The following is a 112,288-nucleotide window of genomic DNA, read 5'->3' as shown; positions in this document are numbered from 1 at the left end:
AAATCAATTGGCAGCGACTGGTAAATGGCATTGTGTTCACTATCAATCGGCAATAGCTGAGCACCAGACTGGCATACCGCATCCATAAAAATCTGGCCGGCCAATACCAATGTTTCTTTGTTGGCGAGGAGCACCCGCTTGCCAGCTTGAGCAGCCGCTAAAGTAGCAGGCATACCCGCCGCCCCCACAATAGACGCCATCACAGTGTCCACTTCCGGTGCAATGGCGACACCAACCAAAGCCTGCTCACCCACCTGCACTTCAATATCCAGCGCCAGCGCTTTAAGGCCTTCACGCAATTGCTTGGCGCGCACCTCATCAAGAACCACGATGATTCTGGGCTGAAATTTCTGGCCTATTTCAAGCAATTTGTCGATCTGGCTAGCACCAGAAACAGCAAAGACAGAATACAGCTCAGGATGTTGCGCCACCACATCCAGCGTGCTCTGACCGATACTGCCCGTCGCACCCAGGATGGTAATTATTCTTTTCTTTTGAGGCATGGCGTAATTTCTCACACAGTGAAGCCAAAGCTAGATTAATTGCGACAAATAAATCACCGCACTGACAGGCAAGATGGCCAGCAGGCTATCAATTCGATCCAGCACTCCGCCATGACCGGGCAAGAGATTGCTACTGTCCTTGAGATTAACCTGGCGCTTGAATAAGGATTCCAGCAAATCACCCATCACGCTCACGGCAGTGAGCAGCAATGCAATCAACAGCCACAAAACGGCTTGCGCCACCGGGCCGGGAAACACTTCGCCCAATAAGACAAAAGGCTTGGGCAACAGCTGGACATAAATAATCACCGCCAATGCACCGCCATACACGCCCTCCCAGCTTTTTCCGGGGCTGATGGCTGGAGCCAGCTTGTTTTTGCCAAACGCCTTGCCAGAAAAATACGCAAATGTGTCAGCAACCCACGCCACCATCATCACGGCCAGCAACGTTGTGCCATCGGGATGAAGCACCACCATGGCAAGTGCGGCAGGCACCAGAATCGCCAAACCCAACAGTGCATTCATATTGCCAGCACGACTCAACACCCATTTTTGCCTGAGCCAGAGCGGCACCATTAGCAACCAGAAGATCGCCGAAACAAGCAGCAAGGCAATTTTGCTCTCAAGCGGCAAGCCATACCAGCTAATCAAGAAGGCAGCTGGCACCAGTGCGGGGTAGATTTTGGCCAACCAGCCAGACATTGAAGCAAGACGCTGCCATTCCCAAGCGGCAAAACCTAGCAAGCTTGCGCAAAACAATATCCATAAATTCTTGGGCAGGAAAAACAGCGCTGCCAGTACAATCGGCAGCAAGACACAGGCAGTAATAACTCGGGTTTTTAGCATGAGGAATCGCTCAGTTGCTCACTAATGCGGCCAAATCGTCTCTCACGCTGCTGAAACCACGCAATCGATTGATGCAATTGTTCGCGACCAAACTCCGGCCACGCCAAATCGGTGAAGTAAAGCTCGGTGTATGCCAACTGCCAGAGCAGGAAGTTGCTAATTCTTTGCTCCCCACCCGTGCGGATAAACAAATCAGGATCAGGCGCGTACGCCATCGACAAATAAGGCTGCAGATCCGTCTCGGCAAAACCGGCCAACAAGCCCGGCTGATCACGCAGCATAGCCTGCGTTGCCTGCATCACATCCCAGTGCCCACCATAATCAGCGGCAATAGTCAGGCATAAGCCCGTATTATTGGCCGTTTTCTGCTCAGCCAACTCAATCAATTGCACCAGCTCTGCGGAGAATTGGTCACGTCGGCCAATAATCTTCAGCCGGATATTATTGCGCTGCATACGCTCGATTTCACTATCGAGCACCTGCAGAAACAGCCCCATCAGAAATGAAACTTCATCGGCGGGACGTCGCCAGTTTTCGCTCGAAAAAGCAAAGACAGTCAGATAAGCCACCTGCAGCTCATCACACGCCCGAATCACATCACGCAGTGCATCTACACCCTTTTTGTGACCATAGATACGGGGCATCATCCGCTTTTTGGCCCAGCGGCCATTACCATCCATGATGATGGCAATGTGCTGCGGAATTTTGCCCTGGGTAAGATCGATTTCCTGCTCGCTGACGCGATTAAACAAAGCCACGCTCTACCGCCTTTCAATTAAACCGTCAGCAACTCTTTTTCTTTCTCGGCCAATTGGCGATCCAGTTCAGCGATGTATTTATCGGTCAGTTTCTGAATATCATCCTGACCACGACGCTCGTCATCTTCAGAGATTTCTTTATCTTTCAGTGCACGCTTGAGTTGATCATTCGCATCGCGGCGTACATTACGCACAGCAACGCGCGCATCTTCTGTTTCACCACGCACCACTTTGATCAGATCTTTACGACGCTCTTCAGTCAACATCGGCATGGGCACACGGATCAAATCGCCTTGCGCGGCCGGATTCAAACCCAGATCACAATCGCGAATGGCTTTTTCAACTTTGCCAACCATGTTTTTTTCGTAAGGCTGCGCACCAATCGTGCGTGAGTCAATCAGCGTAATATTGGCGACCTGATTCACAGGCACCATGCTGCCGTAGTACTCAACCTGCACATGATCAAGCAAGCCAGTATGCGCGCGGCCTGTACGAATCTTTGCCAAGTCAGTTTTTAACTTCTCGGCGGTTTTCACCATCTTTTCTTCAGTTGCTTTTTTGATATCCGCAATCATTTGGTAACCTCTACAACACTTCAGCAATAAAGACGTCTGCTCAATGGCATCCGCAATAAAAAACAGGCGGAATTATACCCGCCCGTCGAGATGATTTCGAAAAATATTGAGTTCGATACAATCTTAGCAGTGTACCAGCGTACCCTCGTCTTCCCCAAGCACGACACGCTTTAGTGCACCCGGCTTGAAGATACTCAATACGCAAATATTCATTTTCTGATCACGACACAAGGCAAATGCCGTTGCATCCATCACTTTCAAATTCCGACCAATTGCCTCATCAAACGTTACGGTCTGGTAACGCACAGCATCCGGATTTTTCTTTGGATCATCGGTATAAACACCATCAACCTTCGTGGCTTTCAATACAATATCAGCACCGACTTCCATACCGCGCAGCGCAGCTGCAGTGTCAGTGGTAAAGAAAGGATTACCAGTGCCAGCACCGAAAATGACGACTTTATTTTCTTCAAGGTAACGAATGGCTTTGCCACGCACATAAGGCTCGGCAACTTGCTGAATGGTCAAGGCTGACTGCACGCGAGAGACAATCCCCGCATGACGCATCGCATCTTGTAGCGCCAATGCGTTCATCACCGTCGCCAACATACCCATATAATCGGCCGTTGCACGATCCATTCCTGACGCAGCTGGCGCTACACCACGGAAGATATTTCCACCGCCAATCACCACGGCAACCTGCACCCCGAGATCAACGACTTCTTTGATTTCCTGCACGATCCGGTCAATCGTAGCGCGATTAATGCCGTAGCTATCGTCGCCCATCAATGCTTCGCCGGAGAGCTTTAACAGAATTCGTTTGTATTTTTTTGGCTGGCTCATACATAGTCCTTATTAAGTTTACCCGGGCGTGCTTGTGACGTACTCGTAAAACGCGGCGCGCATAGTCGTAGAAACGCCGCGCTTTAAGGCGCGGCGTTCATAAGCAATCTGCGCGACGCTTATTTAAGTCTAATTTATAGACTTAAAGTTGCGCTGCTGCAGCAACTTCGGCTGCGTAATCAACTACTTTCTTCTCAATGCCTTCGCCCACGGTAAACATAGTGAATGCATTGATAGAGGCAGCTTTTGATTTAACCAATTGCTCGATGGTTTGCTTGCCATCTTCGGCCTTGATGAACACTTGATTCAGCAAAGTCACTTCTTTCAGGAACTTGTTAACAGTACCTTCGGCGATTTTTTCCAGCATGTCGCCAGATTTACCTGCTTCTTTAGCGCGTTCAATCGCTACACGACGCTCGGTTTCAACGAGTTCAGCGTCAACACCTGAAGCATCCAGCGCTTTTGGCTTGCTTGCAGCAATGTGCATAGCCAAGTCGCGGCCCAGTTGCTCGTCGCCACCGCTAACATCAACCAGCACGCCGATTTTCGCGCCGTGCAGGTAAGCCGCCAATTGGCCAGCAGTTTCGTAACGTACAAAACGGCGCAAAGTCATGTTCTCGCCCAATTTGGCGATAATCGCGTTACGCGCTTCTTCAACTGTTTCACCAGAATCAGTCTTAACCGCACCCAATGCAGCCACATCAGCAGGATTACCCACAACAACGGCTTTCGCACACGCTTTGGCAAAGGCGGCGAAGTTTTCGTCTTTACCCACGAAGTCTGTTTCACAGTTCACTTCGATGAGGGCGCCAACTTTCTTGTCATCAGTAATAAATGCAACAACGGTACCTTCAGCAGCAGTACGGCCAGCCATTTTAGAAGCTTTGTTGCCTGATTTAATACGCAACACTTCTTCAGCTTTTTTGATGTCGCCATCTGCTTCAACCAGTGCTTTTTTGCACTCCATCATGCCAAGGCCGGTCAGTTCGCGCAGCTCGGCAACCATTTTTGCAGTAATTGCAGCCATGAAATTCTCCCGAATATAAGACTTCAGTTTATTGGGTCAATGTTACAAAAAAGGGGCTAAACGCCCCTTTTTAAAATGTGCTACTTCAGCGCCCGGATTACTCGGCAGCAGCTTCGCTAACTGCAGCAACCAAAGCCTGAGTTGCTTGGTTACGGCCTTCCAGCACCGCATCAGCTACTGCACGTGCGTACAGGCGGATTGCGCGAGAAGAGTCATCGTTACCTGGAATTACGTAGTCGATACCTTCTGGGTTGTTGTTAGTATCAACAACACCAATGACAGGGATACCGAGCTTGCGAGCTTCAACGATCGTACCAGCTTGGTAACCAGTGTCGATAACGAAAATCGCATCTGGCAAGCCACCCATCTCATTGATACCACCCAAAGAACGCTCAAGTTTTTCAACTTCACGTTTCATGTCCAGCAATTCTTTCTTGCCGTAGCCAGTGCCTTCAGCATTTTCCAACACAGCTTTCATGTCGTTCATGCGTTTGATCGATTGCTTAACTGTTTTGTAGTTAGTCAGCATACCGCCCAACCAGCGGTGATCAACGAATGGTGAATTTGCGCGAGTAGCTTCTTCAGCGATGATTTCGCGAGCAGCGCGTTTAGTACCTACGAACAATACGTTGCCCTTGTTTGCAGACAATTGACGCACGAATTTCAGTGCATCTTCAAACATTGGCAATGTTTTTTCGAGGTTGATAATGTGAATCTTGTTGCGAGCGCCGAAAATGAACTTGCCCATTTTCGGGTTCCAGTAACGGGTTTGGTGGCCGAAGTGTACGCCGGCTTCCAGCATATCGCGCATGCTAACAGACATTGATTTCTCCAAAGTCTCAGGGGTTAAGGTCTTCCGCCCGTAGGAACTAATCAAAGCACCCTTGAGATACGGACGGGAAAATTACTGCACAAACCATTTGCACAGCTAGTCGACGATTATAACCGCGAAAACCCGGAGAATTCAAGCTGGATGCCGACTTAAATTTTGCCCTCAACGTGGGTAGTCCGGATCACATCGCACCGCTTGGCAAACGCTCTGCAGTCTTTGCCGGCTTTCTTGCTGTAATGCCTCATCACGGAGAACGGTGGCAATCTCCAGCTGCAAGCGATAATCCTCAAGCAGCCAGGCTGGCTTTGCCAGCACACGATCCAGCTCAAGTGCCGCCTGAATATGCGGCAAAGCAGCGCCTGCTTGCTGCTGCCTGAGCAAAGCCAGAGCCTGCAGGCGATGTGCGTGGGCAATTTCAGCGCGCTCGGTAGCGGGGGCGGTAGCGAGCAATTGCCCGCTGATCATGGCGACCCGTGGCCAATCGAGCTTGCTGGCGGCAATTTTGGCCGCCAGATTGTGCTGTGCCCACTGCAGAGCACATGGTTTGGCGCACAGCCGCTCTGATTCAGCCAGATACATGGCCGCCACACCCACATCGGGCAAAGAGATCATCGCCAGTTGCAAGTGCGCTTGTGCACGGATCGCATCACCAAAGAGCACCTGCGCAAGCAGCGGCTTCAATGTGGCTTGCGCCACCTCCAACTGACCGAGTTTATGCTGCGCCTGAGCCAGACCCAGACGAGCCTGTCCTTGCCCCTGCCAATCGTCCAATGCCTGATAGCGGAGCAGCGTTTGCTGCCAATACTCGGCAGCGGAGGCTAGATCTTCCTGCTGTATTGCCCGCAAAGCTTTGCTGTGACTATCATGGACAGCCATACGTAGTGCAGGTATAGGCTCTTTGGGTGCACTGGAGCACGCTCCTAACAGGGCAAGCAGCAAAAGCAAACTCAATCGTTGCCAAAACATGATCGACTCTCCACGACTTATCGACTTTCCACGACTGGCGCCGTCAGCGCAGGTCGCTCAAGGCTACGACTTAAAGGCCAGATTTGTTGCACCGCCTCCAGCGTTTGATCGCTGCGGCGCAATAAATCGCCACCGTCGCGCACCATACCCGGAATCATCGGCGCCGACTGCTCCACGGTCGAGCGCAAAATACGCATGCTGGCGCTGGCGTCCTGCGTAATTGAATCAACACTGCGCAAACTGGCATCGGCACTGCGCAGCATTGACGGCATTTGCTGAGCCACTTCGCTGGCGATCAGATCAGCGCGGTTTAGAAATTGCTGGCTGCTTTGCAAATTGCTGCGCACCTCCTGATCGAGCAAACCATCAGTGCGTAAAAGCAGTTGGTCGATTTTCTCGCGCGTCTGGCGCACTTCGGCGGTGAGTTGCTGCACATTGCTCAGCGTCTGGCGAATATCGCCTTTTGGATCATTCAGGTAGTCAAAAGTCTGCTGAACCGAGTCAAAAATCGGCAAGGTACGATTGCGCAAATCCAGCGCAATATCCGATAAACCCAAAGTGGCGGCAAAAGTGAGCACCCCGCCTTCCTGCATCACCGCCACATTGCTGGAGCCACCTGAAATCTCGATAAAATGATCACCAATGACCCCGTCCTGCTGCAGCAAGGCAATCGAATCGAGCTTGATCCACTTCATATAACGCTCTTCAACCAGAATCTCGACATCGACCTTAGCCTGCTCATTGAGCGAGACTTCATCGACCACCCCGATCCGGAAGCCCGACAGGCGCACCTGCAAACCCGGCGCCAAGCCCGCGCCACTTTCGGCAACAAAATGCAGGCGGGTTTTCGGATTGAAGAGCCCCTGCCGCTCAGCCAGCACCGCAATCAAGCTGATGATAATCAAGCCGATCACAGCGGCAAACACCCCGACGCGCCAGCCTAGCAGCTGAAAACGCGGGTCAATATCTTTTAAAAATTGATGCTGTTTCATGACTCAAGCCACTTCATCGTGAGGTTCGGTTAGCAACTGAACGGGGGTATATCCTGCTGGCACTTCACCAGAAACAATCAGGATGCAATACTCAACCCCCGTATATGCATCATACAATTGAGCCAGTAAGCTATTGCGGTGGCGGGATTGCTGCAGCCAGGCCAGCCATTCGTGCTCGATCAGCAAAAACCGCGGCTGCTGCAACAAGGCGCGCAGCAAAGCGGCAATCCGGCGATGCGGCGTATCAAGCTGCGCAGGCAGCAAGGCCAGATTGTGCATCAGCAGCTGATGGTCAAAGTCAAAGGGCGCAAGCACGACCTGTAAGTGCGCATCCAGCTCGGCCAAACTCTCGCCCGAGTGATACCAGCTGGGCAGGACAATATTTTCCCACACGCGCAGATTGCTGACAAAGACCGGCTTGGCTTCCAGAATGCCCAAAGCGCCCTGCTCCAGCAAATGAATGCGGCGCGCCAGCTCGCTGATCAGCTGCTGGCTGGCGTCTTCATCGTCAAGCACAAAAGCGTAATTGCCCGGGCACGCCAGAGGATCGGGACTACATTGCCACTGACGTGGCGTTTTCAAATTCAGCGCCATCCATCTACACCAAAAAAGCCCAACATAAATCGAGCGCAAACAGCGCAAACAGGCCGCGCATCACCGCCCGCGATGCCGCACGCGGAATTTCGGTGGCGCTCAATTGCACATTCAAACCCGCCTGACACGCCAGAATACCGCCCGCCAGACCAAAGCTTGCCGCCTTGGCTAGACACAGCATCATCTCTTCCATTTTCAGAATCCGCTCCAGCGCCAGCACCTGATAGCTGGCGTCCCAGCCGGCAATCATCAGCACCCCGCCCAGCATGGCACCCAGCGCCATACAGGCGGTCAGCAGCACGGCCGAACTCATCATGCCCATCACACGCGGAAAAATCAGATAGCTGCTAATGGCAATATCCATACGCTCCAGTTCGCGCACTTCGCCATTAATCCGCATCGTCGCCAGCTCAATGGCAATCGCCGAAGCCGAACGCGCCATCACAATCAGCACAGTCAGCAACGGCGCCAGCTCGGTAAAGGTCAGCGATCCCAGCAGGCGCATTGCTGCATCGCGGCTTTGCCCATATTGGCCATGCAATTGCGCCACCACAATGCCACCGAGGGCAAAACCGATAAAAAACATGAGCCAGGCCGCTTCATTGGCCGTGAAATAAACCTGCTTCAAATACACCCGGCGCACCGGGGCACGGGCAAAGCCCGAAAAAGCGCGCAGTAAATAATGCCGCAGCCATCTTTTCAAAACACAAATCCCACCCATTTAAACAGACATGCCAACAGTCGCAACACAGCGGTGCGCAGCCAGCGCTATCGCCACGATAGCAACAAACGAATAGAACGTCACCGCACAAAGCTTTAAACTAGCGCGATTGTTTGCACCCGCAACATAGCTTTTGCCCGAATAACACTCACCATCAAAGGAATAATCATGGCGACTCAACACCACCGTTTGCTGATTCTAGGCTCAGGCCCTGCCGGTTACACGGCCGCAGTGTACGCTGCCCGTGCCAACTTGAAACCGGTGCTAATTACCGGCATTGCGCAAGGCGGCCAGCTGATGACCACAACCGACGTGGACAACTGGCCAGCCGACGCTGATGGCGTCATGGGCCCGGAATTGATGAGCCGCTTCCAGAAGCACGCCGAGCGTTTTGGCACCGAAATGATTTTCGACCATATCCATACCACGCACCTGAACGAAAAACCGATCCGTCTGGTGGGCGACTCTGGCGAATACACCTGCGACGCCCTGATTATCGCCACGGGCGCATCGGCACAGTATCTGGGTATTCCATCCGAAGAAGCGTTCTCTGGCCGCGGCGTATCGGCTTGTGCAACCTGCGATGGTTTCTTCTACCGTGGCAAACCGGTTGCCGTGGTAGGTGGTGGCAATACGGCAGTTGAAGAAGCGCTGTATCTGTCGAACATCGCCAGCCATGTCACGCTAATTCACCGTCGCGATACCTTCCGCTCGGAGAAAATCCTGATCGATCATCTGATGGAAAAAGTGGCTGAGGGCAAAATCACGCTGGAGCTGAACCAGACGCTGGACGAAGTACTGGGCGACGCCAGCGGCGTAACCGGCGCGCGCCTGAAGCAGTTTAACGGCGAAGCCACCAAGGAAATCGCTGTTGACGGCGTATTTATCGCGATTGGCCACAAACCGAACACCGATATTTTCAAAGGCCAGCTCGAGATGGACACCACCGGCTACCTGATCACGCAAGGCGGCCGTAACGGCAACGCCACTGCCACCAGCGTACCCGGCGTATTTGCCGCTGGCGATGTGCAAGACCACATCTACCGCCAAGCTGTGACTTCAGCTGCGAGCGGCTGCCAGGCCGCACTGGACGCAGATCGTTACCTGGAAAGCCTGCGTTAAACCAGGCAGGTATACGCCTACAGACCCATCTGCACCTTGCGTACAAGGCAATACCCAGAAGCCCCGGATAATATATTTTGTCCGGGGCTTTTTTATTACTGCACGGCAAAAGCCATCGCGGTAGCACCAGCATGGTGCACCGCAACGAGCTGACCGCCATCTTTCACCATATCTGTTGCATAGATTCAATATGCAGAAAAAAATGATGTGCTGTCTTTAAATTGACATACATAATTGACATGCTTGCTGGGCTGTACTCGGGGCCAAGTCACTCATCAAAAGTGTTCACGCAAGGCGCAAAGTCAAAGACAAGTACAAGCTGCACCGCGAGACCAAGCCACGCCGCATGAGCACTTTGGGTTTAAGACTGCCAAGGCCAAGAATTACTGGTTTAACCTTCAAAGAGGAATCACCATGTCTCTGCCGTCTACGTTCAAAACCTCTCGTCAACGTCGTTCTTTGGAAGAAGCACAGCGCAATATGGAAATCGCTGTGATGGGCACGTACCGGAAACAATTTGAAACCAAACGCCAGATCCGCAACGCCTTGGCCGATCTGGCCGCAGAGCGGGCCGAAAAATCGCTCGATTACCTCGAACAAGCCTGACCAAACCCAGCCCGCATTCAACTCCCGATATTTATCGGGGGTTTTTAGTCTCTCGCACCTCAAAACCTGCCGCCCCCTCCAATAAGTAGTTACGTGCAACTGATTGGAATGGATTTTGCTTGAGAGTAGGCTCTTAATGGGAGCTAAGCTTGAAACGTAATCTTGTTACTAATCTTTTAGAAAGTAAATTCATTTATTAAAAATGCAAGTCACTGATCTGTATATGGTATTTTAAATGCTGAAAATGATCGTTCTTTCCAAAAGGTTAGTAGGTCAGCTACTCATGCCAGACGAAGTATCGATACTGGAAAGTATGGCTCAGCATCATCACCATGCCAATTTTCGCCCGAGAGCCTTGGGTTTATTGGCTTTGCATGAAGGTGAGTCACCCAAGAATGTGAGCAAAATTTTACGTATGAGCGCGCAAATGGTTTATGAGTGGGCAAGTCGCTGGCGTGAACGTGGGATTTTGGGGATTCTTGGCGGCAATATCGGTGGTCCTCCACGCAAATTAACGCATGAAATGCTCGATTATGCGGCAGAGGTGGCGAGACAAGAGCCGATGACGCTGGCAAAGATTGCCGTCAAGGTGAAGGATCGCTTTCCAGATGCCAGGCCATTTAGTGAAGATCGATTGTCGGCTGGTTTACGCGCACGGGGATTGTCATTCAAGCGCACACGTCTGTCCTTAGAAAAAAACGGAGCGAAGAGTATTTCCGTGCCACAGAGCGGGCATTGGCAATGATGAAAGAACAGGCAAAAGTGGGTGAAATCGAGTTGCGATATGGTGATGAGAGCGGTTTTTCTTGCTTGCCAAGTATTCAGGGTGCTTGGGCTCCGCTGGGCGAAACCCATCAGGCTGATGCCAGTGTCGGCCGCAAGCGCGCCAATGTGATTGGAGTGCTGGATTATGCCAAAGGGTCTTTGGACTACAGGCTGTTTGAGCATTCAATCAAGCGGCCACAGGTGGTTGAATTTATAGATGGACTGGCGAAGAAATCCGACCCGGAGCGGCTAACAGTTCTGGTGATGGATAACGCGAAAGTGCATCACAATTTTGGTGAAGAGGTGGTCAATCGTTGGTTGGTAGATCATCGTTTTGTGGTGATGTACTTGCCAGCGTATAGCCCCGAGCTCAATTTGATTGAGATCGTGTGGAAACACGCCAAGCATTTTTGGCGAAGCTTCAAGTCGTGGGGCAAGGATAAATTGGTCGAAGAAGTCCATGCTCTTTTATCCGGTTTCGGTTCGAAATTTAAAATCAGTTATGCGTAACTACTTAGCATTCTGTTAGCTGTGCTGCCCGCGCCTCATCACAGTTTCCCCGTCCTCATTCAAGCTTGTTTTTCACCACGCACGGCAATGGGATAGGCTCCTCCCTCCTGATACGGCATCAAGCGCGGTAGGTTGGGTTGAGCGCAGCGAAGCCCAACGCGACAGCAGCAATTTTGCTCATGTGCTGCAGCTTTGCGGTAAGGTCAACATCGTCAAGCTGGCGAGAGTAGCTCTTAACAAGAAGCATAGGTATACGCCTGTAGCTTTTAACTTTAAAGGGCTAAAGGCATATACCCTTCACAATCAGTAGCCAGCTACACCGGCTACTCGCCGCCACCAGCCGCCTAGGCCAGGAAACCTTGGCTTTCGATCCCGCTGGCAATCTGCCCGGCCCGCAAACGGCCGGGCAAGTCACCGCGGGGCGATGCCACCAGCCGCCCCATGCTTAGAAAGAATGCGGGCAGCCAGCTGCTATACGTAGCCTGATATAATCGCGTCAACTTTCCTCGTAGTGCCAAGATAATGACGCTCCCTGCCCTGCCCCCAGCTTCCAATATTGTGCAACGCTTGCAAATCGCCACGCCACATGGCTCGGGTGATGCGCGGCTGCTGGCCGAATATGTGGGCGAGGTGAAATTACTGGTGGTGATCACCGCCAGCGCACAGGAAGCGGCGCGCATTAAAGATGAGATGGCGTTTTTCCTGCCCGACAAAAACATCGTGCAGCTGCCCGATTGGGAAACGCTGCCCTATGATCATTTCTCGCCGCATTCGGATTTGATCAGCGAGCGGCTCGCCGCGCTGTGGCAAGTGCGGCAAGGCGCGGCCGATGTGCTGGTGGTGCCTTTGCAAACGGCAATGGGCGTGTTTGCGCCGGTCGAGTTTCTGACTGGAACGACTTTTTTCCTGAAAAAAGGCGAAAAGCTCGACGCCGAAAAACTGCGCGCCGATATGGCGTTTGCTGGTTACAACCACGTCACACAGGTGTACGGGCCGGGCGAATTTTCAATTCGCGGCGGCCTGATCGATTTATTCCCGATGGGCAGCACACTGCCATTCCGGATTGATCTGTTTGACGATCAGATTGAAACCATCCGCACTTTTGACGTCGATACGCAGCGCAGCCTCTACCCCGTACCCGAAATTCGCCTACTGCCAGCGCGCGAATTTCCGACCGATGACGCGGGCAAGACCAAATTCCGCCAGCGTTTTCGCGAAGTGTTTGAAGGCGCGCCGACCAATGCGCGCCTGTATAAAGATGTCAGCAATGGCATTATCCCTGCGGGGATCGAGTATTACCTGCCGCTGTTTTTCGATGCCACCGCTACGCTATTTGATTACCTGCGGACTGATTTCGAACAGGAAGGGGTATTGGCACTGCACGGTGATCTAGCTTCGGCTGCAGAGCAATACTGGCAAGATATTGCCGAGCGTCATAAGCTCAACATCGGCGACAAAGATCGCCCGCTGCTGCCGCCACGCGATCTGTTTCTCGCTCCCGACGTGCTGTTTGCTCATCTTAAACAATGCCGCCGCATTGAATTAACACAATCCACAACCAGCATTACCCAACCCTTGCCTGCGCTCGATGTAGACCGCCGCAGCGAAAACCCGATTTCCAAACTCACCAACTTTGCCGCGCACTATCCGGGCCGGATTTTGCTGGTGGCCGAAAGTCTGGGCCGCCGCGAGACGATGGCGCAATTCTTCGCCGAATACGGCTTTAAACCTGAGCTGGTCGACAACTGGCTTGAGGCCAAAGCCAGCAAGGCTAAAGTCCAGCTGATCGCTGCACCGATTTTCCGTGGCTTTGTTTGGCAGTCCGAATCGCTGGCCGTAATTTGCGAGGCGGATCTCTACCCCGCCGTGATTCAATCGCGCGGCAAAAAGCAGCAAAAACGCAGCAATACCGATGCAATGCTGCGCGATCTATCCGAGCTCAAAATCGGCGACCCTGTCGTACACGAAGCACACGGCATTGGCCTGTATATGGGCCTGACGTCAATGGATTTAGGCGACGGCAATACCGAATTACTGTTAATTGAATACGCTGGCGGCGATAAATTGTATGTACCAGTCAGCCAACTACACGTCATTTCGCGCTATTCAGGCGGCTCAACCGAAAATGTGAATGTCCACAAACTCGGCTCTGGCGCGTGGGAGAAAGCCAAACGCAAAGCCGCCGAGCAAGTACGCGACACCGCGGCCGAATTGCTCAATCTGTACGCGCGCCGCGCCGCGCGCCAAGGCCATGCGTTTGAATGGAGCCCGCACGATTACCAAGCCTTTGCCGCTGGCTTTGGCTTTGAAGAAACCGCCGATCAGGCCGCGGCGATTGAAGCGGTGCTGGTCGATATGCGCACCACACAGCCAATGGATCGTTTGGTCTGTGGCGACGTGGGCTTTGGTAAAACCGAAGTCGCGCTGCGCGCGGCGTTCTGCGCAGTCGCAGGTGGCAAGCAAGTCGCCGTCTTGGTGCCGACGACGCTACTGGCTGAGCAGCATTATCAAAATTTTGCTGACCGTTTTGCTGACTGGCCGATTAAAGTTGCCGAATTGTCGCGCTTTAGATCAGGCAAAGAAACCGCCGCCGCGATCAAGGGGCTGGCCGATGGCACCGTTGATATCGTGATCGGCACGCATAAATTGGTGCAGCCTGATGTCGAGTTTGCCAAACTTGGGCTGGTTATTATTGATGAGGAACACCGCTTTGGCGTGCGCCAGAAAGAGCAACTGAAAGCGCTGCGCGCCAATGTCGATGTGTTGACACTCACCGCGACGCCGATTCCGCGTACGCTGGCGATGAGCTTGGAAGGCTTGCGCGACTTTTCGGTGATTGCCACGGCGCCGAATAAACGCCTCGCAGTGAAAACCTTTGTCGCGAAATTTTCTGATGGCATTATCCGCGAAGCGGTGCTGCGCGAACTCAAGCGTGGCGGGCAGGTTTTCTTCTTGCACAATGAAGTCGAAACCATTGAAAACATGCGCGAAAAATTAGCGCTACTGTTACCCGAAGCTCGTATTGGCGTCGCCCACGGCCAGATGCGCCCCACCGATCTGGAGCATGTAATGCGCGACTTTAACCAGATGCGCTTTAATGTGCTGCTGTGTACGACGATTATCGAAAACGGGATCGACATTCCGAACGCCAATACGATTTTGATGAATCGCGCCGACAAATTCGGCCTGTCGCAACTGCACCAAATGCGCGGCCGCGTTGGCCGTAGCCATCACCAAGCCTATGCCTACCTACTGGTGCCGGATGTCGATGGCATTTCGAAAGACGCGAAAAAACGCCTTGAAGCGATCCAGATGATGGAAGAATTGGGATCAGGCTTCTATCTGGCGATGCATGACTTGGAAATCCGTGGTGCCGGTGAAGTGCTCGGCGACTCGCAATCGGGTGAAATGCAGGAAATTGGCTTTGCGCTGTATAGCCAAATGCTCAAACAAGCAGTAAAAGCCCTCAAAGCAGGTAAAGAGCCAGATCTGAGCCAACCGCTAGGCGTCACCACCGAAATCAATCTGCACGCGCCCGCGCTGCTGCCCAATGATTATTGCCCGGATGTGAACGAGCGCCTGTCGCTATATAAACGCCTTGCCAGCGTAGAGAACACCGATGAATTAAACGACATCCATCAGGAAATGATCGACCGCTTTGGCCTGCTGCCCGATCCGGCCAAAGTGCTGCTCGACTGCCACCGCCTGCGCATGCTGGCTGGCCCGCTAGGCATTAGCAAAATCGACGCGGCCGATACCGCGATCATTATTCATTTCTTACCCAAAACCACAGTTGATCCGATGAAGATCATCTCGCTGATCCAGAGCAAGAAAAATTACAAACTGGCTGGCCAGGACAAGCTGCGCGTTGAAGGCAACTGGCCGGAGAGCGTGCTGCGTGCAGTGCGGGTTAAAGAACTGATTAACGAGCTGCACTAATGAAAACTAGTCAAACCAATCAGAAAACTAGCCAAACCAATCCCAACCAGATGGATTTAAGCAGCCTGGAGGCAAACGATTGGCCGCTGCTCGCCGCGTTTGCCTGCTATGGCGCTGGGCTGGCGCAAAACCGCTTGTTCAGTATTGTGAACGATGCACAAGCGCCAGGCGGCATTCACTTTACGCTGGAAACCCTGAAAGCTGCGCTGGCGCGCCTGATGCTCAAACGCATCATCAAGTCGGCGCAATTTCAAGGCTTTGAGCTCGATAGCCAGTGGCAATGGCCGATATTGCACGCCTTACAAGCGCAAGGCAGCTTGCAAAACTGGCTCAATATCACACGCAAACACCAGCCCACCATCCAGCCGTGGGAAGCAGGCAGCCAGCGCGCCTGGGCGCAGCGAGCCTTGCAGGCGGCGCTGAGCGATGATGCATTGGCTTGCGGTCAGGCGCTGTATCAGATGGGGGCCAATGGCATGAGCGCTGAGGCACTGCAACGCCACCCCACGCAGCTATTGTTCGAGCCTGCGGCCAAAGACCTGTTTCACCAGTGCAGCGCAGCCACGCAAGCGGCGCTACTAAGCGATTATTTCCATTTTGCCTGCCGCGCCCTGCTCCCTGCCACGGCGCAATACCATTTTGCCTGCGCGCATTTCACCGCACGCTTTGCAGGCAATAGCGAGCTGGCCGAATACCTGAGCTGGCAAGCGATATTGCGCGGCGATCTGGCGCGGATTGCATTGTTTCATGGGGCGCTGGAGGTGCCTACGCAGGCCGAAATCGGCATTATGCTGATGGTGCTCAAGGGCGATTACAGCCGCAGCGTCAAGTTTGGCTTCGAGCTGCTGGCGGCCATCAAAAAAATGAGCAATAAGCGCAAAGTCGCCATCGGCGGCCCGGCCGGGCTGTTTTATAGCGCAGCGCTGTTTGCCGAGCCACGCAATGGCGAATATCTGGCCGCGCTGCAAACCCAGTTTGAAGTGGGCGACAAAGCGCGCTACTCGGCGGTGTATGACATCCATTTGCCGTGGATCAAGCAGCTGGCCAGCCATACCCCGGCCTCGCCGCAAACACATCACCTGCCCGCCGCCACGCTGGGGCTGGACGGCGTGTTTGATTTGTTACTGCTGTACTGGCAGGAGCAAACGCTGGATCGCGACTGGCAGCATGAGCTGGAGGCGCGGCTAGAGCAATGGCAGGCGTATAGCTGGGTGCGCGAAGAGCTGGCCTTGCTGCTTGATCGCAGCTTCGATACCCGCTGGGCCACGCCGGACTGGCATGCCGAACATGGCATCAAGCCGCTGATCGATATCGTCAAGCTTGAACCCGTCTGGCAACGTGCGCTCACGGCGCTCAGTCAATTCAATAAATCCCCAGCGGTGGCGCCCGCAGCGAGTATGCGGCTGGCCTGGCTGATCACGGCCGGGCGCAGCGGCGTGCTGCTTGAACCACGCGAGCAAAAGGTCAACACAAAAGGTGTGTGGAGCAAAGGCCGCGCCGTGGCGCTCAAACGCCTGCTTCAAGGCGACCCGGCGCTCAATTACCTGAGCGAAGCCGATCGAAACATCAGCAGGTATATCTCTACAGACTACGGATACTATGGCGATACAGGCTATACCCTAGATGGTGAAGCGGCATTACCCGAACTGATCAAGCACCCCTACGTATTCTGGAGCGATTCGCCCGATGTACGCATCGACGTGGTGGCGGGCGAAGTGACGCTCAATTTAAAAGAGACTGCTGGCAAAATCTCGCTCAAGCTCGACCCCGCCATTACGGCTGGTCAGAGCACACTCTGGCGCAAGGAAACGCCAACGCGGCTGGCGGTGTATCGGATTACGCCCGACATTACGCAAATTGCCGGCATTCTGGGCAAAGGGCTGACCGTGCCGTCCGAGGCCAAGCCACAGCTGGTCGAGGCGATCACGGCGATTGCGCCGCATATTACGATTCATTCCGACCTGCCCGAATTATCGGCGCACATTGATAGCGTGGCGGCCAATCCGCTGATTTACGCGCATTTGCTACCGATTGAAAGCGGCTTGCGCTTGCAGTTTCTGGTGCGCCCGCTGCCCGAGAGCGGCTGGTTTATCCCCGGCAAAGGCGCGGCCAATGTGCTGGGTGAGCTGGAAGGCAAAACAGTCCAGGCGCAGCGTGACCTGAAAGCCGAGAAAAAAGCCCATCAATTCATCCTCGGCCATTGCACCGCGCTGGCCGAGGCGATCTCGAGCGACAACGACTGGCAGCTCGATACGCCCGAACTCTGCCTGGAATTGCTCGCCCAATTGCGCGAGCTGCCCGCCGGGCAAGTCGAGCTGGTCTGGCCCGAAGGCGAGCGATTTAGGCTTAAGGCCTCGCGCGCGATGTCGCAATTGAAAATGGGCATTAAGCAGCAAGGTGACTGGTTTGTGGTCAACGGCGAAATCACACTCGATGATGGCAAGGTGCTGCAATTGCGCCAGCTATTATCTTTGCTCGATGGCTCGCCCGGGCGCTTTATTCAATTGGGTGAGCACGATTATCTGGCGCTCACCGACAATCTGCGGCGCAGACTCGAAGAGCTGCGCGCCTTGTCTGAGGACAGCAAAGATGGCCTGAAAGTGAATCTATTGGCCAGCGGCGCGCTATCTGAACTCACCGCCGAAGCCGGTGAAGTGCAAGCCGATAAGGAATGGCAAGCGCATCTGGCCAAGCTCGACACTTTGGCACAGCACCAACCTAAAGTACCCTCCACCCTGCAAGCCACGCTGCGCGATTATCAGCTCGAAGGCTTTCAGTGGCTATCACGCTTGGCGCACTGGGGGGTTGGCGCTTGCTTGGCCGACGATATGGGCTTGGGCAAAACGGTGCAAACGCTGGCGCTATTGCTCGAGCGCGCGCCCAATGGCCCGGCGCTGGTCGTTGCGCCAACGTCGGTGGCGATTAACTGGCAAGCCGAAACCGCCAAATTTGCCCCGACGCTAAAGATTCGCAACTATCAAAGCGAGCGCTCTTTGAGTGACTTGTCACCATTCGATCTGGTCGTCGTCAGCTACGGCTTGTTTCAGCAAGAAGCCGAGGCTTTTGCTGCGCCGCATTGGCATACCGTCGTACTGGATGAAGCGCAGGCGATTAAAAACGGCCAAACCCGCCGCAGCCAGGCGGCCATGAACCTGAATGCCGATTTCAAAATGATCGCCACTGGCACGCCGATGGAAAACCATCTGGGCGAGCTGTGGAATCTGTTCCGCTTTATCAACCCCGCGCTGCTCGGCTCGCAGGAGCGCTTTAAAAAGCGCTTTGCGCAGCCGATTGAAGATGGGCAAAGCGATGCCAAGCACGCCAAGCTCGCGCTCAAAAAGCTGATCGCGCCATTTATGCTGCGCCGAACCAAAACGCAGGTGCTAACCGAGCTACCCGCGCGTACCGAAATCACGCATAAAGTGCCGCTCTCCAGCGAAGAAATGCATTTATACGAAGCGCTGCGCCAGCAGGCGGTAGAAAAACTCGACAGCATGAAGCCACAAGAGGGCAACAAACCGCTGCAAGTGCTGACCGAAATCACCAAACTGCGCCGCTTCTGCTGCAACCCGAGATTAGTCATGCCCGAAAGCCAAATGGCCGGCAGCAAGCTAATCGCCTTTGCCGAAATCGCCGAAGAATTGCTCGACAACAATCACAAAGCCCTAGTGTTTAGCCAGTTTGTCGATCATCTGACCATCGTGCGTGACTGGCTCGACAGCAAAGGCATTAGCTACCAGTATCTGGATGGCAGCACCAGCATCAAACAGCGGCAAAAGGCGGTGAACGATTTTCAAGCGGGCGTCGGTGACATCTTCCTGATCAGTCTGAAAGCCGGTGGCTCAGGGCTAAACCTGACCGCAGCCGATTACGTGATCCACCTCGACCCGTGGTGGAATCCGGCAGTCGAAGATCAGGCGTCCGACCGCGCCCACCGGATGGGCCAGCAACGCCCAGTGACGATTTATCGACTGGTGGCAGAAGGCACCATCGAAGAGCAAATCGTCGCCCTGCACCACAATAAACGCGATCTGGCTGATTCATTGCTTGAGGGTGGCGACACCAGCGGCAAGCTGGATGCGGAGGCTTTGCTGAGTTTGCTGAAGAGCTCGCACTAGGGGTATAACCCCAAAGGCTATATAAATAAATGCCTAGCTGCAAATACAATGACCGGTATGGCGGACATACTCTATTCGTATTGATGATTCGTTGTCATGACTGTGCTACGCCTGACTCTGCACACTCAGCAGGCGTAGCGCAGCAGCCCCATCCGGCTGTGCACTTTCAGACATAGGCTGCTCCGCATACTTGAGGAATAAAGCAGCAAGCACTTAACATGATGTTTCATGCACACGGATCGTGTGTATATCTTCTACATTGGATCGTTCCCATGAGTTCCTTGCCACTTGCCGACTCCGTTCCCGCTGGCGAAGACAAAGATAAAATCGCCGCTCAAGCTCGTCAAAAATTCTTGGGGGCACTCGCCAACAACACGAAATGGAACGAGTTAATCAGTCACATGCGCAGCCTCGACGGCTGGCGTCCTTCATATCGCTCAAAATGGGTCAACGGCTTTGTTTCTGGCTGGGATATCGAGTGGTTCTATCACCTTCCACTCCCATTCGTCGGAGTCGAATGGCTCGATATAGGGCTGCATGAGCACGTCTACCGAGGGCGGCTCTTGCACCCAGCCATTGTTGATCATTCACCAGAAATACTTACGAAGCTAAAAGAGATTGGTTTCGAATTTGAAGCAAGAGGGGATGTCGTCAGAATATGGGGATATCACCCCAAGTCATATGAGGATTTTCTCTTTGACTCAGAGTCGTAGGTTGGGCTAAATGAAATGCAGCCCAACGTTTACAAGCTTTCGCTTTGGGTTTAATTAAGGTCTGCCGGAAAAACCACGCCAGTCTGGCGGCGAATTTCGGTGAGCAATTTGGCTACGATCAGCGAAGTTTCTAGTCCGCGATGTTCCACTTGCCCGGCGGCGATCAGATCGGCGAATGTTTCAGCCTCATAGCGCATGGTGTTATCACTTTGCGGCAGATTGATGCTCTGAGCCGCTCCGCCACGCGGCGTGAATTTCACGTCCAGGCATTGAGAAATTTTGCCAATTGTCAGCGTGCCATCTTCGCCCTGGATTTCGCTGGGGATCAGTGAATCCGAGACTTTTGAATGCACCAGCACCGCTTCGAAATCGCCGTAATCGAGGCAAACCGTGCCATGGCCATCAACGCCGCTTTCGAGCAAGCTGGCAGTGGCAAAAACTGATTTGGGCTCGCCCCACAAGGCCACAGCCGTGGCGAGGCAGTAATAGCCAATATCCATGATCGAGCCATTGGAAAATGCCGGGTTAAACGTATTCGGGTTTTTCCCCTCCAGATAAGCCTGGTAGCGGGATGAATACTGGCAATAGTTGAAAAACACTTTCCGCAGCCGCCCGAGCCGGGGCAAAGCCTGCTGGATCGCCATGAAGTTGGGCAGGTGCGCACCCATAAAGGCTTCGAGCAATACCATCTGATTTTTGCGGGCACAATCGAGCACCGCTTGCGCCTCGCGCAGATTGGACGCCAGCGGTTTTTCACAGATCACGTGTTTTTGATGATTCAGAAACAATAAAGTCTGTGACGCATGCAGGGAATTGGGGCTGGCGATATACACGGCATCGATCAGGTCTGATTGGGCGAGCGCTTCCAGAGAGTCGAAATAATGCGCTACCTGATATTGCGCTCCAAAAGACTCGGCTTTCTGCAGTGCGCGCGAATACACCGCAGTCAGTTGTATCCGGCCTGTTTCGTGCGCGGCATCGACAAAACGTTGGGTAATCCAGTTCGTACCCACCACAGCCAGACGTATCATCAGCAACTCCAGAGAAGATGGCGCAGCAGCCATCAAAGTAGTCATTGTACCTGTACCGATCAGCGCGGGTGATTGACTGCCACGCTGGCTGCAGTATTGATTGCATTAGTATCTCTGTGCAGGCGCAGCAATTCACGACCTAATACTTTTACCAAGAGGCACAAGCAGCTGACGTATCAAGCACAGAAAACCTTGCATTAGTTTGACTGAGCCAACAATTATCCGGATCATCATTCGTTTTGTTTCCCTATTCAATAAACGATATGATCCGGATTGTTTTCAGAGGCGAGTTACAGGCTGGCAAGCAGCGCGAGGAAGTGGCACCACGTCTTGCTGCGGCGTTGAATATTCCGCTCGCGCAGGCTCAGGCGCTGTTTTCCGGCTCACCAGTTATCCTTAAACGCAATCTGCCCCGCGCTGACTTCCCGCGCTACGCCGAAAATCTGTCGCGTCTCGGCATTGTCGTCGAAATGGAAGATGAAGTACCTGCGTCGGCAACGCTGCCTACTGCACCTGCACCTGCACCAATCAAAGCTGAGCCGGGCACACCGGCACCGATCCCACTGCCAGCGGCTGAATCCGCGCCAGCCGATGACGAAAATCTGCTCTTTCCTTCGCTGTTTGGCGCGGCACCCAGTTCAGTGTCCAATTCAGCACCCAGCCCGACTCTCGCACCCGTCGATACAGTAGCAACAGCCGCTGCGCCCATGGCTTTGGTGACTGAGGTCGAACAGATCAATTGCCCCAAATGCGGCACATTGCAGCCCAAACGCACGCTGTGCCGGGAGTGCAGCGTGGATATGCCACGTTTTGCCGCCGCACAGACACAAATTAGCACTGAACCGGCCATCATCAGCTCGCCCAATGGTCAGCCTATGCACGCCAGCCAGATTGCGCCTGACATTGATCCGGCGGACGGTGCCGAAGACACGCCCGCATTCCGTGGCATGAGCTTAGAAGGCCGCCTTTGCCGTATCCGTTACATGGCTTATGCAGTGGGCGCGATGCTGATTGCCGGCCTAGTTTTTGGCCTGATGATTCCGCTGGGGTTGATACGCAACTGGGTCGGCGTCGGTTTCTTTGGCTTACTCTTTCTCGGCTACCTGATCCGCCTGAGCACGCTGCGCCTGCACGATATGGATCGCAGCGGCTGGTGGCAGCTGATCCTGATCCCGATTGTCCTGTTGCAGGGTTTTGGCGCGTACAAACTCTCAACATCCGGCTCTTCGCTGCTGTTCAACCTGAGCAGCCTGCTAACGATGCTCTTTACGCTCTGGCTGATACTCTGGCCTGGCGACAGAAAGGGCAATGGCTTTGGTTTTCCGAATGAGCGCAATACCGGGCTGGGCTATTTCGGTGCCGTACTGTTCTCTTTGTCACTGATTAGTGGCGGCATCGGTGCCAAGCAAAATCGTTTGCCGGGTCTGCCCAATGAGCAACAGGCGGCACAACACGCCATGATCACGCTGTATTGCACCAGCAATGACGAGCCATGCGTTGAGGCGCGCGACTGGTTTAGCAATAATCCGGACTACGTCTACATCGATTGCAATATCGAGACATCCCCGGCTTGCCGCAGCGAGTTTGACCGCATTGGCGATTCTGTCGTGCCGCTGGTGGTGGTCGGCAACCAGCAGCACAACACTTTTGATCCGCAATGGTTAGAGAAGGAAGTGGTCACCCAAACGCTGCTCGGTAGCCAAGCTACCACCGAGGAATAACGGGACCAACGACACCTCATGCTGATTCTGCCCTTACCTTCCGCACCTGACTGGCGTCGCCCACCCTGGGTGACGCTGGGTATCATCACGCTATGCTGCTTTATTTACCTCTTCTTGCAGCTCAGCGACGAGCCGATCGAGGACAAAGCCTACAGCCTTTATTATTCGCAAGAGCTCGATCAACTCGAGCTGCCGCGCTACCTTGAGCATTTAAGCCAGACCGGCAAGTCAGCAAAGGTAGAAGAGCTGAAATCACACAAGGCAGGCGACCATTTCACTTTGCTAAGCATGCAGGCCGACGAGGATTTCATGCGCCGCCTGCACAATGATGAAATCGTCAAACGCGATGAACCACGCTGGGCAGATTGGAAAAAACAGCGCGCGGCGTTCGAGGACATCCTCGCGCAAAGCTTTACCGACCGCTTTATCCTCAAGCCCGCCAATCCGACCTGGTACAGCCTGCTAATGCATATGTTCATGCATGGCAGCATCGACCACCTGCTCGGCAATATGATCGTGCTGTTTATCGTCGGCTACACCGTCGAGGCCGCACTGGGCGGATGGCGCTACCTGGCCTTTTATCTGCTCGCCGGACTGGGTGCAACCAGCGCCGATCTTGTTCTGAGCTCGGACAGTTTTATCGGCTCGCTCGGCGCATCGGGGGCGATTGCCGGTGTGATGGCGATGTTTGTCGTGATTTACGGCATGCGGAAAATCCGCTTTTTCTATTACGTGATTTTCTATATGGGCACGCTGCAGGCCTCGGCGCTGTTGATGCTGCTGGTCTGGCTGGGCAAGGAATTGCTGCAAAAAGCGATGAATCCCGGCAGCAATATAAATTACTACGCCCACTTCTGCGGGCTCTTGGCCGGCACCCTGCTCGCCACACTATTTCGCTGGCAGCGTGGCTGGCAGACCGCCGACCATGTCATCGCCGAAGAAAACAGCACTGAGCGCCGCAAACAGCAAGCGCAAGCCGAAAAACTGCTCGCGCAATTACAGTTTGAACCCGCCGCCCGGCTGCTGGCCAAGCTTGCGCAAGCCAATCCGGGCGATCATCAGTTGCTCACGGATTTTTTCCAAACCGCGAAAATGCAGGCCGATACCGGGCTACGCCAGTGCGCCTGTCATCTGATCCTGCGCCAGAATCCGGGCGCAGCGCTCACCGCCGAGGCCTGGCAACAACTGCTTGAGCTGAAAGCGCCATTGCCGCAGCTATCCACCAGCGACTGGATGCGCCTTGCGGTGAGTTGGATCGACGCGGGCCTGCTCCACCCCGCCGAAACGCTGCTGTCCATGCTGATCCGCAAAGCCAGCCATCACGTCGGCTTATCGGCGCAACTTTATCGGCTGGGTCATGGTTTCCAGCGCGCAGGCAATACTGAGGGCGCACTATCCTGCTGGCGCACACTGATCCGCCAATACCCGGATTCACCCGAAGCGAGGCTCGTTCGCAAGCCCCAGTAGATTCTTCCCGGAATTCGCTGCGCTATTGTAGGTCGGGTTAGGCCACGCAAGGTCGTTGGATATTTTGATCGCATGATGGCCGTAACCCGACAAGCTCTTGAATTGACAAAAAATGTCGGGTTACGGCCTTTTCACGTTTGCGATCTTTCGAACGATAGAGAAGGCCTAACCCGACCTACGAAGCATGGGTATATGGATATAGGACAATTCATATATTGGCTTTAAGGCAATACATAGCAGGGTATGCGTGAGCGCTACGAGGTCTGCAAGCGCTGGATCACCGTTTGCAATTGCAGCGCTTCATCACGCACAGCATGGTTAGGAAAACGCTGCAACAGCATATCGAGGATTTTGAGCGCCTGTGCATCGTTGCGCAGATGCTCGGAAGCGAGCCGTGCGCCCAGCAGCAGTATTTCAGGCAAGGCGGCATGATTGCCAAACTGCTGGTCGAACCCTTTAACCAGCATCAGCGTCAGATCGTGCCGATGCGCATTCAGTGCCGCCCGGCCGAGCGCGGCACGCACATACCCATCCGCAGGTAGATAGGCCGGATGAAGACGGCGAACGGACTCCAGTACGCGCAAACCAAGATCGTCACGTTTTTGCTGCAGCAGAAACGACAAATAGCGATCCGCTTCGCGCGGCAGCTCGCCGCGATGTGGCGCAGATGCCAGCAGCAACTTGAAATAACCTTCGCGCAAGCTTAGATCCTGCGGATTGGCCTGCACAGCGCCAGCCAGCAAGCGGATAGCCTCGCCAACTTGCCCTGAGCGCACCAGCTCTCCGGCTTGGGCAAGCTGGCTGCGTGCGTCGGATTTTGCGGGATTCTCGACCTGTGCCTTGGCGCCACCACTCTGCTCAATGCCGAGTGCCTCGTGATACTGGTGCAGCACATAGCCCATCAAGGCGTACATCACGATCACGAAGTACATATTGATAAAGAAGAACAACAGCGGCGTGATCGCCTCGGGCAAGCGCGGCAGCAGCAAGGAGGACGCTGCGGCGCCACTGCCTGTGAGCAAACTCAGACATCCCCACAAACCCAGATAGGGCAAGCCAATCGTGCGCATGATCCGCCACAACTCATCCGGATTCATCGATTCGGCAAGGTCGTCAGTCAAGGCCAGCACCATGATGCTGGCCGGAATTAGCAGCAGCAAACCCAGTGACACCACAATCAGCGCAACCTGACCCATCAGCTCGCCAAAGGCACTCCCGACCAGACCGGCCAGCAAGGGAATCAGCGCAGCGCCGATCACCAGTACCAGAAACTGCTTGTACGGCCGGTAGGGGTGCTCCTGCGTGTTTTCAAGCCAGGCCTGCTCATCCGCCTTACCCATCGCAATACGCTCCAATACTTTGAACGCATGCCGCAGCAGCGCGACGAACAACAGCCCGCTCAGTACGAAATAAATGATCCCGCCGTCGCTGACGACATTAAGTAGCCAGAAAGCTATCGACAGCAAGGAAAGGCTCAGTAGCGAATCAAATTTGAACGGATAGGCAAAAAAGAAAGGAAAGCGCTCCCAAAAAGGAGCAATTGCAGGCTGGCGCATGGGAAAGATAGGCAGAGGAGAATGCTAAGCACTCTATCAGACTTCGCTGTCAGCCTGAAGTCAATAGCAGCAAAGACTTCTGCTACAGGAGCGGGCCAACCGTAAACCGGATTGATGCCCAATCCGCTGCAGACTCGGCCAGAATCAGCTTGAATCGGCCAGCTCAAGGCTTCAACCCGAGCGATTTGGCTGGCCGTTAAATATAGGGCTTGATCAGTTCCTGCTGGGGCTGATTTTGAAAATACGGGAAATGGGCGCGTTGCTTTGCGGGCCAAACCAGCGGTTGAATATGGCTGCCGCTTCGCCGGAGGTTTCCATCTCGACCAGCGCACGATTGATGGCCGCTTGCAGGGTTTTTTCGCCCTTGGGCATGCCCACGGCATACACTTCCAGCGCTAGCGCAAAATCGCTGATGGCGTAGCGCTGGCGCTGTGCTTCGGGCATTTTATTGAGCGTCATCGCCAGCACAGGCGCATCGTCGACCACGCCTTCGACAATATCGGCATTCAACGCTTTGATAGTTTCCGGTACATCATCAAATTCGGCCAGCTTAGTTTTGGCAAACGATTGACGAATCAGCTTGGCGCCGGTGGAGGCATTCACGGCCGTCAGATAAGCACCCGCCAGATCCTGCTCGGACTTGAAGCGCCCTTTTTTGGCCAGCACACGGGTATCGGTCACAAAATAGCCCACGCTAAAATCCACCAGCTTTTCCCGCTCTGGCGTGCGCGAGAGCACCGCCACCACGATATCGGCCTTGCCCTGCTGCAGCCATGGCAGCCTGTCATTGGACTCCAGCGTTCTAAATACAGGCTTCACATTCAAACGCTTGGCAATGCCTTGCGCAAATTCAATGTCATAGCCTTTCAGAATGCGCGTTTGCGGGTCCAGCAGTGAAAATGGCGGCGAAGAATCACGCACGCCAATCACAATCAGACCATTGCGCTGTATCGATTCCAGCGAAGCCGCGTGCACGGCGTTGATCGTTAAGGCCAGCACAATACCCCAGAGCGTTTTAATCATCATTTTCCCCTTGTTTTTGCCACGTCTCTATTAATGTAACTGCTTTTTAGCCAATGACTTACAGCATCGCGCAAACGCAGACAGGGGCGCAGTGTAGGGGAAAATCAGGCGGCAGCCTGTTGGGGAAATAACTCATCCGGTGAAAGAGCGAAGTAAGCGCACAAGGGCTGCGGGGCTTTGCTTTGCCGATCGCATCCGTACCGATTCTGGCCTGAAGCAAAGCCGAGCGCGGTTTTCTGATTTTAAGTGAGCGCTTTGCTACGCCGCATCAGGCCATCAGCAGCGCCTTGAGCTCCTGCCACAGAAAAAAAGAGCCCACCAGCAAGAGCAGGCACAGGCCGGTGAACGCGCCCAGCACCCGCGTGGCCTGATAAAAATAAAGCCAGGTATTGCTCTGAATGCGTTTATAGCCGCCAGTTCTGGACGCATACCACACCGCAGCAATATACGCGCCCATCCCATCATCGGCATCACCAAAGGCGATGGTGTTTTTTTCCGGCAGCGCGTCGTGGTAGTGGTCTTTTAAATAGTCATACACCAGACGCGCACAAACCAGATACAGCAAAGAGCCAATAAATGAACCCAGAATGAGGGTGGGGAAAACATAGCTGTAAAAAAATTCCATAACCCGACCCTATTGATTGAGATGACCCGAAAATTTCACATCAAAGACTTCGTTATCCGCCAGACTCACGGCAACGGACTCTCCTTCGAAGCGCATTTCATATTCCCACTTCATACCACCCGAAGGGTACTGGGCTTGCAACTGCAAAGTATTGGCGTCAAGCCAGCGGCCACGCAGCGCCAGAATCTCGCCATTTTGCTGCGGATCGCTCTGCAGCCGGTACGCGCCATCAAAACCGACTTTCCACTCACTACCCGCTGAGTGGGAACGCCAAGCCGCTTGATTCGACCATTCCACGCGGCAATTCATAGCACCGGCGTCGCCTAGATCGGGCGTGAGTTCGATCGAACTCATTCCGCTTGGATTGTCGTCCAGCTGCCATTGCTTGCCGTGCCACTGCTGGCCGATCTGGATGGAGTTAACCTCCGGCTTGGCGCTGGCTATTGAGGCAAGCACGGTGTTCAGTTTGTGTTGCGCCGCCGGGTTGTCCGCTAGCGGCGCTTCATTCATTGAGCGTGTTAGCAAGGGATAAAGCTCGTACCACTCCTTGGTTTGCTCATTGAATTTGCCCGTAACCACCATGACCACCCGATCTTTCGGTGAGGCAATAATCATCTGCCCATGCCGCCCTTGCGCCTGAAAAATGCCTTGCTGGGGGTTGATCCAGAATCCACGGCGATATTGCATTCCGAAGGCGGCGGGCAAACCCTCGGCGAGCAGTTGATTCGTCCAGCCTGCGGGCAGCAAACGCTCGTCTGCGATCACCCCATCATCCAGCCAGAACTGCCCCAGCCGGGCCATATCGGTGGGTTTGAGGTATAACCCTGCTTCGCCGATGGTATGGCCTTGCGAATCGCTGGCCCAGCGATAATCGGCAATCCCCAGCCGGGCAAACAATTGATTGCTCGCCACTTGCGCCATAGTCTCGCCCCAGGCTTGCTCTATCACGCCCGAGAGCAGGTTGGTATTGCCGCCGTTATAGCTAAATTCGCTACCTGGCTTGCTAGACAGGGGCTGGCCGATCACAAATTGCTGCTGATTGGCGCTGCGATACATCTGGTAAATCGTCGAGTCAGGGGTATATGGCCATTCATTCCACTGCAGGCCAGAGCGCATATCGAGCAAATGCGCCAGCGTCAGCTTCTTCTTGGCCGCATCACGCTCTTTGCGCGCCAGCGCCGGATAAAACGGCAGTACGGGCTGTTTTATACTGCTCAGTTTGTTCTGCTGCAGGCTGATGCCCAGTAGCGTCGAGACCACCGACTTGGTGACCGAGCGCATATCGTGCAATTGATTAGGTGCATAGGGATAGAAGTAGCTATCGAGTACCACTTTGCCATTGCGCATCAGCAGTAGGCTATCAATCGCCCAGCCTTCGCTCTCTATCATTTGCAGCAAGCTAGCGAGCTTATTGGAATCAAAACCCTGCGATTCCGGGCTGGCGCTGGGTAACTCGGCGGCGTGCACGCTGGCCGTGATGGCCAAGGAAATTGCGATTGATTTATACATACTCCCCTCTGTATCAAGCCATAAGTCATATCTATATTGATCCTCAGATATATACCCCTACTAGCACATATCTAACTCAGCGCAGGGGGTGCAGCGGACGGGTTTGAAGCGTTCGCGGTTGCTGCCGGACAAACTCGGTTGCTCGCACACCACGCGGCAAAAATCGCGCCGTGGGGCGTGCGTGGTTTTGGGGGCGGCCAATGCGGGACAGGCCAGCAAAATCATCAATAGCGGCAGCACCGAGGGATTGTGTGGGGTGATCATTCTGCCAACTTTGCTGACTGCCTTCATTCTCTACCCCCGTTCGGCTTGCCTTCTCGGTTTATGTTTTCAATCTGCGCCGCTTGCGCACCGGCAAATACCAGCGAGTGTGGATCTGCATGTCGGTGTGCAAGCGCTGCTGCGCATTGCTCATTGGCACTTCCAGATAGCCTGCGCGATCGGCGAATTCCCACTCACTCGTGGGTAGCCAGTAGTTGTAAAAATACTCAACCACCAGCGCCTCATCGGCCATCCGCCCCGCAAAATCAATCACTACAAACTGCCCGCCGGCTATCTCGTCAAACAGAATGTCGTAATGGCCGGCCTTGCGCTGCGCGGCGCTCAGCACCCGATTTTCATCCACCACAAAGCCCGCTTCGTAGCGGCACAAGGCCACGTCGGTGATATTGAGGTTGTCGATACTGCGTGCGATCCCCAGCAAATCCGAGCCCATTAAATCGGGCCGCATCAAGCCTTGCATCACCGCCCACTGTAATAGCTCGCGCCACAGATCAAGTATTTGCTCGCCCTGCACGCCCTGCCGCCAGATATAGGCACGGCGAAATGCGGGCTTGTGTTCAATGCGCAAATCGCGGATATAGCATGGGCGCTGCCCTTGCCGCACGGCGACAAATTCTTCGCTGCGCTGCAAATACAGGCCCGATAGTAGCTGAGGAGCAGGCTCGCTCGTTTTGCAATTCTTGCTGTCTTTTTGCTCCGAGCTGTCGCGCCAGCGCCAGAATTGCCCGTCGTGCTGCCAGAAATCGCCTTTGCGCCATTCGCTGGCGGTCATGCCAAAGTGCGCGCGAAAAGCTCGCGCCAGCAGCGCCTGCGATTTAAAGCCGCATTGCACGGCAATCTCCAGCATCGGTATCGCTGGCCGCACAAACAGCATGTGCGCGGCACGCTCAACCCGGATACGGCGCAAAAAGTCATTCGGCGTTTCATGGGTGAAAGCGGTAAACACCCGGTGAAAATGAAAAGCCGATAGATGTGCGGCGCTGGCCACATCAGCCAGACACAGATCTTCTTCACAGTGGCGGCGGATATAGTCTTGCGCCAGATGAATGCGGCGGGAGTAATCGTTGGACATAGCGTTGACCATACCCTGCAGGGTATGGCTCCATCAGCGTCAAAAGCAAAGAGCTGGGATGATATACCCGGTTAGTTCTTTTTACTCGCTGACAGTGGATGGCGGCCCGGAAGTGTGTGTTGTCAGTGCGCTATTGACGCCGCGCGGGCTGAGATAGGCGCGGTAGATGTCATCGTACCAACGGATGCCCTCGCCCTCGATCTGGGCGGGCCAGTAGACAAAATACACGCGCACCGGCTCGGCCAGCGCTTCGGTATAGGTTTTCTTGCTGGCGATGCGGCGGCTGATTTGCTGCTCGTTCACGCCCAGCGCCCACGATGCCAGCGCCTGCCATTCCTGCACCCGCACACAGCCGGACGAAGCGGCGCGATTTTCCTTGCCAAACAGACCCTTGCTCGGCGTGTCGTGCAAATAAATGCCATTGCTGGCCGTAAGCTCGAATTTAAGCCGCCCCAGCGCATTTTTCGCCCCGGGGTCCTGCACATAGCGGTAGCGCCCCAGATCGGTTTCACCGGCTGCCGCCACGGCGGCGGGGTCAACTTCATTGCCCTCAGTATCGAGCATGCGCAGGCGATGCTTTTGTACCTTGGCCAGATTGAGCGTGCCATCCTTGGTGAGATCATTTTTGATCACCACCGGCGGCACACTCCAGTTGGGGTTGTATTTGATCGCGGCAATTTGCGTGCGCAGCAGCGGTGTGGGTCTGTCGTTTTTGCCGATCACAATCCGGGAGCGGATCACGGCCTGACCATTTTCATACGCAACCAGCGTGTAGGCCGGAATATTGATCACCACATAGCGTGCTGGCGCTTGCTCGCGCAGGCTTTGCATTTGCGGCAGCTGCCACTGCAATAGCTCGCGCCTACGCGCATCGGTGAGGTTGAGATTAAAACGGGTCTGCTTGTCGATAATGCCGTCTTCTTTCATCTGCAAGCCCAGCTGATATTCGCGCACGGTGGCGTCCAGCTCGGTATCAAACTCGGTGCTTTTGGCCAGCGAAAAACCCAGCTCGTTCAGCCGCTGGCGCACCAGCGCAACGTCCGCGCCCTTGCTGCCCCGGCGCAGCGGCCGCTGCGCACTGAGCTGCGTGGCAGAAGTATCTGCGTTACCCGGAGCCAGCGACTGGGCGTATTGCGCCAGCGCACTGATTTCGGCTTGCTCTACGGCCTGCGCGGACAATGCTGGCAGACTCAGGGCGAAAACTAGCAAGCAGCGGGCAAACATAGGTCTATCCTCCGGGCGAAATGTACAGATCAATCAGTGCAGGTCAGCCAATATGCCACCATTTCAAATTCACCCGCAAACACATGAAAGGAAGTCGTAATCAATGCCACAGTTTGTGCCCAGTTTTAATGGCGACCACGAAAAGTGCGGTATATCAGGCAGATCCAGCCAGCCATCTTCTGCCTGAGCGCGCAGCAGTGCCGGAAACAACACGGTATAATCGCGCCATGCCCATGATTATCCGCCCCATACAAAACAAAGACCTCGCCAGCGCCAGCCTGGCGATTAGCGAAGCCACGCAAGCGTGCACCGCGCTGGATCAAACCGATGTTGCCGAATTTCTGGCCAGCTGGAATGAAACCGCCAACAGCCTGCTGCACGAGCCTGAGCCCAATCACGCCATTACGCTGGTGGCCCAGATGGGTGACGAAGTAGTCGCCGTGGTGCAGCTCAATCAGGATGGCGAAATCAAGCTGTTTTATGTCACCCCGCGCTGGCAGCGTCGCGGCATTGGCCGTGCGCTGCTGGCCGAGCTGGCCCTCAATGCGCAGTGCATGAATATCAACTCCCTGCAAATTTATAGTAGCAACAATGCGCGGCTTTTCTTTCTGGAACATGGCTTTCACGCCGAACAACACGACTTTAGCGACTGGCTGGTCGCCGATCTGACCAAATGGAAAATTAAATATGAACAGCAAACTACTCACTGACGATCAGCTGGAACAACTTGATGGCTTTCTGATGTCGCCGCGCACCCCCGGCGAAACCATGGACATCGAAATGCTCGATGGCTTTCTGGTGGCGCTGGCCATCGGCCCGGAGGACGTCCCCGAAGCAGAATGGCTACCAGCGATTTTTGCCGGCACGCCGCCCGAATTTGAAGACCACGCTGAAGCCGATGAAATTTTCGGCCTGATCCGCCAGCACGCAGCCAGCATCAAAGCCGCTTTCTCGGTGAGTCGCCGCGATAATCCGGGTGAAAACCCGCTGTATGTGCCGGTGATTCTGTCGGATGAAGATCAGGACGAAAAATGGCAGGAAACCTCGGGCGTATACTGGGCCTCAGGCTTTTACGCCGGCATCGAAGCGCGCGCCCAAGCGTGGGATGCACTGCTCGAAGCCAATGAAGAGCTCGATAGCGCGGTGGAGAAAATCCTCGCGCTGGCGGCCAGCGACGGTGACGAGGCTGACCAATCGCCTAGCGATGAAGTCGGTGCCGAGCCGCTGAAACTACTGAGCATCAAAGAGCGTCAGGAGCGTGTTTCTGAGCTGCCATGGCATATCGAAGACGTAATGTATTACGTGTTGGAAGAGAAATTCGGTAAGGTCGAGCAAGTGGTGCGCGAAGAGCCCAAAGTGGGCCGCAACGACCCCTGCCATTGCGGCTCGGGTAAAAAATTCAAAAAGTGCCACGGCGCTTAAGCGCCTCCTCGGCCAATACCGACCATGCCCAATTGGCGCCAACTGATTAAACCCGCGCGCAACCCGTTTCATGCCTCGCGCATGCTGCTGGGCGCGCTCGCATTTGGCTTGCCGATGGGCTGGTTTGTGCTGAACGGGCAGCATAGCCACGCGGCCTACGCCGGTTTTGGCGTGATTGTGACGCTGTTTATGGACATGGGCAGCACACGCCGCCTGCGGCTGGAAAGCATGCTGCTGGGCAATACGCTGATTCTGGGCGCAGCTTGTCTGAGCCTGCTGCTCAATAGCAGCTGGCTGCTGTGGCTGGGCGGCGTGGTGCTGCTATTTAGCCTGATCGGCAGCAAGCTGGCCGCCGGTTTTGCGCTTGATATGAAGCTACGCATGCTGGCTGCGGCCTATCTGGTCGGTTACCCCGGCACCATGATCAGTGGCGACATGTTGCCGCTTTATCTGCTGGGCGCAGCAGCCACGATGACGCTGAGCACACTTTTTGCGCCGCGCATCAACAACCCTGTCGCGCTGCCTTTGCCGCCACACTGGCGGCAGGACTGGCTCAAGCTACGAGCAGGTGAAACGGCGGGGCTGACTTTTGGCGTTTTTCTGGCGCTGGCTTGTGCGAGCAGTTTTTTTGCCGCGCACGCCTTCAATCTGTATGCACCCAATCTGGCAGCAGTGACCACGCTGATGGTATTTCGCCCCGAACCCAATCGCACCGGATCGACCATCTGGCTGCGGCTGCTGGGCGTCTTGCTCGCCTCGGCGCTGGCTTGGCTGCTGGTTTTTCCGAATCATTCCAACTGGCAATTGCTGGTGCTGATCATTGTGGCGGGCTCGCTGCTGCCGGTGGCATTTGCCAACGGCCTGCTGTATGTCGCCGCACAAATGACCTTCACCATGTATCTGATCCTGGCGCTACTGGGCGTCAGCGGGCAAACGGCGCGGCACTTTGCCGAAATGCGCATTATTGAAACCCTGCTTGGCGCATTGATTGCCGCCATTTTTGCCATGGTGTACGAAATTCTGACTACTAAACCTCAACATCCTCACTAGCCTTTACGAGAGCACCGCATGTACCGTCTTGTTATCCAAGCCCCGCATATCGAAACCCAGCACCTGAAACAGCTCGCCCGCCTCTCTGGCGCACACAGCATCGAAACCGTGCAGCAAAATTCGCAGCACGCGTTTAAATTGCACGGTGCAGAAATTGAAAACGATGAAGCCGTCGCCGATTTTTGCGAATCAAACCAACTCGATTACGCCTTTATCCCCGAAGACCTTAGCGTGCGTGATATTGGCCTGATCGTCATGGACATGGATTCAACGCTAATCACCATCGAATGCATCGACGAAATCGCCGACATGTTTGGCATCAAGCCGCAAGTGGCCGACATCACCGCCGCCGCCATGCGTGGCGAGCTGGATTTCAACGAAAGCCTGACGCGCCGCGTGGCGCTGCTGGCCGGGCTGGAAGAATCGGCGCTCAATCGCGTTTACGAAGAGCGTTTGCAACTGATGCCGGGTGCAGAAGTGATGCTGGCCGGTTTTAAACAAGCCGGGGCCAAATCTCTACTGATTTCCGGCGGATTTACTTTCTTCACCGAAAAACTCAAAGCGCGGCTGGGGCTGGATTACGCAATTGCGAATGTATTAGAAGTTGAGGACGGCAAGCTCACCGGCCGCGTGGTGGGCGACATTATCAATGCCGAGCGCAAACGCAGCGAGCTGATCGCACACCGCGACATGTTGGGCCTGCGCCGCGATCAGGTGGTGGCAATGGGCGACGGCGCCAACGATTTGCCCATGTTGCACGAGGCCGGATTTGGCGTCGCGCTGCACGCCAAACCGAAAGTTCAGCTTGAGGCACCGTATGTAATCAACACCGTGGGCATGGAAGGCGTGTTGAATTATTTTTGCTGAGTTGTAGGGCGTACCGAGCGCAGTGAATTATGCCGCGACACAAGCACTCTTGGGGTGCTTCACAACATGGTGCAATTCGCTATCGCTCAGTGTACCCTACACAGGTATACCCTCATAACATAAACGCAGCAATAAATACAGAGAAATACCCCTACAAGCACAAGCCGGAGAATTGCGTTTTATTCCGGCTGCGACGGCTGTAGGCTTGCGCAGCCTTCTTCGATAAACACCCCATCGGGCAGCAGAATGCCGCGAGGTTGCGGGTGAAAATAAGTCCAAGCCATCATGCGCTCGCCCTGGCGGGTCAGCACTTCGATTGGCTCGCGACAGTAGTCGTCGGGGTGCTGCTCCAGCTGATCGACCCGCGCCAGATCGGCCGGGCTGATCAGATAGAGCTCGCCGTGCACCGGATACAGCGCCGGGGTTTTGGCAAGGAAGGGATATTCAATGGTATAGAGCGCAAAGCTAGCTGTGGTGCGGGCTTCAGCAATATACCCAGCCTCACCCAGCCAGTGATGATTACTCAGTCCACGCTTGAGCGTACCGTAGACAAACAGATAAACCCCGCCTTGCTGCGGCTTCTGCTGCAATGCCATCAGCGCGCCTCAAGCTCGATGCCGGGGATGTCGATGGTGTCACTATCGCTGCAGCGCTTGGCCTGACACAGCTTCACCCGCCAGGTTGCGGGGCGCGTAGCGGGCACGCCTTGCCAGCTGCCGCACCAGACGCCATTGCCGCAATCGGCTTTGATCAACTGACTGGCGAGCACTTCGCGTGTGGTTTCATCGAGCAATAACCAGCGATCCGGCGTGATACCGGGCTGCTCGGTTTTCCAGCTCAGCAAGACCTGCGTGGGCAACAGCCCCTCGCCCAGCTCGGGATCATCCGGCGTGTACAGCGCCAGCGCGGGCTTGGCGGGTGCCAGCTCTGGGCCGAGCATAGCATCGACTTTGAGCACATCCGAGCGAGTACACTGCATCTGGCGGCACAGGCGCACCGCCAGCTGATGTTCGCCATTGGCCAGCGGCACGTCCACCGTTCCGGCCTGACTGTTTTCAGTCTCGTCACTGAATTTATCGGAGCGATAAATCACTTTGCTACCGTTCAGTACTTCCCAGTGTGTGCCCGTTGTACCCCACCACAGATTCCACGCCACGGTCACCTTGCCGTCGGTGGTCACCTGCGGAATCCAGGCAAGCGACGGTGCGCCGGGCTCGCCCGCCTGCACTTCATCGTCGTCACCACTGACCGCGTCGACCCAGGTGCTGGCGCTGGCTTGATTGCACACCGGCGCTTCCAGCGTGCCATTGCACAGCTTGATCACAAAGCGATGCTCACCCGGTATTAGCCTGGCGATCTGGAAGCTGCCGCTTTGCACCGCTTGCATGGGGCCTGCTGCCCCATCGACCATCTGGCTATCTGTAATCTGGTTTTCTGCAGGGGCCCCACCAGAAACATTAATGGTACCGGCCTGCGTGGCCTTGATGCGGCGCGAGAAATCGCGGCCACGGTAGCGCAACTGGTCGTTATCCCACACCTCCCACCACTGAGCGGCCGTGCCAAACCAGATATCCCACGCCAAAGTGAGCCGCCCGGCCTTCATCCGCGGCGGGATGGGGTCGAGTGCAGGCAGCATGGGCTGCTCGACTTGCTGCGCCGGGATACTGGGCCCGCTATTGGCGACAAATTCGGCGGGCTTGATTTCCGGGGCATTGCCCGGCGCGGGCGCGGGTGCCGCCAGCTGCTCGCATTCCAGCACCCCCAGAATTGCCGTCGGCAAACACGCCAATTGCTCGCGCCGCGCTGCCTCGCTGGCGGACAGTAAGATCCCGGCCTGCGATTGCACGCAGAGCAAGGCAAAACACCAAGGTAATAAACGCATTCGGGCTTTCCTTCCGGGGTATCGCAACTGACTGATGCCTGCGCACTTTGCCATCAAAGGGTTTTAACAAGGGCAATTGGCGTATTTAGCCGATGAAACCGACTAAATGGCTTCGCAATAATCTAACTGTAACTGCAATATCCGCTCGCCGCGAAATTCATTCACGCTGATTTTATACACGGCATGAATATCACGGGGTATAGGCTCAGACCAGTTAAAACGCATAGCCTCCAGCACGATACCGTCAGTGTTACTTAATTTTAACTTGCTGTGTTTTTCGCCCACAATCCGCTGCTCAAGCACGCGGAACTGCCCGCTAAACACCGGCGCGGGAAAGCCCTGCCCCCAGACCTGCTTGTCGAGCAATTCAGCGGTGACAATCTGCAAATCGCGGCTAGGCAATTCGCCGTCGGTTTCAATCACGCGCGTCAATTGGGTTTCATCGAGCAGCTCGCGGCAGACAGTTTCGAAAGCAGCCTCAAACGCAGCAAAATCCTTGCGCAGCAAAGTCAGCCCCGCCGCCATCGCGTGGCCGCCGAATTTTTTGATCAGAGTCGGATGGCGCTTGGACACCAGATCAAGCGCATCGCGCAAATGCAGACTCGGGATTGAGCGACCTGAGCCTTTGATTTCGTCATCATCGGCACCACTGCTATCTGCCCCGTCCGCAAAGACGATTGTCGGGCGATGGAACTGATCCTTAACTCGCGACGCCACAATCCCGACGACGCCTTGATGCCAGTCGGCCTGATACAGGCTAATGCTGTAGCGGTCGGCCACGTCGACATTGATCAGCGCGCGCTCGGCCTCTTCGCGCATTCCCTGCTCGATTTCACGGCGCGAACGGTTAAGCTGATCGAGCTCTCTGGCCTGCGGCAGCGCGACTTCTTCACTCGTTGCCAACAAGGTATTGATGCCAAAACTCATATCGTCGAGCCGCCCCGCCGCATTCAGGCGCGGGCCGAGCGTAAAGCCCAGATCAAAGCAGCTGGCGCGGCCATAGAAACGCCCCGCAGCGGTGAACAACGCCATAATGCCGGGGCAGGCACGGCCTGCGCGCATACGTTTGAGACCTTGCTCGACCAAAATGCGGTTATTGGCGTCGAGCTTGACCACATCAGCGACGGTGCCAAGCGCGACAATATCGAGCCACTGTGCCAGATTGGGTTCGGGTTTATCAGCAAAAGCACCGCGTTTACGCATGACTGCGCGCAGCGCCATCAGCACATAAAACATCACGCCGACACCGGCTAAATTTTTGCTCGGGAACGGGCAATCGCCCTGATTCGGGTTGACAATCAGCGCGTCGGGCAGCGTGTCGGCGGGCAAATGGTGATCGGTAATCAGCACTTCGATGCCATGCGCTTTGGCCGCCTCAACCCCCGCGTGGCTGGCGATGCCGTTATCGACGGTGACAATAATGTCGGGCGATTTGCTGCGCGCCAGCTCGACAATTTCGGGTGTTAAGCCATAGCCGTACTCAAAACGATTCGGCACGATAAAATCGACCTTGCCACCGAAGGCCGCCAGGCCTTTCATTCCCAGCGTCGTTGCCGTAGCACCATCGGCGTCGTAATCGCCGACGATCAGCAACCGTTTGCCCTGTTCAATTGCATCGGCGAGCCGCGCACCCATTTCGGGCGCATTTTTCAGCAGCTTAAACGGCAGCAGGTGCTTGAGTTCGTGTTCCAGCTCGGTCGGGCTGGCAATGCCGCGCGCAGCGTACAAGCGTGCCTGTAGCGGATTAAAGCCCGCCGCGAGTAAGTTCTTTTCCAGCGTAGCGGGTACGGCACGCTTTTTAATCAGCGACATCAGTCAACTCCAACATCCGCGGACTCCACGGCAGTGAAATGGGCAGGCAAAGCGCTGCGCCGCCAGAAGCGCCACAAGTCGGCGCGAGTCACGACAATCTGCTGCGCCGCGTCGCTAAACGACAGCGTCAGCCTGCTCAATTCACCGCTGCGCAGCGCAGCCAGCGCAGGCGCAAACCAGTGCTGCTCCCAGGCCAGCCAGACTTGCTGCCAGTCATAACCCGCACCATACAGCGCGTGCAGGCGCAATTGATCAAGCACCACAACCGCATCGCGGGCCTGTATATGCGAATAGCTCACTGGCAGCGCACTGGCCGACAGTGCAGCCAATACCGGATCACTGGCGAACAGCGGCCGATCCAACCGGGGTATATCGCTACAAGGCAGGTTACCATTACCCCACAGCCATATACTATTGATTAATATTTTCCCAGCCGCATCTCGCGCATCGTTCACCGCGTGCGAATACAGCAGCATCTGCATTTCATTTAATAGCGCGTTAAATTTCAAAGCCCCGGCGCCTTGCGGCAAAACATCGTTCAGGTTTTGCCCCAGCGCACGATAAATCGGCGTAAAGCGCAAATCCGGATCGGCTGGCAAGCGAACAAACCAGCGTTGCGGCGTGGGCGCAATAAATTCGAATCCGTCGGCGCGATACAGCGCATTGAGCGCCGCAATCAGCGCATCGGCTTCCGCCTGCGTCACTTCAAGATAGGGCTCGCCCAGCACGGTAAGATGATCGCGATCAACGCGCAAGGTCACCGGATCGGCGCACAACCAGTAGCCGGGGGTGAGATCGGGCTGGCTGGCCAGTAACAAGGGCGCAACCGGCAAGACTTCCGCGCCAAACAGCGAGGCCAGATACGTCTCATGATCTGCTTGCGCCAGTGTAGTTTTTTTCCCTTTCCCCGCCAATAGCGCCAGTGATGGCATCGGCAGATCGCGCCAGATGGCCTGGCGGCTATGGGCATCGGGCCAGATGCTGGCCGGAATAATCAGTTCGAGATGATTTTGGTGGTTTTCAGTCTTCATAAAGCGCAATTCTACACGGATGCGCAGGCGATCAGAAATGAAGCGCTTCGCAAAATCGCAGGCAAACAGTCGGCCACGCCATACACGATGCCCGATTAAACATCTGATTTAAAAAATAAAATCCAAAGTTCGCACACCACCTAGCAGCAAGCGTATGTAATTTCAAATTTTGTCGCTACAGCTGTTGCATTATCCGCAACACCTAGGCATAATTCGCCCCCTTCGGTTGTGTGACGATCATTACTTGACGACACAGCCACTTTCTATCGATCTCATCGCCTCTGACCTTATTCCCGCACCCGGCTCGCAAGAGCCAAGCCATTGTGATTAGCGGTTGTTCCTGGTTGGCGTCGATGTTGTGCCGGTGAGTTTTCCCGGCCATACCACAAGGACTGCCAACATGCCGCATACAGCTGCTACCGCTACAGACACGCCTAATGAATTCGTAACACTGGGTCTTGCTTCGCAAATTACCGAGATTCTGGAAGCTCAGGGCTTTAACAAACCAACACCGATTCAAGCCGCAGCGATTCCTGAACTGCTCGCAGGCAACGACATCATGGCATCGGCGCAAACAGGCACCGGTAAAACTGCCGCCTTCCTGCTGCCAGCACTGCACAAGCTGACCAAAGAATCGACCCACCACGCTCGTGGCCCGCGTATTCTGGTGTTGACACCAACTCGCGAGCTGGCCGAACAGGTTTCCAAAGTAGCGACAGAATTCTGCCGCAAGATTCCACGCTGCAAAGTAGTGACTGTCGTGGGTGGCGTACCTTACCCGGTACAAAACAAAATGCTGGCGCAACCGTACGAAGTGCTGGTGGCAACGCCAGGCCGTTTGACCGACTTGCTGCGCAGCGGCCGTATTGACTTCCGCCGTCTGGAATTGCTGGTGCTGGACGAAGCCGACCGCATGCTGGACATGGGCTTTATTGATGAAGTTGAAGCGATTGTCGATCAGCTGCCAAAAGAGCGCCAAACCGCGCTGTTCTCTGCGACATTGACTGAATCAGTTCAGCGTTTCGCCGGCCCGATGCTGCGCTCGCCAAAACTGGTTGAAATGGCACCACAAGCGACGATGCAAGCGCAAATTGCGCAATCGGTGCATTACGCAGATGGCTACGAGCACAAACAGAAACTCGTTGCAGCCCTCTTGAAGAAAAATGAAGGCCAACAGTCGATTATTTTCACTGCGACCAAAATCTCTGCCGATGAAGTGGCTGAATGGCTAAAAATGGAAGGCTTTAAAGCCGCCGCAATGCACGGTGATTTGGCGCAGCGCGATCGTCGCCGCACCCTGGATCGCCTGCGTCGCAGCGACATCGACATGATCGTTGCCACTGACGTTGCTGCGCGTGGTATCGACGTTGCCGGCATTAGCCTGGTGGTGAACTTCGACTTGCCACGCTTCTCGGAAGACTACATCCACCGTATCGGCCGCACCGGTCGTGCCGGTCGTACAGGTGAAGCTGTTTCTTTGGTCACCAAAAGCGACTTTACTTTGCTGACCAAAATCCGCCGTCAATACAATATTGACTTCACGACACAAGAAATCGAAGGTCTGGAAGCACGCTTCCAGCCAGGTCGCGGTGGTCAAGGTGGCGGCGATCGTGGTCGCCCAGGTAACGGCGGCGGTCGTGGCCGCGGCGGTTATGCAGGCAACGGTGGCGGCGGCGCAGGCCGCGGCGGCTACGCAGGTAATCGTGACGGCGGCGCTCCACGCAGCGGCGGCTACCAAGGCAATCGCGACGGTGGCAGCTACGCAGATCGCGCACCACGTGGCGATCGTCCGGAAGGACATCGCAGTGAAGCATCGCGCGGCAGTTTCGGTGAGCGTTCACACCACAACGAAAGCCGTGGCGGCTACGGCGAGCGCGCGCCACGTGACAGCGGCTACCAAGGCGCACCGCGCGAGCGCAGCTTTGGCTCAGGCCAATCGCGTGACCACGCAGGCGATCGCACTGGTGGCTACAACCGCGATGCAGCACCACGCGGCAACTTTGGTGGCAACCGTGATGGCGCACCACGTAGCGGCGGTTACGGTGGCCAACGTGAAGGTGCCTCACGCGACGGCAATCGCGGCGGCTTCGGCGGCAACCGTGACGGCGGCGCACCACGCGGCGACCGTGGTGGTGATCGCGGCAGCTACGGCGGCAAACCCGCTGGTGGCAACCGTGGTGGCGGCCGTTTCAGCTAAGCCCCACCCATTAATATGCAAAAAGGCAGCTTAGGCTGCCTTTTTTCGGATTCAGCCTTCGCAATCTGCCCGAACTCTGAACCCTGCCCCTCATTCAATCTGCGGCACCCCTTGCCTGCAAACCCGAAACTCTGTTGACTGGAAAACGCGCCATGCTCAGTTATCGCCATGCTTTTCATGCCGGCAATCATGCCGACGTCCTTAAACACGCCGTTGAAGTTTTGCTCCTTGATTACCTAAATCAAAAAGAAAAACCTTGGTGGTATATCGACACGCACGCCGGTGCTGGCGTTTACTCGCTCACCGAGGGCTACGCGACCAAAAATGCCGAATTCGAATCGGGCATTGCACGGATCTGGCAACGCAATGATCTGCCCGACGCGCTGAAAAAATACGTGCAGATCGTTAAAACACTGAACGCAGGCCAAGATCAGCTCATGTTTTATCCCGGCTCGCCTTTTGTCGCGCAAGCCTTGCAGCGCTTTGACGATAAATTGCGCCTGTTTGAATTGCACACCAGCGACGCAAAATTACTGGCCGATAATTTTGCCTCGGCCGGTAAACGCGCACAGGTGATTCACGCCGACGGTTTTGCCAGCATCAAAGGCGTACTGCCGCCGCCGCCGCGCCGTTCGCTGATGCTGATCGACCCGCCATATGAAGACAAACACGATTATGTGCGCGTCGCCGACACGATGAAACTGGCGCTGGAGCGCTTTGCCACTGGCGTTTACGCAATCTGGTATCCGCAACTGGCGCGCGTTGAAGTGCAAGAAATGCTCGAAAAGCTGAAAAAAATCCCATGCAAAGGATGGTTACACGTTAGCCTGACGGTACAAACACCAAGCGCCGATGGATTTGGCATGCACGGCTCAGGCATGTTTGTGTTCAATCCGCCATGGACACTGGAAAAAGATCTCAATACCCTGATGCCGTATCTGGTCAAACACCTTGGCCTGGATAGCAGAACGAGATATACCCTTGAATCACACACCAGCTAAATCACAAAAAAGCCCCGAAATCGGGGCTTTTAGGTCTGTTCAGAGTGCGATGGATTGACTCAAAGTACGGCCCTTACACCAGAGCCAGCAACAAAGCCGCTGCCCGCGCTGGCAAGCGCGCATTATCGGCAACCAGCCAGATCGTTGCGGTACGACCATCTTCCGACAATTGCAACTGATTTGCCCACACCTTATCGCCACCTATTGCATCCTGTGGCGTGGCAATGCCCACTGCACCTGAGCCTTGCAGCAAATACAGTGCGGGTGCACCATGGATCGCCTCTTCCAGCGCCGCCATGGTTTGTGGCGCGGCAAAATGCGCCGTTACACTCACTGCGTGCCCAAAAAATACCGGCACGCGGCTCACGGTTAAACTGTTAATCGCATGCCCTGCTGCTGCCAATTCGGTATGAATACGCGCCTCTTCACCACGCTGCGCCGTTGGCAAAACATTAAACGCCAGCCGCTTGGGATAACCCGCCAGCTCGACTTCTTGCTGTGCAAACAGCTGGCGAGTCTGCATCGACAGCGCTTCAATGGCTGATTTACCGTCTTCCGACACCGACACCATGGCTGTTGCCGCAGCAAAATCGAGCTGCCCCAGCGTTTTAAATGCCGCCAGCGTGGCGGAAACCATGGAGGTCAGTACATGCGGCAGGCTAACAATCTGGCCACGACGCGGCTGGCCCACTTTGCTCTGCGTGGCGCCTGTCAGGTCGATCACTGCCACATTGGCCTGCGCCGCTTGCGCAGCGTATTTGCTTGCCAGCTCAGGCACGCCAACAAACACCGCCGCCTCTACCGTGCTCCAGTCAAATACCTCAACGTCGATTACCGGTAAAACATGGTCGCGCAGCTCAACCGTGCCCGCGTCTTCGTCATCCGAGAGCGGATACAGCGCAGCAATGGCGAAGGACATATCAGCCAGCATTTCGCCCAATACATCTAATACGGTTTGTGCTGCGGGGGTATCTGCACCAACTAGCGCAACAGAAAGGGCTTTAGACATATACTCACTCCATGTATCAATAAAAACAACCGCAGCAGCCAGAGCCTATTAACGATTTGTGTGCAGATCTGCAGACACAACGTTAACCGTCTCCAAGACTGGTGCGGCGGAGTGAATATTTTACTCGGTCAGCGCGGATAACACGAGCCAAAGGCGGCGTGAATCGTGCAATTAATTGGCCTGATTGATTTCGCGCCGGGTATTTTCAATCAGGCTGTTCAGTTGCCCGCTCTCGTTCAATGCTCGCAAGCCCTGATTAAAGCTTTTCACCCAGCGCGGGGAGTTTGGGTTTTTGCGGCTAAACACCACATGCAAAGGCGCGGTCCAGTAAGCCTGATTCTGGCAGAAGATTTTGTCGCGCTCGGCTACACTCAGATTTTTGGCCAGCACATAGGGGCCCACTTCAATATCAATCGGCAATAAATCGATATAACCGGCGTGCAGTTTTTTGAAATTACTCACGTCGCTATTGCTGGTATCAATTTGCAGCACGCCCGCCTTGCTGAGCTTGTCGAATTCTTCGGAGTAAAAATTGCCGGAAGTAATGCCGATGCTGTAGCCCGCCAGATCTTCGAGTTTTTTCCAAGCAATTTCGCGCCCTTTTTGCTGACAAAACACCATGCGCAGCGACAACACGGGATCGGTATACAACAGATCTTTTTCCCGCTCAGGATTTTTCGCCCAGCCAAAACCGCCGGGATACAAACCCATCCGCACACCATCAATAGCCCGCCGATTCGGCACCGACTCAAGCTTCACGCCGATTTTCTGCTGGGCAAAAGCCGCCACCACCACCCTCGTCAGCAAGCCCTGATAGGGCAATTTCTCACCCATATAGGGCGGATACTCCTGCAAGGTGAGCTGAATCGTTTCGGCCTGCACCATGCCAGCACCGAGCATAAAAGCAAATATCAGAGAAGCCGGTTTGCGCATGGTGAATACTCCTGCAATGTGTTTTTCCAGCCAGCTACAGCGCTTACTTATTCGTAGCGAACAATGGATTTAAATCCACCATAGGCCATGCGTTTAAAATCAAAAGGTGGATTTTCCTGGTCACACATCCCGCTTAGGCGCGGATCAGCCATCACCAAGGCATTAATCCGATCGCGATCTTCACGCGAAGGATAAATGATCCAGGCCATCACAACCGTTTCATTGTCTTTACAGCCTGCAGCAGCACGAAAAGACACCATCTCCGGCACATCAAGCTCATCGCCCACACATTCCCAGTAGGCAATAGCGCCATGCTCCTTCCATACCGCACCAGCGGTATTGGCCATTGCTTGGTAATCGGCCAGTTTTTCCGGGGCGATGGGCAACAAAAAACCGTCTACATAATGAGTCATGTTCAGCTCCTTAAACAGATTGGGTAGTTGTTGTACTTTAGTTCCTTCTACCTAATAAAGGGCAAGCAAGCGATAAAAAGATTCCGCCTCCCTGTAAGAAATCCCTTTTATCATTCATCGCTTATCTCAGGCAGCTTCAGCGCCAATATGTCTAAGCCAGGTGAGCGGCAATAAAAAAGAGCCCAAACGGGCTCTTTTTGCATCAAAATCAAACGATGAATTACAGCGCGGCAACCACTGCATCGCCCATTGCCGAGCAGCCAACCTTGGTCGTACCGGCTTCATAAATGTCGGCGGTACGCAGGCCTTGCGCCAGCACTTTCTTCACAGCATTTTCAACGCGCTGTGCAGCCGCTTCATTATTGAAGGTGTAACGCAGCATCATCGCGACCGACAAAATTGTTGCCAGTGGATTGGCCACATCTTTGCCCGCGATATCCGGCGCTGAACCGTGGCTTGGCTCGTACAGGCCTTTGTTGTTGGCATCGAGCGAGGCGCTTGGCAGCATGCCAATTGAGCCGGTTAGCATTGACGCTTCGTCAGACAGAATATCGCCAAAGATATTGCCGGTGACGACCACGTCAAATTGCTTCGGCGCTTTCACCAATTGCATCGCAGCGTTGTCCACCAGCATATGGCTTAGTTCAACGTCTGGATATTCTTTGGCCAGATCGGTCATGATTTCTTTCCAGAATTCGGTCGTTTCCAGCACATTGGCTTTATCAACCGAACACAATTTTTTGCCGCGCTTTTGCGCAGCCTGGAAAGCCACATGGCCAATGCGACGAATTTCGCTTTCGGCGTACAGCATCGTGTTAAAACCTTCGCGCTCTCCCGCTTCATTAACGCGAATACCGCGTGGCTGGCCGAAATAAATATCGCCAGTCAATTCGCGCACGATCAGGATATCCAGACCTGACACCACTTCCGGTTTCAGTGTTGAGGCATTGGCCAATTCTGGGTACAAAATCGCTGGGCGCAGATTAGCGAACAGGTTCAAGTCTTTACGAATCGCCAGCAGGCCGCGCTCTGGGCGCAGCGGACGATCAAGCTTATCGTACTGTGGGCCACCCACAGCACCGAGCAAAATTGCATCGGCTTCACGCGCCAGGTTTTGGGTAAACTCTGGATATGGCGCGCCGTACTGATCGTAAGCCGCACCGCCCAATGGCGCTTCTTGCAATTCCAGATCAAGGCCATCGGCTTTCAATGCGTCGAGGACTTTGCGCGCTTGCGCTACGATTTCAGGGCCAATGCCATCGCCGGGCAGAATCAATACTTTCATTTTTATCTCGTGGTCTTATTAGATGATCATTAATTTAATTGCGAGCCCATTGGCAATCCATGGGTATATGCTTATAGAGCAATCCAGCCAAGCACTACAGAGCAATACCCATCAGTAACGTGCAATTAATTACTCTGATATACATAGAAAAAGAGGGGCAAGCCCCTCTTTCTTCGCTGCAACTGAATGCTTAGAACGATACTTTGTAGTTCACATCGCAATCGGTCATCACAATCACGCGTGGGTGCGTTTGCAGCAATGACGCTGGCACTTGCGTAGTGATCGGGCCGTTCAAAGTGCGATCCAGAATCTCGGCCTTTTCAGCGCCTTTCACCACCAGCAAAATCGCGCGCGCTTGCATAATCGTACCCATGCCCATCGTTACGGCGTGCGTTGGCACTTCGTCGATGTGGTTAAAGAAACGTTTATTCGCTTCACGTGTTTCTTGCTTTAAAGTCACTTTGTAAGTGCCACGCGACAGGTGCTCGTCCGGCTCGTTAAAACCAATATGACCATTGCCGCCAATGCCGAGCAGCTGCAGATCCACCGGGCCTTGCTCGAACATCATTTTGTCGTAGCTGCGGCATTCGGCATCGACGTCAGCCGCATTGCCATCGGGGACGTGCGTGTTTTCACGTTTGATGTCGATGTGATCAAACAGATTGCGCTGCATGAAATTGCGATAGCTTTCCTGATGCGTCACTGGCAAGCCGACGTATTCATCCAGATTGAACGTTTTGGCGTAAGCAAAGCTCACCAAACCCGCTTTGTACGTTTTAACGATTTCTTGATACAGACCAACCGGTGTACCGCCTGTAGCCATCCCCAGAATGGCATTGGGTTTGCTGCGAACCATGGAAATAATCAGGTCAGCGGCGGCACGATCTAGATCGCTTTGATTTTTGAATTTATGCAGGATCATCGGTTACTTTCCAAAATATGAATTCGACCGTCAAAGAATACGGCAAAACTCCAAGAATAATATTGATAAAGCCTAAAAAATGAGCCCGATTTTGGCAAAAAAGGGCTGCATTCCTGATTTATTTAGCAAACAACCAGGGCTGCTGGGCTTGGCGTTTGGCTTCAAATGCCGCAATTTCATCGCGGTGCGCCAAGGTTAGGCCAATTTCATCCAGACCATTGAGCAGACAGTGTTTGCGGTGTTCGGTAACCTCGAAGCTGAAAACTTGGCCAGCTGGCGTCGTAATCGTTTGCGCTTGCAGATCGATATTCAGGCGATAGCCTTCTGCTTTGGCTTCATTAAATAGCTGATCGACCACGGCAGCGGGCTGCACAATCGGCAGCAGGCCATTTTTGAAGCAGTTATTAAAGAAAATATCGGCAAAGCTCGGCGCAATCAGCGCGCGAAAACCGAAGTCTTCAATCGCCCACGGTGCATGCTCACGCGAGCTACCGCAGCCGAAATTATCCCTCGCCAACAAAATCTGCGCGCCCTGATTGCGCGGCAGATTCAATTCGAAATCCGGGTTCAATGGACGGGTGCTATTGTCCATACTCGGCTCGCCCTGATCGAGGTAACGCCATTCGTCAAACAGGTTCGGGCCAAAGCCGGAGCGTTTGATCGATTTCAAAAATTGCTTGGGGATAATCGCATCAGTATCCACATTGGCGCGATCCATTGCGCAGACCAAGCCATCCAGTTGCACAAAAGGTTTCATTTCGCCGCCTTTTCAATGGCTTCGCCACCCTTTTTAATGTCTTGCCCGATCCCTGATACGGTATTGCAGGCTGTTAGCGCCAGAACCAAACAAGAAAGCATGAATGCACGCATTTGAGTGACCTCCAGATTAGTTAAAGTGACGCACATCAACAAAATGGCCGGCAATCGCTGCGGCCGCGGCCATTTCCGGGCTAACCAGGTGAGTGCGCCCACCCTGCCCCTGACGACCTTCAAAGTTGCGATTAGACGTAGACGCGCAGCGCTCGCCGGGCGCCAGACGGTCGGCATTCATCGCCAGACACATCGAACAGCCTGGCTCACGCCATTCAAAACCGGCCTCGATAAAGATCTGATCCAGACCTTCAGCCTCAGCTTGCGCTTTGACCAGACCGGAACCCGGTACGATCAACACCAGCTTGACACTATCGGCCTTCTTTTTGCCCTTGATCACGCTGGCTGCAGCGCGCAAGTCTTCGATCCGGCTATTGGTACAGGAGCCGATAAAGACTTTATCAATCGCAATCTCAGTCAGCGGTGTATCCGCACTCAGGCCCATATATTGCAAGGCACGCTCGTAGCTGCCGCGCTTCACCGGATCAGCTTCATTGGCCGGGTTGGGTACTTTGCCCGATACACCAAGCACTTGCTCGGGTGAAGTACCCCAGGTCACTTGCGGCTCGATGTCTTCGGCGCGCAATTCAACCACGGCATCAAACACCGCGCCCTCGTCCGACACCAGTTCGCGCCATGAGGCAACGGCAGCATCCCATTGCTCGGCGCTTGGCGAGAATGGACGTCCCTTTAGGTATTCGATGGTTTTGTCATCAACAGCGACCATACCAGCGCGCGCGCCACCTTCGATCGCCATATTGCACAAGGTCATCCGACCTTCCATGCTCAGACTGCGAATCGCTTCGCCGCCGAATTCGATCGCGTAGCCGGTACCACCCGCAGTGCCGATTTTGCCGATGATCGCCAGCGCCACGTCTTTGGCGGTGACGCCAGTACCCAGCTTGCCATCGACACGAACCAGCATGGCTTTGGATTTTTTCGCCACCAGTGTTTGCGTCGCCAGTACGTGCTCGACTTCGGAAGTGCCAATACCGTGCGCCAGTGCCGCAAAGGCACCGTGCGTCGAAGTATGGCTATCGCCGCAAACCACGGTCATGCCGGGCAGCGTTGCGCCGTTTTCCGGGCCAACGACATGCACGATACCCTGACGTTGATCTTTAAACGGAAAGTAAGCCAGCGCGCCAAATTCCTTGATATTGGCGTCCAGCGTTTCCACCTGCAGGCGGGAAATCGGGTCTTGGATGCCCTTTTCCCATTCATTGGTTGGCGTATTGTGGTCAGCCGTGGCAACCACGGATGATTTACGCCACGGCTGGCGTTTTGCCAGCTTCAAACCTTCAAAGGCTTGTGGACTGGTCACTTCGTGAACCAGATGGCGGTCAATATAAATCAGGCAGGTGCCGTCGGCTTCTTCGCGAACCACATGCGAGTGCCAGAGTTTGTCGTACAGAGTTTTAGCGGACAGGATTTGAGCCATATCAGGGATCGCCATTCGGGACAATCGGGAAACCCCCGATAGTAGCGGATTCGCCCCTTTGCGACAAGGAAATGGCTAGGGTCTGTTAACGTTTCAATCAGCCTTTCGGCGATGCGGCCTAGTTTGGCCAACATCGCAAATTGAAGTTTGCTTACCCGCTCAATTTCAGCAGCGCCGTCTCATGGGCAGACTATTTGCGCCTCAAGTACGATTATCTTTGGTCCAGATCATGAATTGCTTGAGGGCACAGCAGCATAATTGACTACGGCAGCAGGCAAAGCAGTCCAGATTGAAATCTGGAAGGAATGATGGGTATATCGCCAAAACTGAATTAGTAATTAACCTGCAAGGCAATACCCTGGGATACGCCCTCACATCATCGCAACACAAAATACAAGAGCCCGGCAGGGGCATTTGATTGTCAATATTCAACATCTGGAAAGTGAAATAGTGCCGTGTGTGAGTGACGCAGAATTCTTATCATGACATCAACATTGTTCCGCCACAGGCGAGCGCCTTATTTCGCCACCAAGGAGAATTGATCATGAATCATTTAAACCCCAAACTGATCCGCAAAAAACTGGGCTTGAACCAGCAGGAATTCTGGAGCCAGATTGGCGTCACCCAAAGCGGCGGCTCACGCTATGAAAGCGGCCGCAATATGCCCAAACCGGTGCAGGAGTTGCTCAGGGTGGTGCACGTGGAAGGGATAGATCTAGCCACCCTGAAACGCGAGGAAATCCGTGCGCTCGACTATCTGCGCGAACAACAGCCACAGATGCTGGCCGAGCTGATCAAGAAAGCCAGCATCAGCGAACCGAAGCGGTTTTAAACGCTAAGCTTGACGACGAGACCTAGCCCTTCGAGCTTGGTCTTGAGTGCCGCCATCCATGCTTCGGGAGCCGCACTCAGCCTAGGGGCCTCGGACTGCAGCGAAGGCCGTGCTAGACCATACAGGAGCACACCTTCCAGCTTGACCCCTTGCGCCAGTTGTTCGGCCAGAAACGCTGTGTAAGCGTCAATTTCGGCCTCACTGGGCAATGCACCATCGGTGGCAAACATGCAGGTCTGGATCCAGGTCGGACAGGCCTGAGCCGCCAGTGCCAGACGCCTCGCCACTTGTGAGCGTTTTAGCGCAATCTGGTTTACAAATTCAAAACCATCGCACGGAGCGCGATCGAGCTTGAACCACACTTCGCCGCGCATACTGGCCATGCGCCGCAAACCTTCTTGCACATAGTCTTTATCAAGCTGACTGCCATTGCTGATCAGCACGGTTTTCAAATCCAGCTGATAGCGCTGCCGGGCTGCGGCAACAATCTCGATGGCCTGCAAAAATTGCGCCGACGTCGTGGGCTCACCATTACCGGAAAAAGCAATATCATTGATGCGTCTGGCCTGTTCAGGCACCGAGGTTGCCATAAATGAGCCATGGACAATCTGCTGCAACATGATGCCCAGCTCTTCTTCGAGCAATGGCAAATCAGTCTCGGGGGCCGGGCCGCGCTGCAAATCCGGCACCTGGCAATAAACACAACGCCAGTTGCAGGCATTGTTCGGATTCAGATTGATCCCGATGGAAACTCCACCCGCGCGGCGCGAGATGACAGGGTAAACGTATTTCAGCCCGGCAATATCCCGGCTATGGTCGTTTACACTCAAAGGCGCGACAACTTTAATGCTCATGCAACTGATTACCTGAAGATGGATTGATACTGAAACGTCAAAACAGACATTAAAAATGATACATGCGCAAGGCTTTGCTAGCGAAAAGCCTTGATACTGCGACCGACGATTTATTTAACCGGGGCTTTAACCAGCAAAACTGGAATGCGGGTGTGCTGCATTACGCCCTCCGCCACACTGCCGAGTAATAAATGCGTCAAGCCGCCATAACCGTGCGTGCCCATCACCAGCAGATGCGCCTGCCAGCGGGTGGCGTCTTCGACCAATACTTTGGCAATCTGGCCGCCCCATATTTCCAGCAAGTCCGTTTCCACCTCGATGCCCTGCTCACGCAAAACGGCGGCACGTTCAAGCAACAAATTATTACCGCCTTCTTTCAATGACGCCTGCAGCTGCGGCACATCCAGAAACTCGTTGGCACTCCAGGCAAACTGAGCCAAATCAATGACATGAACCAGTCGCACCACTGCGTGCTGCTCCGTAGCCAAGCGTGCAGCCTCTGCCAGCGCTGCTGCACTGGTATCGCTATGATCAACCGGAACCAAAATGCGCGAATACATTTTCATCTCCCTGTACGGTGAATACATTACCCAGTCTAGCAGGCTAATCCACCCTCGGGCTATTGCAGCATCAGCCCCGACGAGCATACACTCAGCTTAACCATTTAAGAATTAGCTAATTTAAAACCATGGCACGTTTGGCGCTTACATTACCTGATTGCAATTTATTCAGCACCGAATTGCCAGTCCGGATCCGCGATATCAACTATGGCCAGCACCTGAGCAATGACGCTTTAATGGCCATGCTGCATGAAGCCAGAATGCAATGGCTGCAATCGCAAGGATTTGAATCCGAGCTGCATGTTGGCGATAAAGGACTGATTATGGCCGACGCGGCGATTGTTTTTGGCAGCGAGGCTTTTTATGGCGATGTGTTGCGTATTCGTTTAGGTGCAGCAGAAATCAGCCGTGCCAGCTTTGAACTTTACTATGATGTCAGCCAGCAAACGCGCACGATTGCGCAAGCCAAAACCACAATGGTTGCTTATGACTACCAGCGGCAGCAAATTTGCAGCCTGCCGCCCGCATTACGCACCGCTCTTGAACGACAAGGACTAGAAAAATGAAAAAATACCCAGTAAACAGCCCCGAAGCCATGGCTCGCCTGCTTGTCTTGCAAATGATTTGTGATGGCAATTTTGACCCGGAAGAAATCGACGAGCTGGAACACCTGCATGTGTACGACGTGCTGGGCATCACCCGCAAAGGCTTTATTCAGGTCTTGCAAGATTATTGCAACGATATTGGCGACGAAGCTGATGAACAAGGTACGGTGCATCTGGTTAACAAAGAGCATATTGACCAATTGCTGGAAACTGTTGACGACCCGAAAAAACGCCTGCAACTGGCAGCACTCTCGCTTGATCTGGCCAAATCGGATCAGGAAATCAACGACGCCGAGCTGGCCGTATTTAGCCGCATGCTGAAGAAATGGCACCTCACTCTGGACGATCTGCAACTGGCATTTGATCACTGAACCTGATTCACCTGACGCTTACAGCGCAGTCATCGCGCGGAAAAAATAACAATGACATGGCTAGCCGACTTTCATCGCTCGTTTGAGCGAAATTTCATCCCTACGCTAGGGCGAAAATACGCGTTTATCGGAATTTTGTGCCTTTTTCCGCTGACTGCACTTTTGAGCCTGTATTGGGCGCAAGGTGAGCTAGAGCCGCTGATTGGCAGCATTCCCACGGCACAACAAATCGGCGTCAGGCAGCTGTTTGCTGACCTGATCAATATCGGTTGGCTATTGTCCATCGGCTCGATTGTTTTTTGCGCCATTGAAATCCTGTATTTCCATTTATGGATTACCAAGCCGGTGCAGCTGATCAATCAGGTTTTTACGGATGCCGCTGATCACGAAGGTGACTTGTCACAAAACATACCAGCGCCTTATAGCGACGAAATCAGCCAGCTAGCCATGACCTGCAACCGCTTCTTGGGCAAGCAGCGCGATATTATTGCCAATGTGCAGACCATGACGATCAGCATGGCGCTGGAAGCGGCCAAATCGCAAAAACACATCCGGGATTCGGCGCAGGCCACCGCACAGCAGGACACGCTAGCCAAAAGTATTGTGCAGGCCAGTCATAACACCAGCGAAGGCATCAACACCGTTTCGCGCCAGACTGGCGAAATATCGCACACCACCGTCACCAATCTGGATATGGCACATGCCTCGTACTCCGAATTGCAGGACGTTGTCAGCCGGATTAATGCGATTAACACCAAAATCAGCTCGTTCAACCAGACGGTGGATGGCCTGAACAAGCGCTCTTCCAGCATCAAAACCATTGTTGATCTGATCAAGGAAATTGCCGGACAGACCAATTTGCTGGCGCTCAACGCCGCGATTGAAGCCGCCCGAGCTGGAGAACAAGGCCGTGGCTTTGCAGTGGTGGCCGATGAAGTACGCAAGCTGGCCGAAAAAGTCGGCGTCGCTACAGATGAGATTTCCAGCGACATCGACAATATGCTCAATCAAGTATCGGAAACACTGACCGAAACTCAGCTGATTACTCAGGATGCCAACCTGACTCGCGATGTCGTCGAAAAAGCCTCCTCGCAATTTGCCAAAATGATGCACGATTTCGAGCAAACCGCGCAGGCGCTCAGCGGGATTGCCCAGACACTTGAAGAATTTACCGCCGCCAATAATGTCGTGAACGCGAATGTGGCTGAAATTCACCAGCTATCGCGCACAGTTAATGAAAAAATGGCCCGCTCGGCCGAGTCGTCCAAAGACGTCGCCAAGGCAACCGAAGACGTGCAGGCCATGGTCGGCCGCTTTGTCATCGGCCAAGGCCCGCTCGATGCCATGATCAGCCTGTGCTCGCAATACAGGGATAAAGTTACCGCCAAGATTGAAGCGATGCAAGCACGTGGTATCAATGTCTTCGATCAGAACTACCAGACAGTGCCGAACACCAAGCCGCAAAAATACAAAACCAGCTACAACCAGCTCTTTGTCAGCGAAATCCAGCCGCTATACGACGAGCTGGCCAAAACAGCGCAAGGTGGCAAATTTGCGCTGGCGGTGGACAACAAAGGTTATGGCCCGACGCACAATAGCTGGTACTCGCACGCGATGACGGGAGAGCACGCAGTTGATTTGCTCAATAGCCGCAATGAGCGCATTTTTAATGATCCGGCGGGCCTGCGCGCAGCGCAAAATACCGAACGCTTCCTGCTGCAAAATTATGTGCGCGATACCGGCGAGATCATGACCGAGCTGGACGTGCCGATTTTTATTAGCGGCAGGCACTGGGGCAATTTGCGCCTGGGCTTTGATGGCGCAGCGCTGATCAAATCATAAAGACACCCAGTGTTATCGATGGGAGAGCCCGCACAGATCAAATCCAGCTTTGCTCCGGTATGCGATCAGCACAGCCGTCTGCTGATTTTAGGCAGCTTGCCGGGGGATGCATCGCTCTTGCAGGGGCACTACTACGCCCACCCGCGCAATGCATTCTGGCCGATGTTGGCGGCCATCCTGAGCGAGCCTTTGCTAACGCTACCTTTTGCAGAACGCTACCCGATTCTGCTCAAGCACGGCATTGCACTCTGGGATGTTGTGCACAGCGCGGCTCGCCCCGGAAGCTTGGACTCTGCCCTCACCGGCATTCAAACCAATACTCTGAGCGAGCTACTGCAACAGTATCCAGGCTTGACGCATGTGGTTTTCAACGGGCAGACCGCCGCTCGTCATGGCCAGAAGCTGCTACCTGGGTATATTCATGCAGCCATTGCGCCGTCTAGCAGTCCCGCACATACCCTTAGCCTCTCGGCTAAGCTTGCAGCCTGGCAGCCCTTGATTGAAAAGGCGTTAGTGAAAGATTAACGCTCGGATTTGCTGGAAATCCAGATCGCAAACATCAGCCAAATGGCATTGAGCAAAGCGACGACAAAACCCAGAAAACCCAGCACCGGCATGCCGAAAATCGTCGGACCCACCTTGATGGTCATGGCAATCGATGAGCCGATAATCAAGGCACCAGTCACAATGCCCATCGTCAGCCGATTGGCGCTTTTGGCCAGCTGCACGCCGAAATGATCGAGGCGTTTCAAATCCAGATCAACGCGCAAATTGCCCCGGCGCGCCTGCTTGATCAGCTTGCCCACATCCCGTGGCAAGCCCGACAACACGTTAAATGCCTCAAACAAATTGTCTTTGCCGCGTTTGAGCAGGGTTTTGGGGTTGTAGCGCGTCAGGATTACTTCTTTCACAAACGGTGTCAGGTGCGGCACCATTTGAAAATCCGGATCCAGCTGCCGCCCCAGCCCTTCCAGCGTGATTAGCGCCTTGAACAGCAGGGTCAGATCCGATGGCAGCGTAATTTCATGCTCGCGCATAATCATGGCCACGTCATTGAGCAAATTGCCAAACTGGATATCCTTGAGCGAGAGATTTTCATAATTAAACATAAAGTCGGCGATATCGGCCTCCAGTTGCTCTTCGTCGACCACCGTATCGCCAGTCCACTCGAGCAAGACATTCAGAATGCCATGCTCGTCGCGCTGCGCCAGCGCGGCCAGCAGATCAACAATATGATCACGCCGCGGATGCGGCAAGCGCCCCACCATGCCAAAATCGAGAAAGGCAATGCGGCTGCCGGGCAGATACTTCACATTCCCCGGATGCGGGTCGGCATGAAAATACCCATCAATCAGCACCATCTTGAGCACGGCATCGGCACCCCGCGCGGCCAGCAGCTTGCGATCAAGCCCGGCTGCATCGGCAGCGGCCAGATCATTACCCGCCACGCCGCCCACATATTCCTGCACAATCAGGCGCTCTGAAGTCCACTGCCACCAGATTTTGGGAATCACAATCTCGTCGTGGCCGGCAAAATTGGTGATAAAGCGCTCCAGATTTCGCGCTTCAATCGACAGATTGAGCTCGCGATGCAGTGATTTGGCAAATTCATCCACGACGCGAATCGGCTGATAGCGGCGCAAATCAGGAAACTCAAACATCGCCAGACCGGCGATATGCCGCAAAATCCGCAGATCAGCTTCGATTTTGGGAATAATATTCGGCCGCCGGATTTTCAGCACTACCTCGGTGCCATCGGGCAATTTGGCGCGGTGCACTTGCGCAATCGAGGCCGAGCCAATTGGCTTGGGGTCCAGCTCGCTAAAAACTTCGTGCGGATCTTGCCCCAGTGCCGTGCGCAACTCAGCCTCAATCTCGGCAAAAGCCAGCGGCGGCACGTCATTTTGCAACTTTTCAAATTCGGCAATCCACTCGGGCGGAAACATGTCCACGCGCGTTGCCAGCACCTGCCCCAGCTTGATAAAAGTCGGCCCCAGCTGCTCCAGCGCCCGCCTAACCCGCACAGGTGGATCAAGCAATTCAACCTCGTGATCACCCGGCCAGTGCAGCAAGTCGCCAGCACGCTCAATTCCTTTTGCCAAGCCTAATCTTTGTACCAAATTACCCAAGCCATGACGCATCAAAATTGCAATAATCTCGCGCACTCGCGGGAGATCCCGCATCACGGTGAACGTTTCTTTAAGCATTCAGTCTGTCCAGTTAGGGCAATCAGCCAATTATTTGAATTTTAGGCTTTACAGCCGTTTTCTACACCCGTAAAGTTCTTGCCCATGAAATGGATCATCATTCTCGCCACAGTCTTGAGCTGTGCAACGCAAACAGTGCTCGCGGATCAGGATATGCCGCTGGGTGATAGCAACCCCGAGCTCAAAAGCAGCATCACGCTGGAGAACGTCCCCGACATTCCAGTGGCCGCCGAAGCCCCTGCCCCCTCGCGCCAGCGCAGCAAACCCAAGACCATGCCCAAGGGCAGCGATTACCAGCCCGCACAGGATTTGCTGCTGTCGGCCATGAGCCTGATCGGCGTGAAATACACCTGGGGCGGCAACACTCCCGAATCCGGGCTTGATTGCTCGGGCTTTATCAAATACGTGTTTCAAAACTCGATGAACATCACCTTGCCGCGTACCGCGTTTGAAATGGCGCATACCGGGCAGTCCATCGACAAATCGGAATTAAAGCCGGGCGATCTGGTGTTCTTTAATACGCTGGGGCGTACATTCTCACACGTGGGTATTTACCTGGGCGACAACCGCTTTATCCATTCGCCGCGCGCCGGTCGCAACGTCGAAGTCGCCAATATGAATATCAACTACTGGCAAAGCCGTTTTAATGGCGCACGCCGCATCGCCGACGGCGGATCGCAAGGTCTGAACGTCAATTCTCTGCTCGCCGCCAGCAGTCGCCCCAAAGCTGACAGCAGCGCGCGCAGCGTCGCCACAGAAAACCGTAGCAACCGGCAATGCAAAAAAGTGGTGACGGGCAAAGGGAAAAACAAGAAAACAGTGATTCAATGCGCGCGCGTCGGTGCGAGTGAAACCGGCAAATCCAGCGTCAGCAGCCGCAAAAAAGCCAGTGCCAAAGAAGCTCGTGGTAGCAAAGTCAGCAGCAAGAAAAGCAGCACTGCCGCCAGAAAAGCCAAGCAGCCAGTGAAAAAGAAAACGCAGCGCAGCTAATCTCAACCTCAGCGCCCCCAGCGAAAACCGGCACGGCGGGTAGAGCGCCAGCAAGCATTGCTGCAGGATTCCGGCTAACGCCGATAGAAGTTCACATCAGCGAGCAGAGTCTATGAAGTGGTATATCACTAAAGGCAATATTCAAACTTGCCTTCAGTGATATACCCCCTGCCCAGCTCATCGAAACACCTCGTCTGCGCTGCGGCTTTTTGGGCCAAGATCAGCCGCACCCTTACCACAAGCCTAAAGGCCAATGCAGCTTTATCGATAGCCAAAGCGATTTCGAAGTTGCTAGCTATCGAGCAAATTTTAAGAATCCGCTGATTACGCAGCTTCAGGCCGATACCTCTACACTGCAACAAATCAGCGGCAACAAAAAAGCCCCGAATAATCGGGGCTTTGCATTGCACAGCAGCGCTGGGCTTAGCCTTGGTATGGATGACGCAAGACGATCGTTTCTTCGCGATCTGGGCCAGTCGAAACGATATCAATCGGCGCTTCACAAATTTCAGCAATACGCTGCAGGTATTTGCGCGCATTTTCTGGCAAACCATCCCACGTTTTCACGCCGAATGTGCTCTCTGTCCAGCCAGCCCACTCTTCGTAGATCGGTTCGCACAAAGCAATATCATCTGCGCCAACAGGCAGGATATCGGTTTCAACACCGTTGACTTTATAACCAACACAAAGCTTGATCGTTTCAATGCCGTCCATCACGTCCAACTTGGTTACACACAAACCGGAAACGCCATTAATCTGGATCGAGCGTTTGAGCGCAGCAGCGTCAAACCAGCCACAGCGACGTGGACGACCTGTTACCGAACCGAACTCATTGCCACGTTTGGCCAAGCCAGCGCCAACGTCGCAGAACAATTCGGTCGGGAATGGGCCGGAACCAACACGCGTTGTGTACGCTTTCACAATGCCCAGTACGTATTGCAGCATTTGTGGTGCCACACCTGCGCCTGGCGCGGCCGCACCGGCCACACAGTTGCTCGAAGTCACGAATGGATAAGTACCATGATCGATGTCGAGCAGCGTGCCTTGCGCGCCTTCAAACAGCAAAGGCTCACCGGCTTTGTTCATTTCGTACAGGGTGCGCGACACATCGCCCAGCATTGGCTTGATACGCTCGGCGTAAGCTAGCGTTTCATCGTAAATGGTCTGAAAATCCAGCGTTGGCGCATTGAAATAGTTTTTCAGTGCAAAGTTGTACCAGTCGAGGTTTTCCAGCAATTTGGCAGCGAAACGCTCTGGGTGATACAAGTCTTGCAGACGGATCGAGCGACGCGCGATTTTGTCTTCGTAAGCAGGGCCAATACCGCGGCCCGTTGTACCGATTTTTTTCTCGCCTTTGGCCGCTTCGCGGGCCTGGTCGATGGCGATGTGGTACGGCAGAATCAGCGGACATGCTTCGGAAATGCGCAGGCGGCTCATTACGTCGATGCCGGCTGCAGTCAATTCATCGATTTCTTTGAGCAAGGCTTCAGGAGAAATCACCACGCCATTGCCGATAAAGCAGGCTTTACCCGGGTGCAAAATGCCCGATGGGATCAGGCGCAGAACGGTTTTTTTGCCGCCAACAATCAGCGTATGGCCGGCATTGTGACCGCCTTGAAAGCGAACCACGCCTTGCGCGTGATCTGTCAACCAGTCAACAATCTTGCCCTTACCCTCGTCACCCCACTGGGTCCCGATCACGACCACATTTCTGCTCATTCCCAAACCTCGATGCATAAAACACAAAATAATTGGGCAGCGTTACACCTGTAACGTTGCGACCGAACTTTAACGTCAAAACGCCGATTGAGCCAGCGATTTTTTTGCCAAATTGGCTTAATTTTTACAGACTTATGACTTGCCAAACACCCTCTTTTTGCTGCAGGGCGCGATCAGCGTGCACTTCGGATTGCACCACACCAAGGTCAACAATCACGATTTCACCCTGGGCACGCAAGGCACGAATCGCGTCAAGCAAAGCAGCATCTTCACCTTTAGGTGCCAGGACGGCTGCTTTTTTGCCGGGGAATGGCACTGAGGTCAAGCCGCGCAAGTCGATACTGAAGCCAGTTGCCGGGCGTGAACGGCCAAATTTCTCGCCCACGCTGTCGTAGCGCCCGCCACGCGCGACGGCATTGGTAAAACCTTTGGCGTAAGCATTAAACACCAGACCGGTGTGGTAGTAGCTGCCTGGCAGCTCGGCTAGGTCAAAACGCACAGCAATACCGCGTGCGGTCAGGGCAGCATGCAATTGCTGCAAACCATCGAGTGCAGCGGCAATTTCAGGCAAGGCGGGCAATTGCGCTCGGGCTTGCGCAAGCACCGACAGATCGCCATAACTGCTAGCCAGCGCCAGCAGGCCTTGCTGCAACTCAGATGCCAGTGAGGCCGCCAAGGTTTTCAGTGTTGGCACGTCTTTTTGCTTGAGCGCATTAAATGCACTCTGACGCAACTCGCCCTGCCAGTGAGCGGCATCGGCAATCGCATTGAAAAGGCCGATATGCCCCACTTCAAGACTCATATCGCTCACCCCGGCTTGCGCCAGGCTGGCAAACATCAGCTCAATGATTTCTACATCGGCAGCCAGATCGGCGCAGCCGTAGATTTCGGCGCCGATTTGGCGAGGCTGGCGCGTCGACAGCAGGCCGTCGGGGCGGGTGCACAACACCGAGCCGGTATAACACAAGCGGGTCACACCCTGGCGATTGAGGATATGTGAATCAATCCGCGCGACCTGCGGGGTAATATCGGCACGCAAGCCCATCTGGCGGCCAGATAGCTCGTCGACCAGCTTGAAGGTTTTCAAATCCAGCGCCGCGTCCTGCTGGGTTAGCAAGGATTCAACGTATTCAACCAGTGGTGGCTCAACTTGCTCGTAGCCATACAGCGAAAACAGATCAAGCATGTTCCGGCGCATGCTTTCGATTTGTCGCGCCTCGGCAGGCAGTACATCAGAAATATATTCAGGCAGTATCCAGTTACGCATCGTCTTTACAAACCAAATGCCCACCCAGGTATTACCCTGGAGTGGGCGTTAATCATAGTGTTGATGGCAATACCCCCTAGGGAGTTTAAATCGCCGCCAACGAAATCAATAAACCGGCCAGTAAGGAGCCAAATCCGATCAGGCGGATCTGACCATCACTCATTTCCGACATGCGCTTTAATGTGGCACGCCAGATATGCGGCAAGGTAAAGGGCATAATGCCTTCAAACACCAGCATCAAGCCCAAACCCAGCCAGAGCGCCGAACTCATTTAGCTGCGCCTGCGCGCGGATTTTTCATGTATTTGAAGAAATCGGCACTGGGGTCAATGACCATCACGTCGCTTTTCTTCGCAAAGCTTTGCTTGTAGGCGTCCAGACTCTTGTAGAAAGCGTAGAACTCCGGATTTTTGCCGTAAGCGTCCGCGTAGATCGCCGCCGCCTTGGCATCGCCCTCACCCTTCATTTGCTGCGCCTGATTATAGGCATCAGCCAGAATCACCTCGCGTTGCTTGTCCGCATCGGCTTTGATCTTTTCGGCAGCAGCACTACCTTCGGCACGCAGCTGGCTGGCCACGGCTTTACGCTCTGACTGCATGCGCTCGTACACCGAGTTAAGCGTGCTGTCTTCAAGCTCAACGCGCTTGATGCGCACATCCAGCACCTGCACCCCAATCCGCGCGGCATCGGCATCAGCCACCTTGCGAACATGGCTCATCACTTCGTCACGCTGACCGGAAATGACGTCCTGTACTGTGCGCTTACCAAACTCGTCGCGCAGCATATTGTTGACCGTGTTGCGCAAACGATCGACGCCTTTGCGCTGATCAACGCCGACGGCCTTGTAGTATTTTTCAACATCCACAATCTGGAATTTGATAAAGCTGTCGGCTTTGACATTCATTTTTTCAATGGTCTGAATGCGTGCAGGCGCTTCTTCATCAATCGTTTGAATGCGTTTATCAAAGTAACGCACCTCTTGCAATAGCGGTATTTTGAAATGAAAACCCGGATCTTTGATGACCCGAACCGCTTCAGAGAACTGAAACACAATGGCGTACTGGCGCTGATCCAGCGTGAAAAACGTTGTCGAGAAAATGAACAAAGCAACAAACAAAGCGCCAATCACCGGCATAATTTTATTCATGTTCAAGCTCCTTAGCGGCCGTCACGCTCACCGCGACTTGAGCGGGTAGCTGGTTCATTAGGCTGTACCACAGGCAGCTCGGCTGCTTTCGGGGTCAGCGGGGTCGCATTGTTTTCGCCCTGTGCATTCATCTGCATCAGCTTATCAAGCGGCAGGTAAAGCAAATTGCCATTTGATTTCTGATCGACCAGCACCTTGGTCGTGTTCTGATACACAGTCTGCATGGTGTCCAGATACATCCGGTCACGCGTCACTTGCGGTGCTTTGCTGTATTCTGCCGCAATCTGACGGAAGCGCGACGCATCACCCTCGGCACGTGCGACCACTTGCTGACGATAACCCAGCGCTTCTTCGTTTAGACGGGCAGCCATACCGCTGGCTTTGGGTACGACATCATTGGCGTAAGCCGTGCCTTCATTGATCAGACGGGCACGATCCTGCCGGGCTTTCACCGCATCGCTAAATGCTGCCTGCACCTGTTCCGGCGGTTGAACATCGGAGATATTTACCCGGGAAACTGAAATACCGGTGCCATATTTGGTCAGCAAATCCTGGATGATTTCCTTGGTGTCTTCACCAATCTTGCCACGGCCTTCATTCAGGACATAATCCACCTTGTTCTTACCGACGACTTCACGAATCGCCGTTTCTGCGGCTTGCTTAACGACATCACGGCCGTCTTTATCCAGCAGGCGATTATTGAACAGGAAATCGCGGGCGGAATTGAGGTTGTATTGCACTTCAAGCTGCACTTCGATGATGTTCTGATCACCAGTGAGCATGGTGCTTTCATCGCCCGTTGCCGCCGCGCCGCGTACGCCAACCTCGAGGCTGCGCAATTCGGTCATATTCACGATTTCGCGCGCTTCAATCGGGTATGGCAAATGCCATTTCAAACCTGCGCTTTCAACAGTCTGGGTATATTTGCCAAAACGGGTAATCACCGCATTCTCACGCTCATCCACCACATACACGCCTGAGCCTGCCCACAAAACCAGCAAACCTGCGCCAATCACCAAGGCACCAGTCGAGCCGCCTTTCGAGTTGCCAGTAGGCAAGCCAGATGTTGGTTTGCCACCAAACAAACGATTTATTTTGTCGGTAATTGAACGGAAAATTTCTTCTAAATCAGGTGGGCCACCATTATTACCTTTGCGGCCACCACCCCATTGCGGGTCATTCTGACTCATTTATTCTTCCTTTTGTGATTGGCTTATTGCTTCAATCAACGCTGCGCGTAGCAAATCAAGTCCAAGACCTTCAATGGCGCTTAATTTAACCGTGTTGATTTTACCATATTCATCACGCACCACTTCGGGCGGCAATGCCTTTTGATCAATCTTGTTAAAGACCATCAGCTGTGGAATACGTTCCGCACCGATTTCAGCGAGGACCTTGTTTACTTCGGCAATTTGCAAATCACGCATTGGATGGTTGATATCAACCACATGCAGCAATAAATCGGCATTGATTGTTTCTTCCAAAGTAGCGCGAAATGCTGCCACCAGGGTATGCGGCAATTGCCGGATAAACCCGACCGTATCGGATAAAACAATCGAGTTTTCGGCATCCAGATACAATTTGCGGCTGGTGGTATCTAGCGTTGCAAACAATTGATCGGCAACGTAGATTTTGGCTTTGGTTAATGCATTAAACAGTGTTGATTTGCCTGCATTGGTATAACCAACGATCGAAACGGTAAATTGCCCATTCCGATCCCGTGCCTTGCGCTGGGTTGCCCTTTGCTTTTGCACAATAGTCAGCTGATCTTTTAGCCGCTTCACCCGCACGCCAATCAAGCGGCGGTCAGTCTCCAGCTGTGACTCGCCCGGGCCACGCAACCCCACCCCGCCTTTCTGACGCTCTAGGTGAGTCCAGCCACGAATCAGCCGGGTCTGGATATGCGCCAGCTGAGCTAGCTCCACCTGCAATTTACCCTCTGCGGTACGCGCGCGCTGGGCGAAAATGTCCAGAATCAGCGTCGTGCGATCCAGCACCCGACACTGCGCCTTTTTTTCCAGATTTCGTTCCTGAGCTGGTGATAACTGGTGATTGAAAATCACTAGTTGCGCCTGATGCTCGGCGACAGCCTGGGCAATCTCATCAGCTTTGCCGCTACCGGCAAAATACGCGGCATCCGGGCGCTGACGTTTACCTTCAATAATCTGCAAAGGCTTTACGCCAGCAGACTTTACCAACTCAACGAACTCGTCGACACCATCGCGGTAATCGGGCTCGCCAAAATCGAGACAAACCAGTATTGCCTCATCACCGCCTTGATGGCGTTCAAACATGCAGACCTCGGTTAGAAATAATCAGATCATTAGGTGGGGATCAAACGGCCAAATCCAAGAAGAAAAAACCCCGAAAGAACGGATCTTTCGGGGTTCACAAATTACCCAATCAAGGAATGATCAGTTCTCAGTTGCTGCAGCAGCCGGATTGTCATGCGGCACGTTAACCGAGCGCGAAGGCACCACGGTTGAAATGGCGTGTTTGTAAACCATTTGCGTTACTGTGTTGCGCAGCAAAACAACATATTGATCGAATGATTCGATCTGCCCTTGCAGCTTGATGCCATTGACCAGGTAAATTGACACTGGCACATGCTCTTTGCGCAAGATGTTCAAAAAAGGATCTTGCAACATTTGCCCCTTAGCACTCATTTTATTCTCCGGTTTGTTATTGTGTATCCGTCTATACGGCTTGAGTCAAAACATCTTACGCTTATAGTACAAATTTCAACAGCTTACAATCAGCAATGTTACTTATTACCGCGGCGATTCAATTTCGGTGGCGCTTTACCTTCGAATGGATTGCCTGCTTTTTTGAATTGCACACGCAGCGGCGTCCCTTGCAATTTGAACGTTTTCATAAAGAAATGTTCAAGGTATCGCCAGTAGGATGCTGGCACGGCTTCCAAAGCATTACCATGAATAACGACCACGGGTGGATTGCTGCCGCCCTGGTGGGCATAGCGCATTTTCGGGCGAATTTTGCCCGCAATCGGCGGTTGCTGACGCTCCATTGCCAACTGCAGCGCACGCGTCAGTTTTGGCGTTGGGATCTTGATCATTGCTGCATCGTAAGCCTGATGGATAGAGCCAAACAAGTCACCCACTCCTTTACCCTGCAAGGCGGAGATGTAGTGGAATTTGGCAAAATCCAGAAACGCCAGTTTGCGTGCAATTTCCCGCTTGATGGTATTACGCTGATCTTCATCAGCCGCTTCCCACTTATTGATTGCCACCACCAAGGCACGGCCAGACTCTAATACAAAGCCGGCGATTTTGGCATCCTGATCCGAGACATCTTGCGTTGCATCAAGCACCAGAATCACCACATTGCAGTCTTCAATGGCCTGCATGGTTTTGATAACCGAAAACTTCTCGATCATATCGGTGACTTTGCCACGTCGACGCACACCGGCAGTATCGATCACGGTGTAATTCTGCCCATTACGCTCAAAATCGATAAAAACCGAATCGCGCGTTGTGCCTGGCGCGTCAAATGCGATTACACGCTCCTCACCAAGGATCGTATTTACCAGCGTTGATTTGCCCACATTGGGCCGACCAACAATCGCAAACATTGGATGCGTAACATCCTCTTCTGGTTCAGGCTCGGGAAAGCCTTCCAGAATGTCGTTGATCAGATCGCGAACGCCTTCACCGTGTGACGCTGAAATCGCTACCGGGTCGCCCAGACCCAGCTCGTGAAATTCAGCCGTCATCACGGCACGATTCATCCCTTCAATTTTGTTCACCGCCACCCAGACAGGGCGATCACCCTGACGGAGGCGATTGGCAATAATTTTGTCTTGCGGAGTCAGGCCATTACGACCATCGACGATAAAGACAATCGCATCTGCCTCATCAACAGCCTGCAGCGTTTGCTTGGCCATTTCAAACATGATGCCTTCATCAATCACCGGCTCAAAGCCGCCCGTATCAATAACCAGATAAGGTTTTTCTCCCACCTTGCCATGACCGTAATGACGGTCACGAGTCAGGCCAGGCTGATCGGCAACCAGCGCATCGCGGGTCTTAGTCAGGCGATTAAATAAAGTTGATTTGCCCACATTCGGGCGCCCGACAAGGGCAATTGTTGGTTTCATTCAATTCTCTTACTGTGCACCCAGCAAATACAAACTGCCTTTACGCGTTTGAGCCATCGCCTCTGAGCCGACTGATTTGGGTGCTAAATAAATACGACTGCCATCGGTGGCTTGCTGGCCGACCAAAGACCCACTTTCAGGGTCAAGATAGTGCAAATAACCGTCCAGATCACCTACCACAACCTGATTACCCAATACTGCTGGCGCACTCACAAAACGGTAAGCCAGCACTTCCTGCTTCCAGACCGAACGCCCGGTATTGCGCTCGAACGCCTGGATGTGACCTTTTGCATCAGTCACATAAACCCGCTGCTCATCAATGGCAAGGCCTGCCCAGCTGGAAGCTTCCCTGGTCCATACCAGAGAGCCATTTTGCGTGCTGATGCAGGCAATTCGCCCTTGAAAAGCTACAGCACACACCATATCAGCATAAACAACCGGAGAGGCAACGATATCGGTTACCCGCTCGAGTTCACTGGCTCCGCGTGGCAATGCAATCGGGGCCTCCCAGAGAACACGGCCGTCATTCAGAGCCAGAGCGCTTAAACGGCCTGCGGCCTGCCCAACATACACAACCCCGCCAGAAACGACTGGAGGCGCATAATTGCGCAATTGCAGACTAGGCTGCTGACGTTGATAGATCCATTTCAATTCGCCAGAGCTGGCTGAGAACGCACTCACTTTGCCATCGGCTGAACGCACGATCACCAGACCTGAATCAATCACAGGTGAGGCAATAATCTCACTGGTGGTTTTCACCGACCACAGCACCTTGCCTGAACTCTGCTCCAGAGCGACTACGTCGCCTTTCAAACTTCCGACAGCCACAATATCGGCACCGATTCCAACACCACCCGCAATGCTTTGCGCGAGCACTTGCTTCCATTTCACTGCGCCATTACTGCGATTAAGCAAAGCTAGCTCGCTACCGCCACCAACAACGGCAACATACTGGGCTGAAAAGGCGGGCTGGAAACGATAAATTGTGTCATTGCCAATGGCTGCCGACCAAAGTGTCTTGGCCTTTGCCGTGGCTTGCACCACCGGTAAAGGTGAAGGGTCAGGAATATTGCTGGTTGAGGAGCATGCACTCAAACCCAGCACACCAAGCAGTAAAGCTGAACGCAAAACTTGCATTTTACTTCACTCCAAGCACGTCAAGCTTCACTTCCACCAGCTTCAAGTTGGGGGCATCCTTGGGCAATTTGGCGATGGCCTGACGATATGCATCAGCAGCGCCAGCAACATCATTTTTGGCCAGCAACAAATCGCCACGCATTTCGGCAAACAGCGGCGAGTAGCTTTCTTCTTCAGGCGTCTTGATCAGCGTCAAAGCCTCGTCGATCTTTTTGTCATCGAGCAAAACCGAAGCCAAACGCAATTTGGCCGTATCGCGTAAATTAACTTCCTTGGCATTGGCAATCACCCACTTCAATTCTTCGCGTGCAGCCTCAGGTTTGCCATTCAGATACGCCAGTTTTGCCGCAGCCAGAGCCGCACGTGCAGCATAGGCAGTAGACTGGTAATCGCCTTTGAGTGTGGACAGTGTCGCCTTGAATTTAGCTTCATCCATCGCCTGAGATTGCAGCTGGGCATACAAATCAGCCGCCTTGGCTGACTGATGTTTTTGCCAGGTTTGCCAGCCAGTCCATCCAGCGTATGCGAGCAGAGCAGTGATCACGGCGATTGCCAGCGATTTACCCCAGCTTTGCCACCAAGCTTTCAGCTCGGCAATCTGTTCTTGTTCTTGTAAGTCAAAAGCTGCCATGTTAACCCCGTTGTCCTTGATTATTTAAGACTACTCATCACACCTGCTAATTGATCTTGCGCGACAGTCTGTTGCTCGCCCTGCCTCTCGCCCGTCAGCACTTTAATATTGACTGTTTGCGACTGCATCTCGCCTTCGCCCACAATCACGGCAAAGCGTGCACCCGACTGGTCGGCCTTTTTAAATTGCGATTTAAAACTGCCACCGCCAGCATGATATATCACATTGAAGCCTTGGTCGCGCATCTGGCGTGCGGCAGTAAAGGCATAACGCGCCGCCGCATCACCTTGGCTAACGACATAGACGTCAGGCACCGTACTTGGCGCAACGATCTTTTGCGCTTCAAGTAACAACATCAAGCGCTCGATTCCCATCGCAAAACCGACGGCCGGGCAAGGCTTGCCGCCCAGCTGCTCAACCAAGCCATCATAGCGGCCACCTGCAGCAACCGTACCTTGTGCGCCCAACTCGGTGGTGGTCCACTCAAAGACGGTGCGATTGTAGTAATCCAAACCCCGTACCAAGCGCGGATTAATCACATACGCAATCCCAGCATCGTCGAGCAAGGCTTTTACGCCGTCGAAATGCGCCTTGGATTCTTCACCCAAGAAGTCAGCCAGACGCGGCGCATTTTCAGCCATTGCTTGCAGCGCAGGGTTTTTAGTATCCAGCACGCGCAAAGGGTTGGTATATAGTCGGCGACGGCTGTCTTCATCGAGTTGATCGACATACCCCTCAAGGTATTTGATCAGCTCGGCACGATGCGCAGCACGCTCTTCGGTATTACCCAAGGAATTGAGCTCGAGTTGCAAACCGGTCAGGCCTAAACGCGGCCATAGATCGGCCAGCATCACAATCATCTCGGCATCAAGATCGGGCGTAGCAAAACCAAAAGCCTCAACACCGAGTTGATTAAACTGGCGCAAACGCCCCTTTTGTGGCCGCTCATGCCGGAACATTGGGCCCATATACCAGAGACGCTGGGTTTGGTTATACAACAAGCCGTGTTCAATGCACGCACGCACGCAGCCCGCGGTACCTTCGGGGCGCAAAGTTAGCTTTTCGCCGTTCAGACTATCTTCGAAGGCATACATTTCTTTTTCAACGATGTCAGTATGCTCACCCACACCGCGGACAAACAGATGAGTTGACTCAACAATCGGCATCCGGATCTGGTTGTAGCCATAAGCTGCCAGCCATTCGCGCGTTATGCGTTCAAAAAACTGCCACTGCGACATTTCTTGCGGCAGCACATCGTTCATGCCGCGAATCCCTTGAATGGTTTGAGCCATTTTTATTTTTCTACCCTAAACAAAATACAAATTAAATCTGAGCCAATGGAATAATTTTTGGCGCATCAACGCGACGTTTTGTGCCGTTTTCGCCATACCGAGTCACGACATAATGCTCGACAATCGCCTGAAACTCCTGTGCAACGTTATCGCCTTTCAGCGTCACGTCTTTTTCGCCATCGACATAGACTGGGCATACCGGCACCTCGCCAGTGCCAGGCAGGCTAATACCGATATCAGCCAATTTCGACTCGCCCGGACCATTCACTACGCAGCCCATCACGGCGACTTTCATCTCTTCGACACCCGGGTATTTAGCGCGCCATACAGGCATTTGCTCACGCAGGAAGCTTTGGATATCTTGCGCCAACTCTTGAAACACAGTTGAAGTCGTGCGACCACAGCCAGGGCAAGCCGTTACCAGCGGAGTAAAGCTGCGCAAACCCATGGTTTGCAACAACTCTTGCGCCACCACCACTTCTTTTGTGCGGTCACCATTAGGCTCAGGCGTAAGGGAGATACGAATCGTATCGCCAATCCCTTCCTGCATTAGCACCGCCAACGCCGCGCTGGATGCCACAATCCCTTTGGACCCCATACCCGCTTCGGTCAAACCCAAGTGCAATGGATAATCACAACGCGCACCAAGGTCACGATACACAGCAATCAAGTCTTGCACGTGCGACACTTTACAAGACAATAAAATCTGATCCGGCGACAAACCCCAGCTGATGGCCTGATCAGCCGATTCAAGCGCCGACACAATCAGCGCTTCGCGCATCACGGCCTCGGCAGTCAATGGCTGCGAGCGTTTCGAATTTTCATCCATCATCCGCGCTGCAATGGCTTGATCAAGCGAGCCCCAGTTAACGCCAATGCGCACCGGTTTTTTGTATTCGATGGCCTTCTCAATCATGTAGGCAAATTTTTCGTCGCGTTTGGCACCCTTGCCGACATTACCCGGATTAATCCGGTATTTCGCTAGTGCTTCGGCGCAATCAGGGTAATCACGCAGCAAACGATCGCCATTAAAATGAAAATCGCCCACCAGCGGCACTTTGCAGCCCCAGTTTTCCAGCTTGGTTTTAATGTTGGCAACCTGTGCAGCAGCCTCTGCGCTATTCACAGTAATGCGCACGGCCTCTGAACCTGCACGCCACAGCTCGAAAATCTGGCGGGCAGTCGCTTCGGCATCGGCGGTATCGGTATTGGTCATCGACTGCACCATCACCGGATGATCACTACCAACCCAGACATTTCCAATTTGCACTTGACGGGTTTTACGACGGACAATCAGGCTAGACATGAATTATTTCAATTCCATATTAACAACATCCGAACCGGGCTTGAGATAGCTGCTCAAATCAACCGGACGCCCCTGCAGGGTCAGTTTTGTTTTTGGCGCATTGCCGATCTTGACGGCAAACGGCGGCACGCCTGCCACCTTGCGCTCGTATCCTGGGCGGATAATTTCGGACAGCACTTTATTGCCCCGGCTATCCAGAATCTGCACCCAGCTATCGGATTCGGTCAATACACTGACTTCAAGCGCACCTTGTGCCACAGATGACGCAGCAATAACCGTGGAGGCGCCGGAAGCGGCAGGACTAGCCAAGGCCACACCGGGCGTGGAAGCAGGCAGAGCCTGAACACCAGATGAAATTACTTCGGATGCGCTGACATGGGCATTGTCGTTAACAAGCAGCTGGCTAGCAGCGCTGGCCTCAAGCGCCACCGGATTTGGCATTTCAGGCAAAGCAATATCCGGATTGCTTGGCTGTTGCAAATACCAGTAAACCGCTGCAACCCCGAGAAAAATCCCGAGCAAAGCCATGGTCACAACCAGTGGGAAGCTTGATTTTTCACCACCCAACGATGGGCTGGAGGATTCTACCTGAGGGTATACTGACAAAGTCGGCTCTAGCACTTGCTCAGACGGCAATACGCCAGCTAGGTATTCAAGCAAAGGCGCGGCATCGATACTGACTAGTCTGGCGTAATTGCGCACAAAGCCACGGATGAACAAATTACTGGGCAATTCATCGAAAGCTTCGCTTTCCAGCGCTTCGATCTGGCGATGCGCCAGCTTCAACTGCCCTGCCACATCATCAATTGAAAGACCACAAGCCTCACGTGCCGCGCGTAACTGGCGACCAGCAGGTAAAAAGGGAGCACTCGGAATATTGTCTAGCTGTTCAGTCATATTGTCCGGTCAAAAGCTTTGTTGCCTCTAGCGAGTCAGGAAAGTTGCGGCGAAGCTCGTTCGCATAGCGCATCTCTGCGTCTTTGTTGCCGATTTTACGTTCAATCCGGACACCAAGCCAGAGCAACTCGGGTGGTGTTTTTGGAATTGCGCGCAAGACCTCGATAAATAGCTGCTTGGCCTGTGGCAAATCACCCTCTTCGAGCAGGAAATTGGAAATCTGGAATTTGACTGAGACGTTATTGCTTGCGGTATTGCGCGCACGTTCAAAGTATTTTTTGGCCAGCTCCCGGTCACCAGCTTTCAAACTGCAATTTGCTGCGGCAAGCAAAGTTAGATCGGGCGTAGGATAAAGCGTATTGGTGAGTACCACTTCATAGCGCGCAAGACCCGCTTTATGTTCGCCGCGTTCGCATAGAAAACTGCCAAAGTTCTGATTAATATCCGAATCGTTGGGTGCAGCTTTTAGCGCCTGCTCAAAATGCATCCGACCCCTAACATCATCCTTAAGCGCCACATAGGAAACGGCCAGTACATTCAGCGCCTGCGGATAATTGGATACCGCTTCAAGCGCCCGTTTTGCCTCCTCGACAGCAACCGCATAAGCACCACGCCGGTAATATTCGGACGCCAGATCGGTACGCACGGCAGCTCGTTGCTGATTCGAGCCAAGACTTTCATTTGCCAAAGCCCAAGGAGAAAGCGCCAACATCAACACCAGCAAGCCGTATTTTTTCATTTTGAAGCCTTATTTTTGTTGAAACAAAATCGGGCGAGTCTCAGCCAATTTTTCTGTACGGCGGGTTTTATCAAGCACCTGGCCGGCCAATTGACCGCATGCAGCGTCAATATCGTCTCCGCGTGTTTTGCGCACCGTAACGATATAACCTGCATTACTGAGAATATCACGGAATCGGGCAATTGCTTCGCGCCCGGATCGGGCATAGCCAGAGTTAGGGAATGGATTAAACGGAATCAGATTGAATTTGCATGACACCGAGCGCGCCAAATCGACCAATTGACGCGCGTGCTCTGGCTGATCATTAATCCCTGCCAGCATCACGTACTCAAACGTCACAAAATCGCGCGGCGCTTTTTCCAAATACAGATTACAGGCATTAAGCAATTCTTTTAATGGGTATTTTTTATTAATTGGCACGATTTCATCGCGGATTTTATCATTCGGCGCATGCAGACTCACAGCCAGCGCAACCGGACAATCTTCACGCAATTTCAGCAACTGCGGCACCATCCCTGATGTTGACAAGGTAACCCGGCGACGCGAAAGGCCATAAGCGTTGTCATCAAGCATCAGTTTCATTGCTGAAACCACATTATCGTAATTGGCCAGTGGTTCACCCATCCCCATCATGACCACATTCGACACAATCCGGGTGTCATCATTGACCGCACTACCCAAACGCGCTGCATCAAATGACAGACGCTGATTGGCCCACCAGAGCTGGCCAACAATCTCGGCAGTACTTAAATTGCGATTAAAGCCCTGACGTGCAGTTGAGCAAAACGTACAGTCCAGCGCACAGCCAACCTGGCTCGATACACACAGAGTACCGCGATCATCTTCCGGGATGAAAACCGCTTCAACGCCATTACCAGTACCGACATCAAGTAACCATTTGCGAGTGCCGTCCTGCGCAATCTGCTCGGCCATCATGGAGGGCGGAGCCACACAGGCCTGTTCGGCCAGTTTCTGCCGAAATGACTTAGCAATATCGCTCATCACGTCAAAATCAGCGGCACCGCGCTGATGAACCCACTTGAGCAATTGCTTGGCGCGAAAAGGCTTCTCTCCCATTTGCACCATCAAAGCCGCGAGTTTCTCAGCATCGTAATCCAGCAAATTTAAAGACATGATCGTGTACTCCGCTGCGTCTTAATTTCAAACAAATCGTGCAAAGTGCCCCGATCTCGTATTACCGCAAGACCGGGGCACTTTTTCCAGCTACTTAAGAGCCGTAAACTTCGGAAGCCGCGAAGAAATATGCAATCTCAATCGCTGCGTTTTCTAAGCTATCTGAGCCATGCACTGCGTTAGCGTCGATGCTAGCTGCAAAATCAGCGCGGATAGTGCCCGCAGCGGCTTCTTTCGGATTCGTTGCGCCCATCAGTTCGCGGTTTTTCAAAACTGCGTTTTCGCCTTGCAACACTTGAATCATGACTGGACCAGAGATCATAAAGTTCACCAAATCATTAAAGAAAGGGCGCTCTTTGTGAACAGCGTAGAAGCCTTCCGCTTCAGCGCGTGACAATTGCTTCATTTTTGCCGCAACCACTTTCAGCCCAGCAGATTCAAAACGGTCATAGATTTTGCCGATTACATTTTTAGCAACTGCGTCAGGCTTGATGATAGAAATGGTACGTTCGATAGTCATTTTTGATTGCTCCAGAGGTTTAATGTTTAGTTTTATCAACAAACACGAAAGAATATTGTTGCCCAAGGCTGTTTTCAGCTAGCCTCTGCATAGGCTAAATCGGCCTAAAAGACCATGCCAATATGCAAACTTTAGGCAAATAGCCGATCATTATAACACTTACAAGCGATTAGCAGACACAATGAGTGAAGGCCTAGACCCGATCCTGCAGCAGAAAGAACAGCAACAACTCAAAACCCAGCTACTTTGGCGGCTCGGCATTGCAGGTGGATTAATTGCCGCGATCCTTTTTGGCATCGCCTGGATCGAAAAAAGCCAGGAAAACACCGAACCGAACGTCCAGATTCCACAAATTGCACCCGAACTGAATGCCAGCGAGCCTGCAGAGATAGCCTCCGCAGCGAGCGAGGCCGCAATTTCAACACCCACTCCCACATCGGTTCCCACACCGGAAGCAACAGCGCTCCCCAGCATTAGCCCCAAGCCAAGTGCGACAGCACTCCCGGCGCCAAGTCCAAATACTGAACAAACCCACAGCAACCAAGCTCAAAACCAAATTCAAAAAATCGAAAATCTGCCAAAGCAGATACCCCGCACAAGTAATAGACCACAACCAACAGCTGTAGTTGCTTTCACAGCAATACCCCTCAGCAATAAGATTCCAACGACAGCAATGCCAAGGCTTGTGACTCAGCCAACAAGCACAATAATCGCCACCAAGCCGATAACCGCTGTTTTCCCAAGCCCGATCAATAGCACACGGGGCTACAGCGTGCAGGCTGGGGTATTTTTACACGCCAACAACGCGGAAAAATTACTGAATCAGCTTCAACAAGCAGGCATTCCTGCCTACCTGGAAACCCGAGTGCAAATCGGCCCCTTCAAAAACAAGATCGAGGCCGATGCTGCGATCAAAAAACTCAAAGCGCTCGGCATCACTCCCGTACTAAAAAACGAATAGTTATTTGCAGCACAAAAAAAGAGCAGTAGCGCGAGGCTGACTGCTCTTTTTTGACTCTACCTCTTTAGCGTAAACGCTTAAAAGGCAGTGCAGCTAAGCCACATCAATCTTAGTGGTGATGGCCGTGCTCGCCGTGTACGTGACCATGCGCCAGCTCTTCTGCGTTGGCTTCGCGTACAGCAGTCACAGTCGCCACAAAACGGATCGTCATGCCAGCGAAAGGATGGTTGCCGTCAACAGTCACGCGGTTGCCTTCTACTTCGGTTACGCGGAACAGGATGACTTCGCCAGTTTCAGGATCATCAGCTTCAAACATCATGCCTACAGCAACGTCAGCCGGGAAACCGTCTTTTTCTTCATCACGAACCAATTCTGGCTCGAATTCGCCAAATGCGTCGTCAGGTGACATCGTCACTTCGATGCTGTCGCCTACAGTTTTGCCGTGCAGGGCTTCTTCTACCAGCGGCAGGATATTGTCGTAACCGCCGTGCAGGTAAGCAATCGGTTCTTCGGTTTTGTCGATTTGATTGCCTTCAGCGTCGTACATTTCATAAGTCAGTGTAACAACGGAATTTTTGGCGATTTGCATAGTGTTTATCCTAGCTGTTTTACAAGGTTCAAAATTTCGGCCGCGTGGCCTTTCGGTATGACGTGATAGAAAGCATGTCGAATGACGCCCGACTTATCAATCACAAAGGTCGAGCGCTCTATTCCGCATCTTACCACGCCCTGCGCTTCCCATTCGTGTACCGCGTGGTAAAGACGACTGACTTCAAGCTCGGTATCAGACAGCAAGTCGAACGAAAGACCCTGCTCATCGATAAAACTGTCGTGCGCCAGACAGTCATCCAGACTCACACCCAGAATAATGGTCTCACATTGCGAAAATGCGTCAGTGCGATCAGAAAACTCGACCGCTTCAACAATGCCGCCCGGCGTATGATCCTTGTTAAAAAAGTACAACACGACATTTTTTCGGCCATGAAAATCACTCAGGCGAACCATGTCCATTGCCGCGTCGGGTAAAGAAAAATCAGGGGCTACGTCGCCTACATTGAGCATGGGGTCTCCAGTCGGTGCAATAATACGATTATTATCGGATTGCAGAATGTGCCAAGTGCCAGCCATCCGTGCAAACGCTATTATTTACCACCATAACTTGCCCAAGATAATGCATGGGGCAAGCTGGCCAGCAAACTCATTTTTTTCCTTTATAGCCACAAGCCATGCCTAAAACACCTTTCGATACTGCCCTGTTGGGAAAATTAACACCCGAGCAATTTCTGGCCGAATACTGGCAAAAAAAACCGCTGCTGATTCGTCAGGCATGGACCAACTTTCCGGAACTGATTGATTTTGCCCGGCTGGCCGAATTTGCCCAGCGCGATGACGTGGAATCCAGATTGATCGAATTCAATCATGGGCGCTGGAAGCTGGAAAACGGCCCGTTCAGTCAGCACCGCCTCAATCGATTACCAGAAACTGATTGGACGATTTTGGTGCAGAATGTAAACCATCTGGTTCCCCATATTGCCGACTTCTTATATCAGTTTAATTTTCTGCCTTATACCCGACTTGACGATGTGATGATCTCTTACGCCCCGCCCGGTGGCACGGTGGGGCCGCATTATGACTCGTATGACGTTTTTTTGCTGCAGGTGGGCGGGCAAAAAAGATGGCAAATATCCAGCGATGACGCCTCGGGTTTTATTGAAGATGCGCCGATTCGAGTTTTGAAAGACTTTAATCCTGAGCAGGAATGGGTACTGGAGCACGGCGACATGCTGTATTTGCCCCCCAAATATGCGCATTACGGTGTAGCACTCACACCGGGGATGACTTATTCGGTCGGTTTTAGAGCGCCCAAAACACAGGAAATCGCGACCAAGTTTCTGGAGTTTTTGCAGGATGAAATCTGCCTTGAAGGCATGTACAGCGACCCGGACGCCAAGGCAAGCCGCACACCGGCCAAAATTGACGACGCCTTTGTCACGCAAATTGGCCAGATGCTGCAGCAAGTCAAATGGGACGAGCAGACGGTTCGGCAGTTTATTGGCCGCTATTTTTCCGAACCCAAGCCGCATGTTTTTTTCGATCACAGCAGACCACTGGAGTTTGACGATTTTGCCGAGGCTATTGCCGAGCGCGGTGTCGAGCTGGATCTGAAAAGCCAGATGCTCTACTCGGAGCAAACGCTGTTTATCAATGGCGAAGAAGTCGAGTTTGACGATGCCAGCCCGACCGATTGGGCACTGCTGCAGCAATTGGCCAACGAGCGCTGCTTGCCCGCCGCCGAATACTCCGACCCATTGTGCGACTTACTTTATATCTATCACGAATATGGCTACCTTCACCCCCGTGCCGAATGAAGAAACAGCATCTGCAGCCACGCCTTTTGATACCCGAAATGGGTATCAGGCTGCAATCACAAATCTGATTGCCCTAGCTGGACATACCCTCAAGATCTGTGAAAACGATCTGGCCGAGAGTGATCTGGGCAGCCTGCGCAACCAGCAAGGCCTGTGGGCATTTTTCTCACAAGCCTCGCCTGGCCGCATGCAGCTCTTGCTGGCCAACACCAACGTGCTGACGCAGCGCCATCCGCGCTTTATCCAGCTGTGCGATCGCTTTGGCCATTTGATAGAAATTCGCCAGATCCCGGATTATCTCTCGCACGAGCGCCAGGGCTGGATGATTGGTGACGATGAACATTATCTAATGCGTCATCATTATGATTGGCTACGCGGCGAATCCGGCCGCAATAGCAAATACGCCGCCCAGCTCAAACAGCAGTTTGCAACACTGTGGGAACAATCAACACCCTGCAACGCATCGCAACGCCTTGATTTATAAGGATGTACACTGCGTTACATGAGGTAGCAGATTACATAGAGGAAAACCCGTGCCAGCACTAGCAATTTATCGGGCAGCTGATTAGAATTCGTTTCGTTGGTTGTGAAACAAATCACGCCGAATGTGAATTTAAGTAATTGGCCTAAAGCCAGTTATTAATTAGTTAGTCAATTAAACCTAAACTTAATCTTAAAGGATTTCAAAATGAAACAATCTCTGATCGTTGCTGCTTTGTTGGCTGTTGCTTTGTCTGCTTGCGGTAAAGAAGAAGCTACTGAAGCTGCTTCTGCTGTAGTTGAAGCTGCTTCTGCTGTTGAAGCTGTAGCTTCTGAAGTTGCTTCTGCTCCAGTTGAAGCTGCTTCTGACGTAGCTTCTGCTGCTTCTGAAGTTGCTGCTAAGTAATTCGGTTTTACCGAATACTGAAAAGCCGACCGCAAGGTCGGCTTTTTGCATTTCTGCCGTAGAATAACGCTTCCTGATTTGCCACCTACCTGCTAATGACTGTTCAAATTCTCTTGCCACGCTGGATTATTCCGGTAATCCCGCGCCACACTGTCTACACCGATTACGCACTCGTCATTCAGGGCGAAAAAATCATTGCATTGCAAGCTAGGGCCGATGCCCTCGCCGCCTACCCGGATGCTGAAATCATCAAACTTCCCGATCATGCCCTCATGCCCGGGATGATTAATCTGCATGCCCATTCGGCAATGACATTACTGCGCGGATTTGCCGACGATTTGCCGCTGATGCGCTGGCTCAACGAGCACATCTGGCCCGCCGAGGGTCAACATGTCAGCGATGATTTTGTTTTTGCTGGCACCAAGCTGGCGATTGCCGAGATGATTGCGGGCGGCACCACCTGCTGCAATGATATGTATTTTCACCATGGCGCAGTGGCACGAGCCGCACTTGATACGGATTTTCGCATGACTGTGGGCTGCTCGATTCTGGAGTTTCCAACCCCCTACGCCAGCAATGCCGACGATTACATCCGCAAAGCTCTGGCTTGCCGCGATGAATTTCTGGGTGAAGAGCTGGTGCAATTTACCCTCGCGCCGCACGCACCGTACACCGTCAGCGATCAGACGTTCAGCCGCATCATCACGCTGGCCGATGAATTGGAGCTGGGAATTCATTGCCACATTCACGAAAGCGCCGATGAAATTGCCGGCAGCCTGAAAGAATATGGCGTGCGCCCGCTGGAGCGACTGGCGACACTGGGTTTACTTGATAGCCCGCTGATTGCGGCACATATGGTGCATACCACCGACAGCGAAATTGCGCTGCTCGCCAAAAAAGGCGTTCATATCGCGCACAATCCGGCCAGCAATTTGAAACTCGCCTCCGGCATCGCCCCGATCAGCCAGCAGCTGGCGGCGGGCATTAATGTCGGCATTGGCACCGATGGCGCGGCCAGCAACAATAAACTCGATCTGTTTGCTGAAATGCGCCTGGCGGCACTGCTGGCCAAAGGGCAAAGTGCTAATCCAGAAGCCGTACCCGCCTGGCAGGCGCTGGAAATGGCCACGCTCAATGGCGCGACAGCGCTGGGCTTACAGGATAAAATTGGGTCTCTGGAAGTGGGTAAACAAGCCGACGTGCTGGCCATCAATCTGGCGCAAGCGGGCACGCAACCGTGCTACGATCCGATTTCGCATTTAGTCTACGCGGCTGATCGCACGCAGGTCAGTGATGTCTGGATTGCTGGCCGTGCGGTATACCGCCGCCACGAACACCAGAGCCTGAATCTGGCCGAAGTGCTCAGCACTGCCCGGCATTGGCAACACAAAATTGAAGGCAGTATTGCCCCGCAAACCAACTAGGGATTACCGTTGTGACCGATACCCATACAATCAATGTCGATGATGGCGAGATCGCCAAATTTTCTGCGCTCGCGCACAAATGGTGGGATAAAACCAGCGAGTTCAAACCATTGCACGAAATTAACCCGTTGCGCATTGGCTTTATTGATCAGCATTCGGGCATTAAAGATTTAAAAATTCTGGACGTCGGCTGCGGCGGCGGCATTTTATCGGAAGGTTTGGCCGAGCGTGGCGCGCAAGTCACCGGCATTGATTTAGCGGAAAAATCACTCAAAGTCGCCAAACTGCATTTATTTGAATCCGGCCTCAACGTCGATTACCGCAAGATTCCAGTGGAAGAACTCGCTGCGGCTGAACCCGAAAGCTACGACGTCGTCACCTGCATGGAAATGCTCGAACACGTGCCGTCGCCCGCCAGCGTGGTTGAAGCGTGCGCGCGCCTCGTGAAACCAGGCGGCTGGGTGTTTTTCTCCACCTTAAATCGCAATCCCAAATCATATTTGCTCGCCGTTGTGGGCGCTGAATATGTACTTAATATGCTGCCGCGTGGCACGCATGATTACGATAAATTTATCAAGCCGTCTGAGCTGGCGCGCATGACGCGTACCGTGGGTTTGGATACCGTCACCGTCACCGGCATGACGTTTAACCCGTTGACGCAAGTATATAAACTGACCGACGATACCGACGTCAATTACCTCGTTGCCACGCGCAAAGGCCAATAAATGATCAAAGCCGTGTTATTTGACCTCGACGGCACACTGGCCGACACCGCACCCGATATGGGCGCGGCGCTCAATCGCCTCTTGATCGAGGAAGGCGCTGCGCCACTGGCGATCGACACCATTCGCCCTGTTACCAGCCACGGCGCGCGCGGCTTGCTAGAATTGGGCTTTGGCATTGGGCCAACGCACACGCGCTTTGCCGAATTGCGCGAACGCTTTTTGGACTTGTACGCCGAAAAAATCTGCGAGGGCACGACGCTTTTTGACGGGATTAGCGAACTAATCCGCGAAATTGATGCGCGCGGTATGCGCTGGGGCATTATTACCAATAAGCCCATGCGCTTTACCGACCCGCTGGTGCAATTACTCCCCCTCCCTATTGCCCCGCAGACCTGCGTATCCGGTGACACGGTAGGTATACCCAAGCCTGACGCTAAACCTATGCTACACGCCGCAGCCGAGCTAGGCATCGATCCGCAACACTGCCTGTATGTAGGTGACGCCGAGCGCGATATTGAAGCAGGCCGCCGTGTCGGCATGAAAACAGTGCTGGCCAATTACGGCTACATCAGCGACACCGACCAGCCCGAAAGCTGGGGCGCGGATTTGAATATTAATCACCCGCTCGAATTACTAGGCCATTTGGACTAAAGCAAGGTATAATCGCGTTTCTTCACTTCGCATGAAGACAGCTGTAAAAGCCGGGGGTGCCATGGTTTCGACAGGGGTTGCAAAGCGGATGAGGGCATGTCGGGGTCTCAGCTGCCCGTAAAAACAACTGAAAACAAATAGTCGCAAACGACGAAACTTACGCTCTAGCTGCTTAAGCTAGACTCTGCACCGCAAGGCCCATCGGGCGGGTCGGGTAAAACCGGCAGCAGAGTCATTTAGATGGGATCGCTTTGATTCGGGTTACTTGGATCAAGGTTAAATTAAGGTGACTCGCTCTCTTCAAGCCTGCCCATCGGCGTGATTGAGAGTTAAAACCCAAATGATATGGCTAAACATGTAGAACTCACTGTAGAGTGCTTCTGGACGGGGGTTCAACTCCCCCCACCTCCACCAATACACAAACCCCAACTGTTCTCAGTTGGGGTTTTTCTTTGCCAAGTCCCGCAGCTACAAGCCTTGTGGCGCAAGGCTTCTGGACTGTCTGCCGCATAAATTATCCGAACTGGCCGACCACTGATCTCTGTGCCGGCCATTTCATATGTCATCTCTCAGCCCCACCCAAAGAGTGAAGTCCGGAAGCATGGTTTCACATTAACCATATAAATCATGGCTTTACTTCTGGACTTTCTGAGCGAGTTCTACGAGAAAAATGCTTGGGCATTACTCATTATTTTGCCTTAATTCAACGTCTGCATGTGTTGCTAGTGCAGACAACCAGCCAACCGCCCCTGCCTTCAGTTGTTCGGCCAGAGCGGAAAGTCCCAATATCTTAATCGGTTGCAAAATTCCACGTCACTGCAAGAAGGTAATGTAAGTTATTGATATAAATCAAATAAGATGGCGAATTCATTGTTTTGAATACTAACTTTTTAGCGAACAAAGTGTCTATGCTAATAATGAATGAAACATAGCTGCCAAATTCAGTGGCAAACCAAACGTCATCAGACCTTAGGAATTCATCATGAAACCCATTCGCCCAGCCGTCATTGCGACGATGCTTGTTTTTATTAGTAGTGGCGCATCTGCAGAAGAGGCTCATCACCCAGCATCTGCGGCCTCCAGCGTTAAAGCCAAACAAATCTCGAAAACCACAGTCTCAAATGAATCCAAATCCATACTGAAAATGGATCAACATATTCAAGCCATGCAAGAAATGCATGAAAAAACGCTAAAGGCAAAAACGCCGGAGGCGCGCAAGGCCTTGATGGTTGAGCAAATGAAAGTCATGCAAGATGGGATGGCGTTAATGAATAGCATGCCTACCACAATGATGGACGCGAAGAATGGGATGAGCATGATGGGAGCAAAAAACGGTAACCGCATGGACATGGCGGTCGGCCATCAGATGATGGACATGCGCATGAAAATGATGGAAGGAATGATGCAATTGTTGATGGATCGCATGGCTGCCACTCAATAAGGAGCCCTTATTATGGATCACGATCATCAACGACAAGCGCCTCGCTTTTGGGGCTCGCGCTATTCGATGGGCTTGCTCGTGATCGGCGCTGTGGCCGCTTATTTTTTACTCACCGAGCATTTGGCGCATGTCATCAGCGCTTTGCCATTTCTATTGCTGCTAGCCTGCCCGCTGATGCACATCTTTATGCATCATGGTCATGGCGGACATGGTCACCACCACGATGCCCCAGACTCCGACAAACAAGTCGAACGCGGAGGCCCATCATGAATCACGATGAATCAGCCTATGGCTTATGGGTTTTGGTGTTGATCAATTCGGCCATTTTTATTCTATTTGCCTTTAGTTTTTTTAAACCAGCAACGGCGCGGGATTGGCGGACATTTAGCGCATTTTCTGCTTTTATTATCGCCTTATTTGTTGAGATGTATGGTTTTCCACTCACCATTTATCTACTGGCAGGCTGGCTGCAAACGCAATATCCCAACCTCGATTTGTTGTCACATAACGCGGGCCATTTATGGGCGACCTTGCTTGGCGAACAAGGAGATCCGCATTTCGGCACGCTGCATATTGCCAGCTATATATTGCTAGGCTTTGGTTTTTATTTATTGTCTAGCGCATGGAACGTGCTCTATCACGCACAACGCAGGCAAGTACTAGCTGTTAGCGGGCCTTATGCACGAATTCGTCATCCGCAATATGTGGCTTTTGTCTTGATCCTACTGGGCTTTCTGTTGCAATGGCCAACGCTACTAACACTGATTATGTTTCCGATTTTGCTGATGATGTATACACGGCTAGCTGCCACTGAAGAAGCTGAAATGCGGGCGCAATTTGGGGCAGAATATGAGGACTATGCTCAATCAACGCCACGTTTTATTCCACATCTTGGGGCTTGATACTGAAAATGAGATAAGCCATACGAACAATGCAGATGTATATGAATGGAATCCTTCCTATTGCTTATTTAAAAAAACATACCCATGGTAGTATTTTGAAGTTAATAAAGGACTTAGGCGCCATTACCGCGTATGTCTACTGCGCAGCACGCCAATACCGGTAATTGCCATACCAAAAATGCCAACGCCGATCATGATTTCACCCAGAGTGTGGTGCCAGTCCCCTTCAGCGGTGAGCAGTAGCATTGATCCACTAATGACTAGTGCGGCATAAGCGATTGCTCCAGCAAGCCTTTCCAGATTACGGCTAAGTCGCTCGCCCATGGACTCCAGTCTTGGCAGCCGACCTAAATTGCCCTCTGCAACACGGCGTAAGATGCGTCGGGTATCGCTAGGAGCACCCAGCATCAGGCGTTCTAGCTCTCTCGCCAGCCGCGTGGTCTTGTCGGCAATACGCTGTTTTGAAAAATGCAGCGTAGTTAGCCGTGATATTTGTTCACGAAAAGAAGCAATATAGTCATGGTTGGGGGCTAATTGCTCAATCATTGACTCCATGATCAGCACTGCACGAGTGAGCAATACAAACTCGTTTGGATTCCGCACTCGATTGCGCGTTCCCGCTTGGGTGAGAGCCTCAAAAGTAGCGCCAATTGATATTGCGTTCAGGTCTGATCGACGTATTTCATACAAAGCTGCTTTCATGTCCATCTGCAGCGCGGCACGATCGACCTCATCGCTGCTCAATGCCATTTCCAGATACGCCTCGCTTGCTGCTCGGGCATCGCCAGCAATAACCGCTTCAAGTAAATAAGCCAGCGATTCCCTCATCGGCTCGTCTAGCTCGCCCGTATTACCAAAATCGAGTAGTGCAAGTCGTCCATCAGGCAGCACAAATACATTGCCGGGGTGGGGGTCCGCATGAAATAAGCCATTCTCGAAGATCGTTTTTAGCATCAGCCTTAGCAAGGAATTCATGGCCTCTGGCATTTTTTCCGGGTGTTTTTGTGCGTAAAGATCAATCCGCTCTCCTTCCGAAAAGGTCATCGTCAGCACCGCTCCTCGCGAATAGGAGTTCAGTACATCGGGAACCCAGAGCTCAGGGCATTCCGACATGGCTGCTCGAAAAATGAGGATAGAGCGAGCTTCATGCGTGAAATCGATTTCCCGTTGCAGACTGAGGGCAAATTCATTAACCACACGATGTAGCTCCAAGCTACGCAATTGCGGCATGAGCATTTCACCCAAGGAGATCAAATGCGTAAGTAGCGCAATATCTTTGCTAATCACTAGATTCAAATTGGGGCGCTGCACTTTAACCGCGACAACACGCCCATCCAAAGTAGTTGCTTTGTGAACTTGAGCAATTGAAGCCGCTCCAAGAGGCGCTTCGCTAAACTCGGAGAATAATTTCGTGAGAGGTAGACCAAACTCGGCTTCAATAATTGAGCGGACAAGATCAAATGGCATTGCCGGCAATTGATCATGCAATAAGGCCAATTCATTGGCGTATTGTTCTGGGATTAAATCTCGGCGCATGGCCAAAATCTGACCAAACTTGATAAATGTTGGCCCCAACGCTTCGATTGCCGATCGCAATTGCTGCGGTGTTGGCCAATAGCGCTTCCCAAGTACCCCCCCAGCAGTTTATGCTTTGTTAAAATCCGCAAAATTGAGGCAATTCGAATCGGTGAGGTCATGAAGTGGTGTTCGGCTTTTGCTGTCATGATTCCTCGCGTTGACAAGTGGCCGCCAGCGTACTGAAGCACCTAAAGTATGCGCGGTTGGCATCTATATATCTAGGGTAAGTTTGTAGTGGCTCCTTAAATTTTGCCACCGACAAAGAAGTTTGACTGTCCGCTAAGGCCGAGGTGCTGAAGCTCACCTATGCTTGCGAGAGGCTGCGTTACTTTCCTAACCAGCCCCTCATTCTTTAGCTTCACTCATGAATTGATTGTCAACGCTGATGCCAACTCGCTCGCACTGTTCATCCCACAGCAAAGCCGGATCCACTGCCAGATCAAACAAACTGATGTGCTCCGGCAATGTTTCATCCAGGATGGCTGCAACAATGTCAGGCGCTAGATTCGTCAAGTTGACCATCCGGCTGACATAGCTGCTGTCGACCCCGACCTGCTTGGCCAGCTCGGTCAAGTTTGCGACCTCACGTCGCTGAATCATTTGCCACCAGCGGTGGCCACGCGCCAGCGCCAGTTGTAGTTGGGTTGGATCTTTGCCTGGCGAGTCAGGCTGCCTGATTGCACCATCGGGAAGACGAACAACGCTCTTGCCATTGCGGCGACCGATGGTAATCGGGATATGCAACTGCAGCCGGCCGTTACTTAACTCGCCTATTTCGGCTTGCCGGGTGGTGATTTGCTTGATCGTGCTCATGCCGTGGCCTCCTGCGCTTCAGCCTTGCCGGCCATATCTTTGATCACTTTTTCCAGACCAGTTTCACGCAGGCGGATCTCCAAATTACTCGGGCTGATGACCACGCGTTCGATCAGTAATTTGGCCAGCCGCATCTGCTCCTCAGGATAAAGATTGCTCCAGACCTGCTCGAGTCGTCGCAATGCCACCATGATTTGTGATTCGTCCAGTTCCGGGTCCACCGCCTGCACGGCACTTACAACCCGCAGCCCAACGGTCTCGTTGTTGAGCAGTGCAAAAAGATGCTTGGTGACGGCCCCTTCGATTTCTGAACCTGGCAAGCGATGGATGCCGGAAGCCCCGGCATATTTCTTCTTATCCAGCTGCGAGATGTAGTAGGTGTACACCCGGCCGGCTTTGCAGGTGTAGGTCGGCGACATCGCTCGGCCATCTTGTGTAAACAGCAAGCCTTTCAGCAAGGCCGGACGGCCATTGCGATTTTGCTGGCTGCGTTTGCGGCGGTGGATGGCAAAAATGGCATGGGCCTGCTCCCACAGTTCAGGACTGATGATCGGCGTATGCTCGCCAGGAAACCACTGGCCTTTGAGTGACAGCTCTCCCAGATAAATCCGGTTGTGCAGGTACTTATAGAGCTGCGTTTTGTCGATCGGCTTGCCAACCCGGACCCGCCCCTCTTGGGTGGTCCAGGATTTGGAGAGTACCTTATCGATTTCCAGCTCTCGGGTTAGGCGCGTCGTCGAGCCCAACTCGACAAAGCGCTCGAAGATATGCCGAACCAGTTTTGCTTCTTGCGGATTAACGACCAGTTTGCGATCGACCACGTCATAGCCCAGCGGAGGCACACCGCCCATCCACATGCCTTTACGCTTGGCAGCGGCAATTTTGTCGCGAATGCGCTCACCCGTTACTTCCCGCTCAAACTGGGCAAACGAAAGCAGGACATTCAGCATTAATCGACCCATTGAAGTCGTGGTATTGAACTGCTGGGTCACCGAAACGAATGAGGCGCCGTGTTCCTCAAACACTTCAATCATGCGGGAGAAATCAGCCAGGCTGCGAGTCAGACGGTCGATTTTATAAACGACGACCACATCAATCAGCCCAGCTTGAATATCGGCTAGCAGGCGCTTGAGCCCGGGCCGCTCCATATTGCCACCAGAAAATGCCGGATCATCATAATCGTCAGCCACTGGCATCCAACCTTCACCTCGCATGCTGGCGATATAGGCATGGCCCGCTTCACGCTGAGCATCAATTGAGTTGAATTCCTGATCCAACCCTTCGTCGCTGGATTTCCGGGTATAAACTGCGCAACGAATACGGGGTTTGACGCTCATGTTTTTCTCCTTTTATCGCTTTTGCTGCGCTTGCTTTTCAGGCCAAAGAAAAACGGCCCGGAGCACTGTGTACCGGTAATCATTTCCGCCAGCTGGGTGAGGCTGTTGTAAACCTGTCCCTCATACATCAGCAGCTGATCTGGCAGGACCACCACCTGGTGATTGCGGCCACCATATTCCCGGTTAAATACGGTACCTGGGGTGAGCTGAATTCGAGCCCGAGCCGGCTTACACCCATACTGAATCAGTGCGGCGATGGCTTTGCGATTGCGCTCCAGCAACTCCGGATCGATTTCTTTGTAAGCATTTTCTTGAAGTTGATAGGCGATCCTTCGCTCCAGAAAAACGCGGTTATGCGTGGGCGCGTCAAAGGCAAACAGCTTCAGCCACAGCCGCCGGATTTCTGGCATGGGCAGATCTGGTAATTGGCTGACTTGTTCCAGCACGCTGGCAGGCAATTCAGGTTGGGGGTTCATACCTGGTTCTCCTTGGCAGTAGACACGTCCACATGAACGCTCTGTTCTGCAGAAAAGCCAAGTTGATTCAGCGGGTTGTTGACCTTGTCTGCCAATCTCAAAATGCCATGGCCAAGAATTCGGCAAATTTCAGTGGCCCGTTGTTCCGGACTCATCAGTTCTGGTGGGGTTTGGTTGTGTTGCTGCATTGCTGGGCACTCCGGGTTATTCAACAAAAATCAGTGGTGAAATTGTCCGGTCAGAAATGCCCCAAAGCCACCAACACATAGGAAGCCGGCGCAAGCGGGAGGAAGGTTTCGCCTAGATCAAACATCACATCAGCCAAATATTTAAAAAATATTTGTGAAAGACTATTGAAACCAAGAACGATCGTTCTAATATGTTTCTGCATGGCAGCATTTCTAACAACTCGTGCTCGAAATCAGGAGGCCCAGATGAAGATCTTCAATCCAAAACAGCTATTCCGTGAAATCCCCAAAGCCTCAATTCAGGCTTTGTTTAGCGCGCGCGGGCATGCCACGCACTTCCCCTTGGATTGGGCGCAGGAAGAAGCGGAGTTAGTCATTGAAGCAACAGCGGTTTGGTTGAAAATGGATGCCACTGAAGCCTATGCGGATCTGCACCATGACTTGCAGCGGATTTTTAAGATGGGGCATGAGCAAGGAATCAAGGCGCTGCGTAATGCCACCAATAATGACGATGAGCTGGACGAAGCATTCCAGCACTGCGTGAATGACGCTGAGCGAGCCTGCTGGGCACTAACGCATCGAGATGATCAATTTCGAGCTGCAGAATTGGCACTTGCCTTCGATGGTCGCAGCAATGGGCGGATGTGGAAACGGCACCAGTTACCAACAGGCCTGGAGTTGTCACGCCTGCGCGATGATCTGGTGGCCTTTGGAGATGCAGTGGCCAAGTTGTATCGAAAAGATGGTGCCGGCAGTAAACATCACGTCGAGATTTATGATCGATACCTAGATGGCACGATCCAGCTGTCCTTCTATGTCGAGGGCCCCAAAAGCGACTCCACCGAGTTTGATGATCAAGGTTTCACGCGACGCCCCATTCGACCGGCGATTGAAACCGGCATTTTGTACGATCCCCAGACAGGTTTGGTGGAGTCCATCGTCAAAGGCGGCATCAAGGCTCACGCACAAGTGCAGGGGATCTTTGGCGAGCACATTTTGAAGCAGGACATACAGCCGGAAGCCGTACAAAAATCGCGGCTGTTCTTGAATCAACTGCTGCGTGGCGTCGATTTATTCGACCCAGCGGGCATGGGGATCGAGTTTGCGCGCCTGCGCCGCGCTCGGTATCAGCACAAACAAGTCGCTGGTATGGCCATTTGTATCGATGCGCCGAGTCCAGCGGATCAACCCGATGCCGCCTCGCTGGCGCAAGCTCATCTTAAAACCCAGCAGGATTTGGCTGAAGAATACGATCTTTCTGCCGTCACCATTACCATTGGCCGAAAACAGCCCGGCAAAGACACGGTTAAAACCTTCAGTTTTGATTGCAACGTCGGTGGCAGCACTTCGATCAAGAACCTCAGTGCCGAAAACGCAAAGCTGGCCAACGAGCTACTGCAAGAATGCGGAGTGCTCGGATGAGTGCTGCCTTGCAGACCTTGGCTTGTTTGGTGCGCTGGTTAGACAATCCTAACGCTCCCATTTTGATCGGCGCATCCACTAGGCCAGAGGAGCATTCTGCTAGGGAAACGCTGCTGGGCTGGCGCTGGCTCAAACCAGGCCAGCGGCTAGTCACCCTCAATTGCCCAGAATGCGGACTAGGTGCGCCGGTGCACCCAGAGCAAGACAAGCTCTATTGCACGGACTGCGGAGATATCGACATTCCGTCAGATGAACTTCGCGCTTACCACCTTGATGTCGGCAAGATCATGACGGCGCTTCAACTTGGCTTGAATGCAGGTGCACAGCCGGCGGAGCTCATTCCTCAGCATTTGTGGCTGGTCGGCAAAGTTGCCCGCAAAAACAAGCAGATTCAAGTTTGGCTAGCCTGTGGTTTGGGCAAGTCGGGCGTCGCACAGCAAATCGATGAGATGTTAACGCAACGGCAATTTCATAGTCAGGACATCCTGCTGACGAGCTCTGGGCCTGAGCGATGGCAAAACACACCGCTAGCCCAGCGACAGCCCAAACTGCTCCTCGATTCAGTTCATCTGGGGCGTGCGAATTTTCATTTCGACAACAGCAGGCTGGCAATGCGGCCAGTGCTTGCCGATGAAGCACTGCCAGATAATCTGTCCACCCTCGACTATGTCACTGACGGCTATGCGGTTGTCGACGGTGAGCGCCATAAGCTGACGCCTCAGCAGAAAAAAATGCTGCTGGCGCTGATGCAGCATCCCGATCATGAAATGACAAAGGGCCAGTTACAGCAAGCAGTTGGCAGTACTGCTGCCATATTTAAACCCGTCGACATATTCAAAAAGAGCAACCGTGCTGTCTACGATCGGTTTATTCAGTATCACGATACCGATGAAGTCTACCTGCTGAACAGTTTCAGTTGAAGTCTATTTACAGTTATTCAGCAACAAATCCCGAAGAATGAGAAGTGAAAGCCGGGCGACCTTATTCAAAGTGGCCCGGCTTTCGTCCCGCCCCATTCCCTATTGAAGTTGAGCGCTTTTCGATCACAGCATGTATCACTACAATCTAGCTGACTGTGCCAGCATACGGCCAACTTCCCTGATGGTTACTTAGCTAAAGCATTGCAGAAGCAAAAGGCATGTCTGCAAGGCCGGGCGAACCCTAAGCAAACCTAACGATCAATGAAGATCTTTTGCGATCGACCTTGGCGTGGCCGTAACGCTTTTTTGGGTTGGTATTGAGAGCCTACCAAGATGCGTTGTGCTCTTCAACCCCCTCAATTGGATAGCCGTACTCTAGCAGCGCTTTTCTGACGAGCATGCGCAACAAGATACTTTCGTCTAACATCATTTCAGTCGATACGCATGCTTGGGTGAGGACTTCGTCAATCCATACCAACAAAAGCGTTACATCGTAACGTCCGACTACCTTACTCGCGTAAACATTAGTCTCTGGAAATTGCATCTGGCACTCGTCCTTAATCAGGCGATACTGATGGACTAAACAAAACTCCCCCTTGCCCATAGAGTGCACCAGCAATCGTCTAGTAGGCAACGTCTTAATAATTTTTGAACTGCAACTGCAAGATGTGGTGTTTTCTGGTATTGGAGCTTGGCATTTCGCACAGAATTTTTTATTTCGGTACGGAAATGAGAGCAATACTTCGCCCTCTACTTTGATCATCTGGATGTTGTAAATTCCTTGACTGTCTTTCTGCAGATCGTGATAAATCTTGAAGGTGCGTCTGCGCAACTTCGGGCCATACACCTCCAATAATCTTTGCAACTGGCTTTCTTTTGCCAGAACAGAGCCATTTTTCCAACCACTTACAACTGATTGCTGGGTACGACATGCATCTGCAATATCCTTCTGCGTCCAGCCATCACGCAATGCCATAGTTATCAGCTGCTTTGTGTATCGATACTTTTTCTTATCTTCCATTATGGCCACATTTGATGTAGGCGGGTTTCCCGCCTACCAATTAACACCCCAACAGTTATTTCTTCTTAATGACAGCTTGCTTTTGTTGATTCTGCTGAATTTGTTTTCCTCGGTTTCCCTGGTTCTGATCGTAAGTCTTATTAGTTCCAGGTGTTCCCTTGTTTTTGTTACTGATATCGCCTTGATGGTTCGACATTTTATGTGCTCCAAATAGTTAATTAAAGGAGCTCATATTGTGCCGATACCATAAATTTATGCCATTGATATTGTGGCGATAATTTCATGATACTTCTAGATATTGTAAATCAATGCCAGTGCAACAGTAGAGCATTGCTCTAAATTGAGCTAAATGCAGTAGTACCACCGACTTGATTGGCGACTGCTAACCAAGTTATCTAGCACGTTGTAACTTCATAAAATCCCACCGCAGCAGCCCACTTCTCCCACCGCGAATCCCACCACCCCACACGCACACTACGCTCACGGTTACTCGCCGTACTTTTTACAACCTGACGAGCGAAAGGAGCAACTGTGGATACCTCCCTTGTCGTATCTGCCGGTCGATTGACGCCACAGCAACTGGCTGAGCGCTGGGGCTTTAGCCCTAACACGCTGACCCGCTGGCGCCATGAAGGCATCGGCCCACTGTATCTCAAGCTGGGCGGCCGTGTGCTGTACCGGCTGGAAGATATCGAGCAATACGAACTCCATTCCCTGCACAAAGATCCGGCGACCCGGATTGCACCTCAAGGAACGATGCGATGACTGCAACATTACAAACCCTCGGTACACCTGGTGAATACAGTATCGCCCAGCTGGAAGCGATGCCTGCCGCTGAATTTCAGCAGCTGGACCTATCACTGGCCGAACTTCAGCGCTGGGTCAAAGATGCCCAAGAGCGCATGCAAGCAGCCAAAGTGCGTCGCTTCGGCACCCTTGAACAGCAAGCGCGCCTGCGTGAAAGCAAGCCCAATGGCGTGATCCACTTTGACGCGGGTGATTTTCAGGTGACTGCCGATGCGCCAAAACGGGTGAGCTGGGATCAGACCAAATTGGCTGATTTGGCGCGCCGCATTACAGCCAACGGTGAAAAGCTCGAAGACTACATCGACATTGAATACACCGTCCCCGAAGCCCGGTTTAACGCTTGGCCTGAGAGCTGGCGCGCTCAGTTTATGCCGGCCCGGACGGTCAAAATTGGCAAGCCAACGTATCGGCTGGCACTGCTGAAGGAGGTGTTGTAATGACTTTGCCGATTATTTCAGCTCAAGATCGGTTGCAGTTTAAGCGCGGCGCCAAAGTGCTGCTACTGGGCCCGGCCGGCATCGGCAAAACGACTCAGCTGACCACTTTGGATGAACAGCGAACCTTGTTTGTTGATCTCGAAGCGGGCGATTTAGCCGTGCAGGACTGGCCTGGCGACACGATCCGACCGCAGACCTGGCAGGAGTTTGTGGACTTGGTGGTCTTTCTGGCTGGTCCCAACCTTGCGCTACCTGCCGATCAGTGGTTTTCAGCTGCGCATTTTGCCCATGTGTGTGAACGCTATGGTGCACCCGAGCAACTGGAGCGCTATGACACCTTTTTCGTCGACAGCATCACCATACTTTCGCGGCTGTGCTTTACCTGGTGCAAAAGCCAACCGCAGGCTTTTTCTGAAAAAACCAATAAGCCGGACATTCGTGGCGCATACGGCTTGCTCGGCCAGCAGATGATCACGGCGCTGACGCAATTGCAGCATGCCCGGGGCAAAAACGTGGTCTTCGTAGCCATCCTCGAAGAACGCCTGGACGACTTTAACCGCAAGGTGTTTGCGCCGCAGATCGAGGGCAGCAAAACCGCGCTGGAGTTGCCCGGCATTGTTGATGAGGTGGTCACGTTGGCCTCGCTCAAAACCGAGGATGGCACCGCATATCGCGGCTTGGTCACTCACACCATGAATCCATGGGGATTTCCGGCCAAGGATCGCTCGGGCCGCCTTGACATGGTCGAGGAACCGCATCTGGGCAAGCTGATTGCCAAATGCGCAGGACAACATCAATCAAATACGACAGGACGATAAATCATGAATAGCAACGCATATGCACAAGCCAGCGGCGCTGGCCAATGGATGGACTTTAACGATGCACCGGAGCAGGAAAGCTTCGAGATTATTCCGAAAGGCACGCTGGTCAAAGTGCGCATGACGCTGAAACCGGGCGGTCATTACGACCCGGCTCAAGGTTGGAATGATGGCTATCCGACCCGCAGCGATGACACCGGCGCCATTTACCTGAATGCCGAATTTGTGGTGCTCGATGGTCCGTTTGCCAAACGCAAACTGTGGACGCTGATTGGCCTGCACTCTGAAAAAGGCCCGGCCTGGATGGAAATGGGGCGCCGATTTATTCGAGCGGTGCTCAATTCCGCCCGCCAGATTGCACCTGCGGATAGCTCACCCCAGGCGCAGGCTGCGCGTCGCATTACCAGTTTTGGTGATCTGGATGGCATTGAGTTTGTGGCTCGGATCGACGTTGAAAAAGATCGCAATGGCGATAACAAAAACGTGATCCACCAGGCCATTGAGCCAGGCCATAAAGACTACCAGCGTTTGCTGCAGGGCCTGCCTACCCCAAGCGCCGCACCGGGAGGGCTTGAGCAGATGAAGGACGATCTGCCATGGGTAGGCCAAACCGCTGCAAGTGCGGCACCTGCCGCGAGCCCTGCATCGCCAGCCGGCTTTAGCAAACCGGCGTGGGCGCAGTAATGGGATTTCGCTGCTTCGTCTGTTCACGCGAAGCGCGAGGTCTTGGGGTGCGCGATCATCGGCACCCCGTCGGTGATCCGCGCCGCTATCGCTATGACTGGCAGTTTTGCAGCGCAAGGTGCTGCCAGATTTTTAAGTTTCTGAGAGACAAAACGGAGATCGACATGATTGATCCCAGCCCAATGGAACAATCCGCCATGACGGCATGCTTGCAGCCGCTTGGGGAGTATGTGGCCAGCATCAATATGACCCGGCCACTGGCTGACTACAGCAAAAACGAGATCCTCACTCTGATTGAGGTCGTTGTGACGGCGTACACCGCCAGCATGGCCGATCAGCACGCGGCCGAGGCTGATAAAACCGATGCTTACTTTGCCATGGTGCGCGAGCAACAACGTAAACAAGCCGCCAAAGCAGGAGGCCGTCATGCTTGATTTCAACCGACAACCCAAGTTCAACGAGCACTTTAGCCAGTTAATCGATCAAGCCCTGCAGGCGCAACAGCGCAAGGAAACACCGCGTAACTATCTGGGTGGCTCCCGGTTGGGCGTTTACTGCGAGCGTGCACTGCAGTTCGAGTATGCCGGCGCACCTGTTGATCCCGGCCGAGAATTCAGCGGTGGCTTATTGCGGGTGTTTGCAGTCGGTCACGCACTGGAAGATCTGGCGGTGCATTGGCTACGGTTAGCAGGACTGGCATTGCACACCCGCCGGCAGAACGGGCAACAGTTCGGTTTTTCTGTCGCGGGCGGCAGGCTCCGTGGCCATGTAGATGGCGTGATCACCGATGCCCCTGCGGAGCTGGGCTGGACGTTTCCGATGCTGTGGGAGTGTAAAACCATGAACCACCGATCTTGGAATGACACGGTCAAGCGCAAGCTGGCGCTCGCCAAGCCCGTCTACGCGGCCCAGGTTGCGATTTACCAGGCCTATATGTCGGCCGAGATCCCCGGCATTGCTGAAAACCCCGCGCTGTTTACGGCCATCAACAAAGACACGCAGGAAATCTATGCCGAACTGGTGCCCTTTGATGCGGCATTGGCCCAGCGCATGTCTGATCGAGCCGCCAAGGTGCTGGCCGCGACAGCGGCGGGTGAACTGCTACCACGAGTGACGTCCGACCCTGCGCATCACGAATGCCGGCAATGCGCCTGGCAGGATCGCTGCTGGGCCGCTCAGCACTAAACCCATCCCTTTTCGCCTGATTGGCTGTCCTCTGCGGAGCACGGTCTGGGCCAACTCACGCCTACATTCTGGAGAAGATATGAATCGATGGCAGGATTTTAATGACGCAAGCGACGTTCCACTTGCACAGCGCTTGAGCCGAGAGGATGCGCTGAATGCGCTACTTGCTCGGCTGGAGCAGGTATTGCGCACGCTCTACCCAAACGTACAGTTCCGGCAAAACAAAGCCTATCTCGGCAATATTCGTGGCGATCAAGGCCGCAGCCTGGAGTTTGAACTCCGGGGCGATCGTGCCGGACTCTGGTTCGATCATGAAAGTGGTGAGTCCGGCGACTTGTTTGCTGCCTGGAGCGCTGCGCGCGGTATTGATCATCGCCGGGAGTTTCCGGCATTGCTGGACGATATTGCGGATTGGTTGGGCACACCCCAGGCCAAAACATCATCAGCTCGAGCAGACAAAGCCCCAGCCACAGATGAGCTGGGGCCGTATACCGGCAAATGGGACTATGTCACCGGCAGCGGCGAGCTGATTGCCTGCGTGTATCGCTATGAGCCTGAGGCCGGTAAAAAGGAATTCCGGCCATGGGATGTCAAACGCCGCAAACAGGCGGCGCCAGATCCAAGACCACTCTACAACCAGCCAGGTCTGCTACAGGCTACTCAGGTGCTATTGGTCGAAGGCGAAAAATGTGCGGATGCTTTGATCCAGCTGGGCATCGTGGCCACCACCGCAATGCAAGGCGCCAAAGCCCCAGTCAATAAGACAGATTGGTCGCCGCTCGCTGGCAAATCGGTACTGATTTGGCCGGACAAAGATCAACCCGGCTGGGCGTACGCTGAACAGGCTGCCGCTGCTGCTTGGCAGATTGGCGCCACTCAAGTGGCGATTCTGTTACCGCCGGATGATAAACCCTGCAAGTGGGATGCCGCCGACGCGGTCGCGGAAGGTTTTGATGTCGTTAGCTTTGTCTCGCAAGGTGAGCGCATCGAGGTGATGGCATCCGCCATGAGTCAGGATGAAGACGAGGAGCAGCTGCCGGCGCAATTTACGGAAGATGCCATCGCCAAAGTATTCGCGCAGCGTTACGGCGACGATTGGCGCTATGTGGCCACTTGGGGCAAATGGCTGGTCTGGACCGGAAAGCGCTGGCAAACCGAAGCGACCTTGCAGGCCCAGCATCTGTCCCGTCTGGTTTGCCGGGAAATTGCACTGCAATGCAAAAACATCCGGACCACCAGCAAACTATCGAGTGCCGGGTGCGTTGCTGCTGTAGAGCGCTTGGCCCGGGCCGATCGCCGGATCGCAGCCACCAGCGATGAATGGGATTCCGACCCATGGTTGTTGAATGTGCCAGCCGGCACGATTCACTTGCAGACAGGAACGGTGCAGCCGCACCAGCGTGCTGACCGGCTAACCAAATTGGCTACCGCCAGCCCGCACGGTGACTGCCCAACCTGGCGTACGTTTTTGCAGACCGTGACGGCTGGCGATCAAGCACTGCAGGATTACCTCGCCCGCGTGGCCGGCTACGCCCTGACCGGCGTCACGACAGAGCACGCGATTTTCTTCCTGTATGGCACTGGCGCCAATGGCAAATCGGTGTTTCTCAATACCCTGGCAACCCTGCTGGGTGAATACGCCACCAACGCACCAATGGACACGTTTATGGAATCCAAAGGCGATCGTCATCCAACGGACATGGCGGGCTTGCGCGGGGCACGTATGGTGACCTCGATTGAAACCGAGCAAGGCCGGCGCTGGGCCGAGAGCAAGGTCAAGGCATTGACCGGCGGTGACAAGATCTCCGCGCGCTTTATGCGGCAGGACTTTTTTGAGTTCACACCGCACTTCAAGTTGATGGTGGCCGGCAACCACAAGCCGGCGATACGCAACATCGATGAGGCCATGAAGCGTCGCCTGCACATGATTCCGTTCACGGTCACGATCCCGCCTCATCGCCGGGACAAGCTACTGGCCGACAAGCTGCTGGCTGAACGAGACGGCATTTTGGCCTGGGCCGTGGCGGGGTGCCTGGCGTGGCAGCAAGGCGGCTTGTGCCCGCCGCCTGCCGTTCTGGCTGCAACAGAAGAATATTTCGAAGCCGAAGATGCATTGGGTCGCTGGATCGACGAGCACTGCCTCCAAGATCCAGCGCTCTCAGGCCTGACAGCAGCACTGTTTGCCGATTGGAAGTCCTGGGCGGAAAGCACCGGCGAATTTGTGGGCTCGGTCAAACGCTTTGCCGATTCCCTGACCAGCAAAGGCTTCGAGAAATGGCGCAACAGCCTGGGACAGCGCGGATTTAAAGGGCTGGCCTTGAAAAACACCGATCATCACTACGACGGGAGATATGGCGAATGAGGATCATAACAACCCCAATCCCGACGGTTCTGACGGATCGGACGGGTTTCCCCATTAGCTTTCACGCCTGCGTGCGCGCACGCACGTATAGAGAGTTACTAACCAACCCGTCCGATCCGTCAGACGTGACAAACCAGGAGTAAAAAATGGAACAACGAACAATTCTGGCGCTGGATCTGGGCACGCAAACCGGTTGGGCGCTCTGGACAGGTAATGGATCGGTCATCAGCGGCAGCGAGTGCTTTAAGCCTCAGCGCTTTGAAGGCGGCGGGATGCGCTTTCTGCGCTTCAAACGCTGGCTCACCGAAATCAAGCAATCGGTAGATGGACTGGATGCCGTCTACTTCGAGGAAGTGCGTCGGCACATGGGCGTCGATGCTGCACATGCCTATGGCGGATTTATGGGCCAACTGACGGCATGGTGTGAACACCACCAAATTCCGTATCAGGGCGTGCCAGTCGGGACGATCAAAAAGCATGCGACTGGCAAAGGGAACGCAGGTAAACAGGACATGATCATGGCTGCCCAGCAGCATGGTTTTACGCCAGCAGATGACAACGAGGCCGATGCCCTGGCTTTGATGCGCTGGGCAATAGCACAGGAGCAGACAGCATGAAAGTGAGTGGACAACCCTATCGCTGCGCGCTGGCGAAATTGCAGCCTAATCCGATGGATGTGGAACAGGTTAAACGCCAGGGGTGGCAACAAGAGCAGATCCTGGTCGTCAACGCGGATGACACCCGCCTGGACTGGACGGAGAAAGAACTGGTTCGCCGACTTGGCGAGCGGCTTTATGGACAAGGAGGTCAGCGTGGATAAATGGGATCAAGACAGCGTCGTTGCACGACTGCAGGAAGCGGTCGATACCGCCCGCCGAATGCCATCGGCGAAGGTCATCGGGTACTACAACCTCTGGCCCACCATGGTTCGGGAGCCATGGGAGGCCATGGCTGATCAAGACTATCGGCGCCCTCCTCCTGGGCCAAAAGCCATCGAACGCATGGAAGAAACCATGCGCTGGATGCTCTGGCTCGAAGTGGAGCAGCGGCATCTGGTCTGGATGCGGGCGAAGAACTACGAGTGGAAAGATATTTGCCGGCGCTTTGGTTGCAACCGTACGACAGCCTGGCGATGGTGGACCAAGGCCGTCGGCACGATTGTTGAGCAGTTAAATCAGCGACAAAGCGAAGGCGTAGCATCATGTAGCAAGTTATCGTGATGGGCAGTTAGCTTGCGGTATCTACTGCAACTTTCCTACCCCGGGCAGCCTGCAACACATTGGCCTGTTTTGGGGTAGTATGTCAGCTATGATCTCGAGCAATGAGCGATTGAGCCCAGCAGCCCGAATCACCAGCAAGACCGAGTAAGGTCAACGGGTCCTCCCGGCAGCACAAAGCATGCGGGGGGAGCGCGCCCAGCACCTCGCTAGCGTCACCCCCTAAAACCGGGTTCGCAGTTCGCACCCGGTTCGCACTTCAAATCCCCCGGAAATTTATGAATCACCTTCAGGTTCAGATGCGCCCGATTGCGGCGCTGCTTCCGTACGTCCGTAATGCCCGCACGCATTCTGACGCTCAGGTCGCACAAATTGCCGCCAGCATGGTCGAATTTGGCTGGACCAATCCGATCTTGGTCGACGGTAGCAATGGAATCATCGCCGGCCACGGTCGGCTGATGGCTGCTCGGCAGCTGGGTTATTCCGAAGTGCCTGTGATCGAACTAGCCCATCTGACGCCTAATCAGAAGCGGGCCTATATCCTGGCGGATAACAAGCTCGCAGAAAATGCTGGTTGGGATGAAGAGCTGCTGCGCTTGGAATTGGCCGATCTGCAGCTGGCCGATTACGACCTGGGCTTGATCGGTTTTGATCCAGATGAGGTCGAGCATCTACTCAATGGCGGCGATTCAGAACAAGCGGGCCTGACGGATGACGACGCCGTACCGGATGCCACGGATGACCCAGTTACCCAGCGCGGCGACGTCTGGATCCTAGGCGAGCATCGTGTGATGTGTGGCGACTCCACTGATCCCGCCGATCTGGAAATCTTGATGCAGAGTGATCTGGCGGACATGGCGTTCACCGATCCACCCTATAACGTGAACTACGCCAATACCGCGAAAGACAAACAACGCGGCACCCATCGACCGATCTTGAATGACAATCTGGGTGAAGGTTTCGCCGGATTCTTGGCTGCGGCATGTAGCAATCTGCTGCACTACACCAAAGGCGCAGTCTATATCGCCATGAGCTCGAGTGAACTCGATACCTTGCAACTGGCATTCCGGGGCGCAGGCGGCAAATGGTCAACCTTCATCATCTGGGCTAAAAACACATTCACGCTCGGGCGCGCGGATTATCAGCGGCAGTACGAGCCGATTTTGTATGGCTGGCGCGACGGCACCGATCACTACTGGTGTGGTGCCCGTGATCAGGGCGATGTTTGGTTCATCAACAAGCCGGCCAAGAACGATCTGCATCCAACCATGAAACCAGTCGAGCTGGTCGAACGCGCCATCCTCAACAGCAGCAAAACACGGGATATTGTTCTGGATCTGTTCGGCGGATCGGGTACCACATTGATCGCCGCTGAAAAATCCAATCGCCGCGCCAGGCTGATTGAGCTAGATCCAAAGTATGTCGATGTGATCATCAAACGCTGGCAGGACTACTCCGGCAAGCAGGCGATCCGGGCTGTGGATGGCATGGCGTTTGACACTATATTGGAGTCCCCTGCCCTGGCTTGCGGTGAATAAATGCAACATTCACCGCGTATTTTGCGGCGAATAAACAAACCAGCAGTTAATCAAGCCGTATCCGCAGCATCAAGATCAGGTGATCAATTTCTGACTCCACAAAACCGTGATGCAGGTAAAAGTCTCGGGCCGATTCATTCAGCGCATGAACCAGCATGGCCCGAATGCCAATTTCTTGTGCCAAGCGTGTGGTGCGTTGCACCGCATTTTGCAGCAGATCAGCACCAAGACCTCGGCCATGCTGACGATGGTCAACGGCAAGCCGACCTAAAACCATCACGGGAATTGGGTTGGGCATATTGCGCCGAATGGCACTGACCGAACTGGCATGGTCAACCGCGCCGGCCGCTAAGGCATAGTAGCCATGAACCATGCCAGCATCATCCGTCACGACAAAGGTTCGAGATGCCCCCGAAGATTGATTGGCTAACGCACGCCGGCGCAACCAGTCATTCAGTACAGGCTCATTACAATCAAACGTGCTGATATCGTGCTCAGCCCGCAATAAAGTCGGAGCTTGAAGCATCAGCTTATTTTTCCCATGCTGGTCGACGGGCCAGCAAACGCTCTAGCGCCGGATTGGCATCAACAGGGGCATCCAGTGCTGCACTGAAGCGCGAAAATGCAGCTTCATCCAGCGCAAAAAAAGTTCGGTCAAGAATAACGGCCTGCGCTTTTTCACATGCAGCTTCCAGCATGAAGTCAGATCGGTTTTTGCCCAACGCACTGGCTGCACGATCAATCAGATCGCGCTGCTCAGAATGGGCTCGCAGATTAATCGCAATGTCTCGCATGACGAATGCCTACACAATGAATACACATCACTAATGTAGGCCGATGCATACACATTGTCAATACAACATCAGGTAATGCGATAGGTTCGCTGCTGGCCATTCATTTTTTCAGACGACAGGTTGAGACCGAGTTTTTTACGCACGACACCCGCCAGTGCACCTCGGACAGTGTGTGCCTGCCATTGTGTTGCAGCACAAATCTGTTCAACCGTTGCGCCTTCAGGCCGCTGCAGCATGCTGATCATTAGCACCTGTTTGCTGTTGACACGAGGGTAGCGCGGTGTTGGCCCAGCTTCGAGCTGTGTGACGCCTTGCTCTACGGCGGCTGGGTAGGCTCGAGCAAAGGCAGCATAAGCTGCGACGGTGGCCCTGTAGCCGCCACCATGCGGCTCAACCAAGCCACGTTGTAACAAGCTGCCCAGGACGCGGTCACGCGCACCGCCGTTGACCTTGGCCGGAAACCAGACCAGCAAGCCAGTCGGGTGAAGCGTCGCAGCATCAAGGATTTGTTTCTGAGTCGCGCTGAGCGGCATGGTGTTCTCCTTAGCCCCGGTCACCCAGGGCGCTGGTTATTACTTGGCAAATTCGCCATCTTTGAAATAGGCGTCGGTGACTTGCTTAAGCACTTCGATGCGATGCCCCATGTCGCCGACGTCTCCCCATTTGACGTCATCAGGGTCGACGCTGAAGTGATCGTCCAGCATGGTTTGCAACCGGTTTAGCAGAGTTTCAAATTCCCCGACTTGGGCCACAAATACTTCAATGGGTTGTTGGCGTGGGCTATTCATTTTGCTGCTCCTTGTGCGTTGTCGTGTCTACATGAAGGCTTCAATTCAACACATAATCAAGTCATTTGTTCTACTTTTAACCGGTATTTATCAGACCCGCAGAGCGGGGCTGTTCACGATCACTCCTGAATCAAATCAGCAGGCTCAACCAACTCAGTGCAGTGCGATGCCAGTCGCACAACCGCTTTGCCATCACGCCAACCTTGAAGCCGACCCGAGCGGCGGCGGCCGCCTTGATCGATAAAATGCACGCGCTGGTTTGGCTGATTTTGTTGGCCAGCCTGATAGGCTGCCTCCAGTGCGGCGCGCAGATTCCAGACCGCCAGGTCATAAAAATCGAGGCTGTCGCTGTGTCGCGTATCTAGGGTTTCAAGTCCGAGGTGCTGCTGGGCAATCTGGCCGAGGATGGTGTCGATGGTGTTCATGTTTCATTGCTCCGGTTGGGGTGAACACATTCATCGCTTCATTCCAATTGATTATCAAGCCGATTCTTAATCTTATTTTTGGGTATTTGCATGGGGATCTCGATTCGCGCCTACGCTCGCGAACGCGGGGTGTCTGACGCTGCGGTGCGCAAAGCCATCAAGGCTGGGCGGATTACGCCAGAGCCCGATGGCACCATCGATCCAGCTCGCGCGAATCGCGAATGGGCCCACAACACCGATCAGGCACAGCAGCGCAGTTCAGTCCGCGCCGTGCCCAATGAAGCCCTGTCCACCGTGCGGGATACAGTCAGCGATAACTCGTCAGGTATCAGTGGCGGTACCACGCTGCTCCAGGCCAGAACCGCCAATGAGGTGCTAAAAGCCCAGACCGGCAAAGTCCGACTGGCGCGCTTGAAAGGTGAACTGGTCGATCGGGCCCAGGCCGTCGCCCATGTATTCAAGCTTGCACGCGCGGAACGCGATGCGTGGCTGAATTGGCCATCGCGGGTGTCTGCACAAATGGCCGCCGAATTGCAGGTTGATCCACACACGCTGCACATCACGCTTGAACGCGCGGTTCGGGATCACCTGACCGAAATGACTGAAATCCAAGTGAGGATTGATTGATGAGGTAAGCCCACATTGTTGCCCTACGACGGAGCCTTGGCCATTGATGCAGCTTGGCGTGAAGGCCTAATGCCTGATCCACTGCTCACAGTCTCGCAATGGGCAGACCTGTACCGATTTCTTTCCGGTAAATCCGCTTCGGAGCCAGGCCGATGGCGCACTAGTCGAACGCCTTACTTGAAGGCGATCATGGATTGTCTGTCGCCGACCTCCAAGGTGGAGCGTGTTGTCTTTATGAAAGGCGCACAAGTCGGCGGTACCGAATGTGGTAATAACTGGATGGGCTATGTCATCCATCTATCGCCAGGCCCGATGATGGCAGTCTCGCCCACCGTGGAAATGGCCAAGCGCAACTCAAAACAGCGGATCGATCCGTTGATTGATGAGTCACCAGAACTGATCTCGCGCATTGCCCCCGCTCGGGCCAGAGATTCGGGCAACACAATACTGGCCAAAGAGTTTCGTGGTGGTGTGCTGGTGATGACCGGTGCCAATAGCGCCGTGGGCTTGCGCTCGATGCCAGTGCGGTATCTTTTTTTGGATGAAGTGGATGGTTATCCCGCTGATGTCGATGGCGAGGGTGATGCCATTTCACTGGCCGAGGCCCGTACCCGGACCTTCGCTCGCCGGAAGATCTTTATTGTTTCAACGCCAACGATTGCTGGTGCCAGTGCCATCGAACGTGAATATGAAGCATTCAATCAGCAGCGCTATTTTGTGCCATGCCCCCACTGTGGCCATGCCCAGTGGCTGCGCTTTGAACAACTACGATGGGAAAAAAGCCAGCCAGCATCTGTGGCCTATGTGTGCGAGTCCTGCGAGCAGCCCATTGCTGAGCATCACAAAACTTGGATGCTGGAGCGTGGTGAGTGGATCGCACAGAACCCCGGCTGCCAAAGCAAGACGGCCGGCTTTCATCTGTCGTCGCTCTACAGCCCGGTAGGCTGGCGCTCCTGGGCTGATATTGCCGCAGCTTGGGAGGCTGCCGTGAATCAAGAAACCGGCTCCAGTTCGGCCATCAAAACCTTCAAAAATACCGAGCTAGGTGAAACCTGGCTCGAAGATGGCGAAGCACCAGATTGGCAACGTCTGCTGGAACGGCGTGAAGATTATCCAATCGGCCAGATCCCTCTACCCGCCCTGCTACTCACTGCGGGTGCCGATATCCAAAAAGATCGGATCGAAGTCTCTGTCTGGGCATTCGGCCCGGGCAAGGAATCTTGGCTCATTGAGCATCGTGTTCTGATGGGCGATACGGCCCGCGATCATGTCTGGCAGGCTCTGGGACAGTTATTGGGCGAAACCTGGACCCACGCCAGCGGAGCACAACTCCCGTTGCAACGTTTAGCAATTGACACCGGCTTTGCGACCCAGGAGGCCTATTCGTTTATCCGTGGGACGCATGATCCCCGGGTCATGGCCGTCAAAGGTGTTCGTGCCGGCGCCATGGGTGGTGCCGCACTGATTGGCACGCCAACCGCCGTCGACATCACGGTCGGGGGTAAAAAACTGCGTCGTGGCATTAAGGTTTACTCCGTCGCTGGCGGCATCGCCAAGCTGGAGCTCTACAACAATCTGCGTAAACAAGCTGATCTCGCAGATGACGGATGCACACCAGAGTATCCGGCCGGTTATGTTCATCTGCCCAAGGTCGACGGTGAATACATCCAGCAATTGTGCGCCGAGCAACTGATTACCCGGCGTGACCGCCATGGTTTCGCGATCCGCGAATGGCAAAAGATGCGAGAACGAAATGAGGCACTCGACTGCTATGTCTATGCCCGAGCAGCGGCCGCTGCGGTTGGGCTAGATCGATTCGAAGAACGTCACTGGCGAGAACTGGAACGACAACTTGGCATAGACAACCAAAAAGCTCAACGTCTCGCACCGTCTTCACAAAACGCAGAAACCACCCACAGTAGTGGGCATTCCAAAACCAAACAATCTGCCCGGCGTGTCATCAAAAGCCGCTGGTTAACTTAATTCGAGGAAGTCCCTATGAGTCTTGCCACCCAAATCGAAAGCCTGGTCCTGCGTGTCGCGCAGGAATTCAAAGACATTCGCAGTAAAACCGGCAACTTGACCAGTCTCTCCACGAGCGACAAATCCAGCTTGGTGGCCGCTATCAATGAGCTCAAAACTGCCGTAGTTGCAGCCGTTGCTATTGATGATGCTCATGTTTCAAGCAGTTCGACGTACTCATCGAACAAAATTGTCACGCTGCTGGATGCGCTCAAAGCCGATATTTTGGGTGGCGCTGATGCGGCTTATGACACTTTGCTAGAAATCCAGCAAGCACTCAGCAGCTCATCATCCGGGCTGGATGCCTTGCTGGCTGCGGTTAACAAACGCATCCGTTATGATGCGGCGCAGTCGCTTAGCACGGCGGAACAAACCCAGGCCCGTAGCAATATTGGCGCGGTGTCAGCCAGTGCGGTGGGCAATACCGACACTGATTTCGTGGCCATTTTTGAAGCCGCGCTGCTCTGATGACACTGGTTCAACGTATTGGTCAATTAGCGGCCCGTTTAGCTGAAGCATTGAACGACAAGCCCAGTCTAGGCCACCCGGCACTGGCCAAGGCCTGGGTTTGTTTTGCCGTCGAGAACAATCAGATCGTAGTGCGTGCTAGCCATAACATGGGCTATGTTGCTCGTCTCGCAGCTGGTCGGTATCGGCTAGCGTTTGCCACCCCGTTACTGGACACCAATTATTGCTGGCAGGCTTTTGCCACCAGTCCACGTAACGCCAACAGCAGTGCGACGTTTCGTATTGCAAGCGCACGAGCCACGCAGGATGCAAAGGCCGCGACCCACCTTGAGTTGATCTGTACATCGCTCAGCGGCAATTTGGCCGATGCTCCTGAAATTAATGTCGTGGTGTACCGCTGATGGCTTTTACCGAAGCACAACTGATCGCTCTGGAAGATGCACTCGCCAAAGGTGAGCGTCGAGTGACCTTGGGTGATAAAACCATCGAGTACCGCACGGTCGAAGAACTGCAGCAGGCCATTCGAGCCATCCGCAAAGGATTATCAGAGCAAGCAGTTGCAACAGGTCTGTGGCCCAGAGCCCCACGGCAAATCCGCTTGAATACAAGGAAAGGCACCTGATGTGGTGGGCGCAACTCAAACGTAGATTATTCGGTGGCGTGCCCACCTATGACGGCACCGGATTGGGTCGGCGCGCACTGGGTTGGCAAGTCGGCAATCCAGGCGCTGTCATGGCTCTGGCATTTTCGCAGGACGAATTACGCGCCAAAAGCCGCGATTTGATTCGTCGTAATCCATGGGCGGCGGCCGGCATTGAAACCTTTGTAGCGAATGCCATCGGTACCGGCATCAAACCTCAGTCCATGACCAGCAATATTCAAGTGCGTGAACAGATACAGTCGCTCTGGAGAGCGTGGTGCGAAGAAGCCGACGCCGCTGGCTTGACTGATTTCTATGGCCTGCAAGCACTGGCCTGCCGCGCCATGCTTGAAGGTGGTGAGTGTTTATTGCGCTTGCGCTACCGCCGCCCGGAAGATGGTCTGGCCGTCAGTTTACAGATTCAGCTACTGGAAGCCGAGCATTTACCAGTCACCATGAACACGACCCTGAGCAATGGCAATGTCGTCCGTGGTGGCATCGAATTTGATGCCCTGGGTCGCCGGGTTGCCTACCACCTGTACCGCAATCATCCGGGTGATGGCAGTCTGGCACCGAGCCAAGAAGGCAATTTGCTCGACCTCGCGCGGATTCCTGCCGATGAAATCATCCATCTGTTTCGACCGCTACGCCCCGGCCAAATTCGGGGTGAACCATGGCTTGCACGCGCCTTGGTCAAACTGAACGAATTGGACCAATACGACGATGCCGAACTGGTACGTAAAAAACAGCCGCCATGTTTGCGGGCTTCATCACCCGGCAAGCGCCTGAAGACAATCTGATGGGTGAAGGCCTTGCTGATGACGCTGGGGTCGCAATCGCCGGACTGGAGCCGGGCACGCTACAAATTCTGGAGCCAGGCGAAGATATCCGGTTTTCCGCGCCAGCGGACGTGGGCAATGCCTATAGCGATTTTATGCGACAACAGTTTCGTGCTGTCGCGGCGGCGATGGGCATTACCTATGAAATGCTCACTGGCGATCTGAGTCAGGTGAACTACTCATCAATTCGCGCAGGTTTACTAGAATTTCGCCGTCGCTGCGAGGCCATCCAGCACGGTGTCATCGTGCATCAATTGTGCCGACCCATCTGGCGAGCTTGGATGGATCAGGCTGTTTTGGACGGCAGCCTATCATTGCCTGGGTATGCCCAGCAGCGCCGGCGAATTTATCAGGCCGCTAAGTGGATACCTCAGGGCTGGCAGTGGGTCGATCCGAAAAAAGAATTTGATGCGGTACTCACCGCCATTCGGGCCGGACTACTCAGTCGTTCCGAAGCGATTTCCTCTTTCGGCTATGACGCAGAGGACATCGATCGTGAAATCGCCGCAGATAACCAGCGCGCCGACGAGCTTGGTCTGATCTTTGACTCCGACCCTCGTCAGGATTACCGCAACCCGAAAACACCGAATGGATCGTCGACGACGACCTGAAGCAACAGGGTCAGATTAGCACTCGGCTGCGCATCCATATAGGCCAGCCATTTGCCATTGCGGTCAGCTTGCCAGAGTGACCACAGCCCGTCGGCGTACTTGAAGCGGGCGATCGGAAACGTACCGTTCCGTCCCCAGTCTGTTGCGGTTTTTTCGCTCAAGGTAATGCCATCGCCCCGAACCGAAAACGTCAACACGCTGCGAACAGAGCCTTGGCGTGGCCAACTACGCTGACAAAACCCCAGCAATATGGTCTCGGCAGAAGTACGAATGTCATCAGGAATTGCCATATCCACACTGCCATCGCGGCAGTCCATAGAGAAAACCAATGATTTTACCCCAGCAATCGTTACCGCAACTGGCTTTGCCTCATTTGTCACAACGACTCTATAACACGCCACTCTTACTACACCAGCCCAAGCTGGATGTGATTTTGTCGATATTGGGTGAGCGTATCGGCCTGCAAGGTTTGAATCTAAATGGCTTCAGTGAGCTACCCAAAGACACACCAAGCCGAGTCAGCAATAGCATCGCAGTCATTCCCATCTACGGTACGCTGGTGCGGCGCACCGTTGGATTGGAAGCCGCATCCGGGCTTCTGTCCTATGGCGAGATTGGCCGCCAACTAGATCTTGCGCTTGCCGATCCATCAGTGCACGGCATTTTGCTGGATATGGATTCGCCCGGCGGTGAGGCCGGCGGTCTATTTGAGTTGGCCGAGCGCATTCGCGCCGCCAGCCAGATTAAGCCGATCTGGGCCCATGCCAATGATGCAGCTTATTCAGCGGCGTATGCCTTGGCTGCCGCTGCTCAGCGGATCACGCTTTCGCCTACGGCTGGCGTTGGCTCCATTGGCGTGATCGCACTGCACGTTGATCAAAGCGTGCGTGATGAACGTGAAGGTCTGCGCTACACCCCAGTGTTCGCAGGGGCCCACAAAAACGACTTTTCTCCCCATGTGGCGCTCACGCCAGATGCCCAGTCTGCGCTGGCGGACGAGGTACACCGCTTGTACGGCATGTTTGTCGATCACGTAGGCCTGATGCGCCAGTTATCGCCCCAAACCGTGCAGGAAACTGAGGCGCGAGTGTTTTTTGCCGAGGCAGCCGTCCAAGCCAAGCTCGCAGATGCCGTGTGCAGTTACGAGCAGGTGCTCAGCGAATTCGCACGCCACCTGCAAGCCCATCCTGCAGCGCCCGTCGCGACTTCCAAAGCCACTTCTAATCCAATTTCGACAAGGACCATACCGATGTCACAACACACCATGCTCGCTGGCCCAGAACACGAAGAAGATACTGATCAGGACGATGCTAATCCGACTTCAGCGGAAACCGATCCCGACAATACCGCGCCAGATCCGCGTAGCGAAGCACTCGCCATTGCCGAAACCTGCCTACTGGCCGGCGTGCCGCAGCGGACTGCTGAATTTCTGGCGTCAAACCGATCCGCCGCCCAAGTTCGGCAAACCCTGCTAAATACCCGGGCCGAGCAAACCGAAATCAGCTCATTGATAACGCCACAAGCAGCCGCCAGTCTGCCCTCGGCGCAGAACAGCCCGGTTGTGGCTGCAGTCAAGAAACTCACCAGCAAGGACTAAAACCATGCCGAAACAACAAGAACCGATCAATCTGGGTGATCTGCTCAAATATGAAGCACCCAACCTTTACTCTCGAGACACAGGCACCATTGCTGCCGGACAAGTGTTAGCGCTGGGCACCGTACTGGGACGGGCAAGCGTTTCTGGCAAGTTGGGGCAGCTTGATCCCACCGCCACGGATGGGCATGAAACCGCTGTCGCCATTTTGGCACAAGATATCGATACCTCATTGATCGAGCATGACGACGCCCTTTTGATTGCCCGTCACGCCATCGTCGCTCGCCAGACACTGATTTGGCCGAGCGGGATCAGCGCAGCGCAAAAAACCACGGCACTCAACCAACTGGAAGCGCGCGGCATTCTTGCGCGCACCTCTGCCTAACCGGAGCCCACCATGCAGAATCCGTTTCATAACCCCGGCTTTGCCATGGCAGCTTTAACGGCAGCCATCAATTTGTTACCGAATCGTTATGGTCGTCTGGAGCAGCTTAATCTGTTTCCGGCCAAGCCCGTTCGCGCCCGACAAATCATTGTTGAATCGCGTAATGGCATTTTGAATTTGCTACCCAGCCTGCCACCAGGCTCGCCAGGCACCGTCGGGAAACGAGGAAAACGAGCCGTCCGTTCCTTTGTTATCCCGCACATTCCGCATGACAATGTCGTCCTACCGGAGGAAGTTCAAGGCATCCGCAGTTTTGGTTCGGAAACTGAACTGGAGTCCATCGGCGGTGTCATTGCCCAGCATCTGGATACGATGCGCAACAAGCATGCGATTACCCTCGAACATCTTCGAATGGGGGCACTCAAAGGTGAAATTCTAGATGCAGATGGCTCGGTCATTTATGACCTGTTTAGAGAATTTGACTTGGACCAGACCGAGATCAATTTCGATCTGGGCAACACCAATACCAACGTCAAAGCCAAATGCACCACGGTACTAAGCAAAATCGAAGATATGTTACAGGGCGAATATATGACAGGGGTTCACTGCCTGTGTTCGCCAGAGTTCTTTGCAGGGTTTACAGGGCACGGCAAAGTAGAAAAAGCCTTCGAAAACTGGCAGCAAGGCATCGTGCTGATCAATGATATGCGCAAAGGCTTCACTTTTGGCGGGATTACTTTTGAAGAATACCGTGGTCAAGCCACCGATCCAGATGGCACCGTTCGCCGCTTTATTGCTCCCGGCGAAGCGCACGCTTTCCCAATCGGCACGATTGACACTTTTGCGACCTACTTTGCACCGGCGGACTTTAACGAAACCGTCAATACGCTGGGCCAACCGCTGTACGCCAAGCAGGAGCCGCGCAAGTTCGACCGGGGTACTGATTTGCATACCCAATCGAATCCGCTGCCAATGTGCCACCGCCCAGGTGTGCTAATCAAACTGAAGGCCAGCTGATGACCGTGCTCAATCTGGTCGAGCGCATTTATGACTCGGCTGAACGGGCAGGATTTTTACAGCATGCGGTCCGGCTGGATGCGAACGGGCAGGATGCGCCTGCTGTCGCGGTGGCTTTTCAATCACCGGATGAAAACATCCTCGACGGTTATCAACGCGCGGCGGACTATCGCATCCGCTTTCCGTCGACCCGTTTTACCACTCTGAACGCAGGCGACACCCTCCGTATCGCCAACCAGACCTTCCGGGTTCGGGAAGTTCGCGCCATCGGTGATGGCAGCGAGCGCGAAGCCAAGCTCAGTCTGCTGTAAATCCAAGAGACCCAACATGCCATCGATTCGCGAACAATGGCTCGCCATCGTGCTCGACCGTGTTCGGCAAACCCTGCCTGGCCGATCCATCTTTCGGGCCCCGATTCCTGCACCGTCACGCGAGCAGCTCCCGCTGATTTTGCTCGAGCCACAAGGTGAAACCGTCAGCCAGTGCGACGGTGAACAGGTCGAGCGCACGCTCACGCTGACCGTACAGGTACTCACCCGGGGCGATGACGCCACGCAGCTCGCCGATGCATTGCAAGTGGATCTCCACCGCGCACTGATGACGGTCGGCACAGTGCCAATGGGCCAAACCCTGCCGACTCCAGTGTTATTGCGCGAACTGGAGAGTGATTGGGAAACCGAGGATGCAGATCTGCTGGCCGTGCGTTTGACCACCCGCTATCAGCTGATTTACCGCAGCCATTCCCAAGACATTTCTCGTGAGGACTGACATGCCCACCGTTGTACTAAAAGCCCCGCATACCCACGCTGGCATCAGCCATCCCGCTGGCAGCCGGCTGGATCTGTCGCAGTCTGACGCCGATTGGCTGATCCAGCAGCAGGTTGCCGAACTGCGCCCCAATGCGGCCAGCTCCGGAGTCAACCCCAAACCGGCCACCGACTCTGCCGCTCCATCTCATTCATAAGGAAGCATCATGGCTTTTCAGAAACGCAGCTTTGTCGGTAAGGGCAAGCTCTACCTTGGCCGCTTTGGCTCGAACAATTTGCAGCGCATCGGCAATACCTCGAAGCTCTCACTATCCATCGACGAAGAAACTAAGGAGTTGGCCGATTATGAAAACCCGGGCGGCGGCATTGCCGATGCACTTTCCCGGATCAAAGACGCCAAGATTACCTTAACCCTGCATAACCTCAATGCAGCGAATCTGGCGCTGGCCTTGTATGGCGACAGCGATGCCATTGCGGCTGGCACGGTGACTGCCGAAGTCCACACAGCGCATCTGGGTGCACTGATCCGGCTAGCTAAACTCGGCGCCAGCGCCGTGGTGGTGACCAACGAAGCCGGTACCACGACCTATGCTGCCGACACCGACTATCAAGTCAGTGGCGCAGGCTTGGTGATTCTGGAGTCGGGGACGATCCCGGACGGCAGCGCCATCAAGGTCAACTATGCCTATGGTGCCCAGCACATCATTGAAGCCATCTCCTCGACTGGGCTGGAATTCACCCTGGCTTTTGACGGCATGAATGAAGCGGATTCGGGCAAACCTTGCGTAGTCGATCTTTGGCGTGTGCGTTTTACGCCGGTGAAATCGCTTGATCTGATCGACGACGATTTCGCCAAGCTCGAACTGGAAGGCAAGTTGCTCAAGGATGAAACCCGTCCTACCGGCACCTCG

General features: G+C 53.9%; 120 protein-coding genes, 1 other RNA gene and 1 pseudogene (2 of these 122 only partly in view). 58 read left to right on the top strand and 64 right to left on the bottom strand.

Annotated features, from left to right (window positions below; genetic code table 11):
• From ispC to FLS37_RS04140, 11 genes are all read right to left on the bottom strand, one after another.
• Positions 1 to 503, bottom strand: the 5' portion of a protein-coding gene (gene ispC / locus FLS37_RS04190; RefSeq protein ID WP_157314684.1) for a 1-deoxy-D-xylulose-5-phosphate reductoisomerase. It extends 718 nt beyond the left edge of the window; the window shows 503 of its 1,221 coding nt (coding positions 1-503); the start codon lies at positions 501 to 503; the stop codon falls past the left edge of the window.
• A gap of 30 nt (positions 504 to 533) precedes the next feature.
• Positions 534 to 1,349 carry a phosphatidate cytidylyltransferase gene (locus FLS37_RS04185; RefSeq protein WP_157314683.1) on the bottom strand — a complete coding sequence of 272 codons (816 nt, stop codon included), beginning with the start codon at positions 1,347 to 1,349 and terminating at the stop codon, positions 534 to 536.
• Entirely contained in the window at positions 1,343 to 2,107 is a 765-nt protein-coding gene (locus FLS37_RS04180) for an isoprenyl transferase (RefSeq protein ID WP_157314682.1), read from the bottom strand. The genes FLS37_RS04185 and FLS37_RS04180 overlap by 7 nt, the downstream gene beginning before the upstream one ends.
• Positions 2,108 to 2,124: 17 nt before the next feature.
• Complete coding sequence (gene frr, locus FLS37_RS04175) at positions 2,125 to 2,682, bottom strand: ribosome recycling factor (RefSeq protein ID WP_157314681.1); 558 nt, start codon at positions 2,680 to 2,682, stop codon at positions 2,125 to 2,127.
• Between the two features lie 123 nt (positions 2,683 to 2,805).
• Complete coding sequence (pyrH, locus tag FLS37_RS04170) at positions 2,806 to 3,525, bottom strand: UMP kinase (protein ID WP_157314680.1); 720 nt, start codon at positions 3,523 to 3,525, stop codon at positions 2,806 to 2,808.
• A 142-nt stretch (positions 3,526 to 3,667) separates the two neighbouring features.
• Positions 3,668 to 4,552 carry a translation elongation factor Ts gene (gene tsf / locus FLS37_RS04165; RefSeq protein ID WP_157314679.1) on the bottom strand — a complete coding sequence of 295 codons (885 nt, stop codon included), beginning with the start codon at positions 4,550 to 4,552 and terminating at the stop codon, positions 3,668 to 3,670.
• A 97-nt stretch (positions 4,553 to 4,649) separates the two neighbouring features.
• Positions 4,650 to 5,375 (bottom strand): 30S ribosomal protein S2, encoded by a 726-nt coding sequence (gene rpsB, locus FLS37_RS04160; RefSeq protein ID WP_157314678.1) that lies wholly within the window; start codon positions 5,373 to 5,375, stop codon positions 4,650 to 4,652.
• A 171-nt stretch (positions 5,376 to 5,546) separates the two neighbouring features.
• Positions 5,547 to 6,260 carry a hypothetical protein gene (locus FLS37_RS04155; protein ID WP_157314677.1) on the bottom strand — a complete coding sequence of 238 codons (714 nt, stop codon included), beginning with the start codon at positions 6,258 to 6,260 and terminating at the stop codon, positions 5,547 to 5,549.
• 107 nt (positions 6,261 to 6,367) lie between these two features.
• Positions 6,368 to 7,342, bottom strand: a complete 975-nt coding sequence (locus tag FLS37_RS04150) for an MlaD family protein (protein ID WP_157314676.1) — start codon at positions 7,340 to 7,342, stop codon at positions 6,368 to 6,370.
• 3 nt (positions 7,343 to 7,345) lie between these two features.
• Positions 7,346 to 7,936 carry a hypothetical protein gene (locus tag FLS37_RS04145; RefSeq protein WP_157314675.1) on the bottom strand — a complete coding sequence of 197 codons (591 nt, stop codon included), beginning with the start codon at positions 7,934 to 7,936 and terminating at the stop codon, positions 7,346 to 7,348.
• Positions 7,937 to 7,940: 4 nt separating this feature from the next.
• On the bottom strand, positions 7,941 to 8,639 hold the full coding sequence (locus tag FLS37_RS04140; RefSeq protein WP_157314674.1) for an ABC transporter permease: 699 nt from the start codon (positions 8,637 to 8,639) through the stop codon (positions 7,941 to 7,943).
• Between the two features lie 186 nt (positions 8,640 to 8,825).
• Between FLS37_RS04140 and trxB the strand changes: the two genes are divergently transcribed.
• The 7 genes from trxB to FLS37_RS04105 all read left to right on the top strand — a co-directional run bounded on the left by trxB (position 8,826) and on the right by FLS37_RS04105 (position 20,430).
• On the top strand, positions 8,826 to 9,779 hold the full coding sequence (trxB, locus tag FLS37_RS04135; protein WP_374756827.1) for a thioredoxin-disulfide reductase: 954 nt from the start codon (positions 8,826 to 8,828) through the stop codon (positions 9,777 to 9,779).
• A 414-nt stretch (positions 9,780 to 10,193) separates the two neighbouring features.
• A complete protein-coding gene (locus FLS37_RS04130) occupies positions 10,194 to 10,385 on the top strand; it encodes a hypothetical protein (protein WP_157314673.1) in 192 nt (63 codons plus the stop codon).
• 235 nt (positions 10,386 to 10,620) lie between these two features.
• Positions 10,621 to 11,130, top strand: coding sequence for a helix-turn-helix domain-containing protein (locus tag FLS37_RS04125; RefSeq protein WP_157314672.1), 510 nt, complete (start codon positions 10,621 to 10,623; stop codon positions 11,128 to 11,130).
• Positions 11,019 to 11,660: an IS630 family transposase gene (locus FLS37_RS04120; RefSeq protein WP_157314814.1), complete on the top strand. Its 642-nt coding sequence runs from the start codon at positions 11,019 to 11,021 to the stop codon at positions 11,658 to 11,660. Before FLS37_RS04125 ends, FLS37_RS04120 begins: the two co-directional genes overlap by 112 nt.
• Positions 11,661 to 12,182: 522 nt before the next feature.
• Positions 12,183 to 15,599, top strand: a complete 3,417-nt coding sequence (mfd, locus tag FLS37_RS04115; RefSeq protein WP_157314671.1) for a transcription-repair coupling factor — start codon at positions 12,183 to 12,185, stop codon at positions 15,597 to 15,599.
• On the top strand, positions 15,599 to 19,717 hold the full coding sequence (locus FLS37_RS04110) for a DEAD/DEAH box helicase (RefSeq protein ID WP_157314670.1): 4,119 nt from the start codon (positions 15,599 to 15,601) through the stop codon (positions 19,715 to 19,717). Before mfd ends, FLS37_RS04110 begins: the two co-directional genes overlap by 1 nt.
• A 272-nt stretch (positions 19,718 to 19,989) precedes the next feature.
• Positions 19,990 to 20,430, top strand: coding sequence for a DUF6678 family protein (locus FLS37_RS04105; RefSeq protein WP_157314669.1), 441 nt, complete (start codon positions 19,990 to 19,992; stop codon positions 20,428 to 20,430).
• A gap of 50 nt (positions 20,431 to 20,480) precedes the next feature.
• On the opposite strand, the gene FLS37_RS04100 is transcribed toward FLS37_RS04105, so the two are convergent.
• Positions 20,481 to 21,506 (bottom strand): Gfo/Idh/MocA family protein, encoded by a 1,026-nt coding sequence (locus tag FLS37_RS04100; protein WP_232522482.1) that lies wholly within the window; start codon positions 21,504 to 21,506, stop codon positions 20,481 to 20,483.
• 218 nt (positions 21,507 to 21,724) lie between these two features.
• On the opposite strand from FLS37_RS04100, the gene FLS37_RS04095 reads away from it, so the two are divergent.
• Both FLS37_RS04095 and FLS37_RS04090 read left to right on the top strand, forming a co-directional pair.
• Complete coding sequence (locus tag FLS37_RS04095; protein WP_157314668.1) at positions 21,725 to 23,182, top strand: DUF805 domain-containing protein; 1,458 nt, start codon at positions 21,725 to 21,727, stop codon at positions 23,180 to 23,182.
• An 18-nt stretch (positions 23,183 to 23,200) separates the two neighbouring features.
• Positions 23,201 to 24,649 carry a rhomboid family intramembrane serine protease gene (locus FLS37_RS04090; protein ID WP_157314667.1) on the top strand — a complete coding sequence of 483 codons (1,449 nt, stop codon included), beginning with the start codon at positions 23,201 to 23,203 and terminating at the stop codon, positions 24,647 to 24,649.
• Positions 24,650 to 24,903: 254 nt separating this feature from the next.
• Here the strand turns inward: FLS37_RS04090 and FLS37_RS04085 are convergent, their stop codons facing one another.
• The 7 genes from FLS37_RS04085 to FLS37_RS04055 form a co-directional block, all read right to left on the bottom strand.
• The gene (locus FLS37_RS04085; RefSeq protein WP_157314666.1) at positions 24,904 to 26,205 is read right to left on the bottom strand and encodes a hypothetical protein; all 1,302 of its coding nucleotides are present in this window, start codon (positions 26,203 to 26,205) and stop codon (positions 24,904 to 24,906) included.
• Between the two features lie 213 nt (positions 26,206 to 26,418).
• Complete coding sequence (locus tag FLS37_RS04080; protein ID WP_157314665.1) at positions 26,419 to 27,231, bottom strand: transporter substrate-binding domain-containing protein; 813 nt, start codon at positions 27,229 to 27,231, stop codon at positions 26,419 to 26,421.
• A gap of 265 nt (positions 27,232 to 27,496) precedes the next feature.
• A complete protein-coding gene (locus tag FLS37_RS04075) occupies positions 27,497 to 27,853 on the bottom strand; it encodes a hypothetical protein (RefSeq protein ID WP_157314664.1) in 357 nt (118 codons plus the stop codon).
• Positions 27,854 to 27,862: 9 nt separating this feature from the next.
• On the bottom strand, positions 27,863 to 29,362 hold the full coding sequence (locus FLS37_RS04070) for a serine hydrolase (protein WP_157314663.1): 1,500 nt from the start codon (positions 29,360 to 29,362) through the stop codon (positions 27,863 to 27,865).
• A 60-nt stretch (positions 29,363 to 29,422) separates the two neighbouring features.
• A complete protein-coding gene (locus FLS37_RS04065; RefSeq protein WP_198314477.1) occupies positions 29,423 to 29,653 on the bottom strand; it encodes a hypothetical protein in 231 nt (76 codons plus the stop codon).
• Positions 29,654 to 29,684: 31 nt separating this feature from the next.
• Complete coding sequence (locus FLS37_RS04060; RefSeq protein ID WP_198314476.1) at positions 29,685 to 30,716, bottom strand: GyrI-like domain-containing protein; 1,032 nt, start codon at positions 30,714 to 30,716, stop codon at positions 29,685 to 29,687.
• Between the two features lie 81 nt (positions 30,717 to 30,797).
• Positions 30,798 to 31,940: a L,D-transpeptidase family protein gene (locus FLS37_RS04055; protein WP_157314660.1), complete on the bottom strand. Its 1,143-nt coding sequence runs from the start codon at positions 31,938 to 31,940 to the stop codon at positions 30,798 to 30,800.
• A 128-nt stretch (positions 31,941 to 32,068) separates the two neighbouring features.
• On the opposite strand from FLS37_RS04055, the gene FLS37_RS04050 reads away from it, so the two are divergent.
• From FLS37_RS04050 to serB, 4 genes are read left to right on the top strand one after another with little or no spacing between them, the layout of a single operon-like run.
• The gene (locus FLS37_RS04050) at positions 32,069 to 32,650 is read left to right on the top strand and encodes a GNAT family N-acetyltransferase (RefSeq protein WP_157314659.1); all 582 of its coding nucleotides are present in this window, start codon (positions 32,069 to 32,071) and stop codon (positions 32,648 to 32,650) included.
• A complete protein-coding gene (locus FLS37_RS04045; protein ID WP_157314812.1) occupies positions 32,628 to 33,362 on the top strand; it encodes a UPF0149 family protein in 735 nt (244 codons plus the stop codon). The genes FLS37_RS04050 and FLS37_RS04045 overlap by 23 nt, the downstream gene beginning before the upstream one ends.
• A 24-nt stretch (positions 33,363 to 33,386) precedes the next feature.
• On the top strand, positions 33,387 to 34,412 hold the full coding sequence (locus FLS37_RS04040) for an FUSC family protein (protein ID WP_157314658.1): 1,026 nt from the start codon (positions 33,387 to 33,389) through the stop codon (positions 34,410 to 34,412).
• A gap of 18 nt (positions 34,413 to 34,430) precedes the next feature.
• Entirely contained in the window at positions 34,431 to 35,279 is an 849-nt protein-coding gene (gene serB / locus FLS37_RS04035) for a phosphoserine phosphatase SerB (RefSeq protein ID WP_157314657.1), read from the top strand.
• A gap of 179 nt (positions 35,280 to 35,458) precedes the next feature.
• Here the strand turns inward: serB and FLS37_RS04030 are convergent, their stop codons facing one another.
• From FLS37_RS04030 to FLS37_RS04015, 4 genes are all read right to left on the bottom strand, one after another.
• Complete coding sequence (locus FLS37_RS04030) at positions 35,459 to 35,875, bottom strand: gamma-glutamylcyclotransferase (RefSeq protein WP_157314656.1); 417 nt, start codon at positions 35,873 to 35,875, stop codon at positions 35,459 to 35,461.
• Positions 35,875 to 37,161 carry a chitinase N-terminal domain-containing protein gene (locus FLS37_RS04025; protein WP_157314655.1) on the bottom strand — a complete coding sequence of 429 codons (1,287 nt, stop codon included), beginning with the start codon at positions 37,159 to 37,161 and terminating at the stop codon, positions 35,875 to 35,877. Before FLS37_RS04025 ends, FLS37_RS04030 begins: the two co-directional genes overlap by 1 nt.
• Positions 37,162 to 37,263: 102 nt before the next feature.
• Positions 37,264 to 38,973 carry a single-stranded-DNA-specific exonuclease RecJ gene (gene recJ / locus FLS37_RS04020; protein WP_157314654.1) on the bottom strand — a complete coding sequence of 570 codons (1,710 nt, stop codon included), beginning with the start codon at positions 38,971 to 38,973 and terminating at the stop codon, positions 37,264 to 37,266.
• On the bottom strand, positions 38,973 to 40,004 hold the full coding sequence (locus FLS37_RS04015; RefSeq protein ID WP_157314652.1) for a hypothetical protein: 1,032 nt from the start codon (positions 40,002 to 40,004) through the stop codon (positions 38,973 to 38,975). Before FLS37_RS04015 ends, recJ begins: the two co-directional genes overlap by 1 nt.
• A 400-nt stretch (positions 40,005 to 40,404) precedes the next feature.
• Between FLS37_RS04015 and FLS37_RS04010 the strand changes: the two genes are divergently transcribed.
• Positions 40,405 to 42,201 carry a DEAD/DEAH box helicase gene (locus FLS37_RS04010; RefSeq protein WP_157314650.1) on the top strand — a complete coding sequence of 599 codons (1,797 nt, stop codon included), beginning with the start codon at positions 40,405 to 40,407 and terminating at the stop codon, positions 42,199 to 42,201.
• 152 nt (positions 42,202 to 42,353) lie between these two features.
• Complete coding sequence (locus FLS37_RS04005; protein ID WP_157314648.1) at positions 42,354 to 43,202, top strand: 23S rRNA (adenine(2030)-N(6))-methyltransferase RlmJ; 849 nt, start codon at positions 42,354 to 42,356, stop codon at positions 43,200 to 43,202.
• A 73-nt stretch (positions 43,203 to 43,275) separates the two neighbouring features.
• Here the strand turns inward: FLS37_RS04005 and FLS37_RS04000 are convergent, their stop codons facing one another.
• The 8 genes from FLS37_RS04000 to leuC form a co-directional block, all read right to left on the bottom strand.
• Positions 43,276 to 44,211: an Asd/ArgC dimerization domain-containing protein gene (locus FLS37_RS04000; protein ID WP_157314646.1), complete on the bottom strand. Its 936-nt coding sequence runs from the start codon at positions 44,209 to 44,211 to the stop codon at positions 43,276 to 43,278.
• Between the two features lie 171 nt (positions 44,212 to 44,382).
• Positions 44,383 to 45,144: an ABC transporter substrate-binding protein gene (locus tag FLS37_RS03995; protein WP_157314644.1), complete on the bottom strand. Its 762-nt coding sequence runs from the start codon at positions 45,142 to 45,144 to the stop codon at positions 44,383 to 44,385.
• A 47-nt stretch (positions 45,145 to 45,191) separates the two neighbouring features.
• Complete coding sequence (locus FLS37_RS03990) at positions 45,192 to 45,557, bottom strand: DUF1428 domain-containing protein (RefSeq protein WP_157314642.1); 366 nt, start codon at positions 45,555 to 45,557, stop codon at positions 45,192 to 45,194.
• A gap of 220 nt (positions 45,558 to 45,777) precedes the next feature.
• Entirely contained in the window at positions 45,778 to 46,842 is a 1,065-nt protein-coding gene (gene leuB, locus FLS37_RS03985; RefSeq protein WP_374756826.1) for a 3-isopropylmalate dehydrogenase, read from the bottom strand.
• Positions 46,843 to 47,032: 190 nt separating this feature from the next.
• Positions 47,033 to 47,764 (bottom strand): glucosamine-6-phosphate deaminase, encoded by a 732-nt coding sequence (gene nagB / locus FLS37_RS03980; protein WP_157314640.1) that lies wholly within the window; start codon positions 47,762 to 47,764, stop codon positions 47,033 to 47,035.
• 118 nt (positions 47,765 to 47,882) lie between these two features.
• A complete protein-coding gene (gene leuD, locus FLS37_RS03975; protein WP_157314638.1) occupies positions 47,883 to 48,521 on the bottom strand; it encodes a 3-isopropylmalate dehydratase small subunit in 639 nt (212 codons plus the stop codon).
• Positions 48,518 to 48,634, bottom strand: coding sequence for an entericidin A/B family lipoprotein (locus FLS37_RS03970; RefSeq protein WP_157314636.1), 117 nt, complete (start codon positions 48,632 to 48,634; stop codon positions 48,518 to 48,520). Before FLS37_RS03970 ends, leuD begins: the two co-directional genes overlap by 4 nt.
• A 16-nt stretch (positions 48,635 to 48,650) precedes the next feature.
• On the bottom strand, positions 48,651 to 50,060 hold the full coding sequence (leuC, locus tag FLS37_RS03965) for a 3-isopropylmalate dehydratase large subunit (protein WP_157314810.1): 1,410 nt from the start codon (positions 50,058 to 50,060) through the stop codon (positions 48,651 to 48,653).
• 556 nt (positions 50,061 to 50,616) lie between these two features.
• On the opposite strand from leuC, the gene FLS37_RS03960 reads away from it, so the two are divergent.
• The gene (locus FLS37_RS03960; RefSeq protein WP_157314634.1) at positions 50,617 to 50,904 is read left to right on the top strand and encodes a DNA-binding transcriptional regulator; all 288 of its coding nucleotides are present in this window, start codon (positions 50,617 to 50,619) and stop codon (positions 50,902 to 50,904) included.
• Here the strand turns inward: FLS37_RS03960 and FLS37_RS03955 are convergent.
• A complete protein-coding gene (locus tag FLS37_RS03955; protein ID WP_157314632.1) occupies positions 50,901 to 51,758 on the bottom strand; it encodes a radical SAM protein in 858 nt (285 codons plus the stop codon). The two genes, FLS37_RS03960 and FLS37_RS03955, sit on opposite strands and share 4 nt — an antisense overlap.
• A gap of 110 nt (positions 51,759 to 51,868) precedes the next feature.
• A complete protein-coding gene (locus tag FLS37_RS03950; protein WP_157314630.1) occupies positions 51,869 to 52,318 on the bottom strand; it encodes a universal stress protein in 450 nt (149 codons plus the stop codon).
• 128 nt (positions 52,319 to 52,446) lie between these two features.
• Between FLS37_RS03950 and FLS37_RS03945 the strand changes: the two genes are divergently transcribed.
• Genes FLS37_RS03945 through FLS37_RS03930 form a run of 4 tightly spaced genes read left to right on the top strand, consistent with a single transcriptional unit; the run spans position 52,447 to position 55,661 of the window.
• Complete coding sequence (locus tag FLS37_RS03945; protein WP_157314628.1) at positions 52,447 to 52,884, top strand: thioesterase family protein; 438 nt, start codon at positions 52,447 to 52,449, stop codon at positions 52,882 to 52,884.
• Positions 52,881 to 53,294: a TerB family tellurite resistance protein gene (locus tag FLS37_RS03940; protein ID WP_157314627.1), complete on the top strand. Its 414-nt coding sequence runs from the start codon at positions 52,881 to 52,883 to the stop codon at positions 53,292 to 53,294. Before FLS37_RS03945 ends, FLS37_RS03940 begins: the two co-directional genes overlap by 4 nt.
• Positions 53,295 to 53,345: 51 nt before the next feature.
• Complete coding sequence (locus tag FLS37_RS16840; protein WP_157314626.1) at positions 53,346 to 55,136, top strand: methyl-accepting chemotaxis protein; 1,791 nt, start codon at positions 53,346 to 53,348, stop codon at positions 55,134 to 55,136.
• Between the two features lie 18 nt (positions 55,137 to 55,154).
• Positions 55,155 to 55,661 (top strand): DNA-deoxyinosine glycosylase, encoded by a 507-nt coding sequence (locus tag FLS37_RS03930; RefSeq protein WP_157314625.1) that lies wholly within the window; start codon positions 55,155 to 55,157, stop codon positions 55,659 to 55,661.
• Here FLS37_RS03930 and FLS37_RS03925 read toward each other — a convergent pair.
• Positions 55,658 to 57,343, bottom strand: coding sequence for an AarF/ABC1/UbiB kinase family protein (locus FLS37_RS03925; protein ID WP_157314624.1), 1,686 nt, complete (start codon positions 57,341 to 57,343; stop codon positions 55,658 to 55,660). The genes FLS37_RS03930 and FLS37_RS03925 overlap by 4 nt on opposite strands.
• Positions 57,344 to 57,427: 84 nt before the next feature.
• Here FLS37_RS03925 and FLS37_RS03920 point away from each other — a divergent pair, with 84 nt between their 5' ends.
• Positions 57,428 to 58,333: a C40 family peptidase gene (locus FLS37_RS03920; protein ID WP_157314623.1), complete on the top strand. Its 906-nt coding sequence runs from the start codon at positions 57,428 to 57,430 to the stop codon at positions 58,331 to 58,333.
• Between the two features lie 423 nt (positions 58,334 to 58,756).
• Here FLS37_RS03920 and FLS37_RS03915 read toward each other — a convergent pair whose 3' ends face one another.
• From FLS37_RS03915 to ndk, 16 genes are all read right to left on the bottom strand, one after another.
• On the bottom strand, positions 58,757 to 60,052 hold the full coding sequence (locus FLS37_RS03915) for an adenylosuccinate synthase (protein WP_157314622.1): 1,296 nt from the start codon (positions 60,050 to 60,052) through the stop codon (positions 58,757 to 58,759).
• A 124-nt stretch (positions 60,053 to 60,176) separates the two neighbouring features.
• Positions 60,177 to 61,319 carry an ATP phosphoribosyltransferase regulatory subunit gene (locus FLS37_RS03910; protein ID WP_157314621.1) on the bottom strand — a complete coding sequence of 381 codons (1,143 nt, stop codon included), beginning with the start codon at positions 61,317 to 61,319 and terminating at the stop codon, positions 60,177 to 60,179.
• Between the two features lie 85 nt (positions 61,320 to 61,404).
• On the bottom strand, positions 61,405 to 61,590 hold the full coding sequence (locus tag FLS37_RS03905) for a DUF2065 domain-containing protein (RefSeq protein ID WP_157314620.1): 186 nt from the start codon (positions 61,588 to 61,590) through the stop codon (positions 61,405 to 61,407).
• Positions 61,587 to 62,465, bottom strand: coding sequence for a protease modulator HflC (hflC, locus tag FLS37_RS03900; protein ID WP_157314619.1), 879 nt, complete (start codon positions 62,463 to 62,465; stop codon positions 61,587 to 61,589). Before hflC ends, FLS37_RS03905 begins: the two co-directional genes overlap by 4 nt.
• Positions 62,466 to 62,476: 11 nt before the next feature.
• On the bottom strand, positions 62,477 to 63,655 hold the full coding sequence (gene hflK, locus FLS37_RS03895) for an FtsH protease activity modulator HflK (RefSeq protein ID WP_157314618.1): 1,179 nt from the start codon (positions 63,653 to 63,655) through the stop codon (positions 62,477 to 62,479).
• On the bottom strand, positions 63,656 to 64,759 hold the full coding sequence (gene hflX, locus FLS37_RS03890) for a GTPase HflX (RefSeq protein ID WP_157314617.1): 1,104 nt from the start codon (positions 64,757 to 64,759) through the stop codon (positions 63,656 to 63,658).
• Positions 64,760 to 64,879: 120 nt separating this feature from the next.
• Positions 64,880 to 65,131, bottom strand: coding sequence for an RNA chaperone Hfq (gene hfq / locus FLS37_RS03885; protein WP_157314616.1), 252 nt, complete (start codon positions 65,129 to 65,131; stop codon positions 64,880 to 64,882).
• Positions 65,132 to 65,229: 98 nt separating this feature from the next.
• Positions 65,230 to 66,582 (bottom strand): ribosome biogenesis GTPase Der, encoded by a 1,353-nt coding sequence (gene der / locus FLS37_RS03880; protein WP_157314615.1) that lies wholly within the window; start codon positions 66,580 to 66,582, stop codon positions 65,230 to 65,232.
• Between the two features lie 9 nt (positions 66,583 to 66,591).
• Complete coding sequence (bamB, locus tag FLS37_RS03875) at positions 66,592 to 67,719, bottom strand: outer membrane protein assembly factor BamB (protein WP_157314614.1); 1,128 nt, start codon at positions 67,717 to 67,719, stop codon at positions 66,592 to 66,594.
• 1 nt (position 67,720) lies between these two features.
• On the bottom strand, positions 67,721 to 68,350 hold the full coding sequence (locus tag FLS37_RS03870; protein WP_157314613.1) for a tetratricopeptide repeat protein: 630 nt from the start codon (positions 68,348 to 68,350) through the stop codon (positions 67,721 to 67,723).
• 20 nt (positions 68,351 to 68,370) lie between these two features.
• Positions 68,371 to 69,642: a histidine--tRNA ligase gene (gene hisS / locus FLS37_RS03865; RefSeq protein ID WP_157314612.1), complete on the bottom strand. Its 1,272-nt coding sequence runs from the start codon at positions 69,640 to 69,642 to the stop codon at positions 68,371 to 68,373.
• A gap of 31 nt (positions 69,643 to 69,673) precedes the next feature.
• On the bottom strand, positions 69,674 to 70,948 hold the full coding sequence (ispG, locus tag FLS37_RS03860) for a flavodoxin-dependent (E)-4-hydroxy-3-methylbut-2-enyl-diphosphate synthase (protein ID WP_157314611.1): 1,275 nt from the start codon (positions 70,946 to 70,948) through the stop codon (positions 69,674 to 69,676).
• Positions 70,949 to 70,951: 3 nt separating this feature from the next.
• Positions 70,952 to 71,845: a RodZ domain-containing protein gene (locus FLS37_RS03855; RefSeq protein ID WP_157314610.1), complete on the bottom strand. Its 894-nt coding sequence runs from the start codon at positions 71,843 to 71,845 to the stop codon at positions 70,952 to 70,954.
• Positions 71,838 to 72,560 (bottom strand): hypothetical protein, encoded by a 723-nt coding sequence (locus FLS37_RS03850; RefSeq protein WP_198314475.1) that lies wholly within the window; start codon positions 72,558 to 72,560, stop codon positions 71,838 to 71,840. Before FLS37_RS03850 ends, FLS37_RS03855 begins: the two co-directional genes overlap by 8 nt.
• A 33-nt stretch (positions 72,561 to 72,593) precedes the next feature.
• The gene (rlmN, locus tag FLS37_RS03845) at positions 72,594 to 73,718 is read right to left on the bottom strand and encodes a 23S rRNA (adenine(2503)-C(2))-methyltransferase RlmN (protein WP_157314608.1); all 1,125 of its coding nucleotides are present in this window, start codon (positions 73,716 to 73,718) and stop codon (positions 72,594 to 72,596) included.
• Between the two features lie 94 nt (positions 73,719 to 73,812).
• The gene (ndk, locus tag FLS37_RS03840; protein ID WP_157314607.1) at positions 73,813 to 74,238 is read right to left on the bottom strand and encodes a nucleoside-diphosphate kinase; all 426 of its coding nucleotides are present in this window, start codon (positions 74,236 to 74,238) and stop codon (positions 73,813 to 73,815) included.
• A 181-nt stretch (positions 74,239 to 74,419) separates the two neighbouring features.
• Here ndk and FLS37_RS03835 point away from each other — a divergent pair, with 181 nt between their 5' ends.
• Positions 74,420 to 75,199, top strand: a complete 780-nt coding sequence (locus tag FLS37_RS03835) for an SPOR domain-containing protein (RefSeq protein ID WP_157314606.1) — start codon at positions 74,420 to 74,422, stop codon at positions 75,197 to 75,199.
• A gap of 109 nt (positions 75,200 to 75,308) precedes the next feature.
• Here FLS37_RS03835 and FLS37_RS03830 read toward each other — a convergent pair whose 3' ends face one another.
• The gene (locus tag FLS37_RS03830; protein ID WP_157314605.1) at positions 75,309 to 75,788 is read right to left on the bottom strand and encodes a peptidylprolyl isomerase; all 480 of its coding nucleotides are present in this window, start codon (positions 75,786 to 75,788) and stop codon (positions 75,309 to 75,311) included.
• A gap of 5 nt (positions 75,789 to 75,793) precedes the next feature.
• Positions 75,794 to 76,261 (bottom strand): peroxiredoxin, encoded by a 468-nt coding sequence (locus tag FLS37_RS03825; RefSeq protein WP_157314604.1) that lies wholly within the window; start codon positions 76,259 to 76,261, stop codon positions 75,794 to 75,796.
• Positions 76,262 to 76,425: 164 nt separating this feature from the next.
• On the opposite strand from FLS37_RS03825, the gene FLS37_RS03820 reads away from it, so the two are divergent.
• The 10 genes from FLS37_RS03820 to FLS37_RS03775 all read left to right on the top strand — a co-directional run bounded on the left by FLS37_RS03820 (position 76,426) and on the right by FLS37_RS03775 (position 83,597).
• On the top strand, positions 76,426 to 77,568 hold the full coding sequence (locus FLS37_RS03820; protein ID WP_157314603.1) for a cupin domain-containing protein: 1,143 nt from the start codon (positions 76,426 to 76,428) through the stop codon (positions 77,566 to 77,568).
• A complete protein-coding gene (locus FLS37_RS03815) occupies positions 77,540 to 78,052 on the top strand; it encodes a hypothetical protein (protein WP_157314602.1) in 513 nt (170 codons plus the stop codon). The genes FLS37_RS03820 and FLS37_RS03815 overlap by 29 nt, the downstream gene beginning before the upstream one ends.
• A gap of 204 nt (positions 78,053 to 78,256) precedes the next feature.
• The gene (locus tag FLS37_RS03810) at positions 78,257 to 78,454 is read left to right on the top strand and encodes a hypothetical protein (RefSeq protein ID WP_157314601.1); all 198 of its coding nucleotides are present in this window, start codon (positions 78,257 to 78,259) and stop codon (positions 78,452 to 78,454) included.
• 95 nt (positions 78,455 to 78,549) lie between these two features.
• Positions 78,550 to 79,878 (top strand): TRZ/ATZ family hydrolase, encoded by a 1,329-nt coding sequence (locus FLS37_RS03805; RefSeq protein WP_157314600.1) that lies wholly within the window; start codon positions 78,550 to 78,552, stop codon positions 79,876 to 79,878.
• 29 nt (positions 79,879 to 79,907) lie between these two features.
• Positions 79,908 to 80,603 (top strand): bifunctional 2-polyprenyl-6-hydroxyphenol methylase/3-demethylubiquinol 3-O-methyltransferase UbiG, encoded by a 696-nt coding sequence (gene ubiG, locus FLS37_RS03800; protein WP_374756829.1) that lies wholly within the window; start codon positions 79,908 to 79,910, stop codon positions 80,601 to 80,603.
• On the top strand, positions 80,604 to 81,254 hold the full coding sequence (locus FLS37_RS03795; protein WP_157314598.1) for an HAD family hydrolase: 651 nt from the start codon (positions 80,604 to 80,606) through the stop codon (positions 81,252 to 81,254).
• A gap of 52 nt (positions 81,255 to 81,306) precedes the next feature.
• Positions 81,307 to 81,668, top strand: a transfer-messenger RNA (tmRNA) gene (gene ssrA / locus FLS37_RS03790).
• A 568-nt stretch (positions 81,669 to 82,236) separates the two neighbouring features.
• Entirely contained in the window at positions 82,237 to 82,695 is a 459-nt protein-coding gene (locus tag FLS37_RS03785; protein WP_157314597.1) for a hypothetical protein, read from the top strand.
• Between the two features lie 12 nt (positions 82,696 to 82,707).
• Complete coding sequence (locus FLS37_RS03780; RefSeq protein WP_157314596.1) at positions 82,708 to 82,965, top strand: DUF2933 domain-containing protein; 258 nt, start codon at positions 82,708 to 82,710, stop codon at positions 82,963 to 82,965.
• Positions 82,962 to 83,597 carry an isoprenylcysteine carboxylmethyltransferase family protein gene (locus FLS37_RS03775; RefSeq protein ID WP_157314595.1) on the top strand — a complete coding sequence of 212 codons (636 nt, stop codon included), beginning with the start codon at positions 82,962 to 82,964 and terminating at the stop codon, positions 83,595 to 83,597. Before FLS37_RS03780 ends, FLS37_RS03775 begins: the two co-directional genes overlap by 4 nt.
• A gap of 123 nt (positions 83,598 to 83,720) precedes the next feature.
• On the opposite strand, the gene FLS37_RS03770 is transcribed toward FLS37_RS03775, so the two are convergent.
• The 5 genes from FLS37_RS03770 to FLS37_RS03750 form a co-directional block, all read right to left on the bottom strand.
• A complete protein-coding gene (locus tag FLS37_RS03770; RefSeq protein ID WP_157314594.1) occupies positions 83,721 to 85,133 on the bottom strand; it encodes an AarF/ABC1/UbiB kinase family protein in 1,413 nt (470 codons plus the stop codon).
• Positions 85,134 to 85,520: 387 nt separating this feature from the next.
• Complete coding sequence (locus tag FLS37_RS03765; RefSeq protein ID WP_157314593.1) at positions 85,521 to 85,988, bottom strand: LacI family transcriptional regulator; 468 nt, start codon at positions 85,986 to 85,988, stop codon at positions 85,521 to 85,523.
• Positions 85,985 to 87,325 (bottom strand): recombinase family protein, encoded by a 1,341-nt coding sequence (locus tag FLS37_RS03760; RefSeq protein WP_157314592.1) that lies wholly within the window; start codon positions 87,323 to 87,325, stop codon positions 85,985 to 85,987. The genes FLS37_RS03765 and FLS37_RS03760 overlap by 4 nt, the downstream gene beginning before the upstream one ends.
• Positions 87,322 to 87,801: a DUF2924 domain-containing protein gene (locus tag FLS37_RS03755; RefSeq protein ID WP_157314538.1), complete on the bottom strand. Its 480-nt coding sequence runs from the start codon at positions 87,799 to 87,801 to the stop codon at positions 87,322 to 87,324. The genes FLS37_RS03760 and FLS37_RS03755 overlap by 4 nt, the downstream gene beginning before the upstream one ends.
• Entirely contained in the window at positions 87,798 to 87,989 is a 192-nt protein-coding gene (locus tag FLS37_RS03750; RefSeq protein ID WP_157314537.1) for a hypothetical protein, read from the bottom strand. The genes FLS37_RS03755 and FLS37_RS03750 overlap by 4 nt, the downstream gene beginning before the upstream one ends.
• Before the next feature lie 246 nt (positions 87,990 to 88,235).
• Here FLS37_RS03750 and FLS37_RS03745 point away from each other — a divergent pair, with 246 nt between their 5' ends.
• Both FLS37_RS03745 and FLS37_RS03740 read left to right on the top strand, forming a co-directional pair.
• Positions 88,236 to 89,411, top strand: coding sequence for a hypothetical protein (locus tag FLS37_RS03745; RefSeq protein WP_157314536.1), 1,176 nt, complete (start codon positions 88,236 to 88,238; stop codon positions 89,409 to 89,411).
• Positions 89,408 to 90,331 carry a hypothetical protein gene (locus FLS37_RS03740; protein WP_157314591.1) on the top strand — a complete coding sequence of 308 codons (924 nt, stop codon included), beginning with the start codon at positions 89,408 to 89,410 and terminating at the stop codon, positions 90,329 to 90,331. Before FLS37_RS03745 ends, FLS37_RS03740 begins: the two co-directional genes overlap by 4 nt.
• Before the next feature lie 325 nt (positions 90,332 to 90,656).
• Here FLS37_RS03740 and FLS37_RS03735 read toward each other — a convergent pair whose 3' ends face one another.
• Positions 90,657 to 91,352: a helix-turn-helix transcriptional regulator gene (locus tag FLS37_RS03735; RefSeq protein ID WP_157314590.1), complete on the bottom strand. Its 696-nt coding sequence runs from the start codon at positions 91,350 to 91,352 to the stop codon at positions 90,657 to 90,659.
• A gap of 531 nt (positions 91,353 to 91,883) precedes the next feature.
• Between FLS37_RS03735 and FLS37_RS03730 the strand changes: the two genes are divergently transcribed.
• The 11 genes from FLS37_RS03730 to FLS37_RS03680 all read left to right on the top strand — a co-directional run bounded on the left by FLS37_RS03730 (position 91,884) and on the right by FLS37_RS03680 (position 100,400).
• Complete coding sequence (locus FLS37_RS03730; protein WP_232522481.1) at positions 91,884 to 92,117, top strand: AlpA family transcriptional regulator; 234 nt, start codon at positions 91,884 to 91,886, stop codon at positions 92,115 to 92,117.
• Complete coding sequence (locus tag FLS37_RS03725; RefSeq protein WP_157314589.1) at positions 92,114 to 92,596, top strand: hypothetical protein; 483 nt, start codon at positions 92,114 to 92,116, stop codon at positions 92,594 to 92,596. Before FLS37_RS03730 ends, FLS37_RS03725 begins: the two co-directional genes overlap by 4 nt.
• On the top strand, positions 92,596 to 93,414 hold the full coding sequence (locus tag FLS37_RS03720) for an ATP-binding protein (RefSeq protein ID WP_157314588.1): 819 nt from the start codon (positions 92,596 to 92,598) through the stop codon (positions 93,412 to 93,414). Before FLS37_RS03725 ends, FLS37_RS03720 begins: the two co-directional genes overlap by 1 nt.
• Before the next feature lie 3 nt (positions 93,415 to 93,417).
• Positions 93,418 to 94,098, top strand: coding sequence for a hypothetical protein (locus FLS37_RS03715; RefSeq protein ID WP_157314587.1), 681 nt, complete (start codon positions 93,418 to 93,420; stop codon positions 94,096 to 94,098).
• Between the two features lie 164 nt (positions 94,099 to 94,262).
• Positions 94,263 to 94,532, top strand: a complete 270-nt coding sequence (locus FLS37_RS03710) for a DUF6511 domain-containing protein (RefSeq protein ID WP_157314586.1) — start codon at positions 94,263 to 94,265, stop codon at positions 94,530 to 94,532.
• Positions 94,525 to 95,283: a PD-(D/E)XK nuclease family protein gene (locus FLS37_RS03705; RefSeq protein WP_157314585.1), complete on the top strand. Its 759-nt coding sequence runs from the start codon at positions 94,525 to 94,527 to the stop codon at positions 95,281 to 95,283. Before FLS37_RS03710 ends, FLS37_RS03705 begins: the two co-directional genes overlap by 8 nt.
• A gap of 79 nt (positions 95,284 to 95,362) precedes the next feature.
• Positions 95,363 to 97,645: a phage/plasmid primase, P4 family gene (locus FLS37_RS03700; protein ID WP_157314584.1), complete on the top strand. Its 2,283-nt coding sequence runs from the start codon at positions 95,363 to 95,365 to the stop codon at positions 97,643 to 97,645.
• Between the two features lie 146 nt (positions 97,646 to 97,791).
• Positions 97,792 to 98,262, top strand: a complete 471-nt coding sequence (locus FLS37_RS03695; protein ID WP_157314583.1) for a crossover junction endodeoxyribonuclease RuvC — start codon at positions 97,792 to 97,794, stop codon at positions 98,260 to 98,262.
• Positions 98,259 to 98,465, top strand: a complete 207-nt coding sequence (locus FLS37_RS03690; RefSeq protein WP_157314582.1) for a hypothetical protein — start codon at positions 98,259 to 98,261, stop codon at positions 98,463 to 98,465. Before FLS37_RS03695 ends, FLS37_RS03690 begins: the two co-directional genes overlap by 4 nt.
• Positions 98,458 to 98,865: a DUF6362 family protein gene (locus tag FLS37_RS03685; protein WP_198314474.1), complete on the top strand. Its 408-nt coding sequence runs from the start codon at positions 98,458 to 98,460 to the stop codon at positions 98,863 to 98,865. The genes FLS37_RS03690 and FLS37_RS03685 overlap by 8 nt, the downstream gene beginning before the upstream one ends.
• A 275-nt stretch (positions 98,866 to 99,140) precedes the next feature.
• Positions 99,141 to 100,400 (top strand): site-specific DNA-methyltransferase, encoded by a 1,260-nt coding sequence (locus FLS37_RS03680; RefSeq protein ID WP_157314580.1) that lies wholly within the window; start codon positions 99,141 to 99,143, stop codon positions 100,398 to 100,400.
• Between the two features lie 46 nt (positions 100,401 to 100,446).
• On the opposite strand, the gene FLS37_RS03675 is transcribed toward FLS37_RS03680, so the two are convergent.
• The 5 genes from FLS37_RS03675 to FLS37_RS03655 all read right to left on the bottom strand — a co-directional run bounded on the left by FLS37_RS03675 (position 100,447) and on the right by FLS37_RS03655 (position 102,407).
• Positions 100,447 to 100,926, bottom strand: a complete 480-nt coding sequence (locus FLS37_RS03675) for a GNAT family N-acetyltransferase (protein ID WP_157314579.1) — start codon at positions 100,924 to 100,926, stop codon at positions 100,447 to 100,449.
• A gap of 4 nt (positions 100,927 to 100,930) precedes the next feature.
• On the bottom strand, positions 100,931 to 101,194 hold the full coding sequence (locus FLS37_RS03670; RefSeq protein ID WP_157314578.1) for a DUF1778 domain-containing protein: 264 nt from the start codon (positions 101,192 to 101,194) through the stop codon (positions 100,931 to 100,933).
• Between the two features lie 68 nt (positions 101,195 to 101,262).
• Entirely contained in the window at positions 101,263 to 101,727 is a 465-nt protein-coding gene (locus FLS37_RS03665; protein WP_157314577.1) for a DUF3489 domain-containing protein, read from the bottom strand.
• Positions 101,728 to 101,766: 39 nt separating this feature from the next.
• Complete coding sequence (locus FLS37_RS03660; protein ID WP_157314576.1) at positions 101,767 to 101,982, bottom strand: hypothetical protein; 216 nt, start codon at positions 101,980 to 101,982, stop codon at positions 101,767 to 101,769.
• Positions 101,983 to 102,101: 119 nt separating this feature from the next.
• Positions 102,102 to 102,407 (bottom strand): hypothetical protein, encoded by a 306-nt coding sequence (locus FLS37_RS03655; RefSeq protein ID WP_157314575.1) that lies wholly within the window; start codon positions 102,405 to 102,407, stop codon positions 102,102 to 102,104.
• 90 nt (positions 102,408 to 102,497) lie between these two features.
• Between FLS37_RS03655 and FLS37_RS03650 the strand changes: the two genes are divergently transcribed.
• The 6 genes and pseudogenes from FLS37_RS03650 to FLS37_RS17090 all read left to right on the top strand — a co-directional run bounded on the left by FLS37_RS03650 (position 102,498) and on the right by FLS37_RS17090 (position 107,614).
• On the top strand, positions 102,498 to 103,034 hold the full coding sequence (locus tag FLS37_RS03650) for an elements of external origin (protein WP_157314574.1): 537 nt from the start codon (positions 102,498 to 102,500) through the stop codon (positions 103,032 to 103,034).
• Between the two features lie 69 nt (positions 103,035 to 103,103).
• Positions 103,104 to 105,017: a phage terminase large subunit family protein gene (locus FLS37_RS03645; protein ID WP_157314573.1), complete on the top strand. Its 1,914-nt coding sequence runs from the start codon at positions 103,104 to 103,106 to the stop codon at positions 105,015 to 105,017.
• 15 nt (positions 105,018 to 105,032) lie between these two features.
• Positions 105,033 to 105,524 (top strand): hypothetical protein, encoded by a 492-nt coding sequence (locus tag FLS37_RS03640; RefSeq protein ID WP_157314572.1) that lies wholly within the window; start codon positions 105,033 to 105,035, stop codon positions 105,522 to 105,524.
• On the top strand, positions 105,524 to 105,925 hold the full coding sequence (locus tag FLS37_RS03635) for a hypothetical protein (RefSeq protein WP_157314571.1): 402 nt from the start codon (positions 105,524 to 105,526) through the stop codon (positions 105,923 to 105,925). The genes FLS37_RS03640 and FLS37_RS03635 overlap by 1 nt, the downstream gene beginning before the upstream one ends.
• Positions 105,925 to 106,146: a phage head-tail joining protein gene (locus tag FLS37_RS03630; RefSeq protein ID WP_157314570.1), complete on the top strand. Its 222-nt coding sequence runs from the start codon at positions 105,925 to 105,927 to the stop codon at positions 106,144 to 106,146. Before FLS37_RS03635 ends, FLS37_RS03630 begins: the two co-directional genes overlap by 1 nt.
• Positions 106,146 to 107,614 (top strand): annotated as a pseudogene (locus FLS37_RS17090) (phage portal protein). Before FLS37_RS03630 ends, FLS37_RS17090 begins: the two are co-directional and overlap by 1 nt.
• Here FLS37_RS17090 and FLS37_RS03620 read toward each other — a convergent pair.
• Entirely contained in the window at positions 107,569 to 107,943 is a 375-nt protein-coding gene (locus tag FLS37_RS03620) for a DUF3024 domain-containing protein (protein ID WP_198314471.1), read from the bottom strand. The pseudogene FLS37_RS17090 and the gene FLS37_RS03620 overlap by 46 nt on opposite strands.
• Between FLS37_RS03620 and FLS37_RS03615 the strand changes: the two genes are divergently transcribed.
• The 7 genes in view from FLS37_RS03615 to FLS37_RS03585 are tightly spaced (at most 16 nt apart) and all read left to right on the top strand, a layout consistent with a single transcriptional unit that may run on beyond the window.
• A complete protein-coding gene (locus FLS37_RS03615) occupies positions 107,943 to 109,211 on the top strand; it encodes a S49 family peptidase (protein ID WP_232522480.1) in 1,269 nt (422 codons plus the stop codon). The two genes, FLS37_RS03620 and FLS37_RS03615, sit on opposite strands and share 1 nt — an antisense overlap.
• Positions 109,212 to 109,215: 4 nt before the next feature.
• Positions 109,216 to 109,593, top strand: coding sequence for a head decoration protein (locus FLS37_RS03610; RefSeq protein WP_157314568.1), 378 nt, complete (start codon positions 109,216 to 109,218; stop codon positions 109,591 to 109,593).
• A 12-nt stretch (positions 109,594 to 109,605) separates the two neighbouring features.
• Positions 109,606 to 110,610 (top strand): major capsid protein, encoded by a 1,005-nt coding sequence (locus FLS37_RS03605; RefSeq protein WP_157314567.1) that lies wholly within the window; start codon positions 109,606 to 109,608, stop codon positions 110,608 to 110,610.
• Positions 110,610 to 110,921: a hypothetical protein gene (locus tag FLS37_RS03600; RefSeq protein WP_157314566.1), complete on the top strand. Its 312-nt coding sequence runs from the start codon at positions 110,610 to 110,612 to the stop codon at positions 110,919 to 110,921. Before FLS37_RS03605 ends, FLS37_RS03600 begins: the two co-directional genes overlap by 1 nt.
• A gap of 16 nt (positions 110,922 to 110,937) precedes the next feature.
• Positions 110,938 to 111,378 carry a hypothetical protein gene (locus FLS37_RS03595; protein WP_157314565.1) on the top strand — a complete coding sequence of 147 codons (441 nt, stop codon included), beginning with the start codon at positions 110,938 to 110,940 and terminating at the stop codon, positions 111,376 to 111,378.
• 1 nt (position 111,379) lies between these two features.
• The gene (locus FLS37_RS03590; RefSeq protein WP_157314564.1) at positions 111,380 to 111,574 is read left to right on the top strand and encodes a hypothetical protein; all 195 of its coding nucleotides are present in this window, start codon (positions 111,380 to 111,382) and stop codon (positions 111,572 to 111,574) included.
• A 9-nt stretch (positions 111,575 to 111,583) separates the two neighbouring features.
• Positions 111,584 to 112,288, top strand: partial view of a hypothetical protein gene (locus tag FLS37_RS03585; RefSeq protein ID WP_157314563.1) — the 5' portion only. 27 nt of this gene lie beyond the right edge of the window; 705 of the gene's 732 nt are visible here — the first part of the coding sequence; it begins with the start codon at positions 111,584 to 111,586; its stop codon lies off the right edge, out of view.

It is taken from the genome of Chitinibacter sp. GC72 (assembly GCF_009760905.1).
Taxonomy (GTDB): Bacteria; Pseudomonadota; Gammaproteobacteria; order Burkholderiales; family Chitinibacteraceae; genus Chitinibacter.
This window is presented reverse-complemented; position numbering and strand designations above follow the sequence as displayed.

Bases quoted from the DNA above. Each gene is read 5' to 3' on its own strand.
- FLS37_RS04185 (WP_157314683.1), bottom strand. From the start codon at position 1,349: ATGCTAAAAACCCGAGTTATTACTGCCTGTGTCTTGCTGCCGATTGTA.
- frr (WP_157314681.1), bottom strand. From the start codon at position 2,682: ATGATTGCGGATATCAAAAAAGCAACTGAAGAAAAGATGGTGAAAACC.
- pyrH (WP_157314680.1), bottom strand. From the start codon at position 3,525: ATGAGCCAGCCAAAAAAATACAAACGAATTCTGTTAAAGCTCTCCGGC.
- tsf (WP_157314679.1), bottom strand. From the start codon at position 4,552: ATGGCTGCAATTACTGCAAAAATGGTTGCCGAGCTGCGCGAACTGACC.
- rpsB (WP_157314678.1), bottom strand. From the start codon at position 5,375: ATGTCTGTTAGCATGCGCGATATGCTGGAAGCCGGCGTACACTTCGGC.
- FLS37_RS04155 (WP_157314677.1), bottom strand. From the start codon at position 6,260: ATGGCTGTCCATGATAGTCACAGCAAAGCTTTGCGGGCAATACAGCAG.
- FLS37_RS04150 (WP_157314676.1), bottom strand. From the start codon at position 7,342: ATGAAACAGCATCAATTTTTAAAAGATATTGACCCGCGTTTTCAGCTG.
- FLS37_RS04145 (WP_157314675.1), bottom strand. From the start codon at position 7,936: ATGGCGCTGAATTTGAAAACGCCACGTCAGTGGCAATGTAGTCCCGAT.
- trxB (WP_374756827.1), top strand. From the start codon at position 8,826: ATGGCGACTCAACACCACCGTTTGCTGATTCTAGGCTCAGGCCCTGCC.
- FLS37_RS04130 (WP_157314673.1), top strand. From the start codon at position 10,194: ATGTCTCTGCCGTCTACGTTCAAAACCTCTCGTCAACGTCGTTCTTTG.
- FLS37_RS04125 (WP_157314672.1), top strand. From the start codon at position 10,621: ATGCTGAAAATGATCGTTCTTTCCAAAAGGTTAGTAGGTCAGCTACTC.
- mfd (WP_157314671.1), top strand. From the start codon at position 12,183: ATGACGCTCCCTGCCCTGCCCCCAGCTTCCAATATTGTGCAACGCTTG.
- FLS37_RS04110 (WP_157314670.1), top strand. From the start codon at position 15,599: ATGAAAACTAGTCAAACCAATCAGAAAACTAGCCAAACCAATCCCAAC.
- FLS37_RS04105 (WP_157314669.1), top strand. From the start codon at position 19,990: ATGAGTTCCTTGCCACTTGCCGACTCCGTTCCCGCTGGCGAAGACAAA.
- FLS37_RS04100 (WP_232522482.1), bottom strand. From the start codon at position 21,506: ATGACTACTTTGATGGCTGCTGCGCCATCTTCTCTGGAGTTGCTGATG.
- FLS37_RS04095 (WP_157314668.1), top strand. From the start codon at position 21,725: ATGATCCGGATTGTTTTCAGAGGCGAGTTACAGGCTGGCAAGCAGCGC.
- FLS37_RS04090 (WP_157314667.1), top strand. From the start codon at position 23,201: ATGCTGATTCTGCCCTTACCTTCCGCACCTGACTGGCGTCGCCCACCC.
- FLS37_RS04085 (WP_157314666.1), bottom strand. From the start codon at position 26,205: ATGCGCCAGCCTGCAATTGCTCCTTTTTGGGAGCGCTTTCCTTTCTTT.
- FLS37_RS04080 (WP_157314665.1), bottom strand. From the start codon at position 27,231: ATGATGATTAAAACGCTCTGGGGTATTGTGCTGGCCTTAACGATCAAC.
- FLS37_RS04075 (WP_157314664.1), bottom strand. From the start codon at position 27,853: ATGGAATTTTTTTACAGCTATGTTTTCCCCACCCTCATTCTGGGTTCA.
- FLS37_RS04070 (WP_157314663.1), bottom strand. From the start codon at position 29,362: ATGTATAAATCAATCGCAATTTCCTTGGCCATCACGGCCAGCGTGCAC.
- FLS37_RS04065 (WP_198314477.1), bottom strand. From the start codon at position 29,653: ATGAAGGCAGTCAGCAAAGTTGGCAGAATGATCACCCCACACAATCCC.
- FLS37_RS04060 (WP_198314476.1), bottom strand. From the start codon at position 30,716: ATGTCCAACGATTACTCCCGCCGCATTCATCTGGCGCAAGACTATATC.
- FLS37_RS04055 (WP_157314660.1), bottom strand. From the start codon at position 31,940: ATGTTTGCCCGCTGCTTGCTAGTTTTCGCCCTGAGTCTGCCAGCATTG.
- FLS37_RS04050 (WP_157314659.1), top strand. From the start codon at position 32,069: ATGGCGACCACGAAAAGTGCGGTATATCAGGCAGATCCAGCCAGCCAT.
- FLS37_RS04045 (WP_157314812.1), top strand. From the start codon at position 32,628: ATGAACAGCAAACTACTCACTGACGATCAGCTGGAACAACTTGATGGC.
- FLS37_RS04040 (WP_157314658.1), top strand. From the start codon at position 33,387: ATGCCCAATTGGCGCCAACTGATTAAACCCGCGCGCAACCCGTTTCAT.
- serB (WP_157314657.1), top strand. From the start codon at position 34,431: ATGTACCGTCTTGTTATCCAAGCCCCGCATATCGAAACCCAGCACCTG.
- FLS37_RS04030 (WP_157314656.1), bottom strand. From the start codon at position 35,875: ATGGCATTGCAGCAGAAGCCGCAGCAAGGCGGGGTTTATCTGTTTGTC.
- FLS37_RS04025 (WP_157314655.1), bottom strand. From the start codon at position 37,161: ATGCGTTTATTACCTTGGTGTTTTGCCTTGCTCTGCGTGCAATCGCAG.
- recJ (WP_157314654.1), bottom strand. From the start codon at position 38,973: ATGTCGCTGATTAAAAAGCGTGCCGTACCCGCTACGCTGGAAAAGAAC.
- FLS37_RS04015 (WP_157314652.1), bottom strand. From the start codon at position 40,004: ATGAAGACTGAAAACCACCAAAATCATCTCGAACTGATTATTCCGGCC.
- FLS37_RS04010 (WP_157314650.1), top strand. From the start codon at position 40,405: ATGCCGCATACAGCTGCTACCGCTACAGACACGCCTAATGAATTCGTA.
- FLS37_RS04005 (WP_157314648.1), top strand. From the start codon at position 42,354: ATGCTCAGTTATCGCCATGCTTTTCATGCCGGCAATCATGCCGACGTC.
- FLS37_RS04000 (WP_157314646.1), bottom strand. From the start codon at position 44,211: ATGTCTAAAGCCCTTTCTGTTGCGCTAGTTGGTGCAGATACCCCCGCA.
- FLS37_RS03995 (WP_157314644.1), bottom strand. From the start codon at position 45,144: ATGCGCAAACCGGCTTCTCTGATATTTGCTTTTATGCTCGGTGCTGGC.
- FLS37_RS03990 (WP_157314642.1), bottom strand. From the start codon at position 45,557: ATGACTCATTATGTAGACGGTTTTTTGTTGCCCATCGCCCCGGAAAAA.
- leuB (WP_374756826.1), bottom strand. From the start codon at position 46,842: ATGAAAGTATTGATTCTGCCCGGCGATGGCATTGGCCCTGAAATCGTA.
- nagB (WP_157314640.1), bottom strand. From the start codon at position 47,764: ATGATCCTGCATAAATTCAAAAATCAAAGCGATCTAGATCGTGCCGCC.
- leuD (WP_157314638.1), bottom strand. From the start codon at position 48,521: ATGAAACCTTTTGTGCAACTGGATGGCTTGGTCTGCGCAATGGATCGC.
- FLS37_RS03970 (WP_157314636.1), bottom strand. From the start codon at position 48,634: ATGCGTGCATTCATGCTTTCTTGTTTGGTTCTGGCGCTAACAGCCTGC.
- FLS37_RS03960 (WP_157314634.1), top strand. From the start codon at position 50,617: ATGAATCATTTAAACCCCAAACTGATCCGCAAAAAACTGGGCTTGAAC.
- FLS37_RS03955 (WP_157314632.1), bottom strand. From the start codon at position 51,758: ATGAGCATTAAAGTTGTCGCGCCTTTGAGTGTAAACGACCATAGCCGG.
- FLS37_RS03950 (WP_157314630.1), bottom strand. From the start codon at position 52,318: ATGTATTCGCGCATTTTGGTTCCGGTTGATCATAGCGATACCAGTGCA.
- FLS37_RS03945 (WP_157314628.1), top strand. From the start codon at position 52,447: ATGGCACGTTTGGCGCTTACATTACCTGATTGCAATTTATTCAGCACC.
- FLS37_RS03940 (WP_157314627.1), top strand. From the start codon at position 52,881: ATGAAAAAATACCCAGTAAACAGCCCCGAAGCCATGGCTCGCCTGCTT.
- FLS37_RS16840 (WP_157314626.1), top strand. From the start codon at position 53,346: ATGACATGGCTAGCCGACTTTCATCGCTCGTTTGAGCGAAATTTCATC.
- FLS37_RS03930 (WP_157314625.1), top strand. From the start codon at position 55,155: ATGGGAGAGCCCGCACAGATCAAATCCAGCTTTGCTCCGGTATGCGAT.
- FLS37_RS03925 (WP_157314624.1), bottom strand. From the start codon at position 57,343: ATGCTTAAAGAAACGTTCACCGTGATGCGGGATCTCCCGCGAGTGCGC.
- FLS37_RS03920 (WP_157314623.1), top strand. From the start codon at position 57,428: ATGAAATGGATCATCATTCTCGCCACAGTCTTGAGCTGTGCAACGCAA.
- FLS37_RS03915 (WP_157314622.1), bottom strand. From the start codon at position 60,052: ATGAGCAGAAATGTGGTCGTGATCGGGACCCAGTGGGGTGACGAGGGT.
- FLS37_RS03910 (WP_157314621.1), bottom strand. From the start codon at position 61,319: ATGCGTAACTGGATACTGCCTGAATATATTTCTGATGTACTGCCTGCC.
- FLS37_RS03905 (WP_157314620.1), bottom strand. From the start codon at position 61,590: ATGAGTTCGGCGCTCTGGCTGGGTTTGGGCTTGATGCTGGTGTTTGAA.
- hflC (WP_157314619.1), bottom strand. From the start codon at position 62,465: ATGAATAAAATTATGCCGGTGATTGGCGCTTTGTTTGTTGCTTTGTTC.
- hflK (WP_157314618.1), bottom strand. From the start codon at position 63,655: ATGAGTCAGAATGACCCGCAATGGGGTGGTGGCCGCAAAGGTAATAAT.
- hflX (WP_157314617.1), bottom strand. From the start codon at position 64,759: ATGTTTGAACGCCATCAAGGCGGTGATGAGGCAATACTGGTTTGTCTC.
- hfq (WP_157314616.1), bottom strand. From the start codon at position 65,131: ATGAGTGCTAAGGGGCAAATGTTGCAAGATCCTTTTTTGAACATCTTG.
- der (WP_157314615.1), bottom strand. From the start codon at position 66,582: ATGAAACCAACAATTGCCCTTGTCGGGCGCCCGAATGTGGGCAAATCA.
- bamB (WP_157314614.1), bottom strand. From the start codon at position 67,719: ATGCAAGTTTTGCGTTCAGCTTTACTGCTTGGTGTGCTGGGTTTGAGT.
- FLS37_RS03870 (WP_157314613.1), bottom strand. From the start codon at position 68,350: ATGGCAGCTTTTGACTTACAAGAACAAGAACAGATTGCCGAGCTGAAA.
- hisS (WP_157314612.1), bottom strand. From the start codon at position 69,642: ATGGCTCAAACCATTCAAGGGATTCGCGGCATGAACGATGTGCTGCCG.
- ispG (WP_157314611.1), bottom strand. From the start codon at position 70,948: ATGTCTAGCCTGATTGTCCGTCGTAAAACCCGTCAAGTGCAAATTGGA.
- FLS37_RS03855 (WP_157314610.1), bottom strand. From the start codon at position 71,845: ATGACTGAACAGCTAGACAATATTCCGAGTGCTCCCTTTTTACCTGCT.
- rlmN (WP_157314608.1), bottom strand. From the start codon at position 73,718: ATGTCTTTAAATTTGCTGGATTACGATGCTGAGAAACTCGCGGCTTTG.
- ndk (WP_157314607.1), bottom strand. From the start codon at position 74,238: ATGACTATCGAACGTACCATTTCTATCATCAAGCCTGACGCAGTTGCT.
- FLS37_RS03835 (WP_157314606.1), top strand. From the start codon at position 74,420: ATGAGTGAAGGCCTAGACCCGATCCTGCAGCAGAAAGAACAGCAACAA.
- FLS37_RS03830 (WP_157314605.1), bottom strand. From the start codon at position 75,788: ATGCAAATCGCCAAAAATTCCGTTGTTACACTGACTTATGAAATGTAC.
- FLS37_RS03825 (WP_157314604.1), bottom strand. From the start codon at position 76,261: ATGCTCAATGTAGGCGACGTAGCCCCTGATTTTTCTTTACCCGACGCG.
- FLS37_RS03820 (WP_157314603.1), top strand. From the start codon at position 76,426: ATGCCTAAAACACCTTTCGATACTGCCCTGTTGGGAAAATTAACACCC.
- FLS37_RS03815 (WP_157314602.1), top strand. From the start codon at position 77,540: ATGGCTACCTTCACCCCCGTGCCGAATGAAGAAACAGCATCTGCAGCC.
- FLS37_RS03810 (WP_157314601.1), top strand. From the start codon at position 78,257: ATGAAACAATCTCTGATCGTTGCTGCTTTGTTGGCTGTTGCTTTGTCT.
- FLS37_RS03805 (WP_157314600.1), top strand. From the start codon at position 78,550: ATGACTGTTCAAATTCTCTTGCCACGCTGGATTATTCCGGTAATCCCG.
- FLS37_RS03795 (WP_157314598.1), top strand. From the start codon at position 80,604: ATGATCAAAGCCGTGTTATTTGACCTCGACGGCACACTGGCCGACACC.
- FLS37_RS03785 (WP_157314597.1), top strand. From the start codon at position 82,237: ATGAAACCCATTCGCCCAGCCGTCATTGCGACGATGCTTGTTTTTATT.
- FLS37_RS03780 (WP_157314596.1), top strand. From the start codon at position 82,708: ATGGATCACGATCATCAACGACAAGCGCCTCGCTTTTGGGGCTCGCGC.
- FLS37_RS03775 (WP_157314595.1), top strand. From the start codon at position 82,962: ATGAATCACGATGAATCAGCCTATGGCTTATGGGTTTTGGTGTTGATC.
- FLS37_RS03770 (WP_157314594.1), bottom strand. From the start codon at position 85,133: ATGCGCCGAGATTTAATCCCAGAACAATACGCCAATGAATTGGCCTTA.
- FLS37_RS03765 (WP_157314593.1), bottom strand. From the start codon at position 85,988: ATGAGCACGATCAAGCAAATCACCACCCGGCAAGCCGAAATAGGCGAG.
- FLS37_RS03760 (WP_157314592.1), bottom strand. From the start codon at position 87,325: ATGAGCGTCAAACCCCGTATTCGTTGCGCAGTTTATACCCGGAAATCC.
- FLS37_RS03755 (WP_157314538.1), bottom strand. From the start codon at position 87,801: ATGAACCCCCAACCTGAATTGCCTGCCAGCGTGCTGGAACAAGTCAGC.
- FLS37_RS03750 (WP_157314537.1), bottom strand. From the start codon at position 87,989: ATGCAGCAACACAACCAAACCCCACCAGAACTGATGAGTCCGGAACAA.
- FLS37_RS03745 (WP_157314536.1), top strand. From the start codon at position 88,236: ATGAAGATCTTCAATCCAAAACAGCTATTCCGTGAAATCCCCAAAGCC.
- FLS37_RS03740 (WP_157314591.1), top strand. From the start codon at position 89,408: ATGAGTGCTGCCTTGCAGACCTTGGCTTGTTTGGTGCGCTGGTTAGAC.
- FLS37_RS03735 (WP_157314590.1), bottom strand. From the start codon at position 91,352: ATGGAAGATAAGAAAAAGTATCGATACACAAAGCAGCTGATAACTATG.
- FLS37_RS03725 (WP_157314589.1), top strand. From the start codon at position 92,114: ATGACTGCAACATTACAAACCCTCGGTACACCTGGTGAATACAGTATC.
- FLS37_RS03720 (WP_157314588.1), top strand. From the start codon at position 92,596: ATGACTTTGCCGATTATTTCAGCTCAAGATCGGTTGCAGTTTAAGCGC.
- FLS37_RS03715 (WP_157314587.1), top strand. From the start codon at position 93,418: ATGAATAGCAACGCATATGCACAAGCCAGCGGCGCTGGCCAATGGATG.
- FLS37_RS03710 (WP_157314586.1), top strand. From the start codon at position 94,263: ATGATTGATCCCAGCCCAATGGAACAATCCGCCATGACGGCATGCTTG.
- FLS37_RS03705 (WP_157314585.1), top strand. From the start codon at position 94,525: ATGCTTGATTTCAACCGACAACCCAAGTTCAACGAGCACTTTAGCCAG.
- FLS37_RS03700 (WP_157314584.1), top strand. From the start codon at position 95,363: ATGAATCGATGGCAGGATTTTAATGACGCAAGCGACGTTCCACTTGCA.
- FLS37_RS03695 (WP_157314583.1), top strand. From the start codon at position 97,792: ATGGAACAACGAACAATTCTGGCGCTGGATCTGGGCACGCAAACCGGT.
- FLS37_RS03690 (WP_157314582.1), top strand. From the start codon at position 98,259: ATGAAAGTGAGTGGACAACCCTATCGCTGCGCGCTGGCGAAATTGCAG.
- FLS37_RS03680 (WP_157314580.1), top strand. From the start codon at position 99,141: ATGAATCACCTTCAGGTTCAGATGCGCCCGATTGCGGCGCTGCTTCCG.
- FLS37_RS03675 (WP_157314579.1), bottom strand. From the start codon at position 100,926: ATGCTTCAAGCTCCGACTTTATTGCGGGCTGAGCACGATATCAGCACG.
- FLS37_RS03670 (WP_157314578.1), bottom strand. From the start codon at position 101,194: ATGCGAGACATTGCGATTAATCTGCGAGCCCATTCTGAGCAGCGCGAT.
- FLS37_RS03665 (WP_157314577.1), bottom strand. From the start codon at position 101,727: ATGCCGCTCAGCGCGACTCAGAAACAAATCCTTGATGCTGCGACGCTT.
- FLS37_RS03660 (WP_157314576.1), bottom strand. From the start codon at position 101,982: ATGAATAGCCCACGCCAACAACCCATTGAAGTATTTGTGGCCCAAGTC.
- FLS37_RS03655 (WP_157314575.1), bottom strand. From the start codon at position 102,407: ATGAACACCATCGACACCATCCTCGGCCAGATTGCCCAGCAGCACCTC.
- FLS37_RS03650 (WP_157314574.1), top strand. From the start codon at position 102,498: ATGGGGATCTCGATTCGCGCCTACGCTCGCGAACGCGGGGTGTCTGAC.
- FLS37_RS03645 (WP_157314573.1), top strand. From the start codon at position 103,104: ATGCCTGATCCACTGCTCACAGTCTCGCAATGGGCAGACCTGTACCGA.
- FLS37_RS03640 (WP_157314572.1), top strand. From the start codon at position 105,033: ATGAGTCTTGCCACCCAAATCGAAAGCCTGGTCCTGCGTGTCGCGCAG.
- FLS37_RS03635 (WP_157314571.1), top strand. From the start codon at position 105,524: ATGACACTGGTTCAACGTATTGGTCAATTAGCGGCCCGTTTAGCTGAA.
- FLS37_RS03630 (WP_157314570.1), top strand. From the start codon at position 105,925: ATGGCTTTTACCGAAGCACAACTGATCGCTCTGGAAGATGCACTCGCC.
- FLS37_RS03615 (WP_232522480.1), top strand. From the start codon at position 107,943: ATGATTTTACCCCAGCAATCGTTACCGCAACTGGCTTTGCCTCATTTG.
- FLS37_RS03610 (WP_157314568.1), top strand. From the start codon at position 109,216: ATGCCGAAACAACAAGAACCGATCAATCTGGGTGATCTGCTCAAATAT.
- FLS37_RS03605 (WP_157314567.1), top strand. From the start codon at position 109,606: ATGCAGAATCCGTTTCATAACCCCGGCTTTGCCATGGCAGCTTTAACG.
- FLS37_RS03600 (WP_157314566.1), top strand. From the start codon at position 110,610: ATGACCGTGCTCAATCTGGTCGAGCGCATTTATGACTCGGCTGAACGG.
- FLS37_RS03595 (WP_157314565.1), top strand. From the start codon at position 110,938: ATGCCATCGATTCGCGAACAATGGCTCGCCATCGTGCTCGACCGTGTT.
- FLS37_RS03590 (WP_157314564.1), top strand. From the start codon at position 111,380: ATGCCCACCGTTGTACTAAAAGCCCCGCATACCCACGCTGGCATCAGC.